General features: G+C 62.3%; 120 protein-coding genes and 2 tRNA genes (2 of these 122 running past the window's edge). 54 read left to right on the forward strand and 68 right to left on the reverse strand.

The window, feature by feature from the left end; genetic code table 11:
• Together purB and DBIPINDM_RS38175 are read left to right on the forward strand one after the other, a co-directional pair.
• Positions 1-826 carry the 3' portion of an adenylosuccinate lyase gene (purB, locus tag DBIPINDM_RS38170; RefSeq protein WP_258584134.1) on the forward strand. The gene continues 476 nt to the left of window position 1, outside the view, so the window shows 826 of its 1302 coding nt (coding positions 477-1302); its start codon lies beyond the left edge, outside the window; its stop codon occupies positions 824-826.
• A 370-nt stretch (positions 827-1196) separates the two neighbouring features.
• Positions 1197-1568: a hypothetical protein gene (locus tag DBIPINDM_RS38175; RefSeq protein ID WP_258584136.1), complete on the forward strand. Its 372-nt coding sequence runs from the start codon at positions 1197-1199 to the stop codon at positions 1566-1568.
• Positions 1569-1583: 15 nt separating this feature from the next.
• Here DBIPINDM_RS38175 and DBIPINDM_RS38180 read toward each other — a convergent pair whose 3' ends face one another.
• Entirely contained in the window at positions 1584-2396 is an 813-nt protein-coding gene (locus DBIPINDM_RS38180) for a VOC family protein (RefSeq protein ID WP_258584138.1), read from the reverse strand.
• Between the two features lie 245 nt (positions 2397-2641).
• Between DBIPINDM_RS38180 and DBIPINDM_RS38185 the strand changes: the two genes are divergently transcribed.
• Complete coding sequence (locus DBIPINDM_RS38185; RefSeq protein WP_258584140.1) at positions 2642-3196, forward strand: RBBP9/YdeN family alpha/beta hydrolase; 555 nt, start codon at positions 2642-2644, stop codon at positions 3194-3196.
• An 18-nt stretch (positions 3197-3214) separates the two neighbouring features.
• Here the strand turns inward: DBIPINDM_RS38185 and DBIPINDM_RS38190 are convergent, their stop codons facing one another.
• Both DBIPINDM_RS38190 and DBIPINDM_RS38195 read right to left on the reverse strand, forming a co-directional pair.
• Positions 3215-3988, reverse strand: coding sequence for an HpcH/HpaI aldolase family protein (locus tag DBIPINDM_RS38190; protein ID WP_258584142.1), 774 nt, complete (start codon positions 3986-3988; stop codon positions 3215-3217).
• A gap of 108 nt (positions 3989-4096) precedes the next feature.
• Positions 4097-4417 carry a DUF1476 domain-containing protein gene (locus tag DBIPINDM_RS38195; protein ID WP_010909104.1) on the reverse strand — a complete coding sequence of 107 codons (321 nt, stop codon included), beginning with the start codon at positions 4415-4417 and terminating at the stop codon, positions 4097-4099.
• A 275-nt stretch (positions 4418-4692) separates the two neighbouring features.
• Here DBIPINDM_RS38195 and purC point away from each other — a divergent pair, with 275 nt between their 5' ends.
• The 7 genes from purC to DBIPINDM_RS38230 all read left to right on the forward strand — a co-directional run bounded on the left by purC (position 4693) and on the right by DBIPINDM_RS38230 (position 8488).
• Positions 4693-5487, forward strand: coding sequence for a phosphoribosylaminoimidazolesuccinocarboxamide synthase (gene purC / locus DBIPINDM_RS38200; RefSeq protein ID WP_027028673.1), 795 nt, complete (start codon positions 4693-4695; stop codon positions 5485-5487).
• A gap of 35 nt (positions 5488-5522) precedes the next feature.
• The gene (purS, locus tag DBIPINDM_RS38205) at positions 5523-5765 is read left to right on the forward strand and encodes a phosphoribosylformylglycinamidine synthase subunit PurS (RefSeq protein ID WP_258589441.1); all 243 of its coding nucleotides are present in this window, start codon (positions 5523-5525) and stop codon (positions 5763-5765) included.
• A gap of 18 nt (positions 5766-5783) precedes the next feature.
• Positions 5784-5972 (forward strand): hypothetical protein, encoded by a 189-nt coding sequence (locus tag DBIPINDM_RS38210; RefSeq protein WP_318036921.1) that lies wholly within the window; start codon positions 5784-5786, stop codon positions 5970-5972.
• 63 nt (positions 5973-6035) lie between these two features.
• Positions 6036-6704, forward strand: coding sequence for a phosphoribosylformylglycinamidine synthase subunit PurQ (gene purQ / locus DBIPINDM_RS38215; RefSeq protein ID WP_258584153.1), 669 nt, complete (start codon positions 6036-6038; stop codon positions 6702-6704).
• A 70-nt stretch (positions 6705-6774) separates the two neighbouring features.
• Positions 6775-7440, forward strand: coding sequence for a glutathione S-transferase family protein (locus DBIPINDM_RS38220; protein WP_258584154.1), 666 nt, complete (start codon positions 6775-6777; stop codon positions 7438-7440).
• The gene (locus DBIPINDM_RS38225) at positions 7437-7844 is read left to right on the forward strand and encodes a hypothetical protein (RefSeq protein WP_258584155.1); all 408 of its coding nucleotides are present in this window, start codon (positions 7437-7439) and stop codon (positions 7842-7844) included. The genes DBIPINDM_RS38220 and DBIPINDM_RS38225 overlap by 4 nt, the downstream gene beginning before the upstream one ends.
• Positions 7845-7846: 2 nt before the next feature.
• On the forward strand, positions 7847-8488 hold the full coding sequence (locus DBIPINDM_RS38230) for a Pr6Pr family membrane protein (RefSeq protein WP_258584158.1): 642 nt from the start codon (positions 7847-7849) through the stop codon (positions 8486-8488).
• A gap of 59 nt (positions 8489-8547) precedes the next feature.
• Here DBIPINDM_RS38230 and DBIPINDM_RS38235 read toward each other — a convergent pair whose 3' ends face one another.
• From DBIPINDM_RS38235 to DBIPINDM_RS38245, 3 genes are all read right to left on the reverse strand, one after another.
• A complete protein-coding gene (locus DBIPINDM_RS38235; protein WP_258584159.1) occupies positions 8548-8874 on the reverse strand; it encodes a hypothetical protein in 327 nt (108 codons plus the stop codon).
• Positions 8871-9977, reverse strand: coding sequence for an IS5 family transposase (locus DBIPINDM_RS38240; RefSeq protein ID WP_258584164.1), 1107 nt, complete (start codon positions 9975-9977; stop codon positions 8871-8873). Before DBIPINDM_RS38240 ends, DBIPINDM_RS38235 begins: the two co-directional genes overlap by 4 nt.
• 128 nt (positions 9978-10105) lie before the next feature.
• Positions 10106-10357 carry a DUF1127 domain-containing protein gene (locus tag DBIPINDM_RS38245; RefSeq protein WP_258584166.1) on the reverse strand — a complete coding sequence of 84 codons (252 nt, stop codon included), beginning with the start codon at positions 10355-10357 and terminating at the stop codon, positions 10106-10108.
• A 93-nt stretch (positions 10358-10450) separates the two neighbouring features.
• Here DBIPINDM_RS38245 and DBIPINDM_RS38250 point away from each other — a divergent pair, with 93 nt between their 5' ends.
• Entirely contained in the window at positions 10451-11863 is a 1413-nt protein-coding gene (locus DBIPINDM_RS38250) for a PLP-dependent aminotransferase family protein (protein WP_258584167.1), read from the forward strand.
• A 16-nt stretch (positions 11864-11879) separates the two neighbouring features.
• Here DBIPINDM_RS38250 and DBIPINDM_RS38255 read toward each other — a convergent pair whose 3' ends face one another.
• On the reverse strand, positions 11880-12044 hold the full coding sequence (locus tag DBIPINDM_RS38255; RefSeq protein WP_181179463.1) for a hypothetical protein: 165 nt from the start codon (positions 12042-12044) through the stop codon (positions 11880-11882).
• Between the two features lie 257 nt (positions 12045-12301).
• Between DBIPINDM_RS38255 and purL the strand changes: the two genes are divergently transcribed.
• The 5 genes from purL (at position 12302) to DBIPINDM_RS38280 (ending at position 17288) form a co-directional block, all read left to right on the forward strand.
• Positions 12302-14533, forward strand: a complete 2232-nt coding sequence (gene purL / locus DBIPINDM_RS38260; protein WP_258584168.1) for a phosphoribosylformylglycinamidine synthase subunit PurL — start codon at positions 12302-12304, stop codon at positions 14531-14533.
• Complete coding sequence (locus DBIPINDM_RS38265; RefSeq protein WP_258584171.1) at positions 14530-15054, forward strand: hypothetical protein; 525 nt, start codon at positions 14530-14532, stop codon at positions 15052-15054. The genes purL and DBIPINDM_RS38265 overlap by 4 nt, the downstream gene beginning before the upstream one ends.
• Before the next feature lie 122 nt (positions 15055-15176).
• Positions 15177-15410, forward strand: coding sequence for a BolA/IbaG family iron-sulfur metabolism protein (locus DBIPINDM_RS38270; protein WP_010909092.1), 234 nt, complete (start codon positions 15177-15179; stop codon positions 15408-15410).
• A gap of 153 nt (positions 15411-15563) precedes the next feature.
• Positions 15564-15899 (forward strand): Grx4 family monothiol glutaredoxin, encoded by a 336-nt coding sequence (gene grxD, locus DBIPINDM_RS38275; RefSeq protein WP_013895877.1) that lies wholly within the window; start codon positions 15564-15566, stop codon positions 15897-15899.
• 120 nt (positions 15900-16019) lie between these two features.
• Entirely contained in the window at positions 16020-17288 is a 1269-nt protein-coding gene (locus DBIPINDM_RS38280) for a multidrug effflux MFS transporter (protein ID WP_416361738.1), read from the forward strand.
• A 10-nt stretch (positions 17289-17298) separates the two neighbouring features.
• Here DBIPINDM_RS38280 and DBIPINDM_RS38285 read toward each other — a convergent pair whose 3' ends face one another.
• The 4 genes from DBIPINDM_RS38285 to rpsD form a co-directional block, all read right to left on the reverse strand.
• Positions 17299-17706: a TonB C-terminal domain-containing protein gene (locus DBIPINDM_RS38285; RefSeq protein WP_258584180.1), complete on the reverse strand. Its 408-nt coding sequence runs from the start codon at positions 17704-17706 to the stop codon at positions 17299-17301.
• A 53-nt stretch (positions 17707-17759) separates the two neighbouring features.
• Positions 17760-18614, reverse strand: coding sequence for an inositol monophosphatase family protein (locus DBIPINDM_RS38290; RefSeq protein WP_258584181.1), 855 nt, complete (start codon positions 18612-18614; stop codon positions 17760-17762).
• Complete coding sequence (gene ttcA / locus DBIPINDM_RS38295; RefSeq protein ID WP_258584182.1) at positions 18604-19491, reverse strand: tRNA 2-thiocytidine(32) synthetase TtcA; 888 nt, start codon at positions 19489-19491, stop codon at positions 18604-18606. Before ttcA ends, DBIPINDM_RS38290 begins: the two co-directional genes overlap by 11 nt.
• A gap of 140 nt (positions 19492-19631) precedes the next feature.
• Positions 19632-20249, reverse strand: a complete 618-nt coding sequence (gene rpsD, locus DBIPINDM_RS38300; RefSeq protein WP_013895883.1) for a 30S ribosomal protein S4 — start codon at positions 20247-20249, stop codon at positions 19632-19634.
• 373 nt (positions 20250-20622) lie between these two features.
• Here rpsD and DBIPINDM_RS38305 point away from each other — a divergent pair, with 373 nt between their 5' ends.
• Complete coding sequence (locus DBIPINDM_RS38305) at positions 20623-20820, forward strand: hypothetical protein (RefSeq protein WP_027042433.1); 198 nt, start codon at positions 20623-20625, stop codon at positions 20818-20820.
• Positions 20821-20914: 94 nt separating this feature from the next.
• Here the strand turns inward: DBIPINDM_RS38305 and DBIPINDM_RS38310 are convergent, their stop codons facing one another.
• Positions 20915-21103 carry a DUF3008 family protein gene (locus DBIPINDM_RS38310; RefSeq protein WP_258584183.1) on the reverse strand — a complete coding sequence of 63 codons (189 nt, stop codon included), beginning with the start codon at positions 21101-21103 and terminating at the stop codon, positions 20915-20917.
• Positions 21104-21248: 145 nt separating this feature from the next.
• Here DBIPINDM_RS38310 and DBIPINDM_RS38315 point away from each other — a divergent pair, with 145 nt between their 5' ends.
• Complete coding sequence (locus DBIPINDM_RS38315) at positions 21249-22628, forward strand: RNB domain-containing ribonuclease (RefSeq protein WP_258584184.1); 1380 nt, start codon at positions 21249-21251, stop codon at positions 22626-22628.
• A gap of 23 nt (positions 22629-22651) precedes the next feature.
• Here DBIPINDM_RS38315 and murI read toward each other — a convergent pair whose 3' ends face one another.
• A complete protein-coding gene (gene murI / locus DBIPINDM_RS38320) occupies positions 22652-23440 on the reverse strand; it encodes a glutamate racemase (protein ID WP_258584185.1) in 789 nt (262 codons plus the stop codon).
• Entirely contained in the window at positions 23433-24350 is a 918-nt protein-coding gene (locus DBIPINDM_RS38325; RefSeq protein ID WP_258584186.1) for an RNA methyltransferase, read from the reverse strand. Before DBIPINDM_RS38325 ends, murI begins: the two co-directional genes overlap by 8 nt.
• Positions 24351-24564: 214 nt before the next feature.
• Between DBIPINDM_RS38325 and DBIPINDM_RS38330 the strand changes: the two genes are divergently transcribed.
• Positions 24565-25776: an NADP-dependent isocitrate dehydrogenase gene (locus DBIPINDM_RS38330; protein WP_096445278.1), complete on the forward strand. Its 1212-nt coding sequence runs from the start codon at positions 24565-24567 to the stop codon at positions 25774-25776.
• 78 nt (positions 25777-25854) lie between these two features.
• Positions 25855-26481 (forward strand): glutathione S-transferase family protein, encoded by a 627-nt coding sequence (locus DBIPINDM_RS38335; protein ID WP_258584187.1) that lies wholly within the window; start codon positions 25855-25857, stop codon positions 26479-26481.
• Positions 26482-26515: 34 nt separating this feature from the next.
• Here DBIPINDM_RS38335 and DBIPINDM_RS38340 read toward each other — a convergent pair whose 3' ends face one another.
• The 4 genes from DBIPINDM_RS38340 to recA all read right to left on the reverse strand — a co-directional run bounded on the left by DBIPINDM_RS38340 (position 26516) and on the right by recA (position 32333).
• Entirely contained in the window at positions 26516-26995 is a 480-nt protein-coding gene (locus tag DBIPINDM_RS38340) for a DUF2269 family protein (RefSeq protein WP_258584188.1), read from the reverse strand.
• Positions 26992-28287, reverse strand: a complete 1296-nt coding sequence (locus DBIPINDM_RS38345) for an SDR family oxidoreductase (RefSeq protein ID WP_258584189.1) — start codon at positions 28285-28287, stop codon at positions 26992-26994. Before DBIPINDM_RS38345 ends, DBIPINDM_RS38340 begins: the two co-directional genes overlap by 4 nt.
• 10 nt (positions 28288-28297) lie before the next feature.
• Positions 28298-30964, reverse strand: a complete 2667-nt coding sequence (alaS, locus tag DBIPINDM_RS38350; RefSeq protein ID WP_258584190.1) for an alanine--tRNA ligase — start codon at positions 30962-30964, stop codon at positions 28298-28300.
• 268 nt (positions 30965-31232) lie between these two features.
• Entirely contained in the window at positions 31233-32333 is a 1101-nt protein-coding gene (gene recA, locus DBIPINDM_RS38355; protein WP_013895892.1) for a recombinase RecA, read from the reverse strand.
• Between the two features lie 281 nt (positions 32334-32614).
• Between recA and DBIPINDM_RS38360 the strand changes: the two genes are divergently transcribed.
• From DBIPINDM_RS38360 to DBIPINDM_RS38375, 4 genes are all read left to right on the forward strand, one after another.
• Positions 32615-33559, forward strand: coding sequence for a carbohydrate kinase family protein (locus DBIPINDM_RS38360; protein WP_258584192.1), 945 nt, complete (start codon positions 32615-32617; stop codon positions 33557-33559).
• A gap of 75 nt (positions 33560-33634) precedes the next feature.
• Positions 33635-34552, forward strand: a complete 918-nt coding sequence (locus DBIPINDM_RS38365; RefSeq protein ID WP_258584193.1) for a pseudouridine-5'-phosphate glycosidase — start codon at positions 33635-33637, stop codon at positions 34550-34552.
• Between the two features lie 278 nt (positions 34553-34830).
• Complete coding sequence (locus DBIPINDM_RS38370) at positions 34831-35937, forward strand: IS5 family transposase (protein WP_258584194.1); 1107 nt, start codon at positions 34831-34833, stop codon at positions 35935-35937.
• Entirely contained in the window at positions 35934-36260 is a 327-nt protein-coding gene (locus tag DBIPINDM_RS38375) for a hypothetical protein (protein ID WP_258584195.1), read from the forward strand. The genes DBIPINDM_RS38370 and DBIPINDM_RS38375 overlap by 4 nt, the downstream gene beginning before the upstream one ends.
• Positions 36261-36266: 6 nt before the next feature.
• On the opposite strand, the gene DBIPINDM_RS38380 is transcribed toward DBIPINDM_RS38375, so the two are convergent.
• Positions 36267-36590 (reverse strand): TfoX/Sxy family protein, encoded by a 324-nt coding sequence (locus DBIPINDM_RS38380; protein WP_258584196.1) that lies wholly within the window; start codon positions 36588-36590, stop codon positions 36267-36269.
• A gap of 85 nt (positions 36591-36675) precedes the next feature.
• On the opposite strand from DBIPINDM_RS38380, the gene DBIPINDM_RS38385 reads away from it, so the two are divergent.
• A complete protein-coding gene (locus DBIPINDM_RS38385; protein ID WP_258584197.1) occupies positions 36676-37173 on the forward strand; it encodes a GFA family protein in 498 nt (165 codons plus the stop codon).
• A 133-nt stretch (positions 37174-37306) separates the two neighbouring features.
• Here the strand turns inward: DBIPINDM_RS38385 and sufA are convergent, their stop codons facing one another.
• The 7 genes from sufA to DBIPINDM_RS38420 form a co-directional block, all read right to left on the reverse strand.
• On the reverse strand, positions 37307-37687 hold the full coding sequence (sufA, locus tag DBIPINDM_RS38390; protein WP_013532156.1) for a Fe-S cluster assembly scaffold SufA: 381 nt from the start codon (positions 37685-37687) through the stop codon (positions 37307-37309).
• A 105-nt stretch (positions 37688-37792) separates the two neighbouring features.
• Complete coding sequence (locus DBIPINDM_RS38395) at positions 37793-38185, reverse strand: SUF system Fe-S cluster assembly protein (protein WP_096445261.1); 393 nt, start codon at positions 38183-38185, stop codon at positions 37793-37795.
• Positions 38186-38190: 5 nt separating this feature from the next.
• The gene (locus DBIPINDM_RS38400) at positions 38191-39432 is read right to left on the reverse strand and encodes a cysteine desulfurase (RefSeq protein ID WP_258584199.1); all 1242 of its coding nucleotides are present in this window, start codon (positions 39430-39432) and stop codon (positions 38191-38193) included.
• Positions 39433-39620: 188 nt separating this feature from the next.
• Entirely contained in the window at positions 39621-40889 is a 1269-nt protein-coding gene (gene sufD, locus DBIPINDM_RS38405; RefSeq protein ID WP_258584200.1) for a Fe-S cluster assembly protein SufD, read from the reverse strand.
• Between the two features lie 25 nt (positions 40890-40914).
• The gene (gene sufC / locus DBIPINDM_RS38410; protein ID WP_015318168.1) at positions 40915-41670 is read right to left on the reverse strand and encodes a Fe-S cluster assembly ATPase SufC; all 756 of its coding nucleotides are present in this window, start codon (positions 41668-41670) and stop codon (positions 40915-40917) included.
• Between the two features lie 27 nt (positions 41671-41697).
• The gene (sufB, locus tag DBIPINDM_RS38415; protein WP_096445255.1) at positions 41698-43215 is read right to left on the reverse strand and encodes a Fe-S cluster assembly protein SufB; all 1518 of its coding nucleotides are present in this window, start codon (positions 43213-43215) and stop codon (positions 41698-41700) included.
• A 186-nt stretch (positions 43216-43401) separates the two neighbouring features.
• Positions 43402-44580, reverse strand: a complete 1179-nt coding sequence (locus tag DBIPINDM_RS38420; protein ID WP_258589443.1) for a cysteine desulfurase family protein — start codon at positions 44578-44580, stop codon at positions 43402-43404.
• Positions 44581-44819: 239 nt separating this feature from the next.
• Here DBIPINDM_RS38420 and DBIPINDM_RS38425 point away from each other — a divergent pair, with 239 nt between their 5' ends.
• Positions 44820-45494, forward strand: coding sequence for an alpha/beta hydrolase (locus tag DBIPINDM_RS38425; RefSeq protein WP_258584203.1), 675 nt, complete (start codon positions 44820-44822; stop codon positions 45492-45494).
• Positions 45495-45516: 22 nt separating this feature from the next.
• A complete protein-coding gene (locus DBIPINDM_RS38430) occupies positions 45517-46167 on the forward strand; it encodes an FMN-binding negative transcriptional regulator (protein ID WP_258584204.1) in 651 nt (216 codons plus the stop codon).
• A gap of 166 nt (positions 46168-46333) precedes the next feature.
• Here DBIPINDM_RS38430 and DBIPINDM_RS38435 read toward each other — a convergent pair whose 3' ends face one another.
• From DBIPINDM_RS38435 to DBIPINDM_RS38460, 6 genes are all read right to left on the reverse strand, one after another.
• The gene (locus DBIPINDM_RS38435; RefSeq protein ID WP_258584205.1) at positions 46334-46921 is read right to left on the reverse strand and encodes a hypothetical protein; all 588 of its coding nucleotides are present in this window, start codon (positions 46919-46921) and stop codon (positions 46334-46336) included.
• A gap of 29 nt (positions 46922-46950) precedes the next feature.
• Positions 46951-47181 (reverse strand): hypothetical protein, encoded by a 231-nt coding sequence (locus DBIPINDM_RS38440; protein WP_258584206.1) that lies wholly within the window; start codon positions 47179-47181, stop codon positions 46951-46953.
• On the reverse strand, positions 47171-47932 hold the full coding sequence (locus DBIPINDM_RS38445; protein ID WP_258584208.1) for a phosphatase PAP2 family protein: 762 nt from the start codon (positions 47930-47932) through the stop codon (positions 47171-47173). The genes DBIPINDM_RS38440 and DBIPINDM_RS38445 overlap by 11 nt, the downstream gene beginning before the upstream one ends.
• A 126-nt stretch (positions 47933-48058) precedes the next feature.
• Positions 48059-49708, reverse strand: coding sequence for an ArnT family glycosyltransferase (locus tag DBIPINDM_RS38450; RefSeq protein WP_258584211.1), 1650 nt, complete (start codon positions 49706-49708; stop codon positions 48059-48061).
• A 40-nt stretch (positions 49709-49748) separates the two neighbouring features.
• On the reverse strand, positions 49749-50081 hold the full coding sequence (locus DBIPINDM_RS38455) for a lipid-A-disaccharide synthase N-terminal domain-containing protein (protein ID WP_010909058.1): 333 nt from the start codon (positions 50079-50081) through the stop codon (positions 49749-49751).
• Positions 50074-50808 carry a glycosyltransferase family 2 protein gene (locus tag DBIPINDM_RS38460; protein ID WP_258584213.1) on the reverse strand — a complete coding sequence of 245 codons (735 nt, stop codon included), beginning with the start codon at positions 50806-50808 and terminating at the stop codon, positions 50074-50076. The genes DBIPINDM_RS38455 and DBIPINDM_RS38460 overlap by 8 nt, the downstream gene beginning before the upstream one ends.
• A gap of 312 nt (positions 50809-51120) precedes the next feature.
• Here DBIPINDM_RS38460 and tyrS point away from each other — a divergent pair, with 312 nt between their 5' ends.
• Complete coding sequence (gene tyrS, locus DBIPINDM_RS38465) at positions 51121-52374, forward strand: tyrosine--tRNA ligase (protein ID WP_258584215.1); 1254 nt, start codon at positions 51121-51123, stop codon at positions 52372-52374.
• Between the two features lie 237 nt (positions 52375-52611).
• Here tyrS and DBIPINDM_RS38470 read toward each other — a convergent pair whose 3' ends face one another.
• From DBIPINDM_RS38470 to DBIPINDM_RS38530, 13 genes are all read right to left on the reverse strand, one after another.
• Positions 52612-53034 (reverse strand): hypothetical protein, encoded by a 423-nt coding sequence (locus DBIPINDM_RS38470; protein WP_095201498.1) that lies wholly within the window; start codon positions 53032-53034, stop codon positions 52612-52614.
• 130 nt (positions 53035-53164) lie between these two features.
• Positions 53165-53398, reverse strand: coding sequence for a GDCCVxC domain-containing (seleno)protein (locus tag DBIPINDM_RS38475; RefSeq protein WP_258584222.1), 234 nt, complete (start codon positions 53396-53398; stop codon positions 53165-53167).
• Between the two features lie 272 nt (positions 53399-53670).
• Complete coding sequence (locus DBIPINDM_RS38480; protein ID WP_258584224.1) at positions 53671-54228, reverse strand: hypothetical protein; 558 nt, start codon at positions 54226-54228, stop codon at positions 53671-53673.
• Positions 54225-55010, reverse strand: coding sequence for a DsbA family protein (locus DBIPINDM_RS38485; RefSeq protein ID WP_258584225.1), 786 nt, complete (start codon positions 55008-55010; stop codon positions 54225-54227). Before DBIPINDM_RS38485 ends, DBIPINDM_RS38480 begins: the two co-directional genes overlap by 4 nt.
• Before the next feature lie 23 nt (positions 55011-55033).
• Positions 55034-55501 carry a copper chaperone PCu(A)C gene (locus tag DBIPINDM_RS38490; protein WP_258584231.1) on the reverse strand — a complete coding sequence of 156 codons (468 nt, stop codon included), beginning with the start codon at positions 55499-55501 and terminating at the stop codon, positions 55034-55036.
• A gap of 10 nt (positions 55502-55511) precedes the next feature.
• Complete coding sequence (locus tag DBIPINDM_RS38495; RefSeq protein ID WP_258584232.1) at positions 55512-56141, reverse strand: SCO family protein; 630 nt, start codon at positions 56139-56141, stop codon at positions 55512-55514.
• A complete protein-coding gene (locus DBIPINDM_RS38500; RefSeq protein ID WP_258589444.1) occupies positions 56138-56710 on the reverse strand; it encodes a TlpA family protein disulfide reductase in 573 nt (190 codons plus the stop codon). Before DBIPINDM_RS38500 ends, DBIPINDM_RS38495 begins: the two co-directional genes overlap by 4 nt.
• A 171-nt stretch (positions 56711-56881) precedes the next feature.
• Positions 56882-57280 carry a hypothetical protein gene (locus DBIPINDM_RS38505; RefSeq protein ID WP_258584233.1) on the reverse strand — a complete coding sequence of 133 codons (399 nt, stop codon included), beginning with the start codon at positions 57278-57280 and terminating at the stop codon, positions 56882-56884.
• A gap of 12 nt (positions 57281-57292) precedes the next feature.
• Positions 57293-57826: a TlpA family protein disulfide reductase gene (locus DBIPINDM_RS38510; RefSeq protein WP_258584234.1), complete on the reverse strand. Its 534-nt coding sequence runs from the start codon at positions 57824-57826 to the stop codon at positions 57293-57295.
• 4 nt (positions 57827-57830) lie between these two features.
• Positions 57831-58271, reverse strand: a complete 441-nt coding sequence (locus DBIPINDM_RS38515; RefSeq protein ID WP_258584235.1) for a DUF411 domain-containing protein — start codon at positions 58269-58271, stop codon at positions 57831-57833.
• A 32-nt stretch (positions 58272-58303) separates the two neighbouring features.
• The gene (locus tag DBIPINDM_RS38520; RefSeq protein ID WP_258584239.1) at positions 58304-59740 is read right to left on the reverse strand and encodes a multicopper oxidase family protein; all 1437 of its coding nucleotides are present in this window, start codon (positions 59738-59740) and stop codon (positions 58304-58306) included.
• A gap of 136 nt (positions 59741-59876) precedes the next feature.
• On the reverse strand, positions 59877-60332 hold the full coding sequence (locus DBIPINDM_RS38525; RefSeq protein WP_258589445.1) for a hypothetical protein: 456 nt from the start codon (positions 60330-60332) through the stop codon (positions 59877-59879).
• A gap of 43 nt (positions 60333-60375) precedes the next feature.
• Positions 60376-63753, reverse strand: a complete 3378-nt coding sequence (locus DBIPINDM_RS38530) for a DUF3971 domain-containing protein (protein ID WP_258584243.1) — start codon at positions 63751-63753, stop codon at positions 60376-60378.
• A 95-nt stretch (positions 63754-63848) separates the two neighbouring features.
• Here DBIPINDM_RS38530 and DBIPINDM_RS38535 point away from each other — a divergent pair, with 95 nt between their 5' ends.
• Complete coding sequence (locus tag DBIPINDM_RS38535; RefSeq protein ID WP_258584249.1) at positions 63849-64316, forward strand: peroxiredoxin; 468 nt, start codon at positions 63849-63851, stop codon at positions 64314-64316.
• 28 nt (positions 64317-64344) lie between these two features.
• Here DBIPINDM_RS38535 and DBIPINDM_RS38540 read toward each other — a convergent pair whose 3' ends face one another.
• The gene (locus DBIPINDM_RS38540; protein ID WP_258584255.1) at positions 64345-65487 is read right to left on the reverse strand and encodes a GNAT family N-acetyltransferase; all 1143 of its coding nucleotides are present in this window, start codon (positions 65485-65487) and stop codon (positions 64345-64347) included.
• A complete protein-coding gene (locus DBIPINDM_RS38545) occupies positions 65484-66491 on the reverse strand; it encodes a sterol desaturase family protein (RefSeq protein WP_258584263.1) in 1008 nt (335 codons plus the stop codon). Before DBIPINDM_RS38545 ends, DBIPINDM_RS38540 begins: the two co-directional genes overlap by 4 nt.
• Positions 66492-66787: 296 nt before the next feature.
• Between DBIPINDM_RS38545 and DBIPINDM_RS38550 the strand changes: the two genes are divergently transcribed.
• From DBIPINDM_RS38550 to DBIPINDM_RS38580, 7 genes are all read left to right on the forward strand, one after another.
• The gene (locus tag DBIPINDM_RS38550) at positions 66788-68092 is read left to right on the forward strand and encodes a M23 family metallopeptidase (protein WP_258584264.1); all 1305 of its coding nucleotides are present in this window, start codon (positions 66788-66790) and stop codon (positions 68090-68092) included.
• Between the two features lie 277 nt (positions 68093-68369).
• On the forward strand, positions 68370-69809 hold the full coding sequence (locus tag DBIPINDM_RS38555; RefSeq protein ID WP_258584265.1) for an FAD-binding oxidoreductase: 1440 nt from the start codon (positions 68370-68372) through the stop codon (positions 69807-69809).
• A complete protein-coding gene (locus DBIPINDM_RS38560; protein WP_183458557.1) occupies positions 69806-70549 on the forward strand; it encodes a FadR/GntR family transcriptional regulator in 744 nt (247 codons plus the stop codon). Before DBIPINDM_RS38555 ends, DBIPINDM_RS38560 begins: the two co-directional genes overlap by 4 nt.
• A complete protein-coding gene (locus DBIPINDM_RS38565; protein WP_258584276.1) occupies positions 70546-70989 on the forward strand; it encodes a VOC family protein in 444 nt (147 codons plus the stop codon). Before DBIPINDM_RS38560 ends, DBIPINDM_RS38565 begins: the two co-directional genes overlap by 4 nt.
• An 84-nt stretch (positions 70990-71073) precedes the next feature.
• A complete protein-coding gene (locus DBIPINDM_RS38570; RefSeq protein WP_258589446.1) occupies positions 71074-72102 on the forward strand; it encodes an ABC transporter substrate-binding protein in 1029 nt (342 codons plus the stop codon).
• Positions 72102-72875: an ABC transporter ATP-binding protein gene (locus tag DBIPINDM_RS38575; RefSeq protein WP_258584277.1), complete on the forward strand. Its 774-nt coding sequence runs from the start codon at positions 72102-72104 to the stop codon at positions 72873-72875. The genes DBIPINDM_RS38570 and DBIPINDM_RS38575 overlap by 1 nt, the downstream gene beginning before the upstream one ends.
• Positions 72872-73627, forward strand: a complete 756-nt coding sequence (locus DBIPINDM_RS38580; RefSeq protein WP_258584278.1) for an ABC transporter permease — start codon at positions 72872-72874, stop codon at positions 73625-73627. Before DBIPINDM_RS38575 ends, DBIPINDM_RS38580 begins: the two co-directional genes overlap by 4 nt.
• Positions 73628-73685: 58 nt before the next feature.
• On the opposite strand, the gene DBIPINDM_RS38585 is transcribed toward DBIPINDM_RS38580, so the two are convergent.
• Entirely contained in the window at positions 73686-74918 is a 1233-nt protein-coding gene (locus DBIPINDM_RS38585; protein ID WP_258584279.1) for a M20 metallopeptidase family protein, read from the reverse strand.
• Complete coding sequence (locus tag DBIPINDM_RS38590) at positions 74905-76083, reverse strand: M24 family metallopeptidase (protein WP_258584280.1); 1179 nt, start codon at positions 76081-76083, stop codon at positions 74905-74907. The genes DBIPINDM_RS38585 and DBIPINDM_RS38590 overlap by 14 nt, the downstream gene beginning before the upstream one ends.
• A gap of 218 nt (positions 76084-76301) precedes the next feature.
• On the opposite strand from DBIPINDM_RS38590, the gene DBIPINDM_RS38595 reads away from it, so the two are divergent.
• The 6 genes from DBIPINDM_RS38595 (at position 76302) to DBIPINDM_RS38620 (ending at position 81607) form a co-directional block, all read left to right on the forward strand.
• Complete coding sequence (locus DBIPINDM_RS38595; protein ID WP_258584281.1) at positions 76302-77468, forward strand: ROK family transcriptional regulator; 1167 nt, start codon at positions 76302-76304, stop codon at positions 77466-77468.
• Entirely contained in the window at positions 77465-78229 is a 765-nt protein-coding gene (locus DBIPINDM_RS38600) for an ATP-binding cassette domain-containing protein (RefSeq protein ID WP_135864119.1), read from the forward strand. Before DBIPINDM_RS38595 ends, DBIPINDM_RS38600 begins: the two co-directional genes overlap by 4 nt.
• 38 nt (positions 78230-78267) lie before the next feature.
• Complete coding sequence (locus DBIPINDM_RS38605; RefSeq protein ID WP_258584282.1) at positions 78268-79308, forward strand: sugar ABC transporter substrate-binding protein; 1041 nt, start codon at positions 78268-78270, stop codon at positions 79306-79308.
• A gap of 118 nt (positions 79309-79426) precedes the next feature.
• Complete coding sequence (locus DBIPINDM_RS38610; RefSeq protein ID WP_258584283.1) at positions 79427-80422, forward strand: ABC transporter permease; 996 nt, start codon at positions 79427-79429, stop codon at positions 80420-80422.
• 30 nt (positions 80423-80452) lie between these two features.
• On the forward strand, positions 80453-81223 hold the full coding sequence (locus DBIPINDM_RS38615; protein WP_258584284.1) for an SDR family NAD(P)-dependent oxidoreductase: 771 nt from the start codon (positions 80453-80455) through the stop codon (positions 81221-81223).
• 162 nt (positions 81224-81385) lie between these two features.
• Complete coding sequence (locus DBIPINDM_RS38620; RefSeq protein WP_258584285.1) at positions 81386-81607, forward strand: hypothetical protein; 222 nt, start codon at positions 81386-81388, stop codon at positions 81605-81607.
• 97 nt (positions 81608-81704) lie between these two features.
• On the opposite strand, the gene DBIPINDM_RS38625 is transcribed toward DBIPINDM_RS38620, so the two are convergent.
• Positions 81705-81780 (reverse strand) — tRNA-Val (locus DBIPINDM_RS38625).
• A 217-nt stretch (positions 81781-81997) separates the two neighbouring features.
• On the opposite strand from DBIPINDM_RS38625, the gene DBIPINDM_RS38630 reads away from it, so the two are divergent.
• Positions 81998-82074, forward strand: a tRNA-Asp gene (locus DBIPINDM_RS38630).
• A 125-nt stretch (positions 82075-82199) separates the two neighbouring features.
• Here the strand turns inward: DBIPINDM_RS38630 and DBIPINDM_RS38635 are convergent.
• The 4 genes from DBIPINDM_RS38635 to DBIPINDM_RS38650 all read right to left on the reverse strand — a co-directional run bounded on the left by DBIPINDM_RS38635 (position 82200) and on the right by DBIPINDM_RS38650 (position 85355).
• Positions 82200-82478, reverse strand: coding sequence for a hypothetical protein (locus DBIPINDM_RS38635; RefSeq protein ID WP_258584286.1), 279 nt, complete (start codon positions 82476-82478; stop codon positions 82200-82202).
• A gap of 407 nt (positions 82479-82885) precedes the next feature.
• Positions 82886-83815, reverse strand: coding sequence for a ribokinase (gene rbsK / locus DBIPINDM_RS38640; RefSeq protein WP_258584287.1), 930 nt, complete (start codon positions 83813-83815; stop codon positions 82886-82888).
• A 4-nt stretch (positions 83816-83819) separates the two neighbouring features.
• A complete protein-coding gene (locus DBIPINDM_RS38645; RefSeq protein ID WP_258584288.1) occupies positions 83820-84272 on the reverse strand; it encodes an RbsD/FucU family protein in 453 nt (150 codons plus the stop codon).
• A gap of 27 nt (positions 84273-84299) precedes the next feature.
• Entirely contained in the window at positions 84300-85355 is a 1056-nt protein-coding gene (locus tag DBIPINDM_RS38650; protein WP_258584289.1) for an ABC transporter ATP-binding protein, read from the reverse strand.
• Between the two features lie 287 nt (positions 85356-85642).
• Here DBIPINDM_RS38650 and DBIPINDM_RS38655 point away from each other — a divergent pair, with 287 nt between their 5' ends.
• The 4 genes from DBIPINDM_RS38655 to DBIPINDM_RS38670 all read left to right on the forward strand — a co-directional run bounded on the left by DBIPINDM_RS38655 (position 85643) and on the right by DBIPINDM_RS38670 (position 89766).
• Entirely contained in the window at positions 85643-87307 is a 1665-nt protein-coding gene (locus DBIPINDM_RS38655) for a sugar ABC transporter substrate-binding protein (RefSeq protein ID WP_258584290.1), read from the forward strand.
• 97 nt (positions 87308-87404) lie between these two features.
• On the forward strand, positions 87405-88526 hold the full coding sequence (locus tag DBIPINDM_RS38660; protein ID WP_258584291.1) for a carbohydrate ABC transporter permease: 1122 nt from the start codon (positions 87405-87407) through the stop codon (positions 88524-88526).
• Between the two features lie 11 nt (positions 88527-88537).
• Positions 88538-89455 (forward strand): carbohydrate ABC transporter permease, encoded by a 918-nt coding sequence (locus tag DBIPINDM_RS38665; protein ID WP_027042383.1) that lies wholly within the window; start codon positions 88538-88540, stop codon positions 89453-89455.
• Positions 89452-89766: a hypothetical protein gene (locus DBIPINDM_RS38670; protein ID WP_258584292.1), complete on the forward strand. Its 315-nt coding sequence runs from the start codon at positions 89452-89454 to the stop codon at positions 89764-89766. Before DBIPINDM_RS38665 ends, DBIPINDM_RS38670 begins: the two co-directional genes overlap by 4 nt.
• Here DBIPINDM_RS38670 and DBIPINDM_RS38675 read toward each other — a convergent pair.
• Both DBIPINDM_RS38675 and DBIPINDM_RS38680 read right to left on the reverse strand, forming a co-directional pair.
• Complete coding sequence (locus tag DBIPINDM_RS38675; RefSeq protein ID WP_258584293.1) at positions 89763-90506, reverse strand: creatininase family protein; 744 nt, start codon at positions 90504-90506, stop codon at positions 89763-89765. The two genes, DBIPINDM_RS38670 and DBIPINDM_RS38675, sit on opposite strands and share 4 nt — an antisense overlap.
• A 3-nt stretch (positions 90507-90509) precedes the next feature.
• A complete protein-coding gene (locus DBIPINDM_RS38680) occupies positions 90510-91076 on the reverse strand; it encodes an SIS domain-containing protein (protein ID WP_258584294.1) in 567 nt (188 codons plus the stop codon).
• Between the two features lie 150 nt (positions 91077-91226).
• On the opposite strand from DBIPINDM_RS38680, the gene DBIPINDM_RS38685 reads away from it, so the two are divergent.
• Complete coding sequence (locus DBIPINDM_RS38685; RefSeq protein WP_258584295.1) at positions 91227-92249, forward strand: aldo/keto reductase; 1023 nt, start codon at positions 91227-91229, stop codon at positions 92247-92249.
• An 87-nt stretch (positions 92250-92336) separates the two neighbouring features.
• Here DBIPINDM_RS38685 and DBIPINDM_RS38690 read toward each other — a convergent pair whose 3' ends face one another.
• The 4 genes from DBIPINDM_RS38690 to clpP all read right to left on the reverse strand — a co-directional run bounded on the left by DBIPINDM_RS38690 (position 92337) and on the right by clpP (position 97690).
• Positions 92337-92609, reverse strand: a complete 273-nt coding sequence (locus DBIPINDM_RS38690; protein WP_006201846.1) for an HU family DNA-binding protein — start codon at positions 92607-92609, stop codon at positions 92337-92339.
• Between the two features lie 196 nt (positions 92610-92805).
• On the reverse strand, positions 92806-95217 hold the full coding sequence (lon, locus tag DBIPINDM_RS38695; RefSeq protein WP_258584296.1) for an endopeptidase La: 2412 nt from the start codon (positions 95215-95217) through the stop codon (positions 92806-92808).
• A 273-nt stretch (positions 95218-95490) separates the two neighbouring features.
• The gene (clpX, locus tag DBIPINDM_RS38700) at positions 95491-96765 is read right to left on the reverse strand and encodes an ATP-dependent Clp protease ATP-binding subunit ClpX (RefSeq protein ID WP_023759839.1); all 1275 of its coding nucleotides are present in this window, start codon (positions 96763-96765) and stop codon (positions 95491-95493) included.
• 295 nt (positions 96766-97060) lie between these two features.
• A complete protein-coding gene (clpP, locus tag DBIPINDM_RS38705; RefSeq protein ID WP_258584297.1) occupies positions 97061-97690 on the reverse strand; it encodes an ATP-dependent Clp endopeptidase proteolytic subunit ClpP in 630 nt (209 codons plus the stop codon).
• Between the two features lie 337 nt (positions 97691-98027).
• Here clpP and DBIPINDM_RS38710 point away from each other — a divergent pair, with 337 nt between their 5' ends.
• Complete coding sequence (locus tag DBIPINDM_RS38710) at positions 98028-98618, forward strand: hypothetical protein (protein WP_258584298.1); 591 nt, start codon at positions 98028-98030, stop codon at positions 98616-98618.
• Position 98619: 1 nt separating this feature from the next.
• Here the strand turns inward: DBIPINDM_RS38710 and DBIPINDM_RS38715 are convergent, their stop codons facing one another.
• Complete coding sequence (locus DBIPINDM_RS38715) at positions 98620-99723, reverse strand: NAD(P)/FAD-dependent oxidoreductase (RefSeq protein WP_258584299.1); 1104 nt, start codon at positions 99721-99723, stop codon at positions 98620-98622.
• 104 nt (positions 99724-99827) lie between these two features.
• Here DBIPINDM_RS38715 and DBIPINDM_RS38720 point away from each other — a divergent pair, with 104 nt between their 5' ends.
• Positions 99828-101078, forward strand: coding sequence for a cytochrome P450 (locus DBIPINDM_RS38720; RefSeq protein ID WP_258584300.1), 1251 nt, complete (start codon positions 99828-99830; stop codon positions 101076-101078).
• 25 nt (positions 101079-101103) lie between these two features.
• Positions 101104-102174, forward strand: coding sequence for a hypothetical protein (locus DBIPINDM_RS38725; RefSeq protein ID WP_258584301.1), 1071 nt, complete (start codon positions 101104-101106; stop codon positions 102172-102174).
• On the opposite strand, the gene DBIPINDM_RS38730 is transcribed toward DBIPINDM_RS38725, so the two are convergent.
• The 7 genes from DBIPINDM_RS38730 to DBIPINDM_RS38760 all read right to left on the reverse strand — a co-directional run bounded on the left by DBIPINDM_RS38730 (position 102175) and on the right by DBIPINDM_RS38760 (position 107656).
• Positions 102175-102522 (reverse strand): cupin domain-containing protein, encoded by a 348-nt coding sequence (locus tag DBIPINDM_RS38730; protein WP_416361803.1) that lies wholly within the window; start codon positions 102520-102522, stop codon positions 102175-102177. It abuts the gene before it with no gap.
• 156 nt (positions 102523-102678) lie between these two features.
• Positions 102679-103959, reverse strand: a complete 1281-nt coding sequence (locus DBIPINDM_RS38735) for an O-acetylhomoserine aminocarboxypropyltransferase (RefSeq protein WP_258584302.1) — start codon at positions 103957-103959, stop codon at positions 102679-102681.
• 158 nt (positions 103960-104117) lie between these two features.
• Positions 104118-104639, reverse strand: a complete 522-nt coding sequence (locus tag DBIPINDM_RS38740; RefSeq protein WP_258584303.1) for a CoA-binding protein — start codon at positions 104637-104639, stop codon at positions 104118-104120.
• The gene (locus DBIPINDM_RS38745) at positions 104636-105391 is read right to left on the reverse strand and encodes a GNAT family N-acetyltransferase (RefSeq protein WP_258584304.1); all 756 of its coding nucleotides are present in this window, start codon (positions 105389-105391) and stop codon (positions 104636-104638) included. Before DBIPINDM_RS38745 ends, DBIPINDM_RS38740 begins: the two co-directional genes overlap by 4 nt.
• An 8-nt stretch (positions 105392-105399) precedes the next feature.
• The gene (locus DBIPINDM_RS38750; RefSeq protein ID WP_258584305.1) at positions 105400-106182 is read right to left on the reverse strand and encodes an AAA family ATPase; all 783 of its coding nucleotides are present in this window, start codon (positions 106180-106182) and stop codon (positions 105400-105402) included.
• A gap of 25 nt (positions 106183-106207) precedes the next feature.
• Positions 106208-106630 (reverse strand): VOC family protein, encoded by a 423-nt coding sequence (locus DBIPINDM_RS38755; protein ID WP_258584306.1) that lies wholly within the window; start codon positions 106628-106630, stop codon positions 106208-106210.
• Positions 106631-106834: 204 nt separating this feature from the next.
• Positions 106835-107656: an enoyl-CoA hydratase gene (locus DBIPINDM_RS38760; RefSeq protein WP_258584307.1), complete on the reverse strand. Its 822-nt coding sequence runs from the start codon at positions 107654-107656 to the stop codon at positions 106835-106837.
• 153 nt (positions 107657-107809) lie between these two features.
• Between DBIPINDM_RS38760 and DBIPINDM_RS38765 the strand changes: the two genes are divergently transcribed.
• The 3 genes from DBIPINDM_RS38765 to rpsI form a co-directional block, all read left to right on the forward strand.
• A complete protein-coding gene (locus tag DBIPINDM_RS38765) occupies positions 107810-108274 on the forward strand; it encodes a PaaI family thioesterase (RefSeq protein ID WP_258584308.1) in 465 nt (154 codons plus the stop codon).
• A gap of 215 nt (positions 108275-108489) precedes the next feature.
• Entirely contained in the window at positions 108490-108954 is a 465-nt protein-coding gene (gene rplM, locus DBIPINDM_RS38770; RefSeq protein WP_010915638.1) for a 50S ribosomal protein L13, read from the forward strand.
• A gap of 1 nt (position 108955) precedes the next feature.
• Positions 108956-109238, forward strand: partial view of a 30S ribosomal protein S9 gene (rpsI, locus tag DBIPINDM_RS38775; protein WP_027042360.1) — the 5' portion only. 200 nt of this gene lie beyond the right edge of the window; the window shows 283 of its 483 coding nt (coding positions 1-283); the start codon lies at positions 108956-108958; the stop codon falls past the right edge of the window.

The following is a 109238-nucleotide window of genomic DNA, read 5'->3' on the forward strand; positions in this document are numbered from 1 at the left end:
GGCCTATGCCGAATTCTCGCGCTGCCGCGAGCGGCTGGTGCATGCGCGCGAGGACATCGCAACCTGCGCCATTTCCGGAGCGGTCGGCACCTTCGCCAACATCGAACCCTATGTCGAGGAGCATGTGGCGGCAAAACTCGGGTTGAAGCCCGAACCGGTTTCGACGCAGGTCATCCCGCGTGACCGCCACGCCATGTTCTTTGCCACGCTCGGCGTCATCGCCTCGTCGATGGAGCGGCTGGCGACCGAGATCCGACACCTGCAGCGCACCGAGGTGCTGGAAGCGGAAGAGTATTTTTCGCCCGGCCAGAAAGGCTCGTCGGCGATGCCGCACAAGCGCAATCCGGTGCTGACGGAAAACCTCACCGGCCTTGCCCGCATGGTGCGCTCCATGGCGCTGCCGGCGATGGAGGACGTGGCGCTTTGGCATGAGCGCGACATCTCGCACTCCTCGGTCGAGCGCATGATCGGCCCGGACGCCACGGTGACGCTCGATTTCGCGCTGTCGCGGCTGACCGGTGTCATCGACAGACTGGTCGTCTATCCCGAGAACATGCTGAAGAACATGAACAAGTTCAGGGGTCTCGTGCATTCACAGCGCGTGATGTTGGCGCTGACGCAGGCCGGCCTGTCGCGTGAAGACTCCTACCGGCTGGTGCAGCGCAACGCCATGAAGGTTTGGGAACAAGGTGCTGATTTTCTTGAGGAACTTTTGGCCGACAAGGAAGTGACGGCGGCATTGCCAGAGGCCGAGATCCGCGAGAAATTCGACCTGGGCTACCACACCAAACACGTCGACACGATTTTCAGGCGAGTGTTCGGCTAATTGCGATGGCATCGCGCTATACAGCCAACTTCGGCGTGGTCTCTCTGAGTACAAAAGAGCTTGGCTCCTTGAGCTCGGACGAACGAAATTTTTTGTTAGCCGCATCCTTTATATCTAACGATATCAGATTCTATTGGGCATTGATGGCGCGCTCGCCAATTGATGCCGGAGAAGTAGATCCAGACTTGGCTGCGATGCAATTCGTTCGTTGGCTGTGGGGCACTAGAAGCTTGCGAGCGTACTCTATGAAGCTATTGATACGCTGGATCATTTCTGCGGAAAGCTGACACTGGCGCGCGCTGAAGGGCCGGTAGTTGAGAAGCGACTGCGTATGAACAAATGCCTTCAGGTAGCGAAGGCGTACCGCCACATGTCGGCCCACCATTTCGCAAAAGACGGGCTTGATTTCGACTTATCGAATTTCGATAAGGATTCGCAACACAGACATTTCGCCCACCCTCAACAGGGAAACAGCATTAGCGAATTGGGAGAGCAAATATTCACACTGCCGAAGCGCTTGAGAATTGCTCCGGGTATTACACAGGAGCAATTTGATAAATGGTGCCAGGATTGCGCCAGCCAGGTGATGAAATTCTGCGACAAGGTAACCGCAGCAATTCTTCTCAATGCCTTCCCTGACAAGACATATACCGGCAAGTCCTTGTCAACGGCTACCGAGGCTGAAGGGCCAGAACATCGCTGGCCCCTATTTCTGGTTGTGCCTCCAAAATCAAAGGCCTAACCAATCTGCTGATGGTCACGCTTTTCCAGGAACAGTCCTGATCACCGTGCCCCACGGGTCCTCACGGGTCGTTTCGTTGCTCGCATTGTCCGAACGCATCTCGACCCAGGCAAGACCGGACCGGCTCGGGTCTCGGCGGCCAGCGCCGGAGCTCTGCCAGGCATTGGCGCCGATGTGGTGGTGGTAGCCACCGGACGACAGGAACACTGCCTGGCCACCATATCTGGCCACCGTGTCGAAGCCGAATTCCTGGTTCCACCAGGCCTCAGCCTCTTCCGGCCTGCCGACGCGCAAATGGACATGGCCGACAATGCTGTTTTCCGGCGCGCCTTGCCAGCCCGCATCACCCGCTGGCACTTCGCCGACGACGGCAGGAATGTTCAGCCGCTCGGTCGCCATGGCGATCTTGTCGCCATTCCATTTCCAGTCCTGCGGCCGGCGGTCGGCATAGATCTCGATGCCATTGCCTTCGGGGTCGGTCAGGTACAGCGCCTCGCTGACCAGATGGTCCGAAGCGCCCTCGATGGCGATCTTGTCTGATATGGCGTGGTTGATCCAGCGGCCGAGATCGGCGCGGCTGGGCAGCAGGAAAGCCGTGTGGAACAGGCCGGCGCTGCGCGGATCGTCCGGCTTGGCGGAGGTGTCCGGCTCGAGGACCAGCAGCGGACGGCTGCCGGCGCCGAGCGTGATCGCGCCGTCGGCACGGCTCAATTCCTGCAATCCGACGACTTTGCGATAATAGGCGGCAAGACTTTCGGCATCACGCGCCTTCAGGCCGACGCGGGCAACGCTCACCGGCGTGGTGGCGGCAAATGGCAGTTCGCTCATCATTGTCTCCGTTGCGGCAACGCTTGATGAAGCTCCCAAAGCCAGGAGCCCGGCGCCGCCAATCATTGTACGTCGTGTCAGCGCCAAAATCCCGGTCCTCCACGGCTGTTTCTCTCCTGAAGACAGATCGTCTATCGCGATCGTTCACACAAGACAGCGAAAAGCGAACATGGTGTTCACCATTGTGACCAGGAACGTGCCCATCGACAGTTGCATGAGGCAGTCGCGGTCGCTATCTCAGCGCCATGAAAGTCAAAGACGCAGATATCCTGATCGTTCCGGGCTACACCAATTCGGGGCCTGAGCATTGGCAGACCCGCTGGCAATCAAAACTGTCGACGGCGCGGCGCGTCGAGCAGACGGAGTGGTCGAAGCCGGTGCGCGAGGACTGGACGGCGAGCGTGGCCAAAGCGGTCAACGAGGCCGAGCGGCCCGTCGTCATCGTTGCGCATTCGCTTGGCGTCGCGGCGGCCGTGCAGGCCATCCCGCAATTCGTCAAGCCGGTCGCCGGCGCCTTCTTCGTGGCGCCGCCCGATGTCGCCAATCCCAAGATCAAGCCAAAGCACCTGATGACCTTCGGCCCCTATCGGCGCGAGCCCTTGCCTTTTCCGTCGGTCGTGATCGCGAGCCGCAACGACCCGTTCTGCGCCTTCGATGTCGCTGAGGACATTGCCGGCGCCTGGGGATCGCTGTTCATCGATGCCGGCGAGACCGGCCATCTCAACCAGGATTCAGGCTTCGGCCCCTGGCCCGAGGGGTCGATGACCTTCGCCAAATTCCTGACGGACCTGAAGGCGTAGTATCTCGGGTGCGCCGCTTCAGGCGCCGATCGAATCCTTGATGCCTTTCAGCAAGGTTTTTGCCCCCAGCGAAATCAGCGCGTGCTCGGACCCGGTGGCGAGCAGGCGATAGCCCATCGATACGACTCGGCCGGCAATTGCCGGTTCGACGACATAGATCGCCGCATGTTTTCCGGCCTTGCGGGTGCGCTCGGCGACCGATGCTATCGTCTCCATCATGCTTTCCAGCGTCGAATTGACGATCGTACCGTTGCTCCAGGCGATCGAGAAATCCGATGGGCCGAGGAAAATGCCGTCAATGCCCGGCGTGTCGAGAATGCCGTCGAGCGCGTCGAGTGCGGCGCGCGTCTCGACCATCGCAAAAGCCATCGTGCGCTGATTGGTGTCGCGCAGCCATTCGGTATAATCACCCTTGCCGTGGCGCGGAAAGGCATAGGTCGGCCCCCACGAGCGCTCGCCGAGCGGCGGATACTTCATCGCCGCGGCGAACAACTTTGCGTCGGCCACCGAGTTCACCATCGGCGCGATGACCGCCTCGGCGCCGAAATCGAGCGCCCGGCTTGCCATGTCGAAGCGGCCGACGGGGATGCGCACCAGTGCCGGCTTGTTGGCGGCAAGCACGGGCATGAGACCGCGTAGCACACTGTCCTCGTGATGGCCGCCATGCTGCATGTCGAGCGTGATGGCATCGAAGCCCTGTTTGGCGAGGATCTCGACGGTCAAGGCGTCCGGCACACCCGACCAGGCGGTGATCAGCGTTTCATCGGCGGCAAGGCGGGACTTAAGCGACATCTAATCTCTTTCCTCGTTAACGTCGGCAGTTTCAGCCGGAAACCGGGGCAAAGGCAAAGAAAAACCGCCCGGCTTGGCCGGGCGGTCGATTGGTCCAGCATGAACTGCTCAGGTGTTCTTGATCTGCTCGATCGCCTGCGCCATCAGCTCGTCCATGGTGCGGCGGATCTGATGGTCCGACTGCTCGACGCCGGCGGCATCGAAATCCTTGCGGATCTTGCGGAACACGTCGTGATCGCCGGCTTCCTCGATATCGGAAACAACGACTTCCTTGGCGTAGGCATCAGCGTCAGCGCCCGACTTTCCGAGCTTTTCGGCAGCCCACAGGCCGAGTGCCTTGTTGCGGCGCGCCGAGGCCTTGAACCGAAGCTCCTCGTCGAATGCAAATTTGCGCTCGAAGCCCTCTTCGCGGTCTTTCATGCTGCTCATGGCGTCCCTCCGGGTCAAATCCGATTCGTTGGCAAGTGATATGTGTGTTGCCAAAGCACAAACCAAAAGGTCGCGAGCCGGTCAATACGCTTCGTCATATGCTGCGCTGCGGCATTTCAGTCCCGAAAGCGGTTGATTGGAAGGATTTGCCGATTGAGCAAACGATGTGATTGGGATAGACCCGGCATTGAACCCCGCCGTCGCCGCACTAATTTAGGCGGACGGACAGGAACTGGTCGCTTGCCGCCTGCCCGCAAATCCAGAGAAAAAATCAGATGAAAAATCGCCGCCGCATTTATGAAGGCAAGGCCAAGATCCTCTATGAAGGACCGGAACCGGGTACGCTGATCCAGTTCTTCAAGGACGATGCAACCGCGTTCAACAAGAAGAAGCACGAGGTCATCGACGGCAAGGGCGTGCTCAACAACCGCATTTCCGAGTACATCTTCAACCATCTGAACCGCATGGGCATTCCGACCCACTTCATCCGCCGGCTCAACATGCGCGAGCAGCTGATCAAGGAAGTCGAGATCATCCCGCTCGAAGTGGTGGTGCGCAATGTCGCCGCCGGCTCGCTGTCCAAGCGCCTCGGCATCGAGGAAGGCACCGTTCTGCCGCGCTCGATCATCGAATTCTATTACAAGGCCGACGCGCTCGACGATCCGATGGTGTCGGAAGAGCACATCACCGCCTTCGGCTGGGCCAGCCCGCAGGAGATCGACGACGTCATGGCGCTCGCCATCCGCGTCAACGACTTCCTCTCCGGACTGTTCATGGGCGTCGGCATCCAGCTCGTCGACTTCAAGATCGAATGCGGCCGCCTGTTCGAGGGCGACATGATGCGCATCGTCGTTGCCGACGAGATTTCGCCGGATTCGTGCCGTTTGTGGGACGTGGCGACGCAGGACAAGCTCGACAAGGACCGTTTCCGCCGCGACATGGGCGGCCTCGTCGAAGCCTACCAGGAAGTTGCCCGCCGCCTCGGCATCATGAACGAGAACGAACCGCCGCGCCCGACCGGCCCGGTGCTTGTCGCCTCGACCGATGGCGTCAAAGGCAAGCCGCACTGAACCAAGACCGATATTAGAACAGGAGCATGTCCAGCGTGATCAAGGCCCGCATTACCGTAACCCTCAAGAACGGCGTTCTCGACCCGCAAGGCAAGGCGATCGAACACGCACTGTCCGGGCTGGGCTTCGGCGGCGTCGGCGCGGTGCGGCAAGGCAAGGTGTTCGACGTCGAACTGGCCGAGAACGACAAGGCCAAGGCCGAGGCCGACCTGAAAGCCATGTGCGACAAGCTGCTGGCGAATACGGTGATTGAGAATTATAGTGTGACACTTACCTGAGGTTGTGTCGGAGGCACTATGTCGGAAGTCACGAATGAACTGATGTTCGAGCTTCTGAAGCGCGTGCATCACGAAATCGGTGAGCTTCGTCAGGATGTCTCCGAGACGAAACGGGAATTGAATGTGATGCGGGGTCACATGGTGGCCACGCAAAGCGATATCCACAACGTTTATGGCATTTCTCGCCAGACAAGACGATCGCCTTGAACGCATAGACAGACGTCTCGACCTGCGCGAACTAGCCGAAGCCCAGAGGCCTTACGAACCAAAATGAAATCAGCCGTCGTCCTCCTGCCTGGCCTCAACCGCGACCGCGACATGATCGCCGCACTGACCAAGATTTCGGGACAACCGCCGGTCACCGTCTGGCAGACCGACACCGAAATCCCTGATGTCGACCTGATCGCCATTCCAGGCGGCTTCTCCTTCGGCGACTATCTGCGCTGCGGCGCGATCGCCGCGCGCATGCCGGTGATGCGGGCCGTGGCCGAAAAGGCCGCCAAGGGCGTCACGGTCATCGGCGTCTGCAACGGTTTTCAGATCCTGGTCGAGGCCGGCCTGCTGCCGGGGGCGCTGATGCGCAACACTTCGCTGAAATTTGTCTGCCGGCAGATCAAGCTCGAGATCACCAACGCCAACACCATGTTCACCCGCCGCTATCAGCCGGGCCAGATCATCCGCTCGCCGGTGGCGCACCATGACGGCAATTACTTCGCCGACGCCGAAACGCTTGCCCGCCTCGAAGGCGAAGGCCAGGTGGTGTTCCGCTATGCCGAGGGTACCAACCCCAATGGCTCGATCAACGACATTGCCGGCATTATCAACGAACAAGGCAATGTGCTCGGCCTGATGCCGCATCCTGAAAACCTGATCGAAGCCGCCCATGGCGGCAGCGACGGCCGTGCCCTTTTCGAAGGCGCACTCGGCATCGCCGCTTGACGATTTCAGCCGCAAATGCAGTAAAATTTACAAGGACATCACGTCCATTGCTCTGGGGAGAGAGACGGTCATGAAACTCTATTCGCGGCCGTTGTCGCCCTACTCGTCGATCGTGCGGGCCCTGGCCTATATCAAGGACGTGCCGCTGAAGATCATCGCGCCGCCGCCGGGTTTTCCGATCCCCGAAGCGTTTCGCGCCATCTCGCCGATGAACCGGATTCCGGTGCTGATCACCGGCTCGGGCGAAACCATCGTCGAATCGGTGGTCATCGCCGAATATCTCGAGGAGCGGTTTCCGGAGCCGGCGCTGTTGCCGCCCGATTCCAAGGACCGCGCCCTGGTGCGCATGTTCGCCCGCATCACCGATCTCGACGTTCTCACCCCGACGATGAAGCTTTTCGAGCTGCATTTCGTGCCGAAGCGCAACAATGCCGAGATCGACGCGCAATTCGCCCGCCTGCACCACGGGCTGGCGGCGATCGAGGCGCGCATGGCGCAAGGCCCCTTCGCACTCGGCAACGACATCAGCTTCGCCGATGCCTGGCTGACGCCGACCCGCTTCATCTTCAACAATTTCCGCGCCATGACAGGCCGCCACGACCTGCTCGACGCCTATCCCAAATTCGATGCCTACGAGCAGATCGCATCGCAGCATCCGGCCTTGTCGCGGGTATGGGGCGAGATGACCGACGGCCTGAAGATCTTCTTGTCCGAACTCGAGATGGGTGCCGCTTGAGCAAGACCAGGACGATCGCCTTCGTCGCCGCGGCAGGCTTTGCCCTGGCGTCGTGCCAATCGACCCCGAAGAGCACGCCTGTCCCCTCGGGCAAGAGCGCGGCGCTGCTGGCCATGGAACAGGTGGCAATCGCCGCACACAAATGCTGGATCGCCAGCAAGGATCCGGCCTTCAAGCAGTATCAGATGGCCAATGAGCTGAACTCGTTCAGCGGCACGCCGCGTTTCCTTTTGGTGCCGGCCAAGCACTATGGCGGCAAGCCGTTGCTGGTCGTGCAGGCGCAAGGCAATTCGGGCCGCGTCGACGCCTTCGGGCCTTTGATGAACGATCCGCTCGGCGCGCGCATCGGCTCGGACATTGCTCGCTGGCAAGCCGGCAATCCGGCCTGCGCCGCGACCGCCTGACCATGGGCCGCTTCCTGCAGGTGGTGGGTCTGGCCATCGGTCTGGCCGGCCTCGTCCTGCAGTTCTGCATCAGCATTCCGGCGTCGATGGAAGCCGGCCGCAGCCTGCTCGGCTCGATCGTCTTCTACTTCAGCTTCTTCACCATCCTGACCAACATTGGCGCCGTGCTGGTCTGCACATCCCTGCTGTCACCCAGCTTCTATGCGTGGCTGCCGGCCTTCGCCGGACCGCGGATGCGTGCGGGGGTCGCGGTTTCGATCACCCTGGTCTTCATCGTCTATGCCACGGTTCTGGCGCGGCTCTGGCAGCCGCAAGGCCTGTTCCTGCTCTGCGATGTGCTGCTGCACTACGTGACGCCGGTGCTGTTCGTGCTGTGGTGGCTGATAGCCGGCGCCGACGGCAAAACGAGATGGAGCGACATATCCTGGTGGGTGCTCTATCCCATCGCCTATCTGGCCTACGCGCTGGCGCGGGCGCCATTCGCCGGCGAGGTGCCCTACCCCTTCCTCGATGTCGCCAAGAACGGCGCAGCCAGTGTCGCCATTGCGGCATTGGCCATCACGGCGCTGTTCCTGGTGATCTGTATCGTCGCCGTTTTTATCGATCGCGGTATCGGCCATCGCGGGGCTAAACGGGCCCGTTAATGCATGTCGCCCAAAAGTGGCCCCGGTTTTGGGAGAACGACATGCATAGAGACAAAGACCTAGCAGGCTGTTGAAGAAGTGCACTTGCGAGCGACGAAGTCAGCTTCGTCGCCGCCATGGAAGCAGATTTGTCCGTTGATGGAGCCGTCTGGTTGGATTTCAGCCCATCCAGTGCCTTGGGCCTCGTCCATTTCGTCATTGCCTTGCCAGGAGAAGGCGACATTGCTGCCATCGCCCGCGCCGAATATCTGACCAGTGACGCAGCCGAAGGCGAATTCACCGGAGCCATCGGCCGCGAACTCAATGTAGGCGGGCTCCATCATATCGCGATAGTCCTCGACGTAGTCGGGCATCGCGACGATCCGCCAGCGGCCTATGAGGCTCATGCCGGCGCCGCCAGCAGCTTGGGCAAGCGGATCAGATTGTAAGCCGCCAGGTTCAGGGTGAAGGCCGCGCCCACACGGGCGCATCCTCGCAGCTTGACCTTGGCCATACCCGCCGAGGCCTTGATCCAGCCAAACACTTCTTCGATCCGCTTGCGGCAGCGCTGGCTGACCGCATAGCCGGCATGGGAGCGCGTGCGACCATCGATCGCCGTCACGCGAGGCTTGCCGGTTTTGCTCAGATGGCCGTCGATGGCGATGTGCGGCGTGATCTTGCGCTCGCGCAGATCCCTGATGAAAGCGCGCACGTCATAGGCCTTGTCGGCACCCAGTGTGATGCGCCGCCGCGACGGTCTGCGGTCCAACATGGCGAGCGCGGCATCACGCTCGCTCGTGCCCGTGGCCTGGGTGATGCCGCCATCGACCGCCAGCCCATGGCGGTTCTCCATCAGCGCATGCCCCATGTAGCAGAGCTTCGCCGGCTGCCCGTCGCCCTTCTTGTAGAGCCGCGCCTGCGGGTCGCTCGTGCTCTGGTGTGTGTCGTTGGAGCGCTTCTCCTTATGAAAGCCGCGCTCGGCATTGCGCTCCGCTCCATCTGGACCGTTGTCGTCTCCGTCCTTGCGGCGGAAACTCTTGATCGAAGCCCAGGCCTCGATCAGCGTCCCGTCCACCGAGAAGTGATCCGACGACAAAAGCCGCTTCACCTTTGGCTGCGCCAGCACAGCGCGCAGAAACTTTGCCGCGATCTCACCTTCCAACAGCCGATCCCGGTTCTTGGTGAAGCTCGAATGATCCCAGGCCGGATCGTCAACGCCAAGCCCCACGAACCAGCGAAACAGGAGATCGAACTCCATCCGCTCCATCAACTGGCGCTCCGAGCGAATGCCGTAGAAGGCCTGCAGCAGCATCGCACGCAGCAAACGTTCCGGTGCGATCGACGGACGGCCGAGCCCGGGCGGATAAAGCACCGCAAAATCGCCATCCATCGCGACAAGAGCCGCGTTAACGATCTCCCGTATCACCCGCAACGGATGGTCTCGGCGAACCCGCGCCTCAAGGTCGACATACGAAAACAGAGAACCTGTCCGTTCGTCTAAGCCGCGCATCCACAAATCCCCAAATCATCCGGGGAGAAGTGAATCACGCTCAAATCAACCGCGCCAGTACTTCTTCAACAGCCTGCTAAAGCGCGTCGCATGAATCCGCTCAGACGCGACGCGCTTTAGATTGGCCTCTATTCCCAGAAACGCCTGATACCCTCACGATGGGCATCACAGCGCGAGATGCCGATGTCCTTGAGCTGATCGTCGGTCATTTCCAGCAATGCCAGCCGGCCGCGCCGGCGCTCCAGCAAACGGGCGATCCATTTCGCCAGCGAGCTGACCACCCACACCAGACGGCCGACAAAGCCTCGCTGGCCGGACGGGCGTAGCGTTTCGCCTGGAAACGCGGCTCTTGACTGACGGATTGTCGCGATTGTATCCATTTCATTTCTGCCAAAAGTCTCAATTGCACCCTTTTTGGGGCGCGACTGATATGTATTGACTCACATTCCGGTGCAATATAGAAAATTGTCACCATGACAAATTGGCTTCCAGATCTGACCGCCGGTGCCGGGCCGCTCTATCAACGCCTTGCGGACTCGGTTGAAGCGGGCATCGACCAGGGTGTGATCGGTGCCGGAACAAAACTGCCACCGCAACGCGACCTCGCCTACGACATAGGCACCACCGTCGGTACGGTCGGCCGGGCCTATCAATTGCTGCGTGAGCGCGGGCTGGTGAGCGGCGAAGTGGGGCGCGGAACCTATGTGCTTGGCCGGCGCGCCGACGGCGTGAAACCAGAAGCTCCCGACGTCGGCGTGGAAGGCACGCGCTACGTCGATGCGCCCCAGGACAAGCTGCGTTTCGACAGCACGGCGGCACCCGATGTCGGCCAGGGCACTGATGTCGCCGATGTCCTGTCGCGCACCGCGCAGGATCATCCCCATGAAATTTCAAGCTATACGCGCGATTTTCCGGACCGTTGGTACGAAGCTGGTGCCCGCTGGCTGTCGCGAAACGCCTTCCACCCGGCCGCCGACAGCATCGTTCCGACGCTCGGCACCCATGCCGCGGTGATGGCTGCGATCGCGGCACTCACCACGCCGGGCGATTATGTCGCCTTCGAGCACCTCACCTATTCGCAGATCTCCCGCAGCGCCGGGCTGATCGGCCGACGCACGGCACTGGTGGCATCGGACGACGAAGGTCTCGACCCGGCCGATTTCGAGCGCGTCTGCGCGCAAAAGCATCCCAGGATGATCTTCCTGATGCCGACGGCCAAGAATCCGACGCTGGTGACGCTCTCGGCAGCGCGCCGCGAGGCCATTGCAGGGATAGCGCGCGAATACAATGTCGTCCTGATCGAGGACGACCTTTACGGCAACCTCACCGACGACCAGACACCGCTGCTTGCCGAATTTGCGCCCGAACGCACCATCGTTGCCGGCGGCCTGTCGAAGTCGGTCGCGGCCGGGATGCGCGGCGGCTGGCTCTCCTGCCCGCCCGCCTATCGCCACCGTATCCGTGTCGCCCACAAGATGATGACCGGCGGCATGCCCTTCCTGCTGGCGGAGGTGAATGCCCGTCTGGTGCTTTCCGGTCAGGCCAGCGATATCCGCAAGCGCAGCATCGCCGAAATCAGCGCCCGCATCACGATCGTGCGCGAGACCTTGGCCGGCTTCGCGTTCAAGTCGCACGACAAGGTGCCCTTTGTCTGGCTAACTTTGCCCGACCCGTGGCTGTCCGGCACCTTCAAGAATGCCTGCCTGGAACATGGTGTGCTGATCGACGATGAGGACGAGTTCAAGGCCGGCCGCTCCGAGCAGGTCTTTCACGGCATCCGCTTCGGCGTGTCGCAGCCGAGGCAGCGCGGCGATGTCGCCGACGGCGTTGCGGTCCTGCGACGGCTCCTCGATGAGGGCCGCGCCGGCTACGACAGCTTCTCCTGAGAGAGCTGGGCCCGGCTCAGCCCTCGGCCTTGAAGTTGCTGGCTTCCTTCCTGGCCTTGTCCTTGCCGTGCTTTTCGGCCAGTTCCTTGGCCTGCCCGGGCGAAACGTCGGTGGTCTCGGCAATATGCATGGCCTCCTTGTCCGAGAGGCGATTGTCTTTCTTGCCCTGCTTGGTAGCCATGGTCCGGATCTCCTGAATGGTCGCAGACCCAACGGCCGGAGAGCCATAGCGTTCCCCATTCTGCTTTGCATTCCTCATGGTAATCTCGCCGATGACCGCTGGCCCGACGGACGCCTGCAAGGACCCTGATGCGGCCTACCCCGGTCATCACCTTGTTGCTTTCTGTCTTTTTCCTCGCTCGACGGGTGTATCAGCCGCAAAGCTTGCGATATGAGGGGACTCAAAATCCCCGCTTCCATGGACATAAATCGCCGCCCATGACCATTTCCAATTCCGTGCCGATCACCCCGGAGCTTATTGCCGCGCACGGGCTGAAGCCCGACGAATATCAGCGCATCCTCGACCTCGTCGGACGCGAGCCGAGCTTTACCGAACTCGGCATCTTCTCGGCGATGTGGAACGAGCACTGTTCCTACAAATCCTCGAAGAAGTGGCTGCGCACGCTGCCCACCACCGGGCCACAGGTCATCCAGGGGCCGGGCGAGAATGCTGGCGTGGTCGACATTGGTGACGGCGACTGCGTCGTCTTCAAGATGGAAAGCCACAACCATCCTTCCTTCATTGAGCCCTACCAAGGTGCGGCGACCGGCGTCGGCGGCATTTTGCGCGATGTCTTCACCATGGGCGCGCGGCCGATCGCGGCGATGAACGCGCTGCGCTTCGGCGCTCCCGATCACCCCAAGACCAGGCACCTCGTCGCCGGTGTGGTTTCAGGTGTCGGCGGCTACGGCAACTCCTTCGGCGTGCCGACGGTCGGCGGCGAGGTCAATTTCGACGCCCGCTATAACGGCAACATTCTGGTCAACGCTTTTGCCGCGGGCCTCGCCAAGACCAATGCCATCTTCCTGTCGGAAGCCAAGGGCGTCGGCCTGCCGGTCGTCTATCTCGGCGCCAAGACCGGCCGCGACGGCGTCGGCGGCGCCACCATGGCGTCGGCCGAATTCGACGACAAGATCGACGAGAAGCGCCCGACCGTGCAGGTCGGCGACCCCTTCACCGAAAAATGCCTGCTGGAAGCCTGCCTCGAACTGATGGCCTCAGGCGCCGTCATCGCCATCCAGGACATGGGTGCGGCCGGCCTCACCTGCTCGGCGGTCGAGATGGGCGCCAAGGGCGACCTCGGCATCGAACTCGACCTCGACAAGGTGCCGGTGCGCGAGGAGCGCATGAGCGCCTACGAGATGATGCTGTCGGAGAGCCAGGAGCGCATGCTGATGGTGCTGCGCCCCGAGAAAGAAAAGGAAGCCGAGGCGATCTTCCACAAATGGGGCCTCGACTTCGCCATCGTCGGCAAGACCACCGACGATCTGCGCTTCCGCGTGCTGCATCAGGGCGACCAGGTCGCCGATCTGCCGATCAAGGACCTTGGCGACAAGGCGCCGGAATATGACCGCCCGTGGGTCGAGCCAAAGAAGCCGGCGCCGCTCGCTGCCAATGACGTTCCGCAGGCCGATGTCGCCGATGCGTTGCTGAAACTGCTCGGCGGACCGGACCTGTCGTCGCGCCGCTGGGTGTGGGAGCAGTATGACACACTGATCCAGGGCAATTCGCTGCAGCTTCCCGGCGGCGATGCCGGCGTGGTGCGAGTGGAAGGCCATGCGACCAAGGCGCTCGCCTTCTCCTCCGACGTGACGCCGCGCTATTGCGAGGCCGATCCCTATGAGGGCGGCAAGCAGGCCGTGGCCGAATGCTGGCGCAATCTCACCGCCACCGGCGCGCTGCCGCTGGCCGCCACCGACAACCTCAATTTCGGCAACCCGGAACGACCCGAGATCATGGGCCAGCTGGTTGGCGCAGTGAAAGGCATTGGCGATGCCTGCCGCGCCCTCGGCTTCCCGATCGTGTCGGGCAATGTCTCGCTCTACAACGAGACCAACGGCCAGGGCATCCTGCCGACACCGACCATCGGCGGCGTCGGCCTGATATCAGATTGGTCGAAGATGGTGCGCATCAGCTTTGCGGCTGAGGGCCAGATGATCCTGCTGGTCGGCGCTCCTGCCTCCTGGGGCACGCATCTTGGCCAGTCCGTCTATTTCAGAGACGTCCATGGCCGTACGGATGGCCCGCCGCCGCCGGTCGACCTCGCGCATGAGAAGCGCGTCGGAGACCATGTCCGTTCGCTGATCGCGTCCGGCATCGTCACCGCGGCGCATGACGTTTCCGACGGCGGCATCGCTGTCGCTTTGGCGGAAATGGCGATGGCGTCGGGCATCGGCGCGACCGTTCCCGGGCTTGTCGGCACCGATCCGATCCCGGTCTGGTTCGGCGAGGATCAGGGCCGCTATCTCCTGACGCTGTCGATCGACCCGCATGGCGAGGAATGGGACGCCATCCGCAAGCAGCAGGGCGAACTCGGCATTTTCGCGCCGTGGATCGGCTCGACCGGCGGCAACACGCTGAAGCTCGGCGACGCCAGGGCGATCCCGGTCAGCGACTTGACTGCCGCCCACGAAGGCTGGTTCCCCCGCTTCATGGATCAGGCCAGTTGAGCAGACTGGCTGTCCGGGCGCTGCTTGCAGTCGTTTTCTGGCCGTCGCTGTTCTTCTTCTGGTTCCTCGGGCCGTTCGTCTTTTTCCTGCTGTCGACGACCTCGAGCGAGGTTTGCCCGCGGCTGGAAACGCGTGCCGAGTTCCTTGGCGCGGCCAACGGCGCGCTTCCGATGCTGGTGCTGCAGAACCTCATCTATGCGGTTCCGATCGTTTGTCTGGTGCTTTGGAGCCGGCTTTTGCCGGAGCCCGCAAGGACAAGCCGGGTCGTCACCTGCATCAAGCTTTTCGCCGTCGCGGCCATCCTGGGAGCGCTGTGGGAGTACGGCTCTTCGCTGGTCTGTGACGGCTACGGCCAGCCGTTCTTCTCGCCTGCCTGGCGGATGACCGGCTATCTGCCGATCGCCAACCTGGTGGTCAACATCCCGCTCTACCTGCTGGTCTTCAGCCTTGGCCGGGCCTTCTCGATGCGTGACGACGACCCCACAGCCGATGCTGTCCATCCGGACGGGAATGCGTCCTAGGTGACAATCGCGCCGGTGCTGTGCGGAACGGCTTCAATCGCGGCCGGAAAGGCTTTAGGTTTATCCCGACTCTCATCGCACGGGCCGCCACGGTGCCGCCCGCCCGAAACAGGAATTCTGCAATGGCAATGGACGCCCACGACATCGAAAAACTGATCAAGGACGGCATTCCGGACGCCAAGGTGACGATCCGCGACCTCGCCGGCGATGGCGACCATTATGCGGCCGAAGTCGTCGCCGAGAGCTTTCGGGGAAAAAGCCGCGTCCAGCAGCACCAGATGGTCTATGACGCGCTGAAGGGCAATATGGGCGGCGTGCTGCATGCACTGGCGCTGCAGACCAGCGTTCCCGACTGAGGCCGTTCCAGCCGATACCCGCTTGGCCCAACACGGCCCATCCTTTGCGCCATTTCGGCCATGGCGCGGCTAATGTCTTGTTTCGGGCAACCTATGGGTTTATTTGAAGGACATGCTTCGAGCCTGACTCCCACAGGCGTGAAAGGATGTTCCATGAGCGGTATCAACGACTACATCGACAATGAAGTGAAGGGCAACGACGTCGTCCTTTTCATGAAGGGCACGCCCGGTTTCCCGCAGTGCGGTTTTTCCGGCCAGGTCGTCCAGATCCTCGACTATATCGGCGCCGACTATAAAGGCGTGAACGTCCTGGACTCGGCCGAACTGCGCCAGGGCATCAAGGACTATTCCAACTGGCCGACGATCCCGCAGCTCTACGTCAAGGGCGAATTCGTCGGCGGCTGCGACATTATCCGCGAGATGTTCCAGGCCGGCGAATTGCAGACCTTCCTGGTCGAAAAAGGCGTGAGCGTCAAAGGCGCCGCCTGACACGCACTGAGCACCGGGGCAGCCCCGCCTCGGCAATTTGTGTGTTCCTGATACCGGGGACCAAGACGAGCCAATGCGCCGGCCCGCCGGCGCGTTTTCGTTTGAGAGATCGGACTTGCCGTGGACCAGCAATCGACAGCGCAGCAATCGGCAAGCAAACTGCCTATTCCGCGCTGGGAGTTCATTGCGCTGTGCGCAGCGCTGATGGCGCTGAATTCGCTGGCCATCGACATCATGCTGCCGGCGCTGCAGCAGATCGGCGCCTCGCTCGGCGTCGAGAATGAAAACCACCGGCAATATGTGGTCACCGCCTACATTCTGGGTTTTGGCGGCGGGCAGTTGTTCTTCGGGCCGATCTCGGACCGTTTCGGCCGCCGCTCACCGCTTGTCGCCGGACTGATCATCTACGTGGCAGCGGCTGCTGCCGCCGCCATTGCGCCGAGCTTCGAAACGCTGCTGATATGCCGCGCCGTGCAAGGCATTGGCGCGGCCGCCACGCGCGTCATCGCGGTCTCGATCGTGCGCGATACGTTCGAGGGCCGGCGCATGGCCGAAGTCATGTCGCTGATCTTCATGGTGTTCATGGCGATACCGGTCATCGCGCCCGGCATCGGCCAGTTCATCATGCTGTTCGCGACCTGGCACTACATCTTCGTCACCATGGCCGTCGGCGCGCTGATCGTGTCGGCGTGGTCGTTGCTGCGCCTGCCTGAAACGCTGCGTCCCGAATATCGCCGGTCGCTGACGGTCTCCTCCGTCGTCGGTGGATTCCGTATCGTGCTCACCAACCGCATCGCGCTCTGCTACGCCTTTGCCAGCACCTTCGTCTTTGCCGCCATGTTCGGCTTCATCGCCTCGGCGCAGCAGATCTATGTCGACATCTTCAACGTCGGCGAGATGTTCCCGGTCATCTTCGCCGGGGTCGCAGGCGTGCTCGCCTTCTCCAATTTTCTGAATTCACGCCTTGTCGGCCGTATCGGCATGCGCCGCCTGTCGCAGAGCGCGCTGCTGCTGTTTCTGGTCATCAGCCTGGCCTGGCTGGTGGTTTCGCTGGAAATCAAGATGCCGCTCTGGCTGTTCGTCACCTTCTTCGCCAGCGCCATGCTTCCCTTCGGTGCGCTTGGCGCCAATTTCAACGCACTGGCCATGGAGCCGCTCGGGCAACTGGCCGGCACGGCATCGTCCATCCTGGGTTTCATGCAGACGTTTCTCGGCGGCATCCTCGGCACGCTGATCGGCCAGGCCTTCAACGGCACGGTGACGCCGCTTGCCGCCGGCTTCTGCAGCGTCTCGGTCGCGGCGCTGCTCATGATCCTCATCGCCGAGCGCGGCAAGATGTTCCAGCCGCACAACCCACCCGTTTCAGGGCATATCACCGACCTGCATTAGACGACGTGCATCAGGATGCACCTTCAATCGCCGCCGTGAAGCGAGGCGCAAGCATGCGTCCCGCGATGGCTCCGCCCATACTGTCCGAAAAGGGCAATGGCAGAGCATCGTCGAGTGCCTTGAGGATGGATGCCACGAAGGCTCGGCTGAGCTGGGCATCGGTCCCGAGATCCGAATAGGTGGCGCGAGGCTTGCCGATCAGCGTGCCGTTGCGGCGAAGCGAGAACTGCAGCGTCAGGGACATGCCCGCGGCTCCGGGTGGCGGCTTCCAACAGGCGTAGATAGCGTCCGACATCTCCTTGATGGTGTCGACGGGATCGGGACTGTGGCAGAGGCGCTCTTGCGCGATTGCCGCGTTGGCGTTTGCAAACAAGATTGCGGCAAGAGCCACCGCAAAAATTGCGAACCGAGACTTCATTCGAGAGAGCCCCCAACGAAAGCACCAACTCTTCGGCCGCGCAAACCTGACGGTCAAGCGCTGGCCGCAGAAGTTGATCCTATTTCTGCCCAGAGTTCGCGGCGCAACTCCTGCCAGCTTTCCCGGTCGGGCGCGACAAGCAGACCGCCGCCGACATGTGACGGCAGATAGGCCGTGCCGTCGAACCGCGCGGCATGGCCGCCGGCTTCGGCATGGATCAGCACGCCGGCCAGATGATCCCAGGGCATCAGCTTGTTGTAGACGACGAAATGGCCATGGCCACTCGCGAGCAAGCGGTATTCGTGGGCGGCGCAGCGATAGTTGAACTGCGACAGCGTCTTGGTCTGGTTGCAGGCCAGCCGCGTGCGGTCGGGCTCCGCCATGTATTGCCAGGAGACCGCGCCGGTCATCTCAGAGATCGGCGCGCTTGCGGCAACCTGCACTCTCTCCAGCGTGCCGTGCGCATGGCGGATATGGCTGCCGGCGCCCTTGGCGCCGATCAGCCAATCCTTGCCGACCGGATCGTGGATGATGCCGGCGACCGTCTCACCCTTGACCACGACGCCAAGCATGACGCCGAACAGCGGCACACCGGAGGCGAAGTTGAAGGTGCCGTCCACAGGGTCGATGACGAAGGCCAGATCAGCGTCACCCAGACCATCGAGCAGCGCCGGATTGTCGGAACAGGCTTCCTCGCCGACGACCATGGCCTCGGGATAGCGCTGGCGCAGCCTGGCAGTGATCAGCCGCTCGGCGTTGACATCCGCTTCCGTCACCAGATCGGCGGCCGAGGTCTTCTGTCTGATGTCACCCTCGCCCAGCCGGCGAAAGCGGGGCATGATTTCGGTGTCGGCTGCCTCGGCCAGCAGGCTGGCCAGCCAGTCGATCGCGTTGTCGTCAAATGTCATCGGGTGCGTCTTGTCCTGTGATGAGGGTCTGGTTCAGGGCGGCAAAATCGAACAGCTTCCTGTCGAGCAGATGCGATGGCCTGGTGTTGGACAGCGCGCGGATCATCGTGTCCTTGCGGCCGGGCATGCGCTTTTCGATGTCGTCCAGCATCGCCTTCATGGCGTTGCGCTGGAGGCCTTCCTGGCTGCCGCAGAGGTCGCAAGGGATGATCGGGAACCGCATCGCGGCGGCGAATTTTTCGAGGTCGATCTCGGCGCAATAGCTCAGCGGCCGCAGCACCATGACGTCGCCTTCGTCGTTGAGCAGCTTTGGCGGCATGGCGGCGAGACGGCCGCCATGGAACAGGTTCATGAAAAAGGTTTCGAGAATGTCCTCGCGATGATGGCCGAGCACCAGCGCTGAGCACCCCTCCTCGCGCGCGATGCGGTAGAGATGGCCGCGCCGCAGCCGCGAGCAGAGCGAGCAATAGGTGCTGCCCTGCGGCAGCTTGTCGGTGACGACCGAATAGGTGTCCTGGTACTCGATGCGGTGGGCAATGCCGTTGGCGTTGAGATAGTCCGGCAGGATGTGTTTTGGGAAATTCGGCTGCCCCTGGTCGAGATTGCAGGCCAGCAATTCCACCGGCAGCAGCCCGCGCCATTTGAGGTCCAGCAGCATGGCGAGCAGGCCATAGGAATCCTTGCCGCCCGACAGCGCGACCAGCCAGCGCTGGCCCGGCTCCACCATCGAGAAATCCTCGATCGCCTGGCGGGCCAGCCGCAGCAGCCGCTTGCGCAATTTGTTGAACTCGACCGAGGACGGCACATCGGCGAACAGCGGGTGGGAGCCACCCTCGGCGACCGGTTCAAGCGTCTCTATCTCTGGCTGCATATTCATGGCGCGGCGGCCCCGGAGGTGACTTCCGCCCGGATTAGCGCATTGGCCGGAGAATCGAAACCGCAAAGCGGAAGCACGAAACAAAAAGGCCGCCTCGAGGGGAGGGGCGGCCTTTTCCGATATCGCAGAAAAGCGTTCGCTTAGCGCGAATAGAATTCGACGACCAGGTTCGGTTCCATCTGGACGGCAAACGGAACGTCCGCCAGGCCGGGGATGCGCGAGAAGGTCGCGACCATCTTGTTGTGATCGGCTTCGATGTAGTCCGGCACGTCGCGCTCGGCGAGGCCGACCGATTCCAGGACGATGACCAGCTGCTTCGACTTTTCGCGCACTTCGACGACGTCGCCCGGCTTGCAGCGGTACGAGCCGATGTTGACGCGCTTGCCGTTGACGTTGACGTGGCCGTGGTTGACGAACTGACGGGCGGCAAAAATGGTCGGCACGAACTTGGCGCGGTAGACGACCGCGTCGAGACGCGATTCGAGCAGACCGATCAGGTTCTCCGAGGTGTCGCCCTTGCGGCGGTCGGCCTCTTCATAGACCTTGCGGAACTGCTTTTCCGAAACGTCGCCATAGTGACCCTTCAGCTTCTGCTTGGCGCGCAGCTGCAGGCCGAAGTCGGAAAGCTTGCCCTTGCGGCGCTGGCCGTGCTGGCCGGGGCCGTATTCACGCTTGTTGACCGGGGACTTCGGGCGGCCCCAGATGTTTTCGCCGAGACGGCGGTCGATCTTGTACTTCGCGGATTCGCGCTTGCTCATCGCATTCCCTTTTCAAAAACAACACACCCGGCACCTCATGGTCCGGGTGAAGGAAACGCGCCCTCCTCTGGCCTCCGTTTTCGAGACCTGACAGGGTTTTCCCACGCAACGCGGCGGAAAACCCACGGGACACGTCAGTTCAAACAAAACCAGAAACCAAGGCAACCGGTCTTGCGCATACAAAACAAACACCGGACATCGCTGCCCGGCGTTGGCGGCTGGTTAAACCGAGATTTAACCGGTGTCAAGCTTGTGAGTGGCGCGGCGCAACGCAACCCTATAGCGTTCGGGGCGTTATGCGATGCCGGATGTGGCGGGAGGTTTGCGCCAACGGCACCAGGAAGGGATCTGGAGCTAGAGGAGTCCAATTAGCATGAAGAAGTTCTTCCTTACTTTGGCAGGCGCCGCGGTGCTTGCAGGTTCGATGGCGGTGGCGCCGGAACCGGCCATGGCGCGCCATTGGCACGGCCATAAACAGGTCTGCCGAATCATCGTCAAGAAGAGGGTGGTGTGGCGGCATGGCCACCGCAGGGTGATCGTAGAGCGGATACGGCGCTGCCATCGCTGGTAAGGCAAAACATTGCCTAGAGACTTTGCTTGAAGAAACAGGCCCGCAGTTCCGCTGCGGGCCTGTCTGTTTGGTCAATGTTTCGCGAACGACACACTCAGTCTTTCGACTTCTTCTCCGGCAGGCCCTTGCGCTTGGTCTCGGCGAATTCCTCCAGTTGCTTCTCGCTCATCGATTCATACATTTCGCGTGAAGCGCCCTTGAGTTCGCTCTTTTTCGCCTCGCCGCGCTTGGCGGAGAGCGCGGCGCCCGCGGCTTTCTGCTGGGCTTTCGAGGTGGCTGGCATGGCGGGTTCTCCTTTGCTGTCAGGAGAAACGCCGAGCTTGGGCGGCAGTTCCAGCCCAGTTCTTCGACCGTCTGCTGCCGGCTCGTCAGGCAGCCGGTTTGTTGGCAGCCTTTCCGTGTCCAGAGCCCTGGTGTAGGACGGCTGAATGAAGTCTCTGACAGACCCCTCACAAGCGCTCGCCACCGGCCTGGCGAAAATCCGCACCGAATTCCACGTGCCGGATGGATTTCCGGCTGAGGTCATGGCCGCGGCGGAGGCGGCGGCCAGACGTGTGCCGAACCAGCATGCCGATCGAACTGATATGCCCTTCGTCACGCTCGATCCGGCTGCCTCCACCGATCTTGACCAGGCGTTCTCGATCGAGGCGAGCGGCGGCGATCTTCTGCTGCACTATGCCATTGCCGACGTGGCCTGGTTCGTCGAGGACGGCGACGCGCTGGATCGCGAAGCCTGGACGCGGGGCGAGACGCTTTACTTGCCGGACGGCAAGGCCGGACTCTACCCGCCGGCAATTGCCGAAGGTGTAGCGAGCCTGTTGCCGGATGGACCGCGTCCAGCGGTCATCTTCACGGTCCGCATCGCAGAGGACGGTGCGACAAAATTGGACGTTGCGGAGCGGGCAATCATTCAAAGCCGCGCGAAGCTCGCCTATGACAGCGTGAAGGCCGCCGACGTTCCGGCCGGCTTCGCCGAAATGGCGCGGCGCATGGCAATGAACGAGGAGCGTCGTGGCGCGTCGCGCGTCGACCCACCCGAGCAGGAGGTTGAAAGGCTCGCCGACGGCACATTCAAGCTTTCGTTCAGACCGCTGCTGCAATCCGAACAAGACAACGCCGCGCTTTCGCTGGCTGCCAACATGGCGATCGCCGACGCCATGCTGGCACACAAGACCGGATTGTTCCGGGTGATGTCGGAGCCGGATGCTTCCAAAGTGCAAAGGCTGCGCAATGCGGCGCAGGCTCTCGGGCTATCCTGGCCGGCCTCCACCAGCTTGCGCGACTATCAGCGGACCCTTGATCCGAGCAATAGGCAACAGGCGGCGCTGATGCTGGAAATCCGCCATGCCGGCTCCGGCGCGTCCTATCAGCCCTATCAGGAGGGCGTCGTCCCCTGGCATGAGGCGATGGCTGCGACCTATGCCCATGCCACCGCGCCGCTCAGGCGGCTGGCCGATCGCTATGTCGTGCGCTGCGCGCTGGCTATCGCCAATGGCCAGCCTGTGCCGCAGGCTGTCACCGACGCGTTCACTGGATTGCCGAAGGTGATGGGGCGTGCGGACGCCCGCGCTTCGCAGATCAACCATGCGGCCATCGACCTTGCCGAGGCGGTTATGCTCAGGGGACGCGAGGGTGAGACGTTCAAGGCCGTTGTGACCGACGTCAACCATGGCGTGCGCGTCCAGCTTGCCGACATGCCTGTCGTTGCCAGCCTGAAGGCCTCCGGGCTCGAACAGGGTGATGGTCTGACGCTAAGGCTGGTCTCGGCAGATCCGGATCAGCGCAGCATCGTCTTTGAACCTGCTTGAACGGCAGACGTTTCCGCCACCGTCTAGCGTACGACCAGTCCAAACCCCTGCATCAGCCGGCTGACGGCAAAGTCAGCCTTGCCGGAGGTGAAGACGGCAATATCGGGCTCGCCTTGCGGCAGCGGTCCATCGACGGGCGGCAGCAGCGAAAAGGCCCGCCGGGCGATCGCTTCGGCCGGATCGATCCAGTCGACCGGCCAGGGCGCGGTCTTGCGCATGCGGTTGACCAGGAACGGATAGTGCGTGCAGGCCAGCACGACAATATCGGTCCGCATCCCGTCATGTTCCATGAAACAGGGCGCGATCTCGGCGCGCACGGCTTCCTCGTCGACAAAGCCCTCGCGCATATAGGCTTCGGCAAGTCCCGCCAGCCTGTCGCTACCGACCAGGCGGACATGGCATTTCTGCGCCCACTTGCTGATCAGGTCACGCGTGTATTGCCGCTTCACCGTGCCCGGCGTCGCCAGCACCGAGACCAGGCCCGAACGGGTGCGCTCCGCCGCCGGCTTGACCGCCGGCACGGTGCCGACAAAAGGATGGCCCGGAAATCTGTCGCGCAGCGCATCGATCACCAGCGTCGAGGCGGTGTTGCAGGCGATGACCGAAATCACCGGCGCAAACCGGTCGAGCAGTTTGGCGAAGAGGTCGATTATGTGGGTGCGCAGTGCCGGCTCTTCCCAGGCGCCGAACGGGAAAGCCGCATCGTCCGCGACATAGACGAAGCGCCGGTCCGGCATCAGCACGCGCGCTTCGCGTAACACGGTCAGCCCACCGACGCCGGAATCGAACATCAGGATCGGCTGCTCAGTCATTGTCGGTTCCCTTGCCGCCGAGCGGCGGCGCGTCCTCATCGTCACCGGCGGGCTTGTGTGCCGGGCGGTCCGCTTCGGCCTTGCCGGCGCGCGCGGCTGCCGGAAGCCGCCTTGGATCATCGCCCGGCGACCCATCGCCACGCGGCATCACCGGCGAGAACCTGTCGAGCGACGAGATGATGCCACGCAGCACCTTCAGCTCCGGCTCGGCGAAGCCCGCCCGCGTCAGCACGGCACGCAGATTGTCGACCATTTTCGGCTTCTTCGGCGCCGGCCGGAAATAGCCCCGCGCTTCCAATGCGCCTTCGAGATAGGCGAACAGGCCGTGCAATTCTTCCTTGCTTGCCGGCTTCATCTCCGGACCGGTGAAATTGGTCGTGGTCTCGTCCTCGAGGCCCGACTTCATCCACTCATAGGACATCAGCAAGGCCGCCTGGGCGATGTTGAGCGAGGAGAAATCAGGATCGACCGGAAAGGTGACGATCTCGTCGGCAAGGCCGACCTCGTCATTGTAGAGGCCGAAGCGCTCGCGGCCGAACAGGATGCCCGTGCGTTGCCCCAGGGTGTGACGGGCGCGGAGCACCCTGCCCGCTTCCACCGGACCCCGTACGGCTTTGAAGCCGTCGCGCTGTCTGGCGGTGGTGGCGAAAACGAAGTTCAAATCGGCAAGCGCCGAGGCCAGATCGTCGAACACTTTCACGGCGTCGATGACATGGTCGGCGCGGCTGGCGGCGGCGCGTGCCTTCTCGCTCGGCCAGCCGTCGCGCGGATTGACCAAACGCAGCTCCGACAGACCGAAATTGGCCATGGCGCGGGCGACCATGCCGATGTTCTCGCCAAGCTGCGGCTCGACGAGGATGATGGCCGGACCGGCGGGTGAAGCGTTATCGGGATCTTTGGTGACGGGCATGATTGTCAATGAACTGCTGTTTGCGGCATTTCAGCGTCCCCTGCCATATTCGGCCGCGAAAATGAAGCATTCGCAAATGACGGCGGCCATGGCCTCACATTCGTGACCGATCGCCGTTTGCGCGGCCAAAAGCGCTTTGATATACGGGCGGCATCCCCCGGCCGAACGCCATGCGCGCAAGGCCGTCCCATTCCCAGCAACGAGGCATTCTTTCATGGCGAAGATCAAGGTGGCGAACCCGGTCGTCGAACTCGACGGCGACGAGATGACCCGCATCATCTGGCAGTTCATCAAGGACAAGCTGATCCACCCTTATCTCGACCTGAAGCTTGAATATTACGACCTCGGCATCGAGCACCGCGACGCCACCAACGACCAGGTGACGATCGATTCGGCCAACGCCATCAAGAAATACGGTGTCGGCGTGAAATGCGCGACGATCACCCCCGACGAGCAGCGCGTCGAGGAGTTCAAGCTGAAGAAGATGTGGAAGTCGCCGAACGGCACCATCCGCAACATCCTCGGCGGCACCATCTTCCGCGAGCCGATCATCATGAAGAACGTGCCGCGCCTGGTGCCGGGCTGGACCAAGCCGATCATCGTCGGCCGCCATGCCTTCGGCGACCAGTACCGCGCCACCGATTTTCGCTTCCCCGGCAAGGGCAAGCTGACGATCAAGTTCGTCGGCGAGGACGGCCAGGTGATCGAGCATGATGTGTTCGACGCGCCCGGCGCCGGTGTCGCCATGGCCATGTACAATCTCGACGAGTCGATCCGCGAGTTCGCCCGCGCCTCGCTGAACTACGGCCTGCTGCGCAACTATCCGGTCTATCTGTCGACCAAGAACACCATCCTCAAGGCCTATGACGGCCGCTTCAAGGACATTTTCCAGGAAGTCTACGAGGCTGAATTCGAGGCCGAGTTCAAGGCGAAGAAGCTGTGGTACGAGCACCGCCTGATCGACGACATGGTGGCGTCGAGCCTGAAATGGTCGGGCGGTTATGTCTGGGCCTGCAAGAACTATGATGGCGACGTGCAGTCCGACACGGTGGCGCAAGGCTTTGGCTCGCTCGGCCTGATGACCTCGGTGCTGATGACGCCGGACGGCAAGACGGTGGAAGCCGAAGCCGCGCACGGCACCGTCACCCGCCACTATCGCCAGCACCAGAAGGGCGAGGAAACCTCGACCAATTCGATCGCCTCGATCTTCGCCTGGACGCGCGGCCTGGCGCACCGCGCCAAGCTCGACGACAATGCCGAGTTGAAGCGCTTCGCCGAGACGCTGGAAAAGGTCTGCATCCAGACGGTCGAGTCCGGCTTCATGACCAAGGACCTGTCGCTCTTGATCGGCCCCGACCAGCCCTGGCTGTCGACCACCGGCTTCCTCGACAAGATCGACGAGAATTTGCAGAAGGCGATGGCGTAAGTACTCGCATTTCCAAAAAGCGAAGGCTCCGAAAGGAGCCTTCGCTTTTTGGGCCACTTAGAGCCAAGGCATAAGAGCATGACCAAGCCAATCCTCTACGGCGCGGACTACAGCGTTTATGTTCGCATCGCGCGGATGGCGCTGGAGGAGAAAGGCATCGACTACGAGCTGGTGCCGCTCGATATCTTCGCTGCTGAAGGCGTCCCCGCGGGGTATCTTGAACACCATCCTTTCGGCCGCATTCCGGCCTTCGAGCATGACGGGTTCCGCCTCTTCGAGACGAACGCGATTGCCCGCTATGTCGACGAAGCCTTCGACGGCCCGGCGCTGCAGCCTGCCGATGCGCGCGGCCGTGCCAGGATGGGCCAGATGACAGGCATGCTCGACGCCTATGGCTACCGCGCCATGGTCTGGGACGTTGCCGTCGAGCGGCTGGAAAAGGCCGAGCCGGATGAGACCCTGATCGCTGGCGGCCTGAGCCAGGCGGAGACCGTGCTGAAAGTGCTGACCTCACTGAAGGCAAAAGGACCTTGGCTGCTCGGCGACCAGCCGACGCTGGCCGACCTGCACGCCGCACCGATCCTTGCCTATTTCGTCAAGGTTGCCGAAGGGCAAGATTTGCTGGCACGGTTCGCGGATATCCAGGATTGGTACGAGCGCGTCGCTGCCCGAGTGAGCTTCGCCAGGACCGAAAAGGCAGATTGAGCGCCCGCCAGACGAGCCGACAGAAGGCGAAGGACTAAAAGCCTATCTCGGGCCTGGTGACCATCAGCCACAGGATGGCAAGCACGGCGGCGAAAGCCGGGAAGCCGCAAGCAAACCAGATGCGAAACAGGCGCTGCTCTTCGGCCGGCAGCGGCGCGTTTTCGATGGCCGCCTGCCGCGCCAGATTCCGGATCCGAATTTGAATCCAGACCACCGGCAGCCAGAACAGACCGGTCATGACATAAAGCAGCAAAGACAGGACGATCCAGCCTTCGGAGAGCGGCCAGCCGACTGCCTGCGCCAGCAACACGCCGGTGATCGGCTGCACGATGACGGCGGTCGCCGTAAAAATGGTGTCGGCGATGACGACCGTGCCCGCGACATGGGCGACGAGATCGGCGCGGCCGGTGCGCTGCGCCATCAGCATGAAGAAGGCGATACCGGCACCGGTGCCGAACAGAACCGTGGCGCCGATGACATGCGCCCAGCGCAATATGTCAGCCCAGAGGTTCATCGCTCGTCGAGCACCGCGAGCGCCACCAGCACCAGGCAAAGCGTGGGGATCGTCTTGACCAGCGGTCCCAGTGGATCAAGCCATAGACCTGGGACAAGAAGCGTCGCCGCCACCAAGTAGGACAGCGTGATCGCAATCATCGCCAGCAGCGCGCGCCGGGCCAGGGATCGGACCACGACAGCCGTGCCAACGAGGATATCGGCCGCACCTCCGGCCAGAACCGACAGATGGGCGAAGCTCGCTGACACGCCGTGCGAAACAAGGATATCCGCCGCCGCCTCTTGCCGGATCAGGCCGATGATGCCCGAAACAAGCCAGAACAGGGAGAGGCAAGCGAAGATGACAGGCTTCGCCAGCCAAAGGCGGGCGAACCATCGTTCCTGGACATTTGCGGGCATGTCGGCCAGCGTTGCTTCCAGCGGCTGAAGCGGACGGTCGGAAACCTGGTTCCAAACCGCGGCGTTGCCTGTCACGCCGCGCGCCACTGCGGCAAGGGCCGCGCTGCGCAATGGGGACCGCCAACCAAGAATGCCAAGCATGTCGGCAACGGCGCCCGCCAGCCGGCCGAGAATGGCCGGCATCGGCACGACTCTCGCCGACGGCAGACCAAGCCACGCACGCAGGGCCAGCGGAACATCGGCGAGCGGTCTGGCATTGGCTTCGACGAGATCGACGGCAAGTCGGGGCGGTAGCGATCCGGCGACCGCCAGTGACACCGCTTCGGCAACGTCAGTGACCGATACGGTCTGGATCGGCTGGCGCGGCATGACGGCCGGAACAAAGCCGGGGAATGCCGCAAGGGCGCGCAGAAGTGCCGTTCCGCCATAGGCGGCGGGCGCGATCACCAGGCCCGGCCGCAGGATGGTCCACTCCAGCGAAGAGCCTGTGACGGCCTTGTCGCCTTGCGCCTTGGTGCTGAAGAAAGCGTCTGATGAGGTGAGATCGGCGCCGATCGCCGAGATTTGTGCAAAACGGCGCACGCCGGCCTGCTCGCAGGCCGCGACCAGCGCTACCACCGAGCCGCGATGAATGGCATCGAGGCGGTCGCGCGGGCCGTCCTGCAAGGCGCCCGCCGCATTGACGACCGCGTCGATCCCCGCAACCACCGGCAGCCAATCTTCAGCGGCAAGCAGTTTCGACATGTCCGCCGCGATCCAGCATACCGCCGGCCGGCGTCGCCCGGCATCCTGGACATCACGACCGAGACCGGTGACATGATGACCGTCGCGAAGCAAACGGCCAACGACGGCGTCCCCGATCAAACCATAGCCACCGAGGACGAGAATTTTCATGTCGTGGCTTTCAGGCGGCTTCGAGTGCCGCCCTTACAGCCGCAATCGCATCATTGGCCTTCGAGGCATCCGGGCCGCCCGCCTGGGCCATATCTGGCCGGCCGCCGCCACCCTGCCCGCCCAGCGCGGCGGAGGCCACGCGCACCAGATCGACGGCGCTGAAACGGCTTAACAGATCGTCGGTGACGGCGACGACGACGCTCGCCTTGTTGTCCTCACCGGCGCCGACGAAGACGACGACGCCGGAACCCAGCGAGGTCTTGCCGGCGTCGGCCAGCGGCTTCAGATCCTTCGGCGAGACGCCGGAGACCGCCTTGCCAAGGAAGCCGACGCCCGCGACCGTCTCGTTCTCAGACGGCGCACCTGCCGCGGCACCGCCGCCGAGCGCCAGCTTCTTGCGTGCTTCCGTCAGTTCCTTCTCGAGCTTCTTGCGCTCTTCGAGCAAAGCCTCGACACGCGCCGGCACGTCGGCGGGCGAGATTTTCAGTACGGCTGCCGCGGCCTTCAAGCGCCTGTCCTGCTCGTCGAGATGTTTGCGCGCCGCCTCGCCGGTCAGCGCCTCGATGCGGCGCACGCCGGCGGCGACCGCGCTGTCGGAGACAACGCGGACCAGGCCGATATCGCCGGTCGCCCTGACGTGAGTGCCGCCGCAGAGCTCGACGGAATAGGGCCGGTTGGCCTTGGCGCCATGCAGCCCCGTGCCCATCGACACGACGCGTACCTCGTCGCCATATTTCTCGCCGAACAGCGCCATGGCGCCCTCGGCGATGGCGTCGTCGACCGACATCAGCCGCGTGGTCACCGGGCTGTTCTGCACGACGATCTCGTTGGCCATGCGCTCGACCTCTTCGAGCTCCTCGGCCGAGATCGGCTTGTTGTGCGAGATGTCGAAGCGCAGGCGCTCCGGTGCGACCAGCGAGCCCTTCTGCGCGACATGGGTGCCGAGCACCTCGCGCAGCGCCTCGTGGATCAGATGCGTCGCCGAATGGTTCGCCCGCAGCCTGGTGCGGCGTGCATGGTTGACCTTGAGCTCGACCGCAGCGCCCGTCTTGACGGTGCCGCTTGCCACCTTGCCGAGATGCACGAACAGCCCGTCGGCCTTCTTCTGCGTGTCGGAGATCTCGATCGAGAAGCCTTCGCCCGAGATGATCCCTGTGTCGCCCATCTGGCCGCCGGATTCGCCATAGAATGGCGTCTGGTTGACGACCACCGCGACCGCATCGCCCTTGCCGGCGCTGTCGACGGTCTTGCCGTCCTTGACCAGCGCCTGGATCAGGCCTTCCGCCTGCTCGGTCTCGTAGCCGAGGAACTCGGTGGCGCCGGTCTGTTCACGCACGGCGAACCACACCGTTTCGGTGGCAGCCTCGCCGGAGCCGGTCCAATGCTTGCGCGCCTCGGCCTTCTGCTGCTCCATCGCATTGGTGAAGCCGGCAAGATCGACAGAGATGTTGCGCTGACGCAGCGCGTCCTGCGTCAGGTCGAGCGGGAAGCCGTAGGTGTCGTAGAGCTTGAAAGCCGTCTCGCCGTCCAGCATGTCGCCGGCGTGCAGCGTTTCCGTCGCCTCGGAGAGCAGGCCGAGGCCGCGCACCAGCGTCTTGCGGAAGCGTGTCTCTTCGAGCTTCAGGGTCTCTGTGATCAGCTGCTCACCGCGCTGCAGTTCGGGATAGGCCTGGCCCATCTCGCGCACCAGCGCCGGCACCAGCTTCCACATCAGCGGCTCGTTCGCACCGAGCAGCTGCGCGTGGCGCATGGCGCGGCGCATGATCCGGCGCAGCACATAGCCACGGCCTTCGTTCGACGGCAACACGCCGTCGGCGACCAGGAAGGAGGACGAGCGCAGATGATCGGCAATAACGCGGTAGGACGCCACCGTTTCCGCATCGGGAGCGCGCCCAAGCGCGGAGGACGCCGCATCGATCAGGTGCCGGAACAGGTCGGTTTCGAAGACGCTTTCCACGCCTTGCAGGATGGACGCCATGCGCTCCAGGCCCATGCCGGTGTCGATCGATGGACGCGGCAGGTCGACGCGCTCCTCCTTCGTCACCTGTTCATATTGCATGAACACCAGGTTCCAGAATTCGAGGAAGCGATCGCCGTCTTCCTCGGGACTGCCGGGAGGACCGCCCCAGATGTGCTCGCCACGATCGATGAAGATTTCCGAGCACGGCCCGCAAGGACCGGTGTCGCCCATCGCCCAGAAATTGTCCGAGGTCGGGATGCGGATGATGCGATCGTCCGAGAAGCCGGCGATCTTCTTCCAGAAGCCGGCCGCCTCGTCGTCCGTGTGATAGACGGTGACCAGCAGCTTGTCCTTCTTCAGCCCGAACTCCTTGGTGATGAGATTCCAGGCGAGCTCGATGGCACGCTCCTTGAAATAGTCGCCGAAGGAGAAGTTGCCGAGCATCTCGAAAAAGGTCAGGTGGCGCGCGGTGTAGCCGACATTGTCGAGGTCGTTGTGCTTGCCGCCGGCGCGAACGCTTTTCTGGGCGGTGGTGGCACGCGAATAGGACCGCTTCTCCAAACCGGTGAAGACGTTCTTGAACTGCACCATGCCGGCATTGGTGAACATCAATGTCGGATCGTTGCGCGGCACGAGCGGGCTCGAGGCGACGACCTCGTGGCCCTCCTTGCGGAAATAGTCGAGAAATGTCGACCGGATCTCGTTCACGCCACTCATGACTGCTGCCTTTTCGCGAAAACCGCCGGCGCGGCCGGCGGAAACTGGTCTCTGCTTTCCAGAAATAGATTTGGCCTTTTAGCGGGCACGCCCCAGCCTGTCCAGAAACACGGAATTGGGCCAATCCAGGAGCTTGTCAGCCGTCCGCGCTAGCCAAAAACGAAAACCGCCGGCGCGAAGGCCGGCGGTTTGAACGCGATACTACAGAACTCAGTTACTTAAGCTTCAGACCATAGACCGGGATTATGGCCGAACTCCGGCAATTGCCCTACATCGCGCCGGCTTCGTCCTCAAAACCGTCGTCGCCGTTGCCCTCAGAGCCACCGTTTTCAAGGAATTTCTCGGCGATCAGCCCGGCATTCTGCCTGAGCGCCAGTTCGATCTCGCGTGCGGTATCGGGATTGTCACGCAGGAACAGTTTTGCATTCTCGCGGCCCTGGCCGAGACGCTGCGAATTGTAGGAGAACCAGGCGCCGGACTTCTCGACCACGCCGGCCTTGACGCCGAGATCGACCAGCTCGCCGGTCTTGGACACGCCCTCGCCATACATGATGTCGAATTCGACCACCTTGAAGGGCGGCGCCAGCTTGTTCTTGACCACCTTGACGCGGGTCTGGTTGCCGACGACCTCGTCGCGGTCCTTGACCGAGCCGATGCGGCGGATGTCGAGGCGCACCGACGCATAAAATTTCAGCGCGTTGCCGCCGGTCGTGGTTTCGGGCGAACCGAACATGACGCCGATCTTCATGCGGATCTGGTTGATGAAGATGACCATGGTGTTGGAGCGCGAGATCGAAGCGGTCAGCTTGCGCAGTGCCTGGCTCATCAAACGAGCTTGAAGACCCGGCAGCGAATCGCCCATCTCGCCCTCGATTTCGGCACGCGGCGTCAGCGCCGCCACCGAATCAACCACCAGCACATCGATGGCGCCGGAACGCACCAGCGTGTCGCAGATCTCCAGCGCCTGCTCGCCGGTGTCGGGCTGCGAGATCAGCAGGTTTTCGAGATCGACGCCGAGCTTGCGGGCATAGACCGGATCGAGCGCATGTTCGGCGTCGACGAAGGCACAGATGCCGCCCTTCTTCTGGGCTTCGGCCACGGTGTGCAGCGCCAGCGTCGTCTTGCCCGAGCTTTCCGGCCCGTAGATCTCGATGATGCGGCCGCGCGGCAGGCCACCGACGCCAAGCGCGATGTCGAGGCCAAGCGAGCCGGTCGGCACCGTCTCGATCTCGACGACCTGCTCGTTCGCGCCGAGCCGCATGATCGAGCCCTTGCCGAAAGCCCGCTCGATTTGCGACAGCGCCGCATCCAGAGCCTTTGATTTGTCCACTGCCTTATCCTCTACAAGCCGCAAAGAATTCTGAGCCATGATACATCACCCCTTGGTCGTCAATGAAGGCCGGACAATCCGTAATCCCTGCCATTTTGTACCTTTTTTGTTCTCGTTTGGCAAGAGGGATCAAATATCTGAAAAACAAATGATATCCGGATTTGTTCTTTTTTCGTACCAAGAGATCGAACAGGAACGCATCGCACATTGGGCCAGGCGGTTCCATTGTTTCGGTCGCCGAATCGCCGCCTTGCATGCGAAAACTCGATTCTGCAGCCTAGCGCTTGTGCGGCTGCAATAACAAAGGGCATATCGCCGGCATGGTGAAATCCGCAAAGATACTGGCCGTGGGCGGCGCCCATATCGACCGGCGTGGCCAGGTGTCCGGCGCTTACGTGCCGGCCGCGTCCAATCCCGGCACGATGCGCGAGGATGTCGGTGGCGGCGTCTTCAACGCGCTGCGCAGCACGGTGCGGCGTGGCGTATCGGGCTCCCTGATGTCGATGCGCGGCGGCGATGCCGCGGCGGACAGCATTTCGAGAGCCATCGCGCAGGCAGGCATCGCCGATCTGTCAGCGGTCTTCCTCGACCGCACGACGCCGAGCTATACGGCATTGATCGACCGCGAGGGCGAGCTGATCGTCGGCTTCGCCGACATGGCGCTGTACGATCTGGCGTTCCCCAAGCAGATGAGGCGCTCCAAGGTCCGCGAGGCGATCGCTGCCGCCGATGCCATCCTATGCGACGCCAACCTGCCGTCCTCGGCTTTGGAACGGCTGGTTTCGCTTGCCGCCGGCAAGCCGGTGTATGCCATTGCCATTTCGCCGGCCAAGGTGGTGCGGCTGATACCGGTGCTTGGCGCGCTGGCGCTGATCTTCATGAACCGGCGCGAGGCCATTGTGCTGGCCGGCGTCGACGCAAATGCCGCCGAGCGAGATGTCATCGACGGCTTGCGATGCAGCGGTCTTGCCAGCGGCGTCGTCACGGCAGGCAGCGCGCCGGTGCTGGGTTTCGATGAAGCGGGTGCTTTTTCAATCCTGCCGCCTGCCCCAAGAAAAGTCGCTGACGTCACCGGCGCCGGCGATGCACTGGCGGGCGCGACGATCGCAGCCCTGCTGCGCGGCCTGCCTTTGCGCCAGGCCTTGCGCGACGGCGTCGCCGCGGCGACGCTTGCCATCGAAAGCGCCGATGCCATTCCCGATTTCACCGCGGCGAGCTTCGCGGAAGCGCTGGCCCTTGTGCCGGACGCGCAGGAAGTGGCATGAGACCGGCAAATTCATAACGCCGCAGTGTTGCCGAGTGCCCCGATGGATGCGCCGCACCGCGAATTGGAGATCCAGATGACCCCGGAAACCGCCCGCCCCTTCATCGATATCCACGCGCCAGTGGCGCAGGCTCTGGCCGCCGGACGGCCGGTGGTGGCGCTGGAAAGCACCATCATCACCCATGGCATGCCCTATCCCGACAATGGCGCCATGGCGGCAGATGTCGAAAAGATCATCAGCGACGGCGGCGCCGTGCCGGCGACGATCGCCGTGGTCGGCGGCCGCGTCAAGATCGGCCTGTCCGATGGCGAGCGCGAATCGCTCGCCATGACCGGTGACGCCATGAAGCTGTCGCGCGCCGACCTCGGCTTCGCCGTGGCGCAAGGCCGCACCGGCGGCACGACAGTCGCCGCCACGATGATCGCAGCTGAAATGGTCGGGATAAAAGTGTTCGCCACCGGCGGCATTGGCGGCGTGCACAAGGGTGCGGAAAAGAGTTTTGATATCTCGGCCGATCTCGACGAACTGGCACGCACGCCGGTCATCGTCGTCTCGGCCGGCGCCAAGGCGATCCTCGATATCGAAAAGACGCTGGAGGTTCTGGAAACGCGCGGCGTGCCTGTTGTCGGTCATGGCTGCGAGACCATGCCGGCGTTCTGGTCGCGGCAGTCGCCCTTCCGCGCGCCGCTGACCCTGCACACCCCAGAAGAGATCGCGCATTTCTACCGGACGCGACTGGCACTGGGGCTTGGCGGCGGCATGCTGATCGCCAACCCGGTGCCCGAGAATCACGAAATCCCGGCAGAAGAGATGGCCGGCTATATCGAAGCGGCGCAAAAGGCCGCCGAGGCACTCAACGTGACCGGCAAGGCGGTGACACCGTTCCTGCTGGGAAAAATCCTCGAACTGACCGGCGGCCGGAGCCTGAAGACCAACATTGCGCTGGTCGAAAACAATGCGCGGCTGGCGGCGAGGATTGCGAAGGCGCTGTAGGAGCTGCCAAGAAAGTCCCCCTCACCCGGATTGCCAAGACCGAATTGCAAAGAGCAATTCGGGGCAATCCGACCTCTCCCCGAGGCGAGAGGAGCTGCCGGCGATGATGCTCGTCTCTTCTCCCCTCGGGGAGAAGGTGGCCGCGAAGCGGCCGGATGAGGGGGCGGCCTCGACGTGCCCCCTCGATAGCAGCCAGCGCTAGCAGGCTGTTGAAGAAGTGCTGGCGCGGTTGTTTGGAGCGTGATTCACTTCTCCCCGGATGATTTGGGGATTTGTGGATGCGCGGCTCGGACGAACGGACAGGCTCTCTGTTTTCGTATGTCGATCTTGAGGCGCGGGTTCGACGTGATCATCCGCTGCGGGTGATACGGGAGATCGTTAACGCGGCTCTTGTCGCGATGGATGGCGATTTTGCGGTGCTTTATCCACCCGGGCTCGGCCGCCCGTCGATCGCCCCGGAACGGTTGCTGCGTGCGATGCTGTTGCAGGCCTTCTACGGCATTCGTTCGGAACGTCAGTTGATGGAGCGGATGGAGTTTGATCTTCTGTTTCGCTGGTTCGTGGGGCTTGGCGTTGACGATCCGGCCTGGGATCATTCGAGCTTCACCAAGAACCGGGATCGGCTGTTGGAAGGTGAGATCGCGGCAAAGTTTCTGCGCGCTGTGCTGGCGCAGCCAAAGGTGAAGCGGCTTTTGTCGTCGGATCACTTCTCGGTGGACGGGACGCTGATCGAGGCCTGGGCTTCGATCAAGAGCTTCCGCCGCAAAGACGGAGACGACAACGGTCCGGATGGAGCAGGTCGCAATGCCGAGCGTGGCTTTCATAAGGAGAAGCGCTCCAACGACACACACCAGAGCACGAGCGACCCGCAGGCGCGGCTCTACAAGAAGGGCGACGGGCAGCCGGCGAAGCTCTGCTACATGGGGCATGCGCTGATGGAGAACCGCCATGGGCTGGCGGTCGATGGCGGCATCACCCAGGCCACGGGCACGAGCGAGCGTGATGCCGCGCTCGCCATGTTGGACCGCAGACCGTCGCGGCGGCGCATCACACTGGGTGCCGACAAGGCCTATGACGTGCGCGCTTTCATCAGGGATCTGCGCGAGCGCAAGATCACGCCGCACATCGCCATCGACGGCCATCTGAGCAAAACCGGCAAGCCTCGCGTGACGGCGATCGATGGTCGCACGCGCTCCCATGCCGGCTATGCGGTCAGCCAGCGCTGCCGCAAGCGGATCGAAGAAGTGTTTGGCTGGATCAAGGCCTCGGCCGGCATGGCCAAGGTCAAGCTGCGAGGATGCGCCCGTGTGGGCGCGGCCTTCACCTTGAACCTGGCGGCCTACAATCTGGTCCGCTTGCCCAAGCTGCTGGCAGCGCCGGTATGAGCCTCACCGGCCGCTGGCGGATTGTCGCGATGCCCGACTATGTCGAGGACTATCGCGACATGATGGAGCCCGCCTACATTGAGTTCGCGGCCGATGGCTCCGGGGAATTCGCCTTCGGCTGCGTCACTGGTCAGATATTCGGCGCGGGCGACGGCAACGATGTCGCCTTCTCCTGGCAAGGCAATGACGAAATGGACGAAGCCCAGGGCAATGGCTGGGCTGAAATCCAACCAGACGGCTCCATCAACGGACAAATCTGCTTCCATGGCGGCGACGAAGCTGACTTCGTCGCTCGCAAGTGCACTTCTTCAACAGCCTGCTAGGTCAAATCACTTCCCAGCCCGCCGCCCTGCCTCATAGGCGCGCCGCGACCAGACCGTCATCTCGTCGGGATCGTCAAAAGCACTGTCGGGAATGCTCCAATAGGGCATGGCGACCAGCTTGCCGTGGCGTGAGCCGGTATAGGTCCATTGCTTGCAGCCGGCAGCCTCGAAGTCGGGCGCGCTTTGCTCGTCGGCCTTGAGCAGCAATTCGCCGCGCAGCACAATGGCGACGATGACGCCGTCGAAATAGATGCCCTTGCCGCCGAACAGCCGGCGGATGCTGACCGGGCCGAGCCCCGCGAACAGTTCGGCGATGCGTTCATTGTCCATGCCGCGATCATGTCACCGGCATTTGACATTGTCATCGCGCAACCAAGATCATGCTGACAGGTTGAGAACCGTCGGAGTTTTTGTCATGCCGCTTCTGCTCAAGGGATCCTGCCGTTGCAACGCCGTGCGTTTCGAGGTGGAAAGCCACACACCGGTGCCGTTCATGCTGTGCTACTGCTCGATCTGCCGCAAGCAGCAGGGCGGTGGCGGTTTCGCCATCAATCTCGGCGCCGACTACGAGACGCTGAACATCAGGGGTAAGCGCAGCCTCGGCGTCTACCGGGCCGAGATTGAAGATGACGAGCATCCCCATTGCGAGGTCTCGACCGGCGAGCGCAATTTCTGCCGCAAATGCGGGTCGGCGCTCTGGCTCTACGACCCGACCTGGCCGGAGCTGGTGCATCCCTTCGCCTCGGCGATCGACAGCGACCTGCCAAAACCGCCTGAAAAGGTGCATCTGATGCTGAAATACAAGGCGAACTGGGTCGAACCCGATATCGGCAAGGGTGACAAGGCGTTCGATGTTTATCCCGAAGAATCAATCGCGGACTGGCACAAGCGGACGGGGATGTGGGTCGAGTAGCGTTCTTCGCCCCGTTTACGGGGAGAAGATGCCGGCAGGCAGATGAGGGGCGGCGCGAACTTGGAGAGGCTAGCGCTGCCCCTCATCCGGCCCTTCGGGCCACCTTCTCCCCGTAAACGGGGCGAAGGAAAAATCAGGCCGAAGCGCGTGCCTCTGCCAGCGCCTTGAGATCGGCCGGCTTCAGTTCGACGGATTCGCCGCAGCCACAGGCCGAACTCTGGTTCGGGTTGTGGAAGGTGAAGCCGGTGCGCAGCGTCGTCTGTTCGAAATCCATCTCGGTGCCGAACAGGAAAAGGGCTGCCTCCGGCGCGACATAGACATGGGCGCCGTCGCGCTCGATATGGTCGTCCTTGGTGTTGGGCTCGGTCACCAGATCGACCGTATATTCCATACCGGCGCAGCCGCCCTTCTTGATGCCGAGGCGGATGCCGTGCGCGTTGTCACGGGTAGCCACGATCTCGCGCACCCGGTCGGCGGCCTTTTCGGTCATCGTGATGACGGCGAAGCGTCCCATTCTTTTTCCTTCTCCATTCCATGCAGGTTCAAGGCCTGCCGAATGATTCCTCACCTAAAATGGTGAAGTTTTACCCCTGGCGCAAGTGCGCCAGCCTCTGCCTGCCTAGTACCAGCCCACCGCCACCTGCGCCTCTTCCGACATGCGGTCGGGCGACCAGGGCGGGTCGAAGGTCATGTTGACCTCGACGCCGGACACGCCTTCGACGGCGCCGACGGCATTTTCGACCCATCCCGGCATTTCGCCGGCGACGGGGCAGCCGGGGGCGGTCAGCGTCATGTCGATCTTGACCGAGCGGTCGTCCTCGATGTCGATCTTGTAGACGAGGCCGAGCTCGTAGATGTCGGCCGGGATTTCCGGGTCGTAGACCGTCTTCAGCGCCGAGACGATGTCGTCGGTCAGCCGCGCCAGTTCGTCGGCGGGAATGGCCGAGGCCGACACGACGCTGTTGGCAGCGGGTTCCGGAGTGGTTTCGGCAGCGATGCTTGCATCATCCATGGTCGTCACCCAAAAAACTTGCGCGCTTTTTCAAGCGCCTCGGCCAAAGCGTCGACTTCGGCCCTGGTATTATACATGCCGAACGATGCCCTGCATGTGGAGGTTACGCCAAAGCGTTTCAACAGCGGCTGGGCACAATGGGTGCCCGCCCGCACTGCCACGCCCTGCCTGTCTATCACCATCGATACGTCATGGGCATGAATGCCTTGCAGTTCGAAGGAGATGATGGCGCCCTTGCCCGGCGCGTCGCCGAAGATGCGCAGCGAGTTGATGGCGCGCAGCCGCTCATGCGCATAAGTCTTGAGGTCTTCCTCGTGGGCTGCGATGCGCTCGCGGCCAATGCTATCCATGTAGTCGAGTGCCGCGCCGAGCCCGATCGCCTGCACGATCGGCGGCGTGCCGGCCTCGAAGCGATGCGGCGGCTCGTTGTAGGTGACGATGTCTTCCGTCACCTCCTCGATCATCTCGCCACCACCCATGAACGGACGCATGCCAGCGAGAATGTCCTTCTTGCCGTAGAGCACGCCGATGCCGGAAGGGCCGTAAACCTTGTGGCCGGTGAAGACGAAGAAGTCGCAGTCGAGATCCTGGACGTCGATCGGCATATGCACGGCGCTCTGGCTGCCGTCGACGAGAACGGGAATTCCACGCGAATGCGCGATGCGCACGATCTCCTTGATCGGCGTCACCGTGCCCAGCGCATTGGACATCTGCGTGATGGCGACGAGCTTGGTGCGGTCGGTCAGCCGCTTCTCGAATTCCTCGATGTGGAAGACGCCGAGATCGTCAACCGGCACCCAGACCAGCTTGGCGCCCTGCCGCTCACGGATGAAATGCCAGGGAACGATGTTGGAGTGGTGCTCCATGATCGACAGCACGATCTCGTCGCCCTCGCCGATGTTTGGCATGCCATAGCCGTAGGCGACGGTGTTGATCGCCGACGTCGTGTTCGAGGTGAAGACGATGTTGTCGATGCTCGGCGCATTGAGGAAGCGGCGCACCGTCTCACGCGCCTTCTCATAGGCATCGGTCGCCGCGTTGGACAGGAAATGCAGGCCGCGATGGACGTTGGCATATTCCTGGGAATAGGCGTGCTGGATCGTATCGAGCACCACCTGCGGCTTTTGTGCCGAGGCGCCATTGTCGAGATAGACCAGTGGCTTGCCATAGACTTCGCGCGACAGGATCGGGAAGTCGCGGCGGATCGCCTCGACGTCGTATGGGATGTTTTCGACTTTCTGGTCCATCGTCTGTCTTTCAATGCCAGGCTTCAGTGTCAGCCGGCCCTTCGCTATGGCTCCCTGCCCTTCGGGCGTTCACGCCCTTCAAAAGGTCCACTGGACCTTTTGATCCGCCCGAAGGCGGACCGAGCCTTCACCGTTCGTCGCTCAAAAAGCCAAATCGTTGGCTTTTTGCCGGCTACGCCGACCGCTCCTCACCCGTGCGTCACAAACCAGTCGTCGAGTCTCGCTTCCAGCGCCTCGACAATCGTCTCGTCGTCCAGTTCCTCGATCACCTCGGCGACAAAGGCTTTGACGAGCAATCCCCGCGCGGTCTTCTCGTCGACGCCGCGCGCCATCAGGTAGAACAGGTGGTCGTGGTCGATCTCGGTCACCGTCGCGCCGTGGCCGCAGACGACGTCGTCGGCGAAGATCTCGAGCTCCGGCTTGGTCGAGAACTCGCCATCGTCCGACAAAAGCAGCGTGTTGCAGGCCATCTTGGCGTTGGTCTTCTGCGCATATTGATGGACGTTGATGCGGCCCTGAAAAACGCCGCGGGCCTTGCCCGTCACCACATTGCGGATGACCTCGGTGGACGTCGTGTGCGGCACGGCGTGGTCGAGCACCATGGTCACGTCGGAGTGGGTATCGCCCGCAAGCAGGTTGATGCCGCGCAGCTTGAAGTCGGCGCCTTCACCCGTCGTCCTGACCATGATCTCCTGGCGAACAAGCTTGCCGCCGGCGTTCATGACGAACAGTGTCAGCTTCGCGTTCTTGCCGATATGGGCCTTGAACTGCGCCAGATGCGTCGCCGTCTCCGGCTGCTCCTGGACGATCAGCCACGTCACCTCGGCGCCCTCACCGAGCACGAGCTGGCTGACCGAACTGATCAGGGCGGCGCCATCACCCGCCTGACGCTCGACGATCACGGCCTTGGCGCCGGCGCCAACGCGAACGGCCAAGCGCACATGGGTCTGGCCGCCGGCCTGCACATTCTGCAGCTCGATCGGCTTTTCGAGTTCCGTGCCATCGGCGATGTCGACAAAGTAGCCATCGGCGACGAAAGCCGTGTTCAGCGCACCGATCGCATCGTCGCTGCCATAGGAATCGAGGCCCGGCGCGATGCTGCCGTCGGTCAGCTTTTCCAACAGGCGCTGGACGGTCACGCCCTCAATTGTCGGCACCTTCGCATCGGACTTGCCGTTCAGAACCGGCAACACGGCGGAGCCTTCGACGATCGGAGCAAGAGCCTTGGCCATGGCAGCGGCATCGAAGTCCGGCACCACGTTCAACAGCCGGCGCAGGTCGGTGTAGTGCCAGGATTCGATGCGCCGCGTCGGCAGGCCATGCTTGATCGCCTCGATGGCGTCGTCGCGCTTCAGCATCACCGCGCCATCGCCCGGCAGCAGCGACAGCCGGTCGCCGAACGCGTCGATCAACGCGGTTTCGGCCGGTGTCCGCTGCGGTTGTGTGTGCATATTCATCAGTTTGACCTTGCCTTCTGGCATCTCACGCGGCTTCGCCGATCACGCCGGCATAGCCATTGGCTTCGAGGTCGAGCGCCAGCGACTTGTCGCCGGACTTGATGACCTGGCCCTTGTAGAGCACGTGCACGCTATCCGGCACGATGTGTTCGAGCAGCCGCTGGTAGTGGGTGATGACCAGGAACGCCCGGTCCGGCGCGCGCAAAGCGTTGACGCCGTCGGAAACGATCTTCAGCGCATCGATGTCGAGGCCGGAATCGGTCTCGTCGAGCACACACAGCTTCGGCTCCAGCAGCTTCATCTGCAGGATCTCGGCGCGCTTCTTCTCGCCGCCGGAGAAGCCGACATTGAGCGGCCGCTTCAGCATCGCCATGTCCATGCTGAGCGATGCTGCGGCTTCCTTCACCCGCTTCAAAAATTCCGGGATTTTCAGCGGCTCCTCGCCGCGCGCCTTGCGCTGCTCGTTCATCGCCACTTTCAGGAATTCCATCGTCGCCACGCCCGGTATTTCCATCGGGTACTGGAAAGCGAGGAAGATGCCTGACGTGGCGCGTTCGGCCGGATCCATCTCGAGGATCGACTGGCCGTTGTAGAGGATGTCGCCCTCGGTCACCTCATAGTCCTCGCGGCCGGCGAGGATGTAGGACAGCGTCGACTTGCCCGAGCCGTTCGGGCCCATGATGGCGGCGACCTCGCCGGCTTTCACCGTCAGGTTCAGGCCGCGGATGATTTCGGTGCCGTCATCGACGATGCGGGCATGCAGGTTCTTGATCTCAAGCATTCTTTTGTTTCCTGAATATCTGTCCGGTCAGCCGACCGAGCCCTCAAGCGAGATGCCGATCAGCTTCTGCGCTTCGACCGCGAACTCCATCGGCAGCTGCTGGATGACGTCCTTGACGAAGCCGTTGACGATCAGCGCGATGGCTTCCTCTTCGGGAATGCCGCGCTGCATGACGTAGAATTTCTGGTCCTCGGAAATCTTGGACGTCGTCGCCTCGTGCTCGAACTGCGCCGTCGAGTTCTTGGCTTCCATGTAAGGCACGGTGTGCGCGCCGCACTGGTCGCCGATCAGCAGACTGTCACAGTTGGTGAAGTTGCGGGCGTTGGTCGCCTTGCGGTGCGCCGAGACCTGGCCGCGATAGGTGTTCTGCGAGAAGCCGGCGGCAATGCCCTTGGAGATGATGCGGCTCGAGGTGTTCTTGCCGAGATGGATCATCTTGGTGCCGCTATCGACCTGCTGATAGCCGTTCGACACAGCGATCGAATAGAATTCGCCGGAGGAGTCGTCGCCACGCAGAATGCAGCTTGGATATTTCCAGGTGATCGCCGAACCGGTTTCGACCTGCGTCCACGAAATCTTCGAGCGGTCGCCACGGCAGTCGCCGCGCTTGGTGACGAAATTGTAGATGCCGCCCTTGCCCTCGGCGTCGCCGGGATACCAGTTCTGCACCGTCGAATATTTGATCTCGGCATCGTCGAGCGCCACCAGCTCGACGACCGCCGCATGCAGCTGGTTTTCGTCGCGTTGCGGCGCCGTGCAGCCCTCGAGATAGGAGACGTAAGCCCCCTCCTCGGCGATGATCAGGGTGCGCTCGAACTGGCCGGTGTTCTTCTCGTTCATGCGGAAATAGGTCGACAGCTCCATCGGGCAGCGCACGCCCTTGGGCACGAAGACGAAAGACCCGTCGGTGAAGACAGCCGAATTCAGCGTGGCGTAGAAATTGTCCGAGGTCGGCACGACCGAGCCGAGATATTTTTGCACCAGTTCCGGATGCTCGCGGATGGCTTCCGAGATCGAGCAGAAGATGACGCCGGCCTGCGCCAGCTCCTTCTTGAAGGTGGTGACGACGGAGACGGAATCGAACACCGCGTCGACGGCGACGCGGCCCGACTTGTAGACGTTGTCGCTGGGCTCCTCGAGATCGGAGGCGTCGGTCTTCTGCACGCCGGCCAGGATCTCCTGCTCCCGCAACGGAATGCCGAGCTTCTCGTAGACCTTCAGCAGTTCGGGATCGACATCGCTGAGCGACGACGGGCCCGGCGTGCTCTTGGGTGCCGCGTAATAATAGATGTCCTGGAAATCGATCTTCGGATAGTGGACGCGCGCCCAGGTCGGCTCTTCCAGCGTCAGCCAGCGCCGATAGGCTTCCAGGCGCCATTCCAGCATCCAGGACGGTTCGTCCTTCTTGGCCGAAATGAAACGGATGATGTCTTCGCTCAGGCCCTTGGGAGCCTTGTCGACAGCGATTTCGGTCTGGAATCCGTATTTGTATTGGTCGACGTCGATCTTTCGGACCCGATCGATCGTGTCCTGCACAGCAGGCATATGCGTTCTCCATCCACGCCGGGGTCAAGGCCCGACAGTTTTCAAACTATGGCACCGCCGAAATGAGCGCCGAAGAAGCGCTCGCGGCAGCGTAAGTTCCATATAGTGCGCCTCGACCGGAAATTCACCCGGCCAGCATGAAACGCACGGCTCTACCAGGCCGAAAGGCCCAAAATCGTCCAACCGCTACGCGGCTTCTTCTCTATCCGCCTTTTCTCTGGCGGCTTGCCGTGCGGCGATGCCCGCCAGCGCGGTGCGGAACAGCTCGATGTCCTCGACACCCGTCGTCGAACCGATCGACACGCGCAAGGCGCCAAGACTGTCACCGAAACCCATGGCCTTCAGCACATGGCTCGGTCCGACCTTGCCCGACGAACAGGCGGAGCCGGCCGACAGCGCCACACCGGCGAGATCAAAGGCGATCTGCGCGGTTTCGGCCTTGACGCCCGCAATAGCGAAGAATGTCGTATTGGCAAGCCTTGGCGCGCCGGTTCCAAAGATTTCCGCGTCCGGGACCAGCATTTTCACGATGGCCTCGATCTCGTCGCGGCGCTTGCGCACCGCGTCGATCGCCGGCAATCCGGCCAGCGCTTCGCGTGCGGCAGCACCAAAACCAGCGATGGCGGCGAGGTTTTCCGTGCCACCGCGATGGCCCTTTTCCTGGCCACCGCCATTGATCAGAGGTTTCGGCATCATCAGATCGGCGGCGGCGACAATGGCGCCGACGCCCTTGGGGCCGCCAATCTTGTGCGAAGACAGAATCAAATAGTCGGCGTAACCCGCTGACATGTCGATGGAAACGCGGCCCGCCGCCTGAACCGCATCGACGACAAGGATGCCGCCCGCGGCCTTGACGATCGCCGCGATCCGATCGATCGGCTGGATGACGCCGGTCTCGTTGTTGGCGGCGTGGATCGCAACCAGCGGCAGACCATCGGTCTTGTCGTGATCGGCAAGCACCGCGGCCAAGGCTGCAAGATTGGCAACGCCGTTGGCATCGACGCCGATGCGCGTCACCTGCGCCGCCGGGAAGCGTCCGCCGTTCAACAGGCAGGGATGATCGGCCTCGCAGACGTAGAGCCGGCTCATGCGCACGCTGCCGCGTCCCATTTGCCAGTCCGGTGAAAGGAGCGTCGAGGCGGCCTCGGTCGCACCGGATGTGAACACGACATGTTCGGGCCGGGCATTGACCAGAGTCGCGACCTCGCGCCTTGCGGTCTCGATCAGGCGGCGCGCGGCGCGCCCCTCGGCATGAACCGATGACGGGTTGGCGGCGACGTCGAGCGCCGCGACCATAGCCTCGCGTGCCGCTGGGAGCAGCGGCGCACTGGCATTATAGTCGAGATAGGCGCGTTTTGCGGCCATTTTCGTCCAGTTGGTCCCGTCAGAAGCCATTCGGTTTGTCGTATGGCGTTATTTCCTTGAAATTCCAAGGCGAGCCGTCCTATTTACGCGGCTTGCGGCGCGGGTTGCCGGGCTCGACGTCAGGCCACTCAGTTTTGAATAGTTCTAAACTAGCTTCTAAGAAGACGCTCGCCCTGCGTCAAGGCCAGAGGAAGACACGTTCCGGGCGCCGCGCATTCGTATACCAAGTGGAGTATTTCATGCCTGAGGTCATTTTCACCGGTCCGGCCGGTCGCCTGGAGGGACGCTACCAGCCCTCCAAGGAAAAGAGCGCGCCAATTGCCATCGTCTTGCATCCGCACCCGCAGTTCGGCGGCACGATGAACAACAAGATCGTCTACGACCTCTTCTACATGTTCCAGAAGCGTGATTTCACCACGCTGCGCTTCAATTTCCGCGGCATCGGCCGCAGCCAGGGCGAGTTCGACCACGGCACGGGCGAATTGTCGGATGCGGCCGCCGCGTTGGACTGGGTCCAGTCGCTGCATCCGGATTCCAAGAGCTGCTGGGTTGCCGGCTATTCCTTCGGCTCGTGGATCGGCATGCAGCTCCTGATGCGCCGGCCCGAGATCGAGGGCTTCATCTCCATCGCGCCGCAGCCGAACACCTATGACTTCTCGTTCCTGGCGCCCTGCCCGTCGTCGGGCCTGATCATCCATGGCGATGCCGACAAGGTGGCGCCGCCGAAGGATGTGCAGGGCCTGGTCGACAAGCTGCACACGCAAAAGGGCATCACCATCACGCAGAAGATTTTGCCCGGCGCCAACCACTTTTTCGCCAACGACGCCGATCTTTTGATCGAGGAATGCGCCGACTATCTCGATCGCCGACTGGCGGGTGAATTGTCCGATCCGCGGCCGAAGCGGCTGAGATAGACAGGGAAAGGCGCCAGCGCCGATGTACGAGCCTCCCCATTTCCAGGAAACGCGGCCCGACGTGCTGCACGGACTGATCAGGGCGCATCCGCTCGGCCTGCTGATCTCGAACGGGCCTGACGGCCCGGTCGCCGACGCCATTCCGTTCCTGCTCGACGCCGAAGCGTCGCCGAACGGCAGACTGCGGGCGCACCTGGCCAGGGCCAACCCGCACTGGCGTCTCATCGCCGACAATCCGGCATCGCCCGTGCTGATCGTTTTCCAGGGCACCGATGCCTATGTGACGCCGTCCTGGTACGAGACCAAGCGCGAGACCGGCAAGGTGGTGCCGACCTGGAACTATGCCATCGTGCAGGTGCGCGGCACGGCAAAAGTGATCGACGACCAGGACTGGCTGGCACAGCAGATCGCCGACCTGACCCTATCGCAGGAAGGCCCTCGCGAGGCCCCCTGGGCGGTGACCGACGCGCCGGCGCCCTTCATCCAGTCGCAGATCAAGGGCATCATCGGGCTGGAAATCGAAATCAGCGAAATACACGGCAAGTGGAAGGTCAGCCAGAACCGACCGGTCGCCGACCGTGTGGGCGTTGCGCAAGGCCTGGAAAATGAAGAGCACCAGTCGCCTGATATGGCCAGCCTGGTGAGATCGTACGGCGGCCTGGACGGCAATTAGTGGTCAACACCCGACGTTTGGTACGACCTGCGAACCAGCTTTGGAAACAGAATTGATAATTCTATTTCATTGAACAAAGGCCATACACAGAGCGTAGGGCGGGCTGATCTGTGCGCTTGATCTGACCGCGACAGATGCCATCTGCAAAGAATCAAAGACCTACAACCTATGTCACTGTGACTTCTTCATACCGCTCATTGAGTGTATTCCGTTGATCCCCGGTTAAACGAAATCCGTCTAACCAAATTTTCTTTAGTGAAGGCAGTTTATATAATCTAGGTAAAGTGCCTTCCACTGTGAAAATTGTCTGTTCATCATGACCGCCAATTGACAAATAATCTAGGTTTGGAAGTTGTGCTAACATGTCAATATCGGACTCGACGATATTTACTGACCAAATATCAAGTTTCTTCAATTGAGTCATCGAGCAAAGCTTCTCCAAGCCGATTTTTGTGATTTTAGTACAGCCTAACTCCAAACTCGTAATTGTCGTCGATCGCGCTACCAATCCTGCAAAATTGTCGTCAAAATTCGAGTCTTCGAAATCCACCTCTGTCAGTAGCGGTTTCTCTAAAAGCGCTAATATTGAATCTTCTGTTATGTGCGCCCTTTGTGCAACCAATTTTTGTAAATTTGGAAGTTTTGCGATTTCCAATAGATCGCTGCCGTTCAAACCATAGAGGCAACTAAAATATTTCATATTGCGCGCATTTTCAAACCCACTTAGTCGTCCAGATGGTTTCAATCCGAACAAAACTAGCTCCGTCAAATTTGGCCGTGAAATTAAATAGCGAACAGCAGCACGAGTGGTATCGCACCAAATTGAAATATTGAATACAGATCGAATTGCCTCAATTTTTTTGCATCAGCGACTGAAAATAATTTCTGACGGCGTATATAAATTTCATCAAAATGCTCATTTGCTAAAAACTCTGCCGTGTGACGGTCAGTCAATGGACCTTCGCCCTCAACATCCAATTTGAAATTCATTTTCTTGGGCATTTCAACGCGCATTCGGCTTGGACCCTTGTCGCCTACCGAACCATGTCAGCCGAAACGTCTTCTTGCGACCCGGCAACCCCGACGCTGCCGGACGGAAGATGAAGCCGAGCCGGGCAAAGACCAGCCCGCAGGCGAGCGCAAAGGCGCAGCCAAGACCAAAGCCGGCGACCGTGTCGCTCGGATAGTGGGCGCCGACGAAAACCCTGGTCGAGGCGAAACAGGCGGTTATCACCAGGGCGATATACCAACGCCTCGGAAACAAAAGCAGGAGAACGCCGAAGACCGCCCCCATCGTCGTGGCATGGCCGGACGGAAAGCCAGCGAAGCGCGCATCAAAGGCGAAGGGATGCAGGGCGAGCACACCAAAATCCTGGAAGTAGAGCGGACGCGCCCGGCCGATCGCATATTTCAGGACATTGACCAGCAGCCCGGACAGGCCGACGGCACTCAGCACCAGAAAAGCCAGGCAAGTCCAGTTGTAGACGAGCATCAGCGATCGCCGTGAAAGGCTGCGCCAATCGATCAGATTGGCCGCGACGAGCAAAAGCGCTGACGGGATCAGGTACCAGCCGCCGAGAGCGAACTGGGTCAGGAATTCGGCAAGCCTGGCTCCCGACCATTGGCCATGAACCATCCCTGCCGGTGTATCGAGGCGAACGAATGCCGCCGCCGTCAGCAACACCCAAACCAGCCCCCAAACCGGCCATGCAATGTTGGGGTAACGCACCGGACGAACGGCAAAGCGCCTTCTCACGATCTGCATTGTGTCGCGAAAATTGCTCAGGGATCGGCGCCCTACCCCAAGGAGCCAACTGGAAACGGAAGGGCGCGATTTTACGAGCATTGGGAATTCGACCCCATTGTTGCTGTCATGGGCATCGACGAGCCGTCATGGGGCGACACGATAGAGGCCAAGCGACAATTTGTCTCCCGACGAATAGTTGAGGCCGTCGATCTCGGCGACACGGTTGACCGATTTGCCTTGCACCGACAGCATGCCATTCAGTTTCTGCTCGTCCTCGATCGGCGTCAGCCCCAACGCGCAGGCAGGATCGGCAAGCAGATGTTGCGCCACGCCGCCGACATCGGTCAGCACCGTCTTGGTGCCCACCAGGAACACCAGGCTCGGTTCCTGGTACCGTGCCGAGGCCAGCACCGTCGTGTCGCAAGGTTTGTTGGCAAGCACCGCCTGCTTGATCGCCGGGCTCAGCCAGATCGGCTTCAGCGACGGCGCGATGACGCCGAACAGCAAGGCATAGGTGATGCCGGCACAGGCGGCGGTGGCTCCGATGCGGGGCAGCGGCACCTGCAACTGCCGCGAAAAAGCGAAATAGCCCGTGCCGAGTGCGGCGGCGGCGGCCGGAATGCTCCACCAGGAGAAGGTGTGGGTGAGGTAGATCGGTGCCCCGATGCAGACCGCGGCAAGGCCGAGGCTGACCACCACCAGGCCGAATGCGGTCGACCACCACAACCATTGCTGCCAGCGCTTGAGCGGTGCATTGGCATCCTCCGGCGGCAATGTCAGCAGCCAGCCGATCAGCAGCGCCATGCCGGGATAGGCCGGCAGGACATAGTGCGGCAGCTTCGTCGGAATGAGTTCGAATACGAGCCAAAAGGGGATGTACCAGGCGAGGCAGAAGCGCAGCCTGACATCGTCGCGCAGACGGTTGAGGGCCTGGAGGCCAGCACCGACCGCGATCAGCCCAAACGGCCACATGAACAGCGAATAGGTCAGCATGTAGAAGCCGGGCGGCAGGCCGTGCGATTCCTCGCCCGAAGCAACCTTGCCGAGCATGTCCTTGCCGACAGCCTGCTGCAGGAAAGCACCGTGGCTCTTCCAGGTGATCGCGGCAAGCCAGGGCAGCGCTATCACCACGACCAGCAACAGGCCGCGTCCAATCCTGAGTTTCGACAGCCAGCGCCCATCGCGTTCGAAGGCGAACAGCACCGCGATGGTCAGCGCCGACAAAAGCGGCGCAATCGGTCCCTTGATAAGGATCGCCGCGCCTTGCGCGATCCAGAAAATCCACCAGAGATGGCCGGCGACCGGTTCATTACGGCGCGATGCCAGATAAATCTGCGCCAGCGCACCTTGCGCCGCCACGCAGCAGGCCAGCAGCATCGCGTCGGTCTTGGCGTCACGGCCCTCGAAGGCCGTGGCGAAGATCGCCGCCATCACAAGGCCTGCGGCGATGCCGGCATTGGCGCCGAAAAGATTGGTCCCCGTCCAGGCGATCGCCAGCACCGCAATGGCAATGCCGAGTGCCGAGATTGTACGATAGACCCAGATCGGCGCTTCGGCGCCCTTGCCGCTCAGCGTCACGGCGGCAGATTGCAGCCAGTAGATACCGACCGGCTTCTGGTAGCGCGAGGCGTCCTGGAAGCGGATGTCGACATAGTCGCCGCTTTCCGCCATCTGCTTGGTCGCCTGGACGAAGCGCGACTCGTCGCGGTCGATCGGCGGCAGGGATGCCAGCCCCGAAAGCGTCATCACCAGGCTGAACAGGAAGAGAAGAATGTAGTTCCGGTTCAATGCCATGCTTGCGCCTGTCTGGTCATTTCTTGATGTGGCCGGCCGCTCAATCGACCTTGGTCATCGCCGCCTTGCGCTCATTGGCGATCAGCCAGAGATTTCTGATGTAGATGAACATGCCCATCGCCTGGCCGGCGATGAACACCGGATCCTGGCGCTGGATGGCATAGATCAGCAGCAGGCCACCGCCGAACAGCGAGAAGAACCAGAAGGCGACCGGCACGACGCTGCGCTTGGCCTTTTCCGAGGCAAGCCACTGCACGACAAAGCGCATGGTAAAGAAGAACTGCGCAACGAAGCCGAGCAGGATCCACGCATCGAATTGCTTGATGAAAACCTGGTGAAGCCAGGTTCCCAGTTCCTGAAGCACGTTAAACACGCTTGATTTCCTCTACTTTTGGCATTCTGCGGCGCCTGCGGCGCAGCCACCAGACACCGCCGAGATCGAGCGCGCCCTGCAGGCCGCGATCGAAAATGCCGTAGTTCGACTTGCCATGGCGGCGCGAGCGATCAACGACATCGCAATGCACGACGCGATAGCCCTCCTGGATGACCAGGGCCGGGACGAAGCGGTGGGTGCCGTCGAAGAACGGCAATTTGCGCAGGACATCGGTGTGCACAGCCTTCAGGCCACAGCCGGTGTCGCGCGTCTCGTCATGCAGGATGGCGTTTCTCAGCCAGTTGGCAAAGCGCGACGCCAGCTGCTTGACCTTGCTGTCGCGGCGCTTGAGGCGCTGCCCCTGGGCGGCGCCGAAATCGGGGCCGGCCTGCCGCAAGGCGTCGACCAGCACCGGAATGTATTGCGGATCGTTCTGGCCGTCGCCGTCGATCGTGGCGACGATGCCGCCACGCGCCGCCCAGGCACCCGAACGCACTGAAAGGCTCTGGCCGGCGGATTTCCGGTGCCGCAATTCCCGTACCGGAAACGGGCGAAGCGCCACCTGCTCGGCCAGCACGGCCGCCGTCTCGTCGGTCGAGCCGTCATTGACGATGATGAGTTCGAAGTCGCGCCCGGTCATCGCCGCCTCGATCTCATCGATCAAGAGCGGCAGGTTTGCCGCCTCGTTCCTGCAAGGAATGACGATGGATATCAATGCGTCCGGCATGTCGCGTCGGGGCTCTGTCGTCGAATATGGCATTTTGTGGATGCCGTGCGGTGCCGCTCGAGGTCGTGGGCTGCAAGAACCTTTGGCGCGGCGCCTCATTACGCCAGCCGAAACGATGAAGCAAGCATTCGTGCCGGACGGCTCGCCGCACCGTTTCAACAACGGGTGATCGTCAGGACATCTTGTGATCCTTGGCGCATGGGCGATCTCTCGCAAAACCGGAATCTACTTTTGCTCACCGCGCTTGAATGCTAAACGCGCCCGTTCACACATGCCCGGCCGGACCGGGCGGACGCTTTCGGGAAAGAAACCATGCCTGCCTTCAAATCCGATTTCCTGCGCACGATGAGCGAGCGCGGCTTCATCCACCAGATTTCGGATGAGACCGGCCTCGACCAGCTTTTCGCCAAGGAGACGGTCACAGCCTATGTCGGCTATGACGCCACCGCCACCAGCCTGCATATCGGCAATTTGATCTCGGCGACCATGCTGTACTGGCTGCAGGAGACCGGACACCGGCCGATCGCCCTGATGGGCGGCGGCACGTCGATGATCGGCGACCCGTCCTTCCGCGACGACCAGCGCAGCCTTTTGACGCCGGAAGCGATCGCGACCAACATTGAGGGCATCAAGCGCATCTTCGGCCGCATCCTGCGGTTCGGCGACGGCCCGAACGACGCCATCATGGTCAACAATGCCGACTGGCTGATGAAGCTCAACTATGTCGAGTTCCTGCGTGATGTCGGCCGGCATTTTTCGGTCAATCGCATGCTGACCTTCGACAGCGTCAAGTTGCGGCTCGACCGCGAGCAGTCGCTGTCGTTCCTCGAATTCAACTACATGATCCTGCAGGGCTACGATTTCGTCGAACTCGCCCGGCGCCAGAACTGCCGTTTGCAGATGGGCGGGTCGGATCAGTGGGGCAACATCATCAATGGCGTCGATCTCGGCCATCGCATGGGCACGCCGCAGCTTTACGCCCTGACCACGCCGCTGCTCACGACATCGTCCGGCGCCAAGATGGGTAAGTCGGCGAAGGGTGCGGTGTGGCTGAACGGCGATCTCTTCTCGCCCTATGATTTCTGGCAATACTGGCGCAACACCGAGGATGCCGATGTCGAGCGCTTCCTGAAGATATTCACCCGCCTGCCCCTCGATGAGATCGCGCGGCTGGCCGCACTCGGCGGCTCCGAGATCAACGAGGCCAAGAAGATCCTGGCCACGGAAACGACGGCGATCGTCCATGGCCGCGAGGCCGCGAACCAGGCCGAGGAAACCGCGCGAAAAACCTTCGAGGAAGGGGCGCTCGCCGACACATTGCCGACCGTTGGGGCCGACAAGGCAGCACTCGAAGCCGGCGTCGGCATCCTGTCGCTGCTGGTCACCGCCGGGCTGGCATCGTCCAATGGCGAGGCGCGGCGGCACATCCAGGGCGGTGCGGTCCGCATCAACGACCAGTCGGTCAGCGACGACCGCCGCATGGTCACGCTTCAGGACCTCGGTCCGGAAGGTGTCGTGAAGCTCTCGCTCGGCAAGAAGAAACACGTGCTGGTCCGGCCGAGCTGACCATCTGTCAGGAGTGCGGCATTCGGATCATTCGCAATCGCGAAAGCTTCCGGGGGTTCGAGAACCAGACCGGAGCGTATTTACTTGAAGGCGGCGGCCGGATGTGATGCGACCGATCATCCGGCCGGGGGATTCCTAGAGCGTTTCACCGTTTCACAGAAACGGCGAACCGCTCTATCTCCTTGTTTTGACGCAATTCCGGACGGAAAACCGTTTCACACTTTTCCTGGAATTGCTCTAGGCAGGTATCAGCATGGCGATGCGATGCACCCCGACCTCCTTGCTTGTATTCGTCGCCTCATCGGTCTTGCCCTTGGAGCAGGTGTATACGTCACCCACCTTGAGCTTGAATTCCTTGTCCGCTTTCTTGATGGTGAATGCGCCGGAAGTAATGGTGCATACCATGTCGTTGTCCATCACGGTTTGAGGCGCGTGTGCTCCGGGCTGAAAGACCACATCGACAATCGAGATGCTCTTATAGGCGGGAATGTCGGAATTGCCGGTGCCGACCTCAACCACTCTAACACCGGGCGCAATCTCCTTGCCATCCTTCGGGCCGTACTTCTTGGTCTTTGCAGATGCTGCCAGGGTGAACAAAGGCGATACCGCGGCGGCCGTCACACCGAGAGCTATTGCAGACCTGCGATTCATGGTTTTCATCGCATCCTCCCTAGATGATGGTCACGCACGAAAGTGCATGACCATCATATATTAGCACTACCGCAGATAAGCTGCAGAGGATTCCGCAAGCGTAAGGCCGGCGTCGCGCTAACTTCGCCGGAGGACGTCGTCAGCCGCGACAATCTCCGTCGCCACGGGATGCGAGCCGTCCCTGCACCTCCTGGACCGGTGGGCACGGCACATCTCCAAAGGAGCAGAAAACGCAACAATCCCCCGCCTTTGGCCGAAGCAGCGTCCCGCACCCCTTGCACTCGTAGAAGAACTGGCAGGCGTCGCGCGGCATAGTTTCACAAGCCCGAAATCCGCAATGCGGACAGGTAAGGGTGGATGTGAGCTGCGTCATCACCTGCACCCTGCCAATCCGGTCAGGTTCGCAGATATTTGACGAGCGCCGCGATCGCGAGCAGAAGGGCGACCAACACCAGGACCCAGATGAGGGCCATACCGCCCATCATCCACATGCTACCTGAACCCCCCATCATGGCCATCATCCTCCAAGGCCGGCTAACGCGCGACTTCGCTGGTGCCGACTGGCAATTGCGTGGTGAGTTAGGTCGCTGTCAACCCTTGTCAAGGCGACCGTGATTCCGGTTGACGGTCATGCCTCCGGCAGTCTTACATCCCCCCGCCGCAGCCATCGGAAAGGTTCCACACGTCGACGATCTGCTCGCCGGTGAAACCGTGCTCGTGGAGCAGGTATTTCGCCAGTCCGCCATACACCTTCCAGCGCCAGCATGGACAGCAGCAGGGGCCTTTCTCCTCGGAATTGGCCATCGCGTAGTCATAGGCCCTCTGCTCGTCGCCGGTGAGCTTCAGATCGTAGTAGGGCATCATCCGCTGCGCTGTCGCCGCCGCTATGTCGTACGGATCGCCGGGGATCATCGGGATGGCGCGATACTTGGCGAGCCCCCTCACCTGCTCGACATAGCGTTTCATTTCCATCGGGCTGCAACATGAGCCCGTGATCCGCGACACCGCCGGCATGGTCGCGATCGACTCCGTGAATTTGGCCGAGCAGGTGCTGTTGCCGTTCTGGCTGAGATCCTTGAACCGCTTGGCCAATTCCGGATCGTCGGCGGCGATTGCCAAATCGGGTTGCGTTAGAAAGCCCGCAACCATAGCGACGCCAAACACGCCAAGAACAATGGTGCGCCGGTTTGGGGTGCTGGTCATTTGCCGGCCCTTGCTTGCCTGATCAATTTCTTCATCGTCTCAAGATCGGTTGCACCCGGAAAAATCTGATCGCCAACGACGAAGCCCGGCGTTCCCGTGATCCTCAGCGCCTGTGCCAGCTCCGTGTTGCGATCGATTAATGCCTGGATGTCGGGCTGCTGCATGTCGGTCTTCATGCGGGCGACGTCGAGTCCGGCCTCGGCGGCGATTTTGAGCACGACCGATTCTGTCACCCTTGTCTTGGATCCAAAGAGCGCCTTGTGGAACGCCCCATATTTGCCTTGCCGTTCCGACGCGAGCGCCGCTTTGGCCGCGAACATCGAATCCGGACCCAGGATGGGGAATTCCTTGTAGACGATCTTGAGCTGCGGATCGTCGGCCGCGGCCTGGTCCATGATCGGTGCCATCTGCCGGCAATAGGGGCAATTGTAGTCGAAGAATTCGACGAGGGTAACATTGCCGTCAGCGTTGCCGCCGATAGGGCTCTGCTTGTCGCGGAAGATGTCGTCCGCGCGCGCCTTGAGCACCTGCTTCGCCTGGGCTGCCTCTGCTTCACGCTGGCGGTCGTCCAAGCTTTGCAGGGCCTGCACCAGGACCTCAGGGTGTGCCAGGATATAATCATGGATCCGCTGGTCGAACTGGTCCTGAGACATTTCGCCGGCGGCGAACGCGGGCCGCTGTGCCCCTGGGAAGCCGGCATTGAGCAGGAACCATCCCGCTAGTGCGGCAAGCAGGAGGGTGCGGGCTAGCCAGCCACACCGATGCGCTTGTCTGGTAATCATAGGTGTTTCTCCATGTAGCATGGTCATTGTCCGGCACTCCCAGGTTGCGCCGTCGCACCGATCCCCAACACCTGGGCATCCACTTCGACTGCGTCGGCTTTCTCGAACGTCAGGGTGAGCGGTACGGTCTCACCCTCCTTGAGCTGGTGCTTCAGCCCAAGCAGCATCATGTGGATGCCGCCAGGCTTGAAGACCACCGGGACACCGGGCTGGAGCTCGATGGTCAAGAGCCGGGTCATCTTCGCCACACCGTTGTCGATCGTCATGGTGTGAAACTGGATTTTTTCAGCAACCGGACTCGTCACCTCCAGCAGGCGATCTTCACCGGGGCCGTGATTTGTTACCGTCAGATAGCCGCCACCGGTCACCGCCATCTTGGGCGTCGCCCGTGCCCATGCCTTTTCGACCACGACCTGGTTCGATCCTGCGACCGCGCTGCCTGCGACTAGCAGGCCCAGGGCCAGCATGAGCGCTGCGTAAATGGTTTTCACTGATTCACTCCTACGTTGGACGATCGGCGATCAGCTTGGCGATCTTGTCGGCCATCTGTTCGCCGGGCGTGGTGCCCTCGACCACGTCGGCGAATTTGCCGTCCGGGTCCATGAGATAGAAATATGCGCTGTGGTCGACGGTGTAGGTGGCGCCTTGCTCTTTGTGCAGTTGATAAAACGCGCGATAGGCTTTGGCCGTGGCATCGATTTGCGCCCGCGTGCCCGAGAGCCCGATGATGCGGTGGTCGAAGGACTCGAGGAAGCCCGACATCACCTGGCTGGTGTCGCGGTCGGGATTCACGGTGATGAACAGCGGCTGGATTTTCCCGGCATCTTTCCCAAGCTTCTCAAGTGCCACACCCATGTTGCTGAGCGCGGTCGGGCAAGCGTCGGGGCACGATGTGTAGCCGAAAAAGACGGCGAGCCATTTTCCGCGATAGGTCTGGTCGGTCACCATCCTGCCGTCCGTCGCCGTCAGGGTGAAAGGACCGCCTATATCCGGAGTACCGGTCGACCCGCCCTTCCAAGATATCGCGGCCCCCGGAGGCGGCCGGACGATCATCAGCGTGGCCAGCGCGGCGACGTCGAAGGCGGCGAGAACAGCGAAAAGCGCGAAGATCCATTTGATGCGGCGGGTCATTTCGCGCTCCCGTCGGCTGGCAGGCGCATATGCTGGCGAAGCAGATCGATGCTGGCAGGCGCGTCCCATTCGGCCGGGCCAATCTTCCTCCCGATCTCCTGGCCCTGTTCGTTGAGAAGCAGGGTCGTAGGCAGGCCCGGGGCTCCGACGAGACCCAGGGCAGCGCCGGATTGATCGGCATAGATCCCGAGCGATTTCAGCCCAAGCTCCTGGTAGAACTGCCTGACGGCAGGAACGCCCCGAGTGTCGATCGACAGCGTCAGCACGAGAAACCGTGACGGATCGAACTTTGCCTGCAAGCGGTCGAGCGAGGGCATTTCCTTGCGGCAGGGTACGCACCAGGTCGCCCAGATATTGAGAAGCACGGGACGGCCACGAAAATCATGCAGCGAAAGAGCGCGGCCGTCGCCGTCGACGAACCGGATGTCCGGCAGGTCGGCGGGGCGATCCCGGAATAAAAGCTGCAAGTTTTCAGCGGACCTTATTCCAGCTTCGGACCCTGCACCGGTTACGTCCTGGCGTGAAAATGCCAGGTAGAGTTCATAGGAGAGGGCTGCTGCAAGGATCATCGCCACAGCAAGCGACAAGCCTAGCACCAGCCTTTGAGCATGTTTCAGATGACGAAGCTCGGTCGCCTGGCCATCGTTGGGTGTGTCCGGGATCATTTTAGCTCTTGTATCTGGGTCGAATCCGGTGCCGTCAGCCGGGCCGGTGTTTGCGTACGCAAGGTGGTTCTCCTTTCACCGAGCCCTTTGGCAGCAGCCTTTATCGGCCAAGGGAATTGGTCCGACTGAGGTAGAAGCGGCGGGATTCGCGGCTCCCGGTTCATCGGATGGAGCTGCAAGCTGGAGCGGGCCTATCTCTTCGTCAGTGACTCGGGTCGCTGATTGCGATCCGCCCATCATCCGGTTCATGCACAGGCCAAGCGCGCACATGGCCACGCAAGGCAGGACGCTGAGCAGCACCGGCGCGATGCCGGCGGCGACCAGCCACGACCACTTGAAGGCAAGGCCGGCGACAACAACGGCCGCACCGGCGGCGATCAGGCCCCGCCGCCCGCCGAGAGTGGAGCGGAGAGTGGATTGGAAGTCGCGGCGCGACGAAGTCTCGCTGGCCTGGGTCAGTTCAGTGGTGCTCATATCATTTCCTTCTCATTTTGCGGCGATACGGCCGCGGATGAAGTCGACCATGTCGGGTGCATCCCATTCGGCCGGGCCGATCAGCCGGCCGATTTCCTTGCCATCACGATTGATCAACAGCGTCGTCGGCAGGCCCACCGCGCTGAGCGCGAAGATGGCCTTGGCCGAAGTGTCGATGTTGAGGGCAAGATGTGTAATGCCGATATCGGCATAGAATTTCTTCACGGCGTCCGGGCCTTTTTGGTCCATGGACAGTGCGACGACCTCGAAGTCCGGCCCTCCGAGCCTGGCTTGCAGCCGGTCAAGTGTCGGCATCTCCTTGCGGCAAGGCGCGCACCATGTCGCCCAGATATTGAGCAACACCACCTTGCCGGAATAATCGGCGAGCGTTTTCGGCTGGCCGGCGGCATCCATGAAACTGATCGCCGGCACCGCTGAAGGCGCTTCCAGAACGGCAAGATTCTGCGGCGCCTCCGCCGCCCTGATGGGCAGCGGAATCGCCAGCAGCAAGCCGATCACGACGATGGCCTCTTTGCTCTTGTTCACGTGCTTACTCCGTCGCGTAGACTGTCGGCGCCTTGCCGTCCTTGGTGAAGGCATAGATCGTCCAGGTCTCGCTTTTTTCGCCGCCCATGCCGGGTGCGCCTGCCGGCATGCCGGCCAGTGTGATGCCGGCAATGGCGGGACGTTCCGTGAGCAGCTTCTTGACGATGTCGACCGGCACCAGTCCGTCGACGACATAGCCGTCGACCATCAGCGTGTGGCAGCCTTCGAGGTCGGCGGGCACGCCGGCATCGCTGCTGATCTGCGAAAGGTTGTTGACCGGCTTGATGTCGACCTTGAAGCCGTTGTGCTCCAGGTAGTTGGCATAGGATTCACAGCAGCTGCATTGCGGGTTCTTGTACATCACCGCGTTGATGGTCGCCGCGAATGCGGGCAGCGGTGTTGCGATGAGCAGCGAGAGGGCGGCGAGGCGATAGGTCAGTTTCATTTGCAGTTCTCCTTTGATGGTGCGGTTCAAATTCATTTCACGCGGAACACGGTCATCAGGCCGGCCATCTGGTGGTCGGCGACATGGCAGTGCAGCATCCAGTCCCCGGGATTGTCGGCGACGAAGGCGCATTCGATCGCATCCTTGGGGGCCATCAGCACCGTGTCCTGCCACTGCCGGTGCGGCACCGGCACGCCGTTGCGCGACAGCACCGACAGGCTGAAGCCGTGGATATGCATGGGATGCCACCAGGCGGTTTCGTTGCGCATGGTGAGATGGCAAGAGGCGCCCCGTTCAAGCGTGAACTGCGGCGCCATGCCGGCATGGCCGTCGCCGGTCATCGACATGCCGTTGATCGCCCAGGCGGCGCCACCGTTCATGCCCGGAATCCCCATGCCCATCATGCCACCGACGCCGGCGAGCTTGCCGCCGCCCATCATGCCACCTTGCAGCACGATCTCCTGGCGCACGGCGTTCGCCAGGTCCGGCTCGGGCAACGGATTTCGCGGCAGGCCGACAGACGCATCGAGTGGATGCGCCCGGAGCGGAGACACCTTGTCATAGGCAAGGCTGGTCAGCGTATAGGCAAGCCCGTCATAAAAGTCGTCGATTACGGCATGCCGGCTGCCGGGGTCGCCCTGCATGTCGAGCACGATATCGATGCGCATCGCCGGCGCCAGCAGCAGACGGCCGTTCTCCGGTTCGTGCGGGTCGCAGGGCTGGCCGTCGATGGCGACGACGACCGGCCGGTGACCTTCAAAGCGCAGTGCCATCATGCGGGCAAGCGCGGCATTGGCGAGCCGCAGCCTGACACGCTCGCCGGCACTTACCGCGAGGTCGGCCGGCACCGCGCCGTTGATGGTGACGCTGTTGCCGACGCGGCCGGACATCGACGCATCCATCGCGCTGCCGAAGCCGCCGGCAATCTGCCCGTCGGCGGCGAGCCGCCAGTCCTGCAGCAGCCATAAAAGATCACGATCGACGAGAACAGGCTCGGCTTCGTCGACAATGAGCGGTCCAGCGAGCCCGCGGCCGAGCTGCACCAGGCTGTCCGTGTGGGGGTGATACCAGAAGGTCCCGGCGTCGGGCGGCGTGAATTCATAGACGAAGGTCTCGCCCGGCCTGATGGGTGGCTGGGTCAGGCCGGGCACGCCGTCCATGGCGTTGGGCAGGCGGATGCCGTGCCAATGGACGGTCGTGTCTTCCTCAAGTCCGTTCTCGACTGTGAAGCGAACAGGCTCACCTTGCCGCAGGCGCAGCGTCGGCCCGGGAACGCTGCCGTTGTAGGTCCACACAGCGGTTGATGGACCGTCGCCGCCACTGAGCCGCGTCCGGCCGGGTGCGATCTTGATTGAGCGTTCGTCGACGGCGGAGGCGCGTGCGGGACGTAGCGAAGTGGACACGGCAAGCCCTGCCCCCGCGACGAGAAAGCCTCGGCGCGAAATGTGGTATTTGAAATCGTCATTCACCCTTCTAGCCCTTTGCGATCTCGATCGATGGCGGGCATGCCGGCATCGACCTGGATGTCATGCGCGCCCACGGCGCAACGATGCGCGCGCAGGCGATCAGGCGCCGGGAATCAGCCTTGTCTGGGCTGAAACGGCGTCAGGCGCTGGGTCTGGGAGGGTAAGGATCGGGCAGGGAACTTCGCCCGTGCAGGAACGGAGCGGCCAAGGCCGATGGCTGCTGCACCGAGGGAGCCGGCGTTACCCTGAAATCCTGCGGCAACACGGCAAGCGCTGGCGCTATGCAGATCGGCGGACACTGCATCGGGCCGCCTTTATCGCCCGTATCCTTAAGGCAGGCATTGCAATCGCCCTTCATGGGTGTCTCGGCCATTTTGCCCATGCCCGTATCGGCTGGCATCATCATTGCACCTGCCATGCGGACTGACATGATGCTGGCCTGGGCGGTGGACAGGCTGAACCCTGCAGCCAGGAAGACCGCGAGCAGCATGACCAAAAGATGTTTTGGCGAAAGCCGAGCCATAGCCCGCTCAGGCTGACGGCAAAGCATGGCTTTTGCAAGTCCCAAGCCCGTGATTGGCCGATGGTGCGACATCAAGGCTGGAACCTGGCGCGGTTATGGCGGCACACGGCGGGCTTTACCGATACTCGAAGATCGACCTGAAGATGCCCGGTGCGATCACCGACAGCGGATTGACGTCGAGCACCGGCTTGTTGGCATTGCCCCTCAGCCGATAGGTGACGCCGATCAGGCCGCGGTCGCGGCCATTGCCCAGAAGCGCGCCGACGATGGGCAGTTCGCCGAAGATGCGGTTGAGGCCATAGACCGGCATGAAGGTGCCGGTCATGTCCATATTGTTGTTCTGGTCATAGAGGATGCCCTGGAACGTCGTGCCGATGCGCGGACCGCGCAGCACGCCATTGGCCAGCTTCAGATAGCCGCTGCCTTTCTCGATCTCGGCATAACCGCGCTCGAACTTCACCCGCGACGTGTCGAGATTGCCCTTGACCGCCTGGTTGAGGCTGCGGTTGTCGCCGGCCGGCGTGGTTGAGACGATGGAAGCGAGTTTCGGTTCGTTGACGACGAAGAAGTTGCTGGTGTCGACCTTGCCCTTCATCGGCCCATCGCCGGCCCCGGTCAGCGCCAGCGTGATCGACCCGCCTTCCATATGCTCGTAGATGTTGAGGAATCTCAGGATCGCGCCGGCGTCCGCCGACTGCACGTTGAGCGAGCGCCGGCCGTCGCCGGTGGTGTTGCTGATGGTGATGGCCGCGCCCGAACTTGCCGTGGCACTGACCTTCAGCCCGTTCACCCGCGAACCGGCCGCGCTGTAATCGAGCTTCAGGTTGGACAGCTGCTCGTCATGGAAACCAGTGAGCTGCTCGACGTCGGCGCTGACGGAAATGTTGTCAGTTCCGGTCGTCTTGGTTGCGGTGTCCACATCGGACGTGAACTGCTTGATGAGCGAACGGGCGTCGAGCGCGTTGCCATTGATGTCGACCGCATAGCCCTTGCCCGACCGCTTCACCGAAATCGCGACATCGTCACCCCGGTTCAAGGTGACCTTGCTGAACTTCGCCGACGACAGGGCGCCGTTGACCAGCACGATGCTGCCGTCGATGGAGAAGGTTTTGCCGTCGAGGTTGAAATCGGACAGTGTCGTGGTGTCGCCTGCCTTGGTCATGACGAAGGTGACGTTGGCTGGAACCCCTGCCCCCTTGCTCCAGCCGGCCCAGGGAACGTCCAGCCTGGCATTGGTCAGGTCGGCCGAGACGTTCTGGTTGCCGCTGCCGCTCTTGTCGATCGCGACCTTCACCGTTCCGCCCAGAAGCGGCGTTAGGCCGGGCATGGCGGCGGCACGGATCTTGTCGTCGAGCACCAGCGCCACCTTGCGGCTGCGCGGCGGCCCATCATCCGCCAATGGCTCGACAAGATCGAGTTCGGCAGGAATGCCGTTCAGCGATGCCTTGGCGGAGATCACTGCCTTTTCGGGATCGACCGTGATCGAGCCGTCGGCATCCGTCACCGTCTGCCCATCGAATGGCTTGGCCAGCGACAGGCCGGTGTAGTCGAGCGACACCAGCCAGTCGAGTTTCGAGGTGTCGACGCCGGACTGCAACGGAATGTCAGCCCTGACATGGCCGGTAACGCTGCCGGACAGATCCTCCGGCAGGAAGCCGACATGGCGCATGGCATTGATCGGTTCGTAGGAGGCGAGTTCTGCGACAGCCGGCGCCTCCCCCTCGACGTCGATGTCGAGTGCGCCGATGACCGGCGGGCGGTTCGCCGCCTTGACCGTCAGTGTGCCGTTGCTGGCCGCCACGGTGCGGCCGCTGGGCATGAAGACTGTGCCCGAGGAGAGCGAAACATCGACGTCATTGCCGTGGAAGGCGACGACGCCGACCGCGTCGCGTATCGGAGGAATGCGGCCGGCGGTGTCAAAACGCGACCCTTCGATCTGGAAGCGGCCGAACACCTCGTCGGCCGACAGCGGCACGCCGTTGCCGAGGCGATCCGGCACGACCTGGAATTGGAGATTGGCGTCGACGACGCGGCCGCCGAACAGATTGTTCAGCACCCAAAGCCGCGCATTGCGCGCCGAAAACCACGGCCATAGCTGCTTGACGTGCGAGACCGGCATGTCATGGACGTTGAGCGCCAGATTGATGCCGGGGGCCTTGCCGTCAACGAACGCCACGGCCGCGGTACCGAGCACCTCGCCGGGAGCGTCGGACCGAACCGCGATCTGCTCGGCCACCAACTTGTGGCTCTTGGTCTGATAGACGCCGGCAATGCGGGCGAGGAAGGTCAGCGCGGGCTCGGGCGATTCCGATGGCGCCAGAGTCGAACCGTCGCTGGTCAGGTCATAACGATAGGAAGGCTCCTCACCAGCGGCGCCGGTCGAGGGCTTGGGCCCGATCGAGCCGGCAAAATCGAATGTCGAGCGCCCGGTTTTGAAAAGCAGCTTGTCCACCTGGATCTTGTTGCTGCCGTCGACAAGTGTGGCATCTACATCGAAATCGGCCGGCAGCAAGCCGCGTGTACCGAGATCGAGCACGGAACCCGTCGACGACAGGGCGGCCGTCAGCCGTGATGCCGTGGCGCCGGCTCCTTCCGATCCTGTCAGTTTCAAAGCCACCGTGCCCAGCTTGCCGGCGCTGGCAGCGGTTTCGGCAGTTGCCAGATCGATGCTTGCATTCAGCGCCGTCACCCGGTGCGCCGCGATATCGCGGCTGGCGGAAGCGGCAACGGTGACCTTTCTGCCATCGACATCCGCCTCGGAGGAGAACTCCATGCCGCCTGGCCCCGACTGTACGACGGTGGCGTCGGCGATCTTGACCCGTTTGATCGCCCCGGTGTCGGGCAGCACGAATTCGACATTGCTGAGATCGATCCTGCGCATCGAATCTTCCCGCACAGCGTCGAGCGCGCGATGGATGTTGCCGAACACCGCGTCGGATAGTTTCTCCGGATCGACGAGGCCGTCCTCATTGCGCAATTGCGCTGTCCAGTCGCCGCCGGACGGCATCGCCGCCACAACGATATGGGCATCGGAAATCCTGGCGCTGGTCAGCCGCACATCCCCCCACAGCAGTGGTATCAGACGGACGCCGAAGCGCACACGACCGGCATCGGCCATGGGCTTGCCGTCGCTGGTCTCCAGACTGACATCGCTCACCTGGAGCGCGACGAAGCTCGAACTGTCGAGCGTGATGCGCGCCGGCCCGACCGCGACATGGACATCGACGCCGGCGAGTTTCTCGATGGCGGTTTCCGCCTCGATGCGCAGCCGGTCCGACCCGATGCCGGAAAGCCCGATGAGATAGACGGCCATCGCGGCCAGCAGCATGAACGCGACCACGCCGGCAAACACGCGCGACAGGATGCGGAAGCCGCGGCCGATCGACGCCTGACCAAGCGGCGGAACGCGGCACGCGGACGGCAAGGCCCCCAGGTCGGTGATCTCGTCACGCCTGAACCTTATCTTCTCGTGCTGCGGTTGCTCCAGATCCACGCAATCTTCCGTTGTACAAATTCGCTCGTGGACGAATCCCCGGTCGACACTATATCGGTGTGGCTTCGCGCGTAACCTCAAACAAGGGCATCGATATGGCTGACCTCGACGTGGGCGATCTTGCGCCGCAATTCGACCTGCCGCGAGATGGTGGCGGGTCTCTAAGCCTTTCGGCCTCGTCCGGTAAACCCATCGTCCTCTATTTCTATCCGCAGGACGACACGACGAGCTGTACGCAAGAGGCAATCAGCTTTTCACAGCTGAAACCCGAATTTGAGAAGGCAGGCGCCGTCGTGATCGGTCTGTCACCCGACAACGTCAAGAAGCACGACAAGTTCAAATCAAAGTACAATCTCACCATCGACCTCGCCGCCGACGAGGAGCGCAAGGTGATCGAGGCCTATCACCTGTGGGTCGAGAAATCGATGTATGGCCGCAAATACATGGGCGTCGAGCGGGCGACGTTCCTGATCGGCCGTGACGGGCGGATCGCCAGGATCTGGCGCAAGGTCCGGGTCAAGGGCCATGCCGAAGAGGTGCTGGAGGCCGTTCGCGCGCTTTGAGCGTCGCGAAGGCCCACACGAGCCCGTCCTACTCGTCGGGTGTTTCTGGCTTCGGCTGCCGCCGCGCCCACCAGGATTTCGCAACATGGTTCACATGATCGGCCAGCGCGGCGAGATGACCGCGCAGGCCATGCGCGCCGATCATCGACGACAGCGTGACTGATTGCGTGGCGAAGCGTCGCTTGAAATCCTCGCCGCCGCAAAGAAAATCAACTTTGGCCAGGCCACGGTCGAGCGACCACTGGATATAATCCATCATCAGGACCATACCCGGCGAGGCGCGCTCATATTCGGGATCGTAGGTGGTGACGAAAGCCATCATCGTGCCGTGCTGCTCGAAATTGATCGAGACGGCGACGATCGTGTCGTCAAGCTCCAGCACGAAGATGCGCAACAGCCCGAGCTCGGCCAGCACCGAAACAAGCGCGGCGAGAACGGGCGAGCCCTCGTCGAACAGGTCCGAAACGCGGCCATGCCGGGCGAGCCAGAGGCGCTTCAGCGCTGCAACCCGCGCGAGCACCGGCTCGCGCGGATCGTCCGCATCGAGCAGGCGGAAACGCAATGTACCGCCTTCCTCCATGAACTTGCGGCCACGACGGTAGTTCTGCCGGGCTTTCTTGGACAGTGTCTCGAACCATTCCGCCTCACTTTGCCAGGGACCCGCGACACGGTAGCTGATTTCACTGCGGTGGTTGGGCCGAAGCGCCATGCCATGGCGCGAGGCCGGGTCCAGCAGGGCACGAACACCGGCATCCGGCAGCAGACGGTTGAGATAGATGAGGTCGAAGCCGCCCTGATCAAGAATATACTGCCAGAGGCTAGAGAGCGCCTGCGGGTCGCTGCCGGGGGCAAACAGCGCGTCGCCATAGTCACTGTGATCCTTCGCCGCCCATTCGAGCATACGGATGCCGGAGCGCTTGAAAGTAGCGAGCGCTATCACGCCCTCGAGCCGGTCGCCGTTCCAGGCAAGCCCGATCCTGAGCGTGCGCCGTTCCTGATACGGGGTGGTGCGCCACCAGGCTGCTATCCAGTCCGGGTGCTGGAAGACAAGCCCGCCGGCTCGCCGCCAGAGCGCGATCCAGGCCGGTGCGATCTCGGCCAGGCGCGCCGCCGATGTCACGACTTCGAAGGTGCGTGACCGCGGGATGGCGAGCACGAAGGGAGCGTTCATGGCGGTGTCCCTTCCGATGATCGCGAGGTCCGTGGCTTTCCAGGCCGGATGCGCCGGGCAATGTGCCCCCACATCCGCTTCAGCGGCATGACATCGAGGCCGGCAAGGGACTGGTAGTCGCGCACATCGCGGTCGACCAGCCCGAACTTGAAGTCCTCGTCGGGCCTCGGCACACACAATGTTCCGAAAAGCCGGTCCCAGAACGAGAAGAGCAGCCCGAAATTCTTGTCGTAGTGGCGCGGATCGACGCTGTGATGCAGCTGGTGCAAATGAGGACACAGGATAAAATTGTTGAGCGGGCCGAACGAGATCTTGAAATGCGTATGCCTGACGAAATCCATCATCAGGATGTTGCGCATGACATAGACGTTGACGCCAAAGACGGTCAGTTCGACAAGGTTCAGGGAAATCAGCGACCAGATGCCGAAGCAGACGCCCACGATGACGCCGTCCCAGGCTCGATTCATCAGCTCGTCGAGCGGGTGGACCCGGTCCTTGGTGATCCCGACCATCACCTCGGCCGAGTGATGCACCTTGTGCAATTCCCAAAGCACGGGATAGCGATGCTGGGCAACATGATAGAGATAATAGGAAATGTCGTAGGCGAGCAGCATGGTGATGGTGAAGATCAGCACAGTCACCGGCCCTGCCGGTCCCTCGATCAGAGGCGGCTGGAACTGGAACAGTGTCGAAAACAGCCAGTTGGTCGCGTAGCCCACCGCCGTGACGAAGACAATTCCAGCGGGCAGCATGAGGAAGGGCATCAAGGCCTTCTTCGTCACCCAGAACAGCAGGTCGGCCTTCGCCGAGGGATGGGTGACGACCTCGTGCGGGATGACGAACTCGAAAAACTCTTTCCAGCTCTTCTCCTCGACCGTGCGCCAATAGGCCACGAGCGCGCTGACGAGGGCAGTCAGCAGCAAAAGCCCGGTCGCCAGCAGACTGGTGCCCGAGATCTTGTCGAGGATCTTGCCAACCAGATCGCCCAGTATTCCTGCCGCCATGGTGAATCCCAAACCCGGGCACGCTTTTAATCGAAAACCGTCAATTAAGAGCAATCGAAGACAGTTAAGGAACCCTAGACCTTGGGCCGCGAGCGACAGGCCGTTCTGCTGGCAGCAGATTGGTGCTCATCGCCAATGATGCCGCGGCACGATGGCCGCCCTCAATGGCCACTCTCATGCAACCTCTTGCCCGCGCCGCGTGCATTCATTGCCGCGCAATCGATCCGGCAAGCCTTTGTTAACCCTAATAATGTGTAATCAAGCAGTCGTGGTGTCGTAAACGAAAGCTTGGTCCCGTGAACGCAACCGGTCAGTCCGCAGTCTTCGGTAGGCGCAAGGAACCTCACACGGTCATCATCGCCCGCGGCAACGAGATCAGGCATTTCACGATCCGGCCATGGCTCGCGGCATTCATCGGTTCAGCACTCGCCGCCATTGCCATCGGCTACCTCCTGGCCACGTCCTATCTCGTTTTGCGCGACGACCTGATCGGCGCCACCACCGCGCGCCAGGCGCGCATGCAGCAGGCCTACGAAGACCGCATTTCAGCACTTCGCGCCCAGGTCGACCGCATCACCAGCCGCCAGCTGCTCGACCAGCAATTGATGGAAACCAAGGTCAGCGAACTGCTTGAACGCCAGACGCAGCTCAGCCAGCGTCACGGCCGTCTCGGCCCGCTGCTCGAACGTGCAGAGAATGACGTCGGAACGGTGCCCACTGAGGATCCGGCAGCGGCTACCAAGCCTGACAAGCACGCCGAGGTGACCGGCAGCATCAGCCAGCCGGCGCAGAACTACGCGGTGGCCAGCCTGAGCGCCGACCTTGGCGCCGCCGACACCAGGCCGTTCTCCTTGTGGTCGACCCGCACCGACCCGCTGCCCAGCGATTCCGCCGCCGATCGCGCCGACAGGCTGTTCGTGTCGATCAACCAGTCGCTGAAATCGATCGAGAACGAACAACTCACCCGCATCAGCACGCTCGCGGACAATGCCTACAAGAGCGCCGATGCCATCCAGCAGGTGCTGCAGGCGGCCGGCCTGCCGGTCGACAGCGATTTCGGCAAGAACGAAAGCGATGTCGGCGGACCGCTGATCCCGCTCGACAGTTCGATGATGTTCGACAGCAAGGTCAAGGAACTGGACGAAGCCCTGGACACGCTCGACCATCTCAAGAAGGAAGCGCGCCGGCTGCCGCTTGCCAACCCTGCCCCCGGCCACTCCGTCACCAGCCCGTTCGGGGTGCGCACCGATCCTATCCTCGGCACCGCCGCGCTGCATTCGGGCATGGACTTCAGGGCCCCCATCGGCATGGACGCAAAGGTCACGGCGCCCGGAATCGTCACCAAGGCCGGCTGGAATGGCGGCTATGGCCGCATGGTCGAGGTCGATCACGGCAATGGCTTTGCGACGCGCTACGGGCACCTCAGCGAAATCGACGTGACCGTGGGCGAGAAGCTGGACGCCGGCGCCATCATCGGCAAGACCGGCAGCAGCGGCCGCTCGACCGGCCCGCATCTGCATTATGAAGTGCGCCACAATGGCGAAGCGATCGATCCCTTGCGCTTCCTCACCGTCGGCAAGAAGGTCGCCCAGTATCTCTGAGGCGCGCCCGTCCTGACCTGATTGGCACCAATACCTCTCAAACCCAATCTGCCCCGCTTTGCAAGCAATCCGGATCTGGGGTCATCGCTATCCGTGCTGGCCTCGACTGCCAGCCGGCGGCTTCGGCTCCTGCCTGAGCAGCGACCTCGCCGGCACCTCACCCCAACGCGCTGGCAAGCGACTTGTCCACGGCCGTTCGGCCTGCCGGTGTTGACACAATTCCAGTTGTAGGATGATATGTATAACCATACGCCACAACACCAGCGCCAATCCGATAATGACCATTCACGGCATTTCGCCTGACGTCCTTGCCGCCCTGGAGCATCTCCTGGGGCAAGGCGGTGTGGCCGCCGATGCGGCTAACATGGCGAAATACCTCGTGGACTGGTCCGGCGATCATCATGGCGGCGCCCTTGCCGTGCTGAAACCAGCATCGGTCGCCGAGGTCCAGGCCGCGGTTCAGCTGTGCGGCTCGCTCGGGCTGGCGATGATCCCGCAAGGCGGCAACACCGGGCTTGTCGCGGGCGCGATCGACATCGGCACGGCTCCCGGCGCGGTGGTGATCAGCCTAGAGCGGCTGAACAGGATCCGCTCTGTCGATGCTGACAATTTCATGCTGCAGGCCGATGCCGGCTGCATCCTGCAACACATCAAGGATGCCGCCGAAGAGCAGGACTGCCTGTTTCCGATGGCGCTCGGCGCACAAGGCAGCTGTCAGATCGGCGGCAACGCTTCCAGCAATGCCGGCGGCGTCAATGTGCTGCGCTACGGAATGGCCCGCGACCTCATTGTCGGCCTGGAGGTGGTGCTGCCGGACGGCGCGTTGTGGAGCGGCTTTTCCGGCCTGCGCAAGGACAATCGCGGCTATGATGTGAAGCAGCTTTTCATCGGCGCCGAGGGGACGCTGGGCATCATCACTGGCGTCGAGGTCAAGCTGTTTCCGAAACCGGGCCGTGTCGAAACCGCCTATCTGGGCCTTCCTTCATTTGAAGCGGCGATAGCTCTGTTCAGACAAGCCCGACGCAGATGCTCTGATCTGATATCCGCCTTCGAGATCATCGGCGCGGAATGCATGGAGCTGGCGCGCCTCGTCGACTCGAACATCGTCGCGCCGGTTACAGCCCCTGTTCATGTGCTGATCGAATTGTCGTCGAGTGCCGCCATCGACCTGCGCGCGCTGCTGATGGATTTCCTTGCCGGCACAATGGAAGAAAAATTGGTCACCGACGCCGTCCTGGCCGAAAGCGGCGCACAAGCCAAGGCATTCTGGGCCATTCGCGAAGGGCTGGTCGAGGGCCAGACCAAGCGCGGCTACCATGTGCGCACCGATCTGTCGGTGCGTATCTCCGACATCCCCGCACTGATCGCCCAGGCCCGCGATTTTGTCGCAATGGAACATCCGGGCTGGATTTCCCAGGCCTACGGTCATGCTGGCGACGGCAACATCCATTTCAACGTCCTGCCGCCGCTCGACCTCGCCGAGCCCGACGCCCGAGCCAAGGGCGCCGCCATCACCGCCGAGTTGTACGACATCGTCAACGCACTCGGCGGCTCGATCAGCGCCGAGCACGGCATCGGGCGGACCCGCCAGCGCGTCTATTGGGCTGGAATGTTACCAGTCCAGCGCCGGCTCGTCAGCACGCTGAAAGACGCTCTCGATCCGAACAAGCTTATGAACCCCGGCTGCCTCTTTCCCGCGACGGAGACTTTTTCATGAAACAACGACTGGCCGCCATCGGCACTGTCGAGGCGCTGCCGCATCGGGTCGCCGCGTTCCTCAGCCGCGAGATCGAGTCCGGCGACCTCAACCCCGGCAGCCTGCTGCCGACGGAGCAGCAGCTGTCCGAAAAATTCGGCGTCAGCCGCAACGTGGTGCGCGAGGCAATCGCGCAACTGCGCGCCGACGGCATGGTGGAGGCACGGCAAGGCATCGGCTCCTTCGTCCTGGCGCCGGAGCAACGCGCGGCGATCCGCATCGACCGCGAGACGCTGAAGGAGGGGCAGAACATGGAGCGGCTCTTCGAGCTGCGCTGCATCCTCGAGGCCGAATCTGCGGCACTTGCCGCCGAGCGCCGCGAGCAGGAGCATCTCGACGCCATCAAGGCAGCACTTGACCGCATGAGCGGCGAGGAACGCTGGGAGGACGGCAGCATCGACGCCGACCTTTTGTTTCATCGCGAAATCGCCCGGGCGACGGGCAACAGCTACATCCACACCTTCATTTCCTTCGTCTGCGAGCAGATCCGCCGCTCGATCTATTACGCACGGCAGACCAACCCCTTGCACGATCTGGTGGAAGTCAATGTCGGCGAGCACGTGCGCATCTACGAGGCGCTGGTCGCTGGCGACCCGGCTAAAGCCGAGGCTGCGATGCGCGCGCACATCATCGGCGCGGCCAACCGTGTCGGCGTCAAGCTGCCTTCCGCGCGCGGCGAACGCACGGGCGGAGGGAAATGAGCATGGCCATCGCAAGCCTTACCCGCATCTCCGATGTCTGCCTTCTCGTCGAGGATATCGAGCGGACGGTGGATTTCTATGTCGACAAGCTCGGCTTCCGCCTGCGCCGCCGCGCCGAGGGTTTCGCCGACTTTCACAGCGAGGGCGTGACACTGGCCGCCTGGGAGATCGACCATATCAGCCGGCATACCGGCGTATCCAAACTGAGGTCGCCGCGCCATGCGCACAAGGTCTGCGTCGCCGTCCAGCTCAATGCACCTGACGAGATCGACCGGTTGCATGCCGAGCTGACGGCCAAGGGCGTGCCGTTTTATGGCCCGCCGGAAAACTATGTCTGGAATGCGCGCTGCGCCTATTTCACCGACCCGGACGACACGCTTTGGGAACTCTACGCCTGGCTCGACGGCGGCCCCGGCGACTACCACGACGAACAGCCGTAGACGACACCGCGCCAAGGGAACGGCGCGCAATGAAGAGACGAGACAGTCTTGCAACAGGAGCGAAAAATGAATGGGAAATACGACATGAACCGCCGCGGCTTCATGAAGTCCGGCCTGGCAGCTGTTGCCGTGGCATCGGGCGGAATGCAGCTGATGCTGACGCCGGGCGCGAAGGCCGCCGGAAGGGTCGTCATCCAGTATGACTGGCTGATGTCCAACGGCCAGATAGGCGACATCGCCGCCGTCGCCAATGGCTACTTCAAGGATGCCGGGCTCGACGTGGAATTCAGCCCCGGTGGCCCCAACGCCTCGACCGTGCCGCCAGTGATCTCGGGCGCGGCACAGCTTGGCCAATTCTCCGAAACGCCACAGCTGTTTGCCGCGCGCGCCAGCGGCGTGCCGGTGAAGATCATCGCCTGCGGCTTCCGCACCGGCCCCTATGCGCTCACCTCAAAGGCCACGAATCCAATCAAGGGCGTGGCCGACCTCAAGGGCAAGAAGATCGGCATCCAGCCGACGGCGCGTTTCGTCATGGACGAGATCCTCGCCAAGAACGGCATGAGCGCGTCCGACCTCACCGTCATCAATGTCGGCTTCGACAAGGGACCGCTGGTGCGCGGCGATGTCGACGCCATTGGCGGCTGGATCACCAACACCCAGGCGCTGAGCGTTGTCGGCGACGACCGCATCGACCTTCTGGTGCGCGACCTCGGCTTGAATTCCTATGCCGATGTCTATTTCGCCACCGACGCGGCGATCGAAAAAGACCCGGACACACTGGCCAAGTTCATCGGCGCGGTCGCCAAGGGCTGGGGCTGGGTGCACGCCAACCCGCAGGAAGCGGTGAAGAAAATGGTCGCCGCCTATCCCGAAATGGACCTTGGCTGGGAAGAGAAGACCGTCAACCTCGTGCTCAAACTCTCCTTCGACGGCGCGACGGCCAAGGACGGCTGGGGCACGTTCGACCCCGCCTCGATCGAAGAGCAGCTGGCGCTCCTCGACAAGGTCGGCCAGTACCCGAACGGACGCCCGAAGGCGGCAGACGTCTACACCACCAAGATCCTCGAATTTTCGGCCGCCGACCGGCCGAAGCTCGACGCGCCCGCCGCCTGATGGCGAGCGCGATCGAAGCCAGCAGGTTGGATGTCGGCTATGGCGGCCGCCAGGCGGCCGTCAAGGTGCTTTCCGGCCTCGACCTCACCGTCGAGGCCGGCTCCTTCCTGTCGATCCTCGGGCCGTCCGGCTGCGGCAAGTCGACCTTGTTGCGCGTGGTCGCCGACCTGCTTGATCCGCTCGGCGGCACGATCAGCGTGCTTGGCGACACGCCGCATGCGGTGCGCTCGCGCCGCGATGTCGGCTTCGTCTTCCAGGATTCGACCCTGCTGCCCTGGCGCACCGTGCGCGACAATGTCCGCCTGCCGCTTGGTGTCGGGCAAGGCAGCCTGACGCGCAAAATCGAGGACCGCAGCGAGGAATTGCTGGAGCTGATGGGCCTTGCCGGCTTCGGCGAACGCCTGCCCCACCAGCTGTCCGGCGGCCAGCGCCAACGTGTGGCGATCGCCCGCGCCTTGCTTGGCCAGCCGAAGCTGCTGCTCATGGACGAACCGTTCGGGGCGCTCGACGAAATCACCCGCGACCGGCTCAACGACGAGCTTCTCAACCTGTGGCGGCGCACCGGCACGACGATCCTGTTCGTCACCCATTCGATCGCCGAAGCCGCCTATCTCGGCGAACGGGTCATCGTTCTCGCCGCCAACCCAGGGCGGCTGATCAAGGATCTGGACCTGCGGCCGCTCAAGCAGGACGGCAACCGCTGTTCGCGCGAAGACCCGGCGATCGTCACCGCCATGGCGGAGCTGCGGACCGCGCTGGAGCAGGCCTCATGAGGCCCGCACCGCTCTCGCCGCAAATGGCAATAGCCCTGCCCGTTCTCGGCGCGGCGTCGCTGCTTCTCGCCTGGCAGTATCTGCTGCCGCTGCTCGGCGTGCCGGCCTATATCGTGCCGACCCCGACCGCCATATCAGGCGTCTTCCAGAAGAATTTCGCACTGCTCATGGACAATCTCAGGCCGACGCTGATCGAGGCGCTGGCCGGCTTCGTCATCGGCAATCTGGCCGCCGTGCTGCTGGCCGTTCTGTTCGTGCACAACCGCATCCTGCAGGCCACCTATTTTCCGATCGTGCTGTTCTTCAACACAATTCCGATCCTGGCGCTGTCGCCGATCATCATCCTGATCTTCGGGCTTGGTATGACGCCGAAGATCGTCATCGCAGCGGTTATCTGCTTCTTCCCGACGCTGGTGAACATGATCCGCGGCCTGGACTCAGCCAGCGACAATGAGCACGAACTGTTCCGGGTGCTGTCGGCGACACGTTCGGAGATTTTCTGGAGCCTGCGGCTGCCGCGCGCGCTGCCGATGCTGTTTTCCTCGCTCCGCATCGCGTCGGCGACGGCAGTGATCGGCGCCATCGTCGGCGAATGGATCGGCTCGGACAAGGGGCTCGGCGCGCTCATCATCCAGGCGAGTTTCAACTACCAGTCGGACCGGCTCTACGCGGCGATCGTACTGTCATCTTGCCTGTCGATCGTGCTGTTCTGCGCCGTGGTGCTGGTCGAGCGCCGGGTCATCAAATACTGAACAGGCATTTCACCGGCTCGTGCAAGCCGTGCACGAGCCGACCTTCGGACCGTTTTGATCAGTCGTTATTTTCCGTCGACAGAAATCTGGTCGCCGCCGCAACCAGCGTGGCCGCGCCGACTTTCAAGGCGGCCTCGTCGACGCGAAATTTGGGATGGTGAAGCGGATAGACCGAGCCGACCACCTCGTTGCGGATTCCGAGGCGAATATAGACCGACGGGCGCTTCTCGCTGAAGTAGCCAAAGTCGTCCGCGATGGTCCACCCGGGCGTGTTGAGAACATTGTCGGCGCCGATACAGGTCTTGCCGCTGGCGGCGATCAGCTCCGCCATTTCGACATCGTTGATGACCCCCGGCTCACCCCTATGGATGTCGAGTTGCACACTGGCGCCGTGGCTTACGGCTATGCCCTCCAGTATTTCGCGAACGCGCCGCCAGGCCCGCTCACGGGTCGCGTCGCTGCCGCTGCGAATGGTGCCTTTCAGGGCGACCTTGCCGGCGATCACATTGTAGGCGCTGCCGCCATTGATGCCGGTGACCGATATGACCAGGGGATCGTAAGGATCGATCTCGCGCGAGACGATCTTCTGCAATTCCCCGACCATGGAGCAGGCCACGGCAATCGCATCGACGCCCTCATAGGGTTTGGCCGCGTGTGCCGCCTCGCCGATGACGATGGCATCGAACGTATCGCACGCCAGCGTGTAGGGACCCGAGCTGACCGCAATCTTACCTGACGGCGTATAGGGGTCGACGTGAAGGCATATCGCGGCGTCGATATCGTCGAGCAGCCCCTCCTCCACCACACGTTTGCCGCCCGACGGTGAGTCCTCTTCGGCCGGCTGGAAGATCAGGCGAACGGTTCCGCCAAAATCGGCCCTTGATCGATGCAGATGCGCGGCAACCGCGAAACCCATCGATGCGTGGGCATCGTGGCCGCAGGCATGCATCACGCCCGGATTGGTCGAAGCATAGTCGACACCGGACTCTTCTTCGATCGGCAAGGCATCGATGTCGGCGCGAATGGCAATCTTTCGGTTCGACGGCTTGCCGGTGCCGACTATGTCCACCGCCAGGCCAAAGCCCGCGACGTCGCGAATGTCGGTTATTCCCTGCCCGGCCAGCATCTGCCTGAGATAACGCTGCGTGTCGGCTTCGCGGTTCGACAGTTCCGGATTGCGGTGCAAATGGCGCCGGATCTCGATCATCCGATCGAGAATTCCGGCGTCGATATCGACCGCGCCGAGACTTGCAGCACCGCCTGCCATGGCCGAACCCTCAGGATTTGACATGGATCTCTCGCGGGAACTTCGTCAGTGTCTCATGGCCGGTTTCGGTCACCAGAATGGTCTCGCTGATCTCGATGCCCCAGCCGTCCATCCACATGCCAAGGATGGAATGAACGACGTTGCCGGATTGAAGCACTGTCTTGTCACCGGGTCTCAGGCTGATCGTGTGTTCGCCCCAGTCCGGTGGATAGGCGACGCCGATGGAATAGCCGATGCGCGACTCCTTCTTCAGCCCGTAGCGCTGGATAACCTTGCGCCATGCGCCCTCGACGGCTTCGGCAGTCGTTCCCGGCCTGATCGCGTCGAGTACCGCGTCCATGCCCTCGATCACCGCCTTTGCCGTGTCCGCGACACGCGTCGGCGTCTTGCCGAGCTGCATCGTTCTCGCCAGTCCGGCCGCGTAACGGCGGCAGACACCGGCGAGTTCCAGCGCAATCGTCTCATTGTCTCCGAACCGCCTGTCGCTCCACATGATGTGCGGGGCCGAGGCATTCTCGCCGCCGAGGATGGTCGGCGGAAGGGCCGTGATATCACCGGCGAAGTCAGGGCTGCCGGCGATCTGCGCCGCCTGGATGGCGGCGATGGCGTCGCATTCGCGCACGCCGGGCGCGATCACCTCGAAGGCCCGTGCGACGGCCGCTTCGGCCAAAGTCGAAGCCTTGCGCAGATAGGTGATTTCGGGCGCCGATTTGACCGCCCGGATCCAGTTCACCAGGAGATCGGCATCGTGCCATTTCGCATTGGGAAGTCCGGCGACCAGCCGGGCATGTGCTTTCGGCGAGAAATAATAGGCTTCGAGTTCGATGCCGATATGTCTGATACCCCAGCCCTTGGCGACGATCCAGTTCGCGATCCAGTCCATCGGATGGCGATCGGCACGCTGAACATGATCTTCCGGGAAGCCAACCACGTTCTCGGGTTTCATCCAGGCCGTCAGGAGACCACCCGCCGCATCCATGGCGCGCCCGATCCAGACCGGCTCGACCTCCTCCAAGGGGACCAGCACCACCTGCGCCGTGTAGAACGACCAGCCATCATAGCCGGTGATGTAGTGCTGGTTGGCAACGTCGTTGACGACAAGGAGTTCGAGACCGCGCTTCGCCATCTCGGCGCGGATCTTGCGAAGCCGCTGCTGGTATTCGTCGCGGGCAAACGGCAATTCGATCATCTTTGCTCCATGCTTTGTTCAACGGTTGCGAGGCTTGCCCAGCATTGAAGCGGTTTCGATAGGGCGGCAATCGGCCAAGGGCGGGACGTGAACAGGTTCTAAGCCGGATGCGACTTGCGGCTCTCCCGGATTGGAACGCGGCTCCCGTTTTATTTTTGAATTCCATTTGACTGAATAAATCTTTGATGCGAACCTAACGTCAACCGGGGGCGCAAGGCATGGCATTGCGGGGGACCAATCAGGAGTTCGGGCGGCCGTACAACCGGCGCATCGTGCTTGAGTCCATCCGCCTGCATGGGCCGATCGCCCGCGGCGAGATCGCCAGCCGCGTCGGGCTCACCGTCCAGACCGTATCGACCATCGTTCGCGAACTGGAAGAACAGGGCTACATCCTCTCCGTGCGCGAGGAACCCAAGGGGCGCGGCCTGCCACCGGCGACGCTGCGGATCAATCCCGAGGGCGGCTATGCCGTCGGCATCCACATCACCCCGCTCGGCATCAATGCCGCCCTGATCAATCTGAGCGGCGACGTGATCGAGAGCACTTACCGCGAGGCGCCGAACGCGACGCCCGACCACGCCTTCGACCTGATCGGGGCTATGGTGTCTGAATTGACCGGATTGCGGGCCGGCGGGCGGGTCCTCGGGGTCGGCCTGGCCCTGCCCGGACCATTCGGTGTCGAATCCATGAGTTTTGTCGGCCCGACCACCATGACCGGCTGGAAGGATGTGGCGCTGCGCGAGCGGCTGGCCGCATCGACAGGACTGCCGGCCTTCTTCGAGACCGACATGGCGGCGGCGGCCATGGGCGAACGGCTCTACGGCCTCGGCGCCCAATTCTCTGAATATTACTACCTCTATTTCGGCGTCGGCCTTGGCGGCGTCATGGTGCATGACGGCAGCGTGCAGCGTGGCGCCTGGGGCAATGCCGGCGAGGTCGGGCACATCCCTGTCGTTCCCGGCGGTCAGCCTTGCCCGTGCGGCAACAGCGGCTGTCTCGAAAGATACCTCTCGCTGGAGGCGCTCCAGCGCTGGAACGGCACAGAGGCCGATTGGGTCGCGGAAGTCGCGCCGATCTTTCACAATGCCATCGCCGTCATCGAGAACCTGTTCGATCCTGAAACGGTCATCCTCGGCGGGTTGGCGTCCACCGATCTGCTCGAACGGCTGGCCGCTTCGACTGGCCGCCTGCACAACTCCGTCTCGGCGCGCAAAGACCGAACGACGCCCCGGGTCATGGTCGCGCGCGGCGGGCAACATTCGGTGTTGCGTGGCGCCGCCGCCCTTGCGGTTTCGGGCGTGCTGTCGCCGCGCTTCGGCCAGATGTTCGCCGCCGAGCGCGAACGCGGCCGCGATCTTCTGACGGCCAAGGAGATTGCGGCATGAGCGAACCGCTGCTGGTGCTGGACAACGTCACCAAGAACTATGGCGCGATCGAAGCGCTGAAGGGAATCAGCTTCTCCATCGGCAAGGGCGAGGTGGTGGCGTTGCTGGGCGACAACGGCGCTGGCAAATCCACGCTGGTCAAGATCATCGCTGGCGGGCTTGAGCCGACCTCGGGCCGCATGCTGTTCGAAGGCAAGGAGTTTCTGGCGAGGTCGCCGGCCGAAGCCAAGGCGGCGGGTATCGAAACCGTCTACCAGGACCTGTCGCTCTGCACCAATGTCGACGTGGTGGCCAATTTCTTCATGGGCCGCGAGATCACCAGGAAGGTGCTCGGCATTCCCGTGCTCGATGAGCGCGCCATGGAGGCCGTCGTTGGCAAGGCGTTGGCCAGCGCTGGTACCCGCATTCCCTCATTGCGCACCAATGTCGAGCATCTCTCGGGCGGCCAGCGGCAAGCCATCGAGCTCAACCGTTTCGTGCATTGGGGCGGCAAGCTGGTGCTGCTCGACGAGCCGTTCGCCGCCCTTGGCGTCGAGCAGACGCGGCGCGGTCTCGACATGATCCGCCAGGTGGCGAGCCAGGGCATCGGCGTCGTCATCATCACCCACATCATGCAGCAGGCTTTCCAGGTCGCCGACCGGATCGTGGTGATCCGGCAAGGCGTCGTGGCCGGCGATGTCGCACGCAACAAAACAAGTCCCGATGCGGTGATCAACATGATCACCGGAGAGACGCTTGCCGGTGCCGGACCGGCGGGCTGAGGGACAAGAGGGGTCCGGCTTAACAGGGAGCCAACGACATGAAGCGAGTACTTCTTGCTGTCTTCGGTATCCTGGCACTGGCCTTTGCCACGCTCACGCCGGCATTCGCCCAGTCCAAGGGTATCGTCTATTACATGGTGCCGACACTGCTCGACGAGTTCCAGACCGGCTCGGTGAGCGCGCTGGAACTGTTCCTGAAGCAGGTCGGCTATGAGGTGAAGACGCTGAACGCCGACAACAAGACCGACGCCCAGCAATCGCAGATGAACGACGTCATCGCACTCAAGCCGGCGGCGATCATCCTGGCCGCGGTCGATTTCAATGCGCTGAAACCGTCGATCGAGGCCGCACGCGCTGCTGGTATCCCGGTGGTCGAGTTCGACCGCCAGATCACCTCGACGCCTTCCGACTTCACGTCGGTCGCGGGCACCGTCGAGATCGGCCACGTCGCCGCCGACCAGGCCGAAAAGCTGCTGAAAACCAAGAACGGATCGGTGAAGGGCAAGGTGCTGCAGGTGCTCGGTGATCCCGGCGATCCCTACACGCTCGACATCCAGAAGGGTTTTGAGGAGAAGATGAAGGCGTTTCCGGACGTCAAGATCATCTCGCTTCCGGCCATGCAATGGGAAGCCAGCAACGCCGGCACCATCGTCGCCGATCAGATGCTGGCCAACCCCGACATCGACCTGATCTTCAGCCATGCCGCTCACCTCTCGGTCGCCGCCGTCGCCTCGCTCGAGGCTGCAGGCAAAAAGCCGGGCGACGTCATGCTGATGAGCTCGAACGGCGCTCCGGTCGGCCTCGACCTGATCCGCAAGGGCTGGCTCAACGTCGAAGTCGAGCAGCCGCTCTACGCGCAGGCCGCGGCCGTCGCCATGTTCATGGACAAGGTGGTCAAGAAGCAAGAGATCAAGCCCGGCGACTATGACGTGCTTGGCCTGAAGTCGGTCGTCACCAAGGAAGCCTGGGGTCCGAACATCAAGATCCCCGGCGCCGCCATCACCAAGGAAAACGTCGACAATCCGGCCTTCTGGGGCAACCAGAAGCCGCCGACGGACACCGTCAAGTCGGTCGAATAGGCACTTTGCCTGAAACGCTCCGGGCCCTCTCGGCCCGGAGCCGATCCTCCGCAATTCCAATCCGCGCCTTTCCGAAGATCGAATTGATTTTCGGGTCATGCGCCAGCCGGATCAACCCATGAACCCTCGCACCCGCCATGCCCTGGAGTTCGTCCTCGACAACCTCGTCTGGTTCATGCTGCTGTTCGTGCTGGTGGTCTTCTCCATCTTCATCCCGAACTATTTCCAGCTCGGCATCTTCGCCAACATCATCGAGGCCTCGAGCGTGCTCGGCGTCATGTCGATCGGCCTGGCGCTGGTCATCATCGCCGGCCACATGGACCTGTCGGTCGAATCGGTGGCGGCGCTCAGCGCCATGGCGGTCGGTATCCTGTTCTGCTCGTCAGGCATCGGCCTTGGCGTACAACTGCACCCGGAATGGCTGATGGTCCCGGTGTCGCTGCTGCTGGCGCTCGCCGTCGGCGGCTTGATCGGCGCCTTCAACGGGTTTCTGGTCGTCAAGGTCAAGATGAGCGCCTTCATCATCACGCTGGCCTCCTACATCTGGGTCCGCGGCCTGGTGCTGGTGATTTCGGGTGGCCGTTCGGCGCAGGATCTGGCGCCAGCGATCCGCTGGTTCGGCATCCAGCGGCTGATCGGCCTGCCGCTCACCGCCTGGATCGCCATCGCCTGTTTCGTCGTCTTCTCGCTGATCATGGCCAAGACGCCGTTCGGCCGCCACCTGGTGATGATCGGCGGCAACGAAACGGCGACCTTCCGCGCAGGCATCCGCGTGAACCGCAACCTCATCATCGCTTTCGTGCTTGCCGGCGCCATCGCTGGCCTCGCCGGCTGGCTGCTGGCGATCCGCACCTCGGGCGCCACCGCCAATCTCGGCGTCGGCCTGCTGTTCAACGCCTTCGCGGCGGTGGTCATCGGCGGCGTCAGCCTGAAAGGCGGCGTCGGCACCTTGCCCGGCGTCTATGCCGGCGTGCTTCTGCTCTCGGCCATCAACACGGCGATCAATTTGATGGGGCTGCCGGCCAACTTCACCCAGGTCATCCATGGCCTGCTGGTGCTGGCCGCCGTGCTGCTCGACGCCTTCAAGCAAACCATTCGCCAAAGACTCGCATGACAGGACGGCTCGCATGACAGGGTGGCTCGCATGACCGATCGGCTGAACGACAAGGTCGCGCTGATCATTGGCAGCGCAAGCGGCATCGGCAAAGGTACCGCTCTGCGCTTCGCCGAAGAAGGTGCAAGGCTGGTGCTCGCCGACACCGAGGTCGAGGCCGGACAAGCGACCGCGGATGAGCTTGGCGCCCCTTTCATCGGCACCGACATCTCGCAAATGCGCGACGCCGAGGCCGCGGTGGCATTGGCGCTGAAGCATCACGGCCGCCTCGACATCATCGTGCAGAATGCCGGCATCTATCCCTGGCAGCTGATCGAGAACACCAGCACCGACGACTGGGACCGGGTCATGGCCGTCAATCTGCGCGGCACCTTCAATGCCACCCGCGCCGCATTGGTGCCGATGAAGGCGCAGCACTACGGACGTATGCTGTTCACCTCCTCCATCACCGGTCCGCATGTCACCAGTCCGGGCCACGGCCATTATTCGGCGACCAAGGCAGGCATCAACGGCTTCATCCGTTCGGCCGCTCTCGAATTCTCCGGCTACGGCATCACCGTCAACGGCGTCGAACCCGGCAACATCCTCACCGAGGCCATCCAGCAGCATCGCGGCGCCGCCTATATCAAGAACATGGAGGATTCCATCCCGCTCGGCCGACTCGGCAGCCCGCGCGACGTCGCCAATGCCTTCCTCTTCCTCGCCTCGGACGACGCCAGCTACATCACAGGCACGACCATTGTCGTCGATGGCGGGCAATTGCTGCCGGAGGGCAAGGATTTCCGGATGGTGCCGCCATAATCTTTGCATCGACGGTATTGGATCGGCCGCCTCCTGATCAGAGGCAATAAGGACAAGCCGTCGCTCGGCGCATCAGTCGGCAAGTATTCCCTCGCAAGTGCATGGAACACATCCGCACCTCAAGGGTTGTCTATCAGTGCTAGTCAACCGAGGGGTTTGCGAATGGTCGACGAAATCAGAACAAGCCATATCTACCAGCGGGCTCATGCTTTGGCGGAAGGTGGCATCCACAACTCTCCAGCCGAGATTGTTGCCGAGTTGCTGGCTGAGGGCTACCCGGAAGCAGCCGAGCTGTTGAACACCGAGAACATCCGCGCCGATCTGAGGCGGGTTTGCGATGCGGCCGCCGATGGACAGCCAGCTGCGCGCGACCTTCACCACTGACGTGGCGTGAATGGACAATGTGATTGCAATGCTGGGGCGACTGAAATGCTGGGGCGACTGGAATGCTGGGGCGACTGGAATGCTGGGATGATTGGAATGGTGGGCGATGACGGGCTCGAACCGCCGACATCTTCGGTGTAAACGAAGCGCTCTACCAACTGAGCTAATCGCCCGCTCCGGCGCGGACCTTTAAGCGGTCGGGACCGGCTTCGCAAGGCCAAATGAACAGGCGACGCCCTGTTCGCGGGCCGGATTTGTCAACAAAACGCCGGCTGTCAAAAAACCTTCTCCAGTTTGCTGTTATGATGGTTTGGTGCGCTTGACACCCGGTGGCGAACCCCTTATCCAGCGGCCCAACGACGAACACGGCTGACACGTGCTCGTCAATGCGCGGGTGTAGCTCAGTTGGTTAGAGTGCCGGCCTGTCACGCCGGAGGTCGCGGGTTCGAGCCCCGTCACTCGCGCCATTTCTCTCAAGGGTTTCAAATCCTTGGCTTCGGAGAAATGTCGACATTGGATGTCAAAAATCTCTTCTCGCATGTGCGGGGCAGCTGTCCCCCGGTCGGCAAGTTTCGCCGCGAGCTCGAACCGGCTACCGCGGACGCGCTCGATTCCATCCCTGCCGAACTTTTCCCAACTCGCCACGGAGCGGTGGCGTGGAATTTGCCGATGCAAGGTCCGCCGCTGCGCCCTTATATCCCCGTTTGAAGATCTGGCCGAGGGCCAGGCCGATGTATCCCACCTGAAGAATGATGAGCGCAAGAATAGCCCAACCGAGCGCTTTCCAGATGGAGCCGGTTTCTATCTCAGCCCAGATCGCCATGGTGAAGGACGCCGCGAACATACCCACCAAGAATTGCGGAAAATACATATTGCACAGCACCCACGTTTTGGCGGTTCGGCGCCTTTCGGCCGTTAAAGACCCGCCGCTCCGCGAGCGGAGCGGCGGGGCCCCCTATTGCCCCCCGATTACCGGGTTGATGGTTGACCGCGGCATTGCTGGCAATGCAATTGCGGCGCCAAATACAATGACCCATTACGGGACACCTTTGCCAATGGCGCAAGACCGGATTGCCGATTAACATTATCTGTTGCTAATGCGCCACCATGACCAGAAGGGACCCGCGTTGGCGAGGTTTTTGGCAGGCTTGTTGGCCGCGATACTGGAAGTGTCGGCAGGCCGATGCTGGTCTAACGACACCGATAGGCAGATCTCCGAAGACGCGCTCAGAATGATCAGCGCAGAGATGCATTCTGGCATTCTGAGCGCTGTCGCGCTCAAACCCTCGCCAGCAGCGCCTCGACCTCCTGCAACGTCGGCATCGACGGCGCGGTGCCAGGACGGGTCACCGAAATGCCAGCAACGGCGCAGGCAAAGCGCACCGCTTGCAGCGGCTCCACGCCCCGCGAAAGTGCTGCGGCGAAGCCGCCGTTGAAGGCGTCCCCCGCGCCGGTGGTTTCGACAACCGACCCCGCGCTGATGGCGGGGACATGTTCGGAGCGTACCTTGGTGTGCAGCAGCGCGCCCTTGTCGCCGAGCGTGACGATGACCGTGCCGACGCCCTTTTCTAGCAGCTTGCCGGCGGCGGCGCGCGCCTCATCGACCGAAGAGACTTTCAGCCCGGTCAATTCCTCCGTCTCGGTCTCGTTGGGCGTCAGATAGTCGCAGAGCGTATAGATGCGGTCGGGAAGCTTTGCCGCGGGAGCGGGATTGAGGATGGTCGTCACCCCTGCCCCGCGTGCGATCTCCAGCGCTCGCATCGCCGCGTCGATCGGCTGTTCGAGCTGGGTGACGAAGACGCCGGCGCCACGAATCAGGGCGGCATTGGCCTCGATATCGGTTGGCGAGATCAGCATGGCCGCACCGGGGCTGACGATGATGGCGTTGTTGCCGCTGCCCTCCTCGACGAAGATGTAGGCGGCGCCCGTATAGCTGTCGGGCGTGTCGATGACGGCGCTTTTCACGCCAGCGTCCTTCCAGGTCCGCTTGGCCATGTCGGCGAAGGCATCGACGCCAAGCCGGGTCAGGAAGGTGGTGTCGGCGCCGAGCTTGCCGGCGGCCACCGCCTGGTTCGACCCTTTGCCGCCTGGGCCTAGCTTGAACGAGTTGCCGAGGATCGTCTCGCCCATGCGCGGCTGGCGATCGGCGCGATAAGCGGTGTCGGCGACAAAGACACCCAATATGACGACAGGCTTGCCGGAGGCCATGCTGCTACTCCGCATCCGGCGGCACGACGCCCTTGCGGAAGGCGAAGCAGCCATAAAAACGGCGTTCGCCGGTCTGGATGACGCAATAGGCCTGCTTGGCGCGCTCGTAGAAAGCATAGCGCTCGACGGAAATCATCGGCCAGGCTTTGCCTTCGGCCTTGTCGATCTCCTTTTGCACTTCCTTCTGCACCGGCGGAATCTCGTCCGGCTTACCGACGATTTCCATGCGCGCGGCCGAGTCATCGACGAATGTGTCCAAGGGATAAAGCGACAGCACCGCCTTCACTACCTCCGCGGCCGATGCATCGATGCGCAGCAGCTTGCCATGCACGGTCTGCTTCGCCACCGAATCGGAGGGGAAGTTGGTGTCGGCGATGATCAGGTCATCGCCATGTCCCATCGCTCGCAATGCCTGCAGCACGTCGGCATTGAGCAGCGGATTGATGCCTTTGAGCATGATGGTCCTCGTGAAGTCCGTTTGAGATCAGAGACGCTTGCCGGTCTCGGCGTCGAAAAGATGGATCTGGTCGAGCCTCGGCTTCAGCGTCAGCGTGTCGCCGGGCTTGAAGTCGTGGCGTTCACGGAACAGCGCCACCATCTCGCCCTCGCCGAAGCGCAGGAACACCAGCGTCTCCGAACCGGTCGGCTCGACCACCGAAATCTTCGCCGGCACACCGTCGGGATGGATTTCCAGATGCTCGGGACGGACGCCGTAGACGACGGCCTGCCCGTCCTGCGCGGCATTGTCGCCAATCGGGAACAATGTGCCCGCAATGTCGACGCCCGGCTTGCCGCCCTTGCGCATGACGCCCTTGAGCAGGTTCATCGACGGCGAGCCGATGAAGCCGGCGACGAACAGATTGGCCGGCCGGTCGAACAGCTCCAGCGGCGCGCCGACCTGCTCGATGCGGCCATCGCGCATGACGACGATCTTGTCGGCCATCGTCATGGCCTCGATCTGGTCGTGGGTGACGTAGATTGTGGTGGTCTTCAGCCTTTGGTGCAGTTCTTTGATCTCGGTGCGCATCTGCACGCGCAGCTTGGCGTCGAGATTGCTGAGCGGCTCATCGAACAGGAACACCTGCGGATTGCGTACGATGGCGCGCCCCATCGCCACGCGCTGGCGCTGGCCGCCGGAGAGCTGCCGGGGATAGCGTTTCAGATAGGGATTGAGATCGAGGATGTCGGCGGCGCGCTTGACCCGCTCGGCGACCTCGGCCGGATCGGTTTTGCGCAGCTTGAGGGCAAAGGCCATGTTCTGCTCCACCGTCTTGTGCGGATAGAGCGCGTAGTTCTGGAACACCATGGCGATGTCGCGCTTGGCCGGCGGCAGATGATTGACGACGCGGTCGCCGATGGCGATCGTGCCGCCGGAAACGGTCTCCAGCCCGGCCACCATTCTGAGCAGCGTGGACTTGCCGCAACCCGAGGGGCCGACCAGCACCACGAACTGTCCGTCAGCGATGTCGACGCTGACCTCGTGCAGAACCTTGACGGTTCCAAACGCTTTGGCCACCTTGCTGATTGCGACTTGAGCCATATCTCCCCCATCGGCTCCAACTGGCCGTAGGCGCAGAAGCTAACCAACGCGACCTGTCAGGGCAAGTCGGTCTCTTATAGATAAAAACCTGTTCTCGTTGACACGGCGTTTGGTTGTGAGAATAGTGGCGTGCGCTGGTCCAAATGTCGGCACCGATCCGCAATCGGAACTTCAATCGACGCAGGGTGGGGTCCTGCCTAATTCGTATCCGAGCCGGGAGCATCGTTGTGCTTCAGCGTCCGACAGGCGGCCACATCCGTTCACACTGATCCTGGGAGGAATAGTCGATGAGAGTAGATCTTTACGAAAAACTGGTCCGTGCCGGCGCTACCAGGCGCGACATACTGAAGGGCGCGGCCAGCATGGCCGCGATCGCAGCGGCATCCGGCGTAGGACTCGGCGCCTTGACGCGTCCTGCCTCCGCGGCAAGTGAACTTCGCTCGAAGATCCTGCAGATTCCGGGCGTTGGCAAAGGCCAGCCGACCGATGCCGATTTCCAGAAGGTCGGCGAGCTCTGCCTCGAGGCGACCAAGGCCAATGTCAAGCAAGGCGAATTCGCCGGCGTTGAGCTGACCTTCATGGGCCTCAACAACCAGAACCTGCACAATGTGCTGTTCCGCGGCTTCCTGAAGCCATGGGAGACCTATACCGGCGCCAAGATCAACTGGATCGATCTGGCGCAGGCGGATTACAATGCCCGCCTGCAGCAGTCGATCGCCACCGGCACCGTCGACTTCGACATTGCCGAGATGGGCGCGCCTTTCGAAGGCGATGTCTGCGGCAAGGGGCTCACCTCGGAAATGCCCGACTGGGTCAAGAAACAGATCGATATCGACGACCTCGTCAATTATCTGAAGCCGCCGGTCGGCACCTGGGATGGCAAGCAATATCGCGTGACGATTGACGGCGACACGCACAATTTCAACTACCGCACCGACGTCTTCGCCGACGCGGATCTCGCCAAGCAGTGGAAGGACGGCGGCGGTGCCGGCGAATGGGGCGTACCGAAGACCTGGCAACAGGTGCAGGCCGTGACCAAGTTCCTCAAGGGCAAGAAATTCAAGGGCCAGGATGTCTATGGCTATCTCGATGCGCCCAAGCCCTGGGGCGGTTTCGGCTTCTACTTCCTCGGCAGCCGCGCCAGCGCCTACGCCAAGCATCCCGACGACAAGGCGTGGCTGTTCGACGCCGATACGATGAAGCCGCGCATCAACAATCCGGCCTGGGTGCGCGCTATCCAGGACGTCATCGACGCCCTACCCTCCGAACCGGCGGACCAGATCAACGCCGACCCGAACACCACCGGTTTCCAGCAGTTCCTGGCTGGAACCGGTTCAATGATCCCCTGGTGGGGCGACATCGGCTCCAACGTCAAAACCAACGATTCGTCTGTGATTGGCAACCTTTGCGGCTTCGACATCCTGCCGGGGTCGGATGACGTCTACAATTCCAAGACGGGCAAATGGGACAAGCTGCCGGGCGGACCGAACTACGCGCCGAACCTCGCCTATCTCGGCTGGGGCGTCTATGTCATGGCCCGCGTCGACAGCGATCCGAAGAAGCAAAAGGCCGCCTGGAGCGCAGCGGCACATCTCGGCGGCAAGGATCTTGCGATCTGGACGGCGATGTATCCGTCCGGCTTCCAGTGCTACCGCAACAGCCAGCACGACATCGATGAATGGGTGGCCGCCGGCTACGACAAGGCATTCATCACGAGTTACCTCGATTCCCAGTTCAACTCCTACAACCATCCGAACGGCGCGATCGAGCCGCGCATCCCCGGCATCTTCCAGTACTACAGTGCTGCCGAAGATATCCTGGCCAACACCTTCGCCGGCAAGATGAAGGCACAGGAAGGCGCCGATGCCATTGCAGCCGCCTGGGAAAAGCTCACCGACCAGATCGGCCGTGAAAAGCAGATCAAGCTCTACAAGGCCTCGCTCGGCGTGTAGGCGGACCCATGATAGGATCACGGCCCGGCGGCACATCGTCGCCGGGCCGAATTTTGACCGGTTCCTGCCGGTCATTTCTGCAGAAGAGGCGAGAGGCGTGGCTGACCAGACTTCGACCACGAATGCGTGGCCGGCAAATTCCGCACCAATCGATCTGATTCCGCCTGGCCGCAAACGCCTCGGCAGGGCACTGATGGCCGCGGCGACGTTCGGCCTCCTGGCAACGATCTTTGTTCAAATCCTTTACAAGAGCGAGGTCGACACGATCGGCTTCGAGACATGGCGCCCGGTCGTCTATGCCTATGTGCTGTGGGGCGTGGCACTCGGCATCGGCCAGGTGCTGACGCGTGGCGAGGACGGCCAGCGCGCGCTGTTCTTGCTGCCGGCGTTGCTCTTCACCATCGCCATGGTGATCTTCCCGACGCTGTTCGGTCTCTACATAGCGCTCACCGACTGGAACCTCAGCTCATTCGCCGGCCGAAAATTCAACGGGCTCGACAATTTCTGGCAGATGCTGGGCGATCCCTACTACCGCAATGCGCTGTTCAACATGGTGCTTTACGTGCTCGCCATTCTGGTCGAATACGTGATTGCCTTCGGATTGGCGCTGTTGCTCAACGCACAAATCCGCGCGCGAAAGTTTTTCCGCGTCGTCTTCCTGATGCCGCTGATGCTGTCGCCGGTCGCGGTGTCGTGGATGGTCGGCAAGTCGCTGATGGAATATCGCTTCGGGCCGGCAGCGACACTGGCGCGCTATCTCGGTTGGGAAAACCCGGCCTTCTTCAGTGATCCGATCACCGCCCGCATCTCGATCATGGTGCTCGATGCCTGGACCTTCATCCCGTTCATGATGATCATGCTACTGGCCGGCCTGCAGGCAATGTCGCGTGAGATCCTCGAAGCCGCACGGGTCGACGGCGCCAATGCGTGGCAGACCTTCTGGCAGGTCACCTTTCCGCTGATGCTGCCGGTCTCGGTGACTGCGGTCATCCTGCGCATCATCTTCAAGCTGAAGCTGGCCGACATCATCATCACGGTGACTTCGGGCGGGCCTGGTGGCGCCACCGATTCCGTTTCCAGCTTCATCTACCGCGAATACCGCGACCGCTCGAATGTCGGCTACGGCACCATGCTGGCGATGGCCTATCTCGTCATCATCGTCGTGTTCGTGACCTGGCTGCTGAAATTCGCCAACCGCTTCGTGCGCAACGTCAACTGAGCGGTGGGATCATGAGCGTTCAAACCACCGAATACACCGTTTCCGAAATCCGCTCTCCGGCGAGCTTCATCACCAGCCGCGTCTTCATCTATGGCGCGCTGGTGTTCTGGGCCTTCATCTGCCTGTTCCCGATCTATTGGACGCTAACCACCTCGTTCAAGTCGGCGGTCGACGTCACGCAAGGGCATCTGATCCCCTTCGTCGACTTCCAGCCGGACTGGAAGGGCTGGCGTTCGCTCGGCCTGTCGCCGGATTCGATCTTCCAGACCTCCACGGTGCGCGATGAGTTCTTCAAGCGCTTCATGAATTCGGTCATCACCTCGGTCGGCGCGTCGAGCCTCGCCATCGTCATCGGCAGCCTCGCCGCCTACGGCCTCACGCGCTACCGCTACAAGTTCGCCTGGTTCAAGAACGAGGACATCTCCTTCTTCTTCCTGTCGCAGCTGATCCTGCCGCCTGTTGTGCTCGCCTTGCCCTTCCTGGTGCTCTACCGGGAGGTCGGGCTGCTCGACACGCGCATCGGGCTGATCCTGCTCTACACGCTGATGGTGCTGCCGATCGTGATCTGGATCATGCGCGACCAGTTCAATTCCATCCCCGTCGAGCTGGAGGAAGCAGCCCTCGTCGATGGCCTGTCGATCTGGGGCGCCTTTTTCCGCATCGTCATGCCGATCGCGCTGCCGGGCATGGTCGCCGCCTTCATCCTGGCGATGGTGCTGTGCTGGAACGAGTACTTTTTCGCGGCCCTTTTAACCTCGACCGATGCCAAGACCATTCCCGTCATGGTGGCGAGCCAGACCGGCTCGCAAGGCATCAACTGGTGGTCGATGGCAGCCCTTGCCACAGCCGCGATTGCACCGCTGGCGGTCATCGGCATTGCCTTGGAACGCTATCTCATCATGGGCATGACGGCGGGAGCCGTGAAGTGACGACCCAATACTGGTTCGCACGCAACATCCGTGTCGGCTACAAGGGCTACGACCGCTATGGCAAGGGTGTCATGCCGATCGCTTGGCAGGGTCGTGCCGTCATCGCCGGCTTTGTGCTGGCGATGCTCTGCGGCGGCCTGCTCATGGCCCTGGTGGGCTTTTACGCCAATCACCTGGCGCTTGGCATAGCCCTCTACGTCATCCTGGCGATAACCGGCGCCGGCACGTTCATCTGGGCCGTGGCTACCAAGAGCGATCCGGACAAGTCGATCGCCGACTACCGGGCGGAGCGGTTGAAAAGCCGGGGTTAGGCCTTCAGGATCGCGCGCAGGTGATCCATGATCATGGCGACGCCCTTGTTCCCGAGTTCCGCCGACGCGTCCTTGGCATCAGCCGTGTACCAGCTGGTATTGTCGGCGAAGTGCGCGGCATCGACAGCCTCCGGACATAGCGCCAGCATCAGCGATGTCTCGCCGATGCCGGCATGGTCGAACGGGTACTTGCCGTTCATGGCGGCCGGCATCAGCGGATGCACCTGCACCCAGTTGAAGAAATTTTCACCCGCGGCATGTCCGGCATAATAGTCGGCCATCGTCTCGGAGCCCCACCAGCCCTCGCCGCGCTGCTTCTCGAGGAAACGGAAGATCGCCTGCCTGCCGGCGGTCTTGAAGGCGAGATCGGTCGGCATGCCGGCGGCGAAGTTCTCCGTCTGGTGATGGATGATGGCGTGGATGTTGCGGAAGCCGATGCGCAACAGGCTGTAGAACAGCTCCTCACCGAACGGCGCCAGCTGATTGCCGCCGACCTGCACCGAACCTGTACCTTCCGGTGGCGCCACCGCGTAACTCGCCGCGCCATAGTAGAAGGGCGGCAGGATGACGACGTCCCTCTCCTTCTCGAACAGCTCCAGCGTCTTGATGACGGCCAGCGTGTCCATGCCGACGGCCATGTGCTCGCCATGGTATTCGAGCACACCGAGCGGCAGCGCGACCGGCCAGTTCTCGGCGATCGCCTTGCGAATCTGGTGCGGCAGCATCAGTTCATAGCGCATGGTCTATTCCATGTTGGTGTGGCGGGCACGCATGGCTTCGGGCGACGCACCGGTCAGCGATTTGAGCTTCAGCACCATCACCTCGAACAGCAGGAACAGTGCCCCTTCGAACACCGAGCCCATCGGCAGGACCGAAGTCTTTTGCGCCCCCTGGTCATTGGCCATGGTCTGCGCCGGGATGAGCAGCGTGGTGTCGGCCAGTTTTGCCGCACTGCCGCCGGCCTGGGCGGTCAGCAGCAGATTGGTCGCGCCGGCATCGCGCGCGACGCGCATCAAGGCGAGCACCGTCGAGGTTTCTCCCGGTCCGGAGCTGGCCAGGAAGACGTCACCCGGCCCCAATGGCGGCGTGGTCATGTCGCCGACCACCGAGACCGGCAGGCCGAGATGATAGAGCCGCATGGCAAAACCCTTGACCTGCAAGGCCTCGCGGCCACAGCCATAGACGACGATCTGCTTGGCTTCGGCCAACAGCTTGCAGGCGGCGTCGATCTGGCCTTCATCCACGCGCGCCAGCACGGCGCCCAGTTCGTCGAGCGCGGTTCTAAACAGGTTTTCGTTCTTGTCGCTCACCGCAAACCTGCCCTCGGATTTCCACGAACAGCTTGATTTCGTTCATGCTAGCAACCGCGAAAATGCGTGTCCAACACTGCGCAGCGCTTTTGCCTGATCACAGGCATGATAGTGTCATGGCAGACAAATCAAGCCAGGACACACCAGGACATGAAGACACGGCATTTCGACCGCATCGGCAATGGCGGCATCACCTTTACCGAGCTCGGCTTCGGCACGGCGCCGCTCGGCAATCTCTACCGCGCCGTCTCCGACGAGGATGCCAATGCCACGCTCGATGCCGCCTGGGCGACCGGCTGCCGCTACTACGACACCGCGCCGCTCTACGGGCTCGGCCTGTCGGAAACACGGCTCAACCCGTTCCTGCGCGGCAAGAAGCGCGACGACTATGTGCTGTCGAGCAAGGTCGGCCGCCTGATGCGCGCCTGCCCGCCGGAGCAGCGCACGGGCATCGGCAAGTTCTTCGACACGCCATCGCGTAGGGAAGTCTACGACTACAGCTATGACGGCGTGATGCGCTCGTTCGAGGCCTCGCTCGAGCGGCTCGGCGTCGACCGGATCGACGTCCTGTTCGTGCACGATGTCGACATCTTCACCCATGGCAGCAAGGAGGCGTCTGACCAGCGCATCGAGGAATTCATGCGCTCGGGCTATTACGGGCTGCTGTCGCTGCGCGACCAGGGTGTCATCAAGGCGTTCGGCGGCGGCATCAACGAATGGCAGGTTGCCCAAACCCTGGCCGAGCGCGGCGATTTCGACCTGTTCCTGCTTGCCGGGCGCTACACGCTGCTGGAACAGGAGGCGCTTGCCACCTTCCTGCCGCTCTGCGAGAAACGCGGCATCGGCATCGTCCTCGGCGGCCCTTACAATTCCGGCATCCTGGCGACAGGACCGAAGCCCGGCGCCTACTACAACTATTCCGAAGCACCCAAGGACATTCTCGAGCGGGTCGCCGGCATCGAGGCTGTCTGCAAGCGCCATGGCATCAGGCTGATCGAGGCGGCGCTGCAATTCCCGCTGCTGCATCCCTCGGTCGTCTCGGTGATCCCCGGTGGCCAGCGCCCAAGCGAGGTCGAAAGCAACCGGTCGCTGCTCGACGCGAAACTGCCAGCAGCCCTCTGGGCCGATCTCAAGAAGGAAGGCTTTGTGCGCGCGGATGCGCCGACCGCATGACTCGGCCACCATTCGCGTCGGCGTCGGGCCAAAAAATGAAAAGCCGGGCGAGCCCGGCTTTTCTGTCTCTGAAAAAGAAAAACGCGTTTAGTTGACTGCGTCCTTGAGGCCCTTGCCGGCGGAAAACTTCGGCACGGTGCGTGCCGGGATCTTCACTTCGGCGCCGGTCTGCGGGTTGCGGCCGGTCGAGGCCGCACGCTTTGACACGGTGAAATTGCCAAAGCCGACAAGCCGGACATCGCCGCCCTTCTTCAGTTCGCCGGTGATCACGGAAAATACCGCATCGACCGCCGACTGCGCGTCACCCTTCGAAATGCTCGCGGCGTCGGCGACAGCGGACACCAGTTCGTTCTTGTTCATAAAAATTCCCTTCCATGAGAACACCGGAACTAACGACTCATCCGGCAGGAAACGGACTTTAGAAAGAAGCGTCCCCGCAACCAAGTCGAAAAGGCAGGAAAAAAGCGGAAAAAGCCCGGAAATCCGGGGTTTTTCACATGAAAAAGCCGGGCGCAAGGCCCGGCTTTCCGTTTGTGCACTGCAACTTTAGCAAATATTAATGCGCAAGCGACTTTCCGGCATCGTCGGCGCTGTCGGTCGTGGCCGGCGGATTGACCGGTTCGACCCATTCGATCGGCTCCGGCATACGCACCAGCGCGTGCCGCAACACCTCGCCGACGCGCGAGACCGGAATGATCTCCATGCCGTTCTTCACATTGTCCGGAATCTCCGCCAGATCCTTGGCGTTGTCTTCCGGGATCAGCACCTTCTTGATGCCGCCGCGCAGTGCGGCGAGCAGCTTCTCCTTGAGGCCGCCGATCGGCAAGATGCGGCCGCGAAGCGTTATCTCGCCAGTCATCGCCACATCGGCGCGGACCGGAATACCCGTCAGCACCGACACAATGGCTGTCGCCATGGCAGCACCCGCAGACGGGCCGTCCTTCGGCGTGGCGCCTTCCGGCAAGTGGACGTGGATGTCGCGCTTGTCGAACAACGGCGGTTCGATGCCGAAATCGATGGCCCGCGAGCGGACATAGGAGGCCGCCGCCGAAATCGATTCCTTCATCACGTCGCGCAGGTTGCCGGTCACCGTCATGCGGCCCTTGCCGGGCATCATGACGCCTTCGACCGTCAGCAGTTCGCCGCCGACTTCCGTCCAGGCAAGACCGGTGACGACACCGACCTGATCGTCAGCCTCGACCTGACCGAAGCGGAAGCGCTGGACACCGAGGTAATCGGCGAGGTTCGCCGCCGTGATGTTCACCGTCTTCTTCTTCGTCTTCAGGATCTCGGTCACCGCCTTGCGCCCGAGCTTCATCAGCTCGCGCTCCAGGCTCCGGACGCCCGCTTCACGGGTGTAGGTCTGAACGATGCCGCGGATCGCGTCCTCGCTGACGGAGAACTCCTTCGGCTGCAGCGCGTGATCGCGGATCACCTTCGGCATCAAGTGCCGCTTGGCGATCTCGATCTTCTCGTCCTCGGTGTAACCGGCGATACGGATGATCTCCATGCGGTCCATCAAAGGCGCCGGGATGTTCAGCGTATTCGCCGTCGTCACGAACATCACGCTCGACAGATCGTATTCGACCTCGAGGTAGTGATCCATGAACGTCGAGTTCTGCTCGGGATCAAGCACCTCGAGCAGTGCCGATGACGGATCGCCACGGAAGTCCTGGCCCATCTTGTCGATCTCGTCGAGCAGGAAGAGCGGATTGGACTTCTTCGCCTTCTTCATCGACTGGATGACTTTGCCGGGCATCGAGCCGATATAAGTGCGGCGGTGGCCACGGATCTCGGCCTCGTCGCGCACGCCGCCCAGCGCCATGCGGATGAACTCACGCCCAGTCGCCTTGGCGATCGACTTGCCGAGCGAGGTCTTGCCGACGCCGGGAGGGCCGACGAGGCACAGGATCGGCCCCTTCAGCTTCTTCTGGCGGCTTTGGACGGCGAGATACTCGACGATGCGCTCCTTGACTTTGTCGAGACCGAAGTGATCGGTATCGAGCACGTTCTGCGCGAAAGCCAGGTCCTGCTTGACCTTGGAGTTCTTACCCCACGGTATCGACAGCAGCCAGTCGAGATAGTTGCGCACGACGGTCGATTCCGCCGACATCGGCGACATCGTCCGAAGCTTCTTCAACTCGGCTTCCGCCTTTTCGCGGGCTTCCTTGGAGAGCTTGGTCTTCTTGATGCGCGCCTCGATCTCGGCAGCCTCGTCGCGGCCGTCCTCGCCTTCGCCGAGCTCCTTCTGGATCGCCTTCATCTGCTCATTGAGGTAGTATTCGCGCTGCGTCTTCTCCATCTGGCGCTTGACGCGCGAGCGGATGCGCTTCTCCACCTGCAGGACGGAGATTTCGGCTTCCATGAAGCCCATCGCCTTTTCCAGCCGCTCCTTGACCGAGAGCGTGGCCAGCATTTCCTGCTTTTCAGGAATCTTGATGGCGAGATGCGAGGCAACCGTATCGGCGAGCTTGGAATAGTCGTCGATCTGGCTGGCAGCACCCACCACTTCAGGCGAGATCTTCTTGTTCAGCTTGACGTAGTTTTCAAAGTCGGTGACGACCGAGCGGGCCAACGCCTCGACCTCGACCTCTTCCTCTTCCGGCTCGACCAGCGCCGTGGCGCGGGCTTCGTGGAAGTCGGGACGGTCGGTGAAGGAGACGATTTTCGCACGCGAAGCGCCCTCGACCAGAACCTTGACGGTGCCGTCGGGCAGCTTCAGCAATTGCAGCACATTGGCGAGCGTGCCGATGTCGAAGATCGCATCGGGCTCGGGATCGTCATCGGCGGCATTCATCTGGGTGGCGAGCAGGATCTGCTTTTCCTGACCCATCACCTCTTCCAGCGCCTTGATCGACTTTTCGCGCCCGACAAAGAGCGGAACGATCATGTGCGGAAACACCACGATGTCGCGCAGTGGGAGGACTGCGAAGACGCCGTCGCTGGGAGCCTTGGATATTTTGGCCATTGTCCAACCTTTCATGTCGCGGCCACCATCAGGCCAACCGCGAATCTCATATTAACGACCGGGGATCGTTCCGCCTACCACCGTTTGTGACGGGAGTTTTACAGCACAGAATTCGGCACCTCGGCCTTCTCGTGTTAGGTGGATGCACGCGGGGCAAAGATCAAGAGTTAACATCGCCTGCAAATCCACTCCATCGCCACGGACGGATGTCCTTCACAGCAAAACGGCGCCGCAACGGCGCCGTTCCACAAAAATATGGGGTCGAGTGCCATATCAGGCGCTGACATTGCCCTTCTTTTCCTTCTGTTCGGAGTAGATGTAGAGCGGCCGGGCGCTGCCGGTCACCACCTCTTCCGAAATCACCACTTCGCGCACGCCTTCGAGCGCGGGCAGTTCGAACATGGTGTCGAGCAGGATCGCTTCCATGATCGAGCGCAGGCCGCGGGCGCCGGTCTTGCGCTCGATGGCGCGCTTGGCGATCGCCGACAGGGCGTTTTCGTGGAAGGTCAGGTCGACATTTTCCATCTCGAACAGCCGCTGGTACTGCTTGACCAGCGCGTTCTTCGGCTCGGTCAGGATCTGGATCAGCGCCGGCTCGTCGAGGTCCTCAAGCGTCGCCAGAACCGGCAGACGGCCGACGAACTCCGGGATGAGGCCGAATTTCAGCAGATCCTCGGGCTCGACCAGGCGGAAGACATCGCCGGTGCGGCGATCCTCCGGCGAGGCGACGATGGCGCCGAAGCCGATCGAGGTCTTTCTGCCGCGATCCGAGATGATCTTGTCCAGCCCGGCGAAAGCGCCGCCGCAGATGAACAGGATGTTGGCGGTGTCGACCTGCAGGAACTCCTGCTGCGGGTGCTTCCTGCCGCCCTGCGGCGGCACGGAGGCAACGGTGCCTTCCATGATCTTCAACAGCGCCTGCTGCACGCCCTCGCCCGACACGTCGCGGGTGATCGAGGGATTGTCGGACTTACGCGAAATCTTGTCGATCTCGTCGATGTAGACGATGCCGCGCTGGGCGCGTTCGACATTGTAGTCGGCCGACTGCAGCAGCTTCAGGATGATGTTCTCGACGTCCTCGCCGACATAACCGGCTTCGGTCAGCGTCGTGGCGTCCGCCATGGTGAAGGGCACGTCGATGATGCGGGCCAGCGTCTGCGCAAGCAGCGTCTTGCCGCAACCGGTCGGACCGATCAGCAGGATGTTGGACTTGGCCAACTCGACGTCGTTGTTCTTGCCGGCATGCGCGAGGCGCTTGTAGTGGTTGTGGACGGCCACCGACAGCACGCGCTTGGCGTAGGGCTGGCCGATGACGTAGTCGTCGAGAACCTTGAGGATCTCCTGCGGTGTCGGCACGCCCTCGCGCGACTTCACCATCGAGGTTTTGTTCTCCTCGCGGATGATGTCCATGCAGAGCTCGACGCATTCGTCGCAGATGAAGACCGTCGGACCGGCGATCAGCTTGCGCACCTCATGCTGGCTTTTGCCGCAAAACGAGCAATAAAGCGTGTTCTTCGAGTCACCGCTGTTGTTGCCGACCTTGCTCATTTTCCTGTCCTTTCATGGCCGCCCGCCGATGGTCTGGCTGAAAGGGCGCATACTCTAATTTATCGCGGGAATCCGCCGCCGCCAGTGTCCCGGCTCCCGCAACGTATTCCGTACGAAACACAAATCAGAAAACGTGGCAATGATTCGCAGCAACCCCACACAAAGCTAAGCCGTCGAAAATCAACATAGCCTTAACGTAGGCAATCCCAACCGTCGAGGGAACAGCCAATTGTGGCCGAAATGCCGCAAGCTGCGCTAAAAGCACGTTATCCCGCCATCCAACTGCCACGCGCGCCTATGCGGCAGCGGCCTCAGCCGGCTCGCGCGACGAAATGACCTTGTCGATGAGGCCGAAATCCTTGGCCTCGTCGGCGGTCATGAAATGGTCGCGGTCGAGCGTGCGTTCAATCTCCTCGTAGCTCTTGCCGGTGTGCTTGACATAGACCTCGTTGAGACGGCGCTTCAGCTTGATGATGTCCTGGGCGTGCCGCTCGATGTCGGAAGCCTGGCCCTGGAAGCCACCGGAAGGCTGGTGAACCATGATGCGGGCATTCGGCGTGGCAAACCGCATACCCTTCTCGCCGGCGGTGAGAAGCAGCGAGCCCATCGAGGCCGCCTGGCCGATGCAGAGCGTCGACACCGCCGGCTTGATGAACTGCATGGTGTCGTAGATCGCCATGCCCGAGGTGACGACGCCGCCGGGCGAGTTGATGTAGAGGTTGATTTCCTTCTTCGGATTCTCCGCCTCGAGGAACAAAAGCTGCGCGCAAACCAGCGTCGCCATGCCATCCTCGACTGGGCCAGTGATGAAAATGATGCGCTCTTTCAGCAGCCGCGAGAAAATGTCGTAGGCCCGCTCGCCGCGATTGGTCTGCTCGACCACCATCGGAACGAGGTTCATGTAGGTTTCGACGGGGTTTTTCATGGACTATCCCTTTTCAAAGGTGGGATTCCGGCGCCGGGAAATGAGCATATCGGGCAGAATCGGTTCTGGATCGTTGTTCCGTAGATAGGATGCCGGCTCATCCTTGTGCAAGGCCGACCCGTCCTAGCCATCTGGGTAAGTCGAATCAAGCTTTACGGCCAAGGATTCGCATCGCTGGACGCCTGCGCCGGCCTGGAGCAGGCGGGACCGGTCCGCAACGTAGCAGTTTCTTAACCGCGTCACTTAACGAAATACGGCAAAACCGCTTTTCTCCGGGAGCGCTTGCCCTACAATTCAACGTTGAACTTGTGTGTAAGGTTCAAACAGGGGGAGTGTCATGTTCAGGAGAAGCGCATCCTTCGCCGTTGCCGGGCTGGCCATGCTCGGCACGACTTCGCAGACGGCGGCCGGCGGCCGTGCCGTGGAATGTTACGAACCGGTCCGTACGCCCGCCGTCTACGACACGGTCTACGAAGACGTGATGTTCAGTCCGCCCGGCCAGCAGGTCGACTACACCCCACCCATCTACGGCACGCGCGAACGCGTGGTGATGACCGTTCCGGCGCAGGTGACCTACGAGGTCGTGCCCGCCATCACCCGCACCGTCTACCACACGGTGCAAGTCGATGATGGCGGCTATTCCTGGGAATGGCGCGTCATCCATGGCCGCAGGGTGCTGTGCAAGACCTGGCACAAGGCACGTTATGAACGCGTCGCCGAGACGGAGGTGATCCAGCCTGAGCGCACGCGGCGTGTCGTCATTCCGGCGCAATACGACCGGATCGCCGAGGAAGTCCTGGTGCAGCCGGAGCAAAGGCGCATTATCGATGTTCCCGCCTCCTACCAGACCGTCGCGCGGCGCGTAGTGGTCAGGGAAGGGTCGTCAGGCTGGCGGCGCGTGCATATTCCCAGGCATTGCCAGGATTAGGTCAGGGTACTTCAGCCCGCAGCCATGCCTTCAGCCCCGCGACGTCGCCGTCGCCGACGGCCGCCGCAACGCGCCTGCCGACGGCCGCGCCGAATTTGTAGCCGTGGCCGGAGCAGGCCGAGACGATCAGGCATCTGCCCTTCTCGTGCGCCATGAATTTCTCGTCGGCGGTGAAGGTGTAGGCGCAGGTGACGACCTCGGTCACCTCATATTCCTCGATCCGCGCGATCGGTGGCGAAAACAGGTTGCGGATCGCTTCGCCCTCGCCCGGTACCGGGTCACGGTTCCAGTCGGCGTCGCTGGTGGGCACCCTGTGCAACCCGGAACCGAATTTCATGCCGGCGCCGCCGGAGGGCGGAATCGCGTAACCGTCGACCGAACCGCCAATGTCGAGGACGACCGGTGCGGCCTGCCAGGCGGCCTTGAGGTCCGCTGGCGGTTCGACATAGGCGAGCGCGGTCCGATAGGTCTTCAACTCACCGTCGAGTTCCGGAAACAGTTTCAGCACCCAGGCGCCAGCAGCGACCACGATGCGGTCGGCCCGCATGGTCTCGCCGCTTTCCAGCACGATATGGCCTGCCTCGGCATCGATCTTGGTCACCTTGCTATTTTCGTAGACATTGGCGCCATTGGCGCGCAGCCATTTGGCCAGTCCCGCCGCGATCTTGCGGCAATGCAGCGCGCCGCCTTCGGTCGAAAAATAAGCATAACGGAACGAGCCGGCTTGCAAAAACGGCCAGCGTTTCACGGCTGCATCCGGTTCCAGCAATTCAAAAGGGAAATTCCCCTCTTCCAGACCCTCGCGGTACTCTTCTGCCTCGTCGCCCGGCTCACGCGAAATGCAGACAAACCCGCGCGCATCGAGGTGGCTTTCGCCGAGATCGGCCCACATCTCGTCCCAGGCCTGATAAGCCTCGGTGATCAGCCGGCCATAGCCACTTCCGGCCCGGTAGGCGCGGCGGATGACGCGATGATGGTCGCCCGACGCGGCCAGCGGATTGGGGATCGGCCCCTGTTCGACGATCGAGACGCTGTGGCCGGCCTTGACCAGCGACCATGCCGTGGAGAGACCGGCAATACCCGCGCCGACAACGATCACATTCATCCGTTCAGACCTTCCGCAGCCGCACCGGCTGGCTCAACTCATGGGGTGTCGCGCGCCAACATACGATCTGGAATGAGGCTGGCAAGCCGCGCTATGGGTCTGGCATGACCAATTTGACGCTCCCTTACCTCGCCCTTGATCCAACCTCTCGCCAGTTGAGGCTCGACCCGCACGAGCCGGCTTTCTTCCTGAACCCGTACGAGGCCTATGCGTTCCTGCATGGCGTTTCGAATGCGTTTTACTGGGAAGAATTCGGCTTCTGGTGCTTTGGCGGCTTCGACGACGTCAACCGGCTGCTGCGCGACCGACGCTTCGGCCGCCAGAACCCGGCCGGCATTCCCGACAGCCGCGCCATCGGCCAGGATCGCAGCCATCTCAAGGCATTTGATGGTGTTGAAGCGAACTCCATGCTGGAGCTGGAACCGCCGGTGCACACGCGACTGAGAACGCTGGTCAACCGTGCCTTCGTCTCTCGCCAGGTCGAGCGGCTGCGGCCGCGTGTCGAGGTGCTCGCCAACGAGCTGATCGACCGCTTTGATCCGACCGGCCCCGTCGACCTTCTGCCCGCCTTCGCGGCGCCCTTGCCGATCACCATCATCGCCGAAATGCTTGGCGTGCCGGTCGAGATGGGGCCGCAACTGCTCGACTGGTCACATCAGATGGTCGCCATGTACATCCATGGCCGCACGCGCGAGACCGAGGAGACGGCCAATCGCGCCGCAGCCGAATTTGCCGATTTCCTGCGTGGCTACGTCACCAAGCGCCGCAAGAATCCCGGCGACGACCTGCTGTCGCTGCTGATTTCGGCGCAGGAGGACGGCCAAAAACTGACCGAGGACGAGATGGTTTCCTCGGCCATCCTGCTGCTCAATGCCGGCCATGAGGCGACCGTGCACCAGACCGGCAATGCGGTGCGCTCGATCCTGGCGCAAGGCGGCGATCCGCGACGCTTCTTCACCTCGCCCGAAGCGACCGCGGCAACGGTCGAGGAATGCCTGCGTTTTGATGCACCGCTGCACATGTTCATGCGCTATGCCTATCAGGAGATCGAGATTGCGCCCGGCATCGTCGTGCAGCCGGGCCAGACGATCGGGCTGCTGCTCGGCATGGCCAATCATGATCCGCGCGCCTTTGCCGAACCTCAGGCCTTCCGGCCGGATCGGACCGACCAGAAGAACGTGTCCTTCGGCGCCGGCATTCATTTCTGCATCGGCGCGCCGCTGGCGCGGCTCGAATTGCAGGTGTCGCTCAAGACTTTGTTCGAACGGCACCCGCAACTGCATCTTGCCGAAAGCCCGCGCTTCCGCGACACTTACCACTTCCATGGGCTGGAAACGCTCGCTGTCGGCTTCTGAACGATCGCGGGCCTGGGGCTGCGCGATGAGACTGTCTTGGAGACCGGCGACGGCGTTCGCATTGGCGTTGCTATGCGGCTGCCTGGGGGCGGCGCGTGCCCAGCAGCAGCCGGAGAACATCCCCTGGGAGAACAGCCTGGCCATCGCCCAGAAAATGGCGATGGGCCTTCTGGAGCGGCAGACCGGATCGAAGGGCCTGCCGATGGCGTCCTTCGCCATCGAGGTCGACCTCAACCTCGACGGCTTGCCTGAAATCTTCGCCTACCGCTACGCGCCGGGCTGCGACGGCATCAATTGCGGCAACTTCCTATTCGTCCTGGAAGGCGACGGCTATCAGGAAGTTCTCGGCGGCATTCCCGGCGCGCGGCTGGTGCAGCAGGACAAGATCGGGCTCAGTCCCTTCAAGCGAAACGGCTTTTTCGACATCCAGTCCGACACGATGACGATCGGCTGGAATGGCACGCGCTATGTCGACGCTTCCACCTTTCCAGCTTCGACGCTCGACGGCGCAGCCTTCGTGGCCGCCTGCCAGAAAAGCAAGTTGGGCGAGCAGCCTGCCGAGGGCGAAGCGGAACAGGTGGCCACGGCATGCCAATGTCAGTTGAACCGATTTCAGGTCGTCGGCCTCAAACAGGCCGACCTTGACGCCTATACGGCTTCGCTTGCTGGGCAGGATGTCCAGTATCCTATAGGCGACAAGGAGGATGCCTGGCTCGCCCTGTCGAAAAGCGCCCAGGACGTCGCCACCGGCTGCGATGTCGCGAGCGGCAAAAGCCAATGGCCGCCGGCCTATTTCAACCATGGCGACCAGCCGCAGCAGAAACTGAACTTCGGCGCATTTCTCGATGCCTGCCCGGCGCAGGTTTTCATCCTGACCAACCACAAGACCGGCTCGCCTGACCGCGCACTCGCGCTTTGCGGGTGTCTGGCCCGGGAGATCCCGACCTATGGCGTCAGCCAGCAGGGGCTCGACCTCCTGGCCCAATATTATCGCGACGAGATTTCGGACGCCGATGTCGAGGTACAGGACGCCGATTTGCTGACGGCGCACGACAAGGCGTCGGAAGCCTGCCTCAGCCAGTTTCCGGCGAAGTGATCACAGCTTGATCACATACTCCTTGCGGGTCGTTTCAAGCACTTCCCAGCTGCCCTTGAAGCCCGGCCTCAGCACGAAACTGTCGCCGGCCTTGACGGTGCGCGCTTGCCCACCGTCCTCCGCGATCACCGAAACGCCGGACAGGATGTGGCAGAACTCCCATTCGTCATAGACGATGCGCCACTTGCCCGGAGTCGATTCCCAGATACCGGCATAGAGGCCGCCGTCCCGCTCCTCGACATTCCAGGTACGGAATTTCGGATCGCCCGAGATCAGGCGATCCGGCGCCGGCGCGCTGGATTCGGGTTCGACGCTGTCAATCGATATTGTTAGGTAATGCGTGGACAGGATTTTGCCTCCTCCAACAGTGAGTAGTGAGTAGTCAGTAGTGATTGGTGGCCAGCCACCCGCGCATCGACGGAGCGCCTTCTACTCACTACTCACTACTCACTACTCACTACTCACTACTCACTACTCACTACTCACTCACTCCTGCCCAAAAAATCAGACCTTGGCGAGCGCCTGTTCGAGGTCGGTGACGATGTCGGTGACGTCCTCGATGCCGATGGAAAGCCGCACCGTGTCCGGACCGGCACCGGCCTTGACCTTCTGCTCGTCGGAAAGCTGGCGGTGGGTGGTCGATGCCGGGTGGATGACCAGCGACTTGGTGTCGCCGACATTGGCCAGGTGCGAAAACAGTTCCAGCGCCTCGACGAATTTGACGCCGGCCTCGTAGCCGCCCTTGAGGCCGAAGGTGAACACGGCGCCGGCGCCCAGCGGCGAATATTTCTTCTGCAGCGCGTTGTTCTTGTCGCTGGGCAGGCCGGGATAATTCACCCAGGCGACCTTGGGGTGGTTGGACAGCCAGCCGGCGACGGTGACCGCATTGTCGCAGTGGCGCTGCATGCGCAGCGGCAAGGTTTCGAGGCCAGTCAGGATAAGGAAGGCGTTGAAGGGCGAAATCGCCGGACCGAGATCGCGCAGGCCGAGCACGCGCGCGGCGATGGCGAAGGCGAAATTGCCGAAGGTCTCGTGCAGGACGAGGCCGCCATATTCGGGGCGCGGTTCCGACAGCATCGGGTACTTGCCCGACTTCGACCAGTCGAAGGTGCCGCCGTCGACGATGACGCCGCCGATCGAATTGCCATGGCCGCCGATGAACTTGGTCAGCGAATGGACGACGATGTCGGCGCCGTGCTCGATCGGCCGGATCAGATAGGGCGAGGCTAGCGTGTTGTCGACGATCAGCGGCAGGCCGTGCTTGCGGGCGATGTCGCCGATCTTCTCGATATCGACGAAGGTGCCGCCCGGATTGGCCAGGCTCTCGATGAAGATCGCCTTGGTCCGGTCATCGATCTGGCTCTCGAAGGTCGAGATGTCGTTGGTGTCGGCCCAGCGCACCTCCCAGCCATAATTCTTGAAGGCGTGGCCAAACTGGTTGATCGAGCCGCCATAAAGTCTGGTCGCAGCGACGAAATTGTCGCCCGGCTGCATCAGATTGTGGAACACGATCACCTGCGCAGCGTGGCCGGATGCGACTGCAAGGGCGGCCGTGCCGCCCTCGAGGGCCGCGACGCGCTCTTCAAGCACCGCCTGGGTCGGGTTCATGATGCGGGTGTAGATGTTGCCGAAGGCCTTGAGGCCGAACAGCGAAGCGGCGTGGTCGGCATCGTCGAAGACGAAGGAGGTCGTCTGGTAGATCGGCGTGGCGCGCGCGCCAGTGGCCGGATCGGGCTTGGCGCCGGCGTGGACGGCAAGCGTGTTGAAACCGGGCGTACGGGTCACTGAAACCTCCCTCAAGAACCTTCTGAAATTCGCCGGGCATTCTTGGCGAAGCCCAGCTCGGAATGCAAAGAAGAAAATACCCTTCGGCGTGGAACTTTCGGCCAAGCCGCAGGAAAATGCGGTATCTGCCGGAATAATTTTGCGCTTCTCGCCCCCGTCTATTTCTGACGCACACCGAAACTCTGGAAGCCCTGGCGCATCAGCGGCTTCTTCGACGACAGCACCCCGGAATTGACACCGGTCCAGCCGATCTCGCCCGACAGCTTGCCGTATTCGATCTTGGGGCAGCGGTTCATCACCACCTTGATGCCGGCCGCCTCGGCGCGGGCGGCCGCCTCGTCATGGCGCACGCCAAGCTGCATCCAGATGACTTTCGGCAAGGGATCGAGCCGCAACACCTCGTCGATGATGCCGGGCACGGCCGATGCGGCGCGAAAAATGTCGACCATGTCGATCGGCCCGGGAATATCGGCGAGGCTGGCATAGGTCATCTGGCCGAGGATTTCCTTGCCGGCCTGGCCAGGATTGATCGGAATCACTGAAAAGCCCTTGGCCAGCAGATATTTCAGCACGAAAAAGCTCGGCCGCACGTCGTTGGCGGACGCGCCGACCATGGCGATGGTCTTCACCGAATTGAGGATGCCGGCGATGTAGGTGTTGTCGTAGCTATCGTGATTCATGCGGCAATCGCCTTCCTGCGGTAGTGATAGCGATAGAGTTCGCGGCTGAAGCCGAGTGAGGCGTAAAGCGCGCGAGCCGGCGTGTTGTCGGCGACGACCTGCAGGCATGCCGCCGATGCACCTGCTCGCCGAGCCCAGCCGATCAGGTCGCCAACCGTCCTGCGGCCCAGGCCCTGCTGCCTGAACCTGGCATCGGTTTCGACAGACTCCACCACAAGCAGCCCATCACGGATGACGCCATAGGCCAAGGCGGCAATTTCGTTGTCGCGCTCGCACGACACGAACGCCCGATCGCCTGATATCAGCCCGGTCATCTCGCGAAAGACGCGGCGGTCAGTGTCGTCATAGGTGCCCATGCGAAACCGCGCCGCGAACCAGTCCTCGCCTGGTATCGGCGAAATCGTGACATGTTCGTCGTGAACCTCCGCCAAATCGTCGATCCCGGCATAGAGATGGATCGTTCCGCCTTCCAGCTGGTAGCCGCGACCGTCGAGCGCGGCTTCGAGCTCGTTGGCGATATCAGGCACGCGAAACAGCGGCGTCTGGCCGTGACCGATATATAAGGCCTCGGCAGCGTCGATCATGGCGTCAGGCGCGCCGCGCTTGCCACGCAAGGGATTGGCGGAATTCGCGCGCCGGATCCTGCCGCCCGATCGTCTCAGAAGCCAACCTTCGACGACCGTCTCCGTTGCTGCCGGCCAAGCGTCGCGGCACGCCTCTTCCATCCGCCAATTGAGATCGTCGTCAGTCATGCGCACTGTCACTCGTCGTCCTCCCGCAGCACTTCCTCCATAAACATGTCAGGATCGCTACAGAAGTCGCGCATCATGCGAAAATGATCGGTGTCGGTGAAATCGGTCGGGTCCAACCCGAACCGGCTGATGCGGAACAGCCGCGCGCCGGGACACGCCATCAATAGCGGTGAGTGCGTGGCCATGATCACCTGCGCGGTGCCCGACTGGTCCATGCGGCGCAGCATCTTCAGCAGCTCGATCTGGCGCGACGGCGACAGCGCGCTTTCCGGCTCGTCGAGGATGTAGATGCCTTGCCTTCGGCAGCGTTCCTCGAAAAAGCGGATGAAGCCTTCGCCATGCGACCAGGACAGGAAGTCGGGCGGCGGTGGCTTGAACGGATCTTCCAGCGCTGCCTGGTCGAGGTAGCGGGCCACGGAATAGAAGGATTCGGCGCGAAAAAACCAGCCGGCGGTGACTTTTGGCAGCCAGTGGCCACGGAAAGTGTTTGCCAATGCAGCGCCACTCTTGTCGATGGCGCCGAAATGGTCGACCGGGCGATAGCCTTTGCCGCCGCCGGCCTCGTCATAGCCGGCCAAAGCGCCAATCGCCTCGAGCAGCGTGGATTTGCCGGTGCCGTTCTCGCCGACGATGATGGTGATCGGCGTGGTGAATTCGAGTTCGAATTCGCGGCCGCGAAACAGCGGCAGGTTCCAGGGGTATTTTTCCCAGTCCGACACCCGCTCTGGATCGAGCAGGATGCGTTTGAGATAGGGCGCCTTGAGCCGCGTCAGCTGCTTGCGGTAGGCCATCACTTGGTCAGCATCGCGGGCAACATCATTCAGGCAGCGAAATCGTGCCGTCTTCCGCGATCGGAAAGGCCGGATTGTGCGCCACTTCCCAGACATGGCCGTCGGCGTCGGCGAAATAGCCGTACCAACCGCCCCAGAAGGCGCGGCCGGCCGGCTTGACGATACGGCCGCCGGCCTTTTCCGCCATGGCGAGTACCTCATCGACTTCGGCATCGGAGTGGGTGTTGTAGGCGAGATAGACGGCGGAAGGCGCCTTGGCGAAGCTGATACCCGAATCCTCCTCGGCGCTGACGCGCGGAAACAGGCCAAGAATGGCGCCACCCATCTGGAAGAAGGCGACACCGTCGGTGATGCCGGCATGACGGGTCAGGCCCATCGCCTCGTAGAAGCGCACCGCACGGTCGAGATCGTCCGTTGCGATGGTGATGATGGAGATGCGCGGTTCCATTTCTGCATGCTCGCGGGCTAATATGATCGATATTTACATATCAATATGTTTGTACGCTAAGTAAATCACCAAAACAGTACTTAATACCCATAGAACCAACCATACAGAAACCCAAAAGTTCTGATATTTTCGCCTTTCCGCCCAGCCAAGCAAACTCGTGAGAAGGATATCGAGGAAATCGCTCACGGCCAACCTCGCGTCATCTTACTCGTCCGTCCATTCCGGCTTGCGCTTGCCGATGAAGGCGCCGATGCCTTCCTCCGCGTCACGCGCGAGCATGTTCTCGACCATGACGCGGCCGGTATAGGCATAGGCATCCGCCAGCCCCATTTCGGCCTGCGCGTAAAAGGCTTCCTTGCCGGTCTTCACCACCAAAGATGATTTGGAAGCAATGGTTTGCGCGTATTTGGTGACGATCTGATTCAGATATTCGCGCGGCACGACGCGGTTGACCAGGCCGAATTCCTTGGCGGTTGCCGCGTCGATCGTCTCGCCGGTCAGGAGCATCTCCACCGCCTGCTTGCGCGAGACATTGCGCGACAGCGCCACCATCGGTGTCGAGCAGAACAGGCCGATATTGACGCCCGGCGTGCAGAAGGTCGCTTCGTGCGAAGCGATCGCCAGGTCGCAACTGGCGACAAGCTGCAGGCCGGCGGCGGTCGCCAGGCCGTCGACTTCGGCGATGACAGGCAGGGGATGGCGCACGATCGCCTGCATCAGCGCGGCGCAAGCGGCAAACGTCTCTTCGAAGAAGGCCTTGCCGCGATCGGCATCGGCGCGGCGTGCCGTCATTTCCTTGAGATCATGGCCGGCGCAGAACACCTTGCCGGCAGCCGACAGCACGATGACACGAACAGCCTTGTCGGCCCTGGCGCGTTCGAGTTCCGCCGTCAGCGCCGCCATCACCGCCAGCGACAGGGCGTTGGCGGGAGGATTGGCGAGTGTCAGGCGCAGTACGCCCTTGTCCAGTTGTGTGACAACCGGGCCGTCAATGGCAGCAGGCTTGATGGCAAGGATTTCGGCCATGGAAGGTCTCCGCGATTCCGGTCGAGGCTCACAGACTATCTAATATCGGATCGGCTTTCATCCAACACCCATCGCTTGCGCCAGGGGATTGAAGGTGTTGCCAGAAACGCCCGGCTGCGCCCATACAGGCTTGGCGCAAAACGAGAGACCGACATGCCCGCCCAGACCAATCTCAAGCCGGTACTGACCGCATCACAAGTCAATGTGCTGATGGAAACCGTCTATCCGCAACTCAACGAGCAGTTCAAATATTACGAGGCGATCGACGTTTTCCCAGGCGGCTGCACCGTGCGGCTCAATGCCGGTGAGCGGCATCTGCGTCCCGGCGGAACGGTGTCGGGCCCTGCCCTGTTCACGCTGGCCGACATTGGCGGCTATGTCTGCGTGCTCAGCCATGCCGGGCCGGACGCGCTCTCGGTCACCACCAACCTCAACATCAACTTCGTGCGCAAGGCCGAGGCCGGGCCGATCGATGGCCATTGCCGCATCCTGAAGCTGGGAAAGAGCCTGATGGTGTTCGACATCGACATCGTCGCCGGTCCGGAAGGACAGACGATCGCGCACGCGACGGGCACCTATTCGATCCCTCCGAAGCGCAGCGACGGTGTGGTAAAATAATACCTTTCAGCTAACACACTGTTTCTACACCGCTTTACGCGCTACAAGACTTTTCCGTTGCCTTGACGCGGTCACCGCCCTCGCCTATAAGCCCTCACGAAGCAGCGGCCCGCAAAGGCCGCCGTTTTGTTATTGGCGGCGGGCAAGCGTCTCTTCGCCAATCCAAGCAACAAGAAACGCCTTCCCTTTGAAGGTCAGAACCGAGAGCAGAAAACATGACAACCTTTTCGCAGAAGCCTGCGGATGTGGTGAAGAAGTGGATCCTGATCGACGCCGAAGGTCTCGTCGTTGGTCGTCTCGCCACTGTCATCGCCAATCATCTTCGCGGCAAGCACAAGCCGACTTTCACCCCGCATGTCGACGACGGCGACAACGTCATCGTCATCAATGCCGACAAGGTGGTGTTCACCGGCAAGAAGTTCACCGACAAGGTCTATTACTGGCACACCGGCCACCCCGGCGGCATCAAGGAGCGTACCGCGCGCCAGCTGCTCGAGGGCCGTTTCCCCGAGCGTGTCGTCGAGAAGGCCGTTGAGCGCATGGTCCCGCGTGGCCCGCTCGGCCGTCGCCAGATGAAGAACCTGCGTGTCTATGCAGGTGCCGAGCATCCGCATGTCGCCCAGCAGCCAGAAGTCCTCGACGTGGCCAAGCTGAATTCCAAGAACAAGAAGGTCGCATAAGATGGCTGAGCTTTCCTCGCTCGCAGAACTGGGCGCCGCCACCGGCAACACGAATACCCAGCCGGCAGCCCCCGTCCACGTCCAGAAGCTCGACAAGTCGGGCCGCGCCTATGCCACCGGCAAGCGCAAGAACGCCATTGCGCGCGTCTGGGTGAAGCCGGGTTCCGGCAAGATCGTCGTCAACGACAAGGAATTCGCGACCTATTTCGCGCGCCCGGTCCTGCAGATGATCCTCAACCAGCCGATCATCGCCTCCAACCGTGCAGGCCAGTACGATATCGTCG

Origin of the sequence: Mesorhizobium sp. AR02 (assembly GCF_024746835.1) — a bacterium.
GTDB lineage: Bacteria > Pseudomonadota > Alphaproteobacteria > Rhizobiales > Rhizobiaceae > Mesorhizobium.

Bases quoted from the DNA above. Each gene is read 5' to 3' on its own strand.
- DBIPINDM_RS38175 (WP_258584136.1), top strand. From the start codon at position 1,197: ATGTCGGCCCACCATTTCGCAAAAGACGGGCTTGATTTCGACTTATCG.
- DBIPINDM_RS38180 (WP_258584138.1), bottom strand. From the start codon at position 2,396: ATGAGCGAACTGCCATTTGCCGCCACCACGCCGGTGAGCGTTGCCCGC.
- DBIPINDM_RS38185 (WP_258584140.1), top strand. From the start codon at position 2,642: ATGAAAGTCAAAGACGCAGATATCCTGATCGTTCCGGGCTACACCAAT.
- DBIPINDM_RS38190 (WP_258584142.1), bottom strand. From the start codon at position 3,988: ATGTCGCTTAAGTCCCGCCTTGCCGCCGATGAAACGCTGATCACCGCC.
- DBIPINDM_RS38195 (WP_010909104.1), bottom strand. From the start codon at position 4,417: ATGAGCAGCATGAAAGACCGCGAAGAGGGCTTCGAGCGCAAATTTGCA.
- purC (WP_027028673.1), top strand. From the start codon at position 4,693: ATGAAAAATCGCCGCCGCATTTATGAAGGCAAGGCCAAGATCCTCTAT.
- DBIPINDM_RS38210 (WP_318036921.1), top strand. From the start codon at position 5,784: ATGTCGGAAGTCACGAATGAACTGATGTTCGAGCTTCTGAAGCGCGTG.
- purQ (WP_258584153.1), top strand. From the start codon at position 6,036: ATGAAATCAGCCGTCGTCCTCCTGCCTGGCCTCAACCGCGACCGCGAC.
- DBIPINDM_RS38220 (WP_258584154.1), top strand. From the start codon at position 6,775: ATGAAACTCTATTCGCGGCCGTTGTCGCCCTACTCGTCGATCGTGCGG.
- DBIPINDM_RS38230 (WP_258584158.1), top strand. From the start codon at position 7,847: ATGGGCCGCTTCCTGCAGGTGGTGGGTCTGGCCATCGGTCTGGCCGGC.
- DBIPINDM_RS38235 (WP_258584159.1), bottom strand. From the start codon at position 8,874: ATGAGCCTCATAGGCCGCTGGCGGATCGTCGCGATGCCCGACTACGTC.
- DBIPINDM_RS38240 (WP_258584164.1), bottom strand. From the start codon at position 9,977: ATGCGCGGCTTAGACGAACGGACAGGTTCTCTGTTTTCGTATGTCGAC.
- DBIPINDM_RS38245 (WP_258584166.1), bottom strand. From the start codon at position 10,357: ATGGATACAATCGCGACAATCCGTCAGTCAAGAGCCGCGTTTCCAGGC.
- DBIPINDM_RS38250 (WP_258584167.1), top strand. From the start codon at position 10,451: ATGACAAATTGGCTTCCAGATCTGACCGCCGGTGCCGGGCCGCTCTAT.
- DBIPINDM_RS38255 (WP_181179463.1), bottom strand. From the start codon at position 12,044: ATGGCTACCAAGCAGGGCAAGAAAGACAATCGCCTCTCGGACAAGGAG.
- purL (WP_258584168.1), top strand. From the start codon at position 12,302: ATGACCATTTCCAATTCCGTGCCGATCACCCCGGAGCTTATTGCCGCG.
- DBIPINDM_RS38270 (WP_010909092.1), top strand. From the start codon at position 15,177: ATGGCAATGGACGCCCACGACATCGAAAAACTGATCAAGGACGGCATT.
- grxD (WP_013895877.1), top strand. From the start codon at position 15,564: ATGAGCGGTATCAACGACTACATCGACAATGAAGTGAAGGGCAACGAC.
- DBIPINDM_RS38285 (WP_258584180.1), bottom strand. From the start codon at position 17,706: ATGAAGTCTCGGTTCGCAATTTTTGCGGTGGCTCTTGCCGCAATCTTG.
- DBIPINDM_RS38290 (WP_258584181.1), bottom strand. From the start codon at position 18,614: ATGACATTTGACGACAACGCGATCGACTGGCTGGCCAGCCTGCTGGCC.
- ttcA (WP_258584182.1), bottom strand. From the start codon at position 19,491: ATGAATATGCAGCCAGAGATAGAGACGCTTGAACCGGTCGCCGAGGGT.
- rpsD (WP_013895883.1), bottom strand. From the start codon at position 20,249: ATGAGCAAGCGCGAATCCGCGAAGTACAAGATCGACCGCCGTCTCGGC.
- DBIPINDM_RS38305 (WP_027042433.1), top strand. From the start codon at position 20,623: ATGAAGAAGTTCTTCCTTACTTTGGCAGGCGCCGCGGTGCTTGCAGGT.
- DBIPINDM_RS38310 (WP_258584183.1), bottom strand. From the start codon at position 21,103: ATGCCAGCCACCTCGAAAGCCCAGCAGAAAGCCGCGGGCGCCGCGCTC.
- DBIPINDM_RS38315 (WP_258584184.1), top strand. From the start codon at position 21,249: ATGAAGTCTCTGACAGACCCCTCACAAGCGCTCGCCACCGGCCTGGCG.
- murI (WP_258584185.1), bottom strand. From the start codon at position 23,440: ATGACTGAGCAGCCGATCCTGATGTTCGATTCCGGCGTCGGTGGGCTG.
- DBIPINDM_RS38325 (WP_258584186.1), bottom strand. From the start codon at position 24,350: ATGCCCGTCACCAAAGATCCCGATAACGCTTCACCCGCCGGTCCGGCC.
- DBIPINDM_RS38330 (WP_096445278.1), top strand. From the start codon at position 24,565: ATGGCGAAGATCAAGGTGGCGAACCCGGTCGTCGAACTCGACGGCGAC.
- DBIPINDM_RS38335 (WP_258584187.1), top strand. From the start codon at position 25,855: ATGACCAAGCCAATCCTCTACGGCGCGGACTACAGCGTTTATGTTCGC.
- DBIPINDM_RS38340 (WP_258584188.1), bottom strand. From the start codon at position 26,995: ATGAACCTCTGGGCTGACATATTGCGCTGGGCGCATGTCATCGGCGCC.
- DBIPINDM_RS38345 (WP_258584189.1), bottom strand. From the start codon at position 28,287: ATGAAAATTCTCGTCCTCGGTGGCTATGGTTTGATCGGGGACGCCGTC.
- alaS (WP_258584190.1), bottom strand. From the start codon at position 30,964: ATGAGTGGCGTGAACGAGATCCGGTCGACATTTCTCGACTATTTCCGC.
- recA (WP_013895892.1), bottom strand. From the start codon at position 32,333: ATGGCTCAGAATTCTTTGCGGCTTGTAGAGGATAAGGCAGTGGACAAA.
- DBIPINDM_RS38360 (WP_258584192.1), top strand. From the start codon at position 32,615: ATGGTGAAATCCGCAAAGATACTGGCCGTGGGCGGCGCCCATATCGAC.
- DBIPINDM_RS38365 (WP_258584193.1), top strand. From the start codon at position 33,635: ATGACCCCGGAAACCGCCCGCCCCTTCATCGATATCCACGCGCCAGTG.
- DBIPINDM_RS38370 (WP_258584194.1), top strand. From the start codon at position 34,831: ATGCGCGGCTCGGACGAACGGACAGGCTCTCTGTTTTCGTATGTCGAT.
- DBIPINDM_RS38375 (WP_258584195.1), top strand. From the start codon at position 35,934: ATGAGCCTCACCGGCCGCTGGCGGATTGTCGCGATGCCCGACTATGTC.
- DBIPINDM_RS38380 (WP_258584196.1), bottom strand. From the start codon at position 36,590: ATGGACAATGAACGCATCGCCGAACTGTTCGCGGGGCTCGGCCCGGTC.
- DBIPINDM_RS38385 (WP_258584197.1), top strand. From the start codon at position 36,676: ATGCCGCTTCTGCTCAAGGGATCCTGCCGTTGCAACGCCGTGCGTTTC.
- sufA (WP_013532156.1), bottom strand. From the start codon at position 37,687: ATGGGACGCTTCGCCGTCATCACGATGACCGAAAAGGCCGCCGACCGG.
- DBIPINDM_RS38395 (WP_096445261.1), bottom strand. From the start codon at position 38,185: ATGGATGATGCAAGCATCGCTGCCGAAACCACTCCGGAACCCGCTGCC.
- DBIPINDM_RS38400 (WP_258584199.1), bottom strand. From the start codon at position 39,432: ATGGACCAGAAAGTCGAAAACATCCCATACGACGTCGAGGCGATCCGC.
- sufD (WP_258584200.1), bottom strand. From the start codon at position 40,889: ATGAATATGCACACACAACCGCAGCGGACACCGGCCGAAACCGCGTTG.
- sufC (WP_015318168.1), bottom strand. From the start codon at position 41,670: ATGCTTGAGATCAAGAACCTGCATGCCCGCATCGTCGATGACGGCACC.
- sufB (WP_096445255.1), bottom strand. From the start codon at position 43,215: ATGCCTGCTGTGCAGGACACGATCGATCGGGTCCGAAAGATCGACGTC.
- DBIPINDM_RS38420 (WP_258589443.1), bottom strand. From the start codon at position 44,580: ATGGCCGCAAAACGCGCCTATCTCGACTATAATGCCAGTGCGCCGCTG.
- DBIPINDM_RS38425 (WP_258584203.1), top strand. From the start codon at position 44,820: ATGCCTGAGGTCATTTTCACCGGTCCGGCCGGTCGCCTGGAGGGACGC.
- DBIPINDM_RS38430 (WP_258584204.1), top strand. From the start codon at position 45,517: ATGTACGAGCCTCCCCATTTCCAGGAAACGCGGCCCGACGTGCTGCAC.
- DBIPINDM_RS38440 (WP_258584206.1), bottom strand. From the start codon at position 47,181: ATGCGCGTTGAAATGCCCAAGAAAATGAATTTCAAATTGGATGTTGAG.
- DBIPINDM_RS38445 (WP_258584208.1), bottom strand. From the start codon at position 47,932: ATGCAGATCGTGAGAAGGCGCTTTGCCGTTCGTCCGGTGCGTTACCCC.
- DBIPINDM_RS38450 (WP_258584211.1), bottom strand. From the start codon at position 49,708: ATGGCATTGAACCGGAACTACATTCTTCTCTTCCTGTTCAGCCTGGTG.
- DBIPINDM_RS38460 (WP_258584213.1), bottom strand. From the start codon at position 50,808: ATGCCGGACGCATTGATATCCATCGTCATTCCTTGCAGGAACGAGGCG.
- tyrS (WP_258584215.1), top strand. From the start codon at position 51,121: ATGCCTGCCTTCAAATCCGATTTCCTGCGCACGATGAGCGAGCGCGGC.
- DBIPINDM_RS38470 (WP_095201498.1), bottom strand. From the start codon at position 53,034: ATGAAAACCATGAATCGCAGGTCTGCAATAGCTCTCGGTGTGACGGCC.
- DBIPINDM_RS38475 (WP_258584222.1), bottom strand. From the start codon at position 53,398: ATGACGCAGCTCACATCCACCCTTACCTGTCCGCATTGCGGATTTCGG.
- DBIPINDM_RS38480 (WP_258584224.1), bottom strand. From the start codon at position 54,228: ATGACCAGCACCCCAAACCGGCGCACCATTGTTCTTGGCGTGTTTGGC.
- DBIPINDM_RS38485 (WP_258584225.1), bottom strand. From the start codon at position 55,010: ATGATTACCAGACAAGCGCATCGGTGTGGCTGGCTAGCCCGCACCCTC.
- DBIPINDM_RS38495 (WP_258584232.1), bottom strand. From the start codon at position 56,141: ATGACCCGCCGCATCAAATGGATCTTCGCGCTTTTCGCTGTTCTCGCC.
- DBIPINDM_RS38500 (WP_258589444.1), bottom strand. From the start codon at position 56,710: ATGATCCTTGCAGCAGCCCTCTCCTATGAACTCTACCTGGCATTTTCA.
- DBIPINDM_RS38505 (WP_258584233.1), bottom strand. From the start codon at position 57,280: ATGAGCACCACTGAACTGACCCAGGCCAGCGAGACTTCGTCGCGCCGC.
- DBIPINDM_RS38515 (WP_258584235.1), bottom strand. From the start codon at position 58,271: ATGAAACTGACCTATCGCCTCGCCGCCCTCTCGCTGCTCATCGCAACA.
- DBIPINDM_RS38525 (WP_258589445.1), bottom strand. From the start codon at position 60,332: ATGTCGCACCATCGGCCAATCACGGGCTTGGGACTTGCAAAAGCCATG.
- DBIPINDM_RS38535 (WP_258584249.1), top strand. From the start codon at position 63,849: ATGGCTGACCTCGACGTGGGCGATCTTGCGCCGCAATTCGACCTGCCG.
- DBIPINDM_RS38540 (WP_258584255.1), bottom strand. From the start codon at position 65,487: ATGAACGCTCCCTTCGTGCTCGCCATCCCGCGGTCACGCACCTTCGAA.
- DBIPINDM_RS38545 (WP_258584263.1), bottom strand. From the start codon at position 66,491: ATGGCGGCAGGAATACTGGGCGATCTGGTTGGCAAGATCCTCGACAAG.
- DBIPINDM_RS38555 (WP_258584265.1), top strand. From the start codon at position 68,370: ATGACCATTCACGGCATTTCGCCTGACGTCCTTGCCGCCCTGGAGCAT.
- DBIPINDM_RS38560 (WP_183458557.1), top strand. From the start codon at position 69,806: ATGAAACAACGACTGGCCGCCATCGGCACTGTCGAGGCGCTGCCGCAT.
- DBIPINDM_RS38565 (WP_258584276.1), top strand. From the start codon at position 70,546: ATGAGCATGGCCATCGCAAGCCTTACCCGCATCTCCGATGTCTGCCTT.
- DBIPINDM_RS38570 (WP_258589446.1), top strand. From the start codon at position 71,074: ATGAACCGCCGCGGCTTCATGAAGTCCGGCCTGGCAGCTGTTGCCGTG.
- DBIPINDM_RS38575 (WP_258584277.1), top strand. From the start codon at position 72,102: ATGGCGAGCGCGATCGAAGCCAGCAGGTTGGATGTCGGCTATGGCGGC.
- DBIPINDM_RS38580 (WP_258584278.1), top strand. From the start codon at position 72,872: ATGAGGCCCGCACCGCTCTCGCCGCAAATGGCAATAGCCCTGCCCGTT.
- DBIPINDM_RS38585 (WP_258584279.1), bottom strand. From the start codon at position 74,918: ATGTCAAATCCTGAGGGTTCGGCCATGGCAGGCGGTGCTGCAAGTCTC.
- DBIPINDM_RS38590 (WP_258584280.1), bottom strand. From the start codon at position 76,083: ATGATCGAATTGCCGTTTGCCCGCGACGAATACCAGCAGCGGCTTCGC.
- DBIPINDM_RS38595 (WP_258584281.1), top strand. From the start codon at position 76,302: ATGGCATTGCGGGGGACCAATCAGGAGTTCGGGCGGCCGTACAACCGG.
- DBIPINDM_RS38600 (WP_135864119.1), top strand. From the start codon at position 77,465: ATGAGCGAACCGCTGCTGGTGCTGGACAACGTCACCAAGAACTATGGC.
- DBIPINDM_RS38605 (WP_258584282.1), top strand. From the start codon at position 78,268: ATGAAGCGAGTACTTCTTGCTGTCTTCGGTATCCTGGCACTGGCCTTT.
- DBIPINDM_RS38610 (WP_258584283.1), top strand. From the start codon at position 79,427: ATGAACCCTCGCACCCGCCATGCCCTGGAGTTCGTCCTCGACAACCTC.
- DBIPINDM_RS38615 (WP_258584284.1), top strand. From the start codon at position 80,453: ATGACCGATCGGCTGAACGACAAGGTCGCGCTGATCATTGGCAGCGCA.
- DBIPINDM_RS38620 (WP_258584285.1), top strand. From the start codon at position 81,386: ATGGTCGACGAAATCAGAACAAGCCATATCTACCAGCGGGCTCATGCT.
- DBIPINDM_RS38635 (WP_258584286.1), bottom strand. From the start codon at position 82,478: ATGTATTTTCCGCAATTCTTGGTGGGTATGTTCGCGGCGTCCTTCACC.
- rbsK (WP_258584287.1), bottom strand. From the start codon at position 83,815: ATGGCCTCCGGCAAGCCTGTCGTCATATTGGGTGTCTTTGTCGCCGAC.
- DBIPINDM_RS38645 (WP_258584288.1), bottom strand. From the start codon at position 84,272: ATGCTCAAAGGCATCAATCCGCTGCTCAATGCCGACGTGCTGCAGGCA.
- DBIPINDM_RS38650 (WP_258584289.1), bottom strand. From the start codon at position 85,355: ATGGCTCAAGTCGCAATCAGCAAGGTGGCCAAAGCGTTTGGAACCGTC.
- DBIPINDM_RS38655 (WP_258584290.1), top strand. From the start codon at position 85,643: ATGAGAGTAGATCTTTACGAAAAACTGGTCCGTGCCGGCGCTACCAGG.
- DBIPINDM_RS38665 (WP_027042383.1), top strand. From the start codon at position 88,538: ATGAGCGTTCAAACCACCGAATACACCGTTTCCGAAATCCGCTCTCCG.
- DBIPINDM_RS38675 (WP_258584293.1), bottom strand. From the start codon at position 90,506: ATGCGCTATGAACTGATGCTGCCGCACCAGATTCGCAAGGCGATCGCC.
- DBIPINDM_RS38685 (WP_258584295.1), top strand. From the start codon at position 91,227: ATGAAGACACGGCATTTCGACCGCATCGGCAATGGCGGCATCACCTTT.
- DBIPINDM_RS38690 (WP_006201846.1), bottom strand. From the start codon at position 92,609: ATGAACAAGAACGAACTGGTGTCCGCTGTCGCCGACGCCGCGAGCATT.
- lon (WP_258584296.1), bottom strand. From the start codon at position 95,217: ATGGCCAAAATATCCAAGGCTCCCAGCGACGGCGTCTTCGCAGTCCTC.
- clpX (WP_023759839.1), bottom strand. From the start codon at position 96,765: ATGAGCAAGGTCGGCAACAACAGCGGTGACTCGAAGAACACGCTTTAT.
- clpP (WP_258584297.1), bottom strand. From the start codon at position 97,690: ATGAAAAACCCCGTCGAAACCTACATGAACCTCGTTCCGATGGTGGTC.
- DBIPINDM_RS38710 (WP_258584298.1), top strand. From the start codon at position 98,028: ATGTTCAGGAGAAGCGCATCCTTCGCCGTTGCCGGGCTGGCCATGCTC.
- DBIPINDM_RS38715 (WP_258584299.1), bottom strand. From the start codon at position 99,723: ATGAATGTGATCGTTGTCGGCGCGGGTATTGCCGGTCTCTCCACGGCA.
- DBIPINDM_RS38720 (WP_258584300.1), top strand. From the start codon at position 99,828: ATGACCAATTTGACGCTCCCTTACCTCGCCCTTGATCCAACCTCTCGC.
- DBIPINDM_RS38725 (WP_258584301.1), top strand. From the start codon at position 101,104: ATGAGACTGTCTTGGAGACCGGCGACGGCGTTCGCATTGGCGTTGCTA.
- DBIPINDM_RS38740 (WP_258584303.1), bottom strand. From the start codon at position 104,639: ATGAATCACGATAGCTACGACAACACCTACATCGCCGGCATCCTCAAT.
- DBIPINDM_RS38745 (WP_258584304.1), bottom strand. From the start codon at position 105,391: ATGACTGACGACGATCTCAATTGGCGGATGGAAGAGGCGTGCCGCGAC.
- DBIPINDM_RS38750 (WP_258584305.1), bottom strand. From the start codon at position 106,182: ATGGCCTACCGCAAGCAGCTGACGCGGCTCAAGGCGCCCTATCTCAAA.
- DBIPINDM_RS38755 (WP_258584306.1), bottom strand. From the start codon at position 106,630: ATGGAACCGCGCATCTCCATCATCACCATCGCAACGGACGATCTCGAC.
- DBIPINDM_RS38760 (WP_258584307.1), bottom strand. From the start codon at position 107,656: ATGGCCGAAATCCTTGCCATCAAGCCTGCTGCCATTGACGGCCCGGTT.
- DBIPINDM_RS38765 (WP_258584308.1), top strand. From the start codon at position 107,810: ATGCCCGCCCAGACCAATCTCAAGCCGGTACTGACCGCATCACAAGTC.
- rplM (WP_010915638.1), top strand. From the start codon at position 108,490: ATGACAACCTTTTCGCAGAAGCCTGCGGATGTGGTGAAGAAGTGGATC.